The organism is Rhodopseudomonas palustris HaA2, assembly GCF_000013365.1.
Taxonomy (GTDB): Bacteria; Pseudomonadota; Alphaproteobacteria; order Rhizobiales; family Xanthobacteraceae; genus Rhodopseudomonas; species Rhodopseudomonas palustris_J.
In genome coordinates this window covers 2,917,998-3,030,751 of the sequence record NC_007778.1, presented here as the reverse complement: position 1 = coordinate 3,030,751, position 112,754 = coordinate 2,917,998, and the positions used below count along the sequence as shown (strand labels likewise).

Below are 112,754 nucleotides of genomic sequence, written 5' to 3'. Positions count from 1 at the left end.
TGCAGTCTCCTGTCGTCAGGTGCCGGATGCCGATTCGGACTTGTCGCCGGCCGCGGCATTGGCGGACGACGACATCGACGATGCGGTGCCGTTGGCATTGATGCGCTGCTTGAGGATCGCGGACGGCTTGAACACCATCACGCGGCGCGGCGAGATCGGCACCTCGGTCCCGGTCTTGGGATTACGGCCGATCCGCTGGCCCTTCTGTCTCACCAAAAACGAACCGAACGACGACAGCTTCACCGTCTCGCCCTTCTCGAGGCAGTCGGTGATCTCTTTCAATACCAGTTCGACAAATGCCGACGACTCCGTGCGTGACAGGCCCACCTTTTGGTAGACCGCCTCACAAAGATCGACACGTGTGACTGTTCGTCCGGTTCCGGTCATCGCCTACCCCACCTCTCGGCGAAAGAAAAATCCGTGCTGAAACTATGAGGTTAACAATCGGCGGTCAACCTCCGCCGACATTCAGAATAGCATGGAACGCAATGGAAATGCTGTTAAAATTTTACACGCGCAACTACCAGCGCAGCAGTGCCGAGCCCCAGGTGAAGCCGCCGCCCATGGCTTCCAGCAGCACCAGATGGCCCTTCTGGATGCGACCGTCGGCCACCGCCGCGGCCAGCGCCAGCGGAATCGAGGCGGCCGATGTGTTGCCGTGGCGGTCCACGGTCATCACCACCTTCTGCGGCGCAATATGGAGTTTTTGCGCCGAAGCGTCGATGATGCGCTTGTTGGCTTGATGCGGCACGAACCAGTCGACATTGTCGGCGCTGGTGCCGCTGGCGTTGAATGCATCGATGATCACCCCGGTGATCATCCCGACCGCGTGCTTGAACACTTCGCGGCCTTCCATGCGGAGATGGCCGACGGTCTGCGTCGAGCTCGGCCCGCCGTCGACATACAATTTGTGCTTGTGGCGGCCGTCGGAGCGCAGATGCGTCGTCAGCACGCCGCGGTCGGCCGAGGTGCCCCAGCCTTCCTGCGCTTCCAGCACGATCGCGCCGGCGCCGTCGCCGAACAGCACGCAGGTGCCGCGGTCGTTCCAGTCGAGGATGCGCGAGAAGGTTTCGGCGCCGATCACCAGCGCACGCTTGGCCGATCCACCGCGCAGGAAGTTGTCGGCGGTGGCGACCGCGAAGACGAAGCCGGAGCACACCGCCTGCAGATCGAAGGCGACGCCGTGGGTCATGCCGAGCGCGGCCTGGACCTGCACCGCGGTCGCCGGAAAGGTGTGGTCCGGTGTCGATGTCGCCAGCACGATTAGATCGATCTGATCCGCCGTGAGCCCGGCGTCGTCGAGCGCGGCCTGCGCCGCTTTGGTGGCGAGATGCGAGGTGTACTCGCCCTCGGCGGCGATGTGGCGCTCCCGGATGCCGGTGCGCTGCACGATCCACTCGTCCGAGGTGTCGACGGTCGCGGCCAGTTCGGCGTTGGTGAGAATCCGCTCCGGCAGATAAGCGCCGCAGCCCAGCACGACCGAACGAACCACCGTCACGAGACAGCCTCCTGCGCCGTCGGCGTCGAGACCAGCGCGCCGGCTTCACGATTGAGCGTTTGATTGATCTTGGTCAGGAGATCGTAGCGAACCATGTCATAGCCAACATCGACCGCATAGGCAAAGCCGTCGGCGCTGGTTCCGCCGTGGCTCTTGACCACAATTCCGTTAAGTCCGAGAAACACGCCGCCATTGGACTTGTTCGGGTCCATCTTGTCCTTGAGCGCCTTGAAGGCGTCCCGGGCGAACAGATAGCCGATCTTCGACCGCCAGGTCCGGGACATCGCGGCCTTCAGATATTCGCTGATCTGCCGGGCGGTTCCCTCGGCCGCCTTGAGCGCGATGTTGCCGGAGAAGCCTTCCGACACGATCACGTCGGCTGCGCCCTTGCCGATGCCGTCGCCCTCGACGAAGCCGACGAATTCGAAGCGCGGCGATTGCATCGCCCGCAGCAACTCGGCGGCCTCGCGGATTTCCTCGCCGCCCTTGATCTCCTCGACGCCGATATTGAGCAGGCCGACGGTCGGCCGCTCGAGGTCGAACAGCACGCTGGCCATCGCCGCGCCCATCACCGCCAGCGCCTTGAGATGCGCGGCGTCACCACCGATGGTGGCGCCTAGATCGAGCACCACCGAATCGCCGCGCACCGTGGGCCAGGTCGCCGCGATCGCCGGACGGTCGATGCCGGGGAGCGTCCGCAGGCAGAACCGCGCCATCGCCATCAGCGCGCCGGTGTTGCCGGCCGACACCGCGACGTCGGCCTCGCCCTTCTTCACCGCCTCGATCGCCAGCCACATCGACGACACCTTGCGGCCGCGGCGCAGCGCCTGGCTCGGCTTGTCGTGCATGCTGACGGCGACGTCGGTATGGATGACGCGCGAGACCTTTTTCAGCGCCGGATGGGCAGCAAGTTCTTTCTCGATCAGCGCGCTGTCACCGAACAGCAGGAATTCAGCGTCGGGATGGCGTCCGAGCGAGATGGCGGCCCCTGGAACGATGACGGATGGACCGAAATCACCACCCATTGCGTCCAGCGCGATTCGAACCTTCACCGGCATGACGTTTCGGAAACCCGTTCGCTTGCGGCCCTGAAGCGCTCGGCCGCGTCGTGACAATGCGCCGGATGGCGCTCGAGCGTGCAGCGCTGCACACCGATCGGGCCGGACAATAGCCGTTCCCGCCCCCGATACAACATCTTGACCGGGCAGATTTAAGTCGCATTCCACCACGGCGGGCCGGGCCACAGATGCGAATCCTGCGCGATTACCACAATATGCCCCTCGCGCGGTCGCTAATCGCCCTTGGGTTTGCGTGACCGCGGCGGTGTGGCCGGAGCTTTCAACGCCTGCAGCGCCGCAAACGGATGTTCTTCGGGGGGATCAGGCTCGACCACCGGCTCGAACACCGCATCGGGCTTGCGCGGATACGGATCGATGCCGAGAAACAGCGCGTCGGCCGCGACCCGGCCAATATCGATCATGCCGCGCTCGATCGCCTCCGGCGGATCGCCCGGATCGGGCTCGCCGTCGTCGTCGACCGTCTCAGACAATTCGCGAATCTGCTCCGCCGGCATGAAGGTCAGGTCGACATCCTCGTCGATCGCGCTTTCGATCGGATCGAGCGTCACCACACAGGTCTGGCCGACCCTGGCCTGCACCCGGCCGGTGACGCGCACCCGGCCGCCGCTTTCCGGCGTCAGGTCGAATGCGGCCTTCGCCGACAGGATCTCGCGCAGCCCACCGAGAGCGGCCATTGCGGTCCGTTCGGCCTCGCCGGCCTCGATGTCACGATGCAGCCCCGTCTCGGGGATCTGCATCACCCCAATCGGCACGCGCCAGGGATTGTCGCCGCTCATCGTCTTGTCCTTCCGCGCTCAAGCAGCCGGCGGCGCGGGAAACCGCAGCTCGCCATTGCGTAGCTTGGACGGCTCGATGCCGTCGAGTGCTTTGATCACTTGCCCGACATAGGCCGCCAGTCGCCGCGCGTTTTCAATGTCCGCGCCGTAGAGGACGTTCCGGTCGAGCGCCATCGCCAGCGCTTCATCGCCCTCGGTCAGCGCCAGATCGTAGGCCGCCGAGCGGCCGTAGAACGCCTCGCCGAACGCCTGCATCCGCTTCGGCACGGTGAGGTCGCCGACGCCGAGTTCGCGCAGATTCGCGTCGAGGTCGCTGCAGAAATAGTCGAACAGCGCTTGCGCGAAGCCGGCCGAATCCTGGGTTGCGCGAATCCGTCGCAGCACTAGCCAAAGATGCACGACGATCATCTCGAATCGGCCGTTAACCGTATCGGCGACGCCATATTGCTGATAAAATGCGGGTTCTCGCGCCTGCGCCACGATCATGCCATAGATCGTCTCGATGGTGCGGCGCGGCGGCGTCCGGGGCGGACGAAGGTGATTGAACGGCCAGATCATTGCGGGTTCCTGACGCGGGCCCTTCGGGATTGCATTCCGAGTGCCTGCCCGGTACGTCAACGCCCTGCGCGATGCAAGGGGATGGAGCCAGCTTCCGAATGAGTATTTCGATCGAACGAAGCCGTCGCGACGGCCTCCGCGCGATGGCCCGTCGTCGGCTCGGCCCGGCGCTGGCGCTGGCGCTGCTGGGCGCCGGATTGTCAGCCTGCACCTCCGAGCAATTCCAGAAGGGCTATATCCTCCCCAATGGCGCGCTCGAGCAGATTCCGATCGGCGCCAGCCAGGATCAGGTGCTGATCGTGATGGGTACCCCCTCCACCGTCGCGACCCTGAACGGTGAAGTGTTCTATTACATCTCGCAGCGCTCCGAGCGGCCGGTGGCGTTCATGCCGCAAAAGGTGGTCGATCAGCGCGTGATCGCGATCTATTTCGACCAGAACCGCCAGGTTCGCCGTATCGCCAATTACGGCCTCCAGGACGGCAAGATCTTCGACTTCATCAGCCGCACCACGCCGACCTCGGGCCAGGAAATGAGCTATCTGGCGCCGCTGTTCAGGCTGATCAGCTTCCGCTGATCACATCGCGCGGGGCGGCCGCGGCCGGCCTGCGCTAAGCCAGCCCCTTGCCGCGCGCCCAGTCCGCGATCAGGGCGTTGACCTGATCCGGCGCGTCCTGCTGCACCCAATGCGAGGCGCCGGGCAGCCGCCGCAGCGTGAAGTCGGCGACATGGGCCTCGTTGCCCTCTGTCAGCGCGATATCGAGCGCCAGATCGTCCTCCCCCCAGATCATCAGGGTCGGCACGGTCAGCTTGGGATGGGTCCCTGCGCCGCCGCCGAGCGCGGTGAAATTGGCGCGGTAGTAATTGATCATCGCGATCGCCGCACCGGGCTGGATCGCGTTGCGGCGATAGATCTCGATCTGCGCGTCCGAGATCGTCGGGCTGTGCTTGCGAAACATCTGCGCCAGCGCTGCGCCGTCGTTGCGGGTCATCAGCCATTCCGGCAGCCAGGGCAGCTGGAACAACGCGACATACCAGGACTTGCGCTTCTGCCGCCAGCCATCGGCCAGCACGCGCGCGAACACGTCCGGATGCGGTGCGTTGAGGATAATCAGGGCGTCGAGCGGCAGCTTGCCGCGCAGCGCAGCCTGCCAGGCGATCACCCCGCCCCAATCGTGGCCGATCAGAATCCGGCGCTTGCCGCCGAGCGCCGCGAACAATGCCGCGACGTCGTCGGTGAGGTGATCGAGATGATAGGCCGCCTGCGCCCGAGGCCGCGTCGTTCCCCCATAGCCGCGCAGATCCGGCGCGACCGCATGCCAGCCGAGCGCGGCCAGCGCCGGGAGTTGCCGATGCCACGACTGGCGCGCTTCCGGGAAGCCGTGCAACAACAGCGCCGTGGTGTCGCCCTCGCCGGCTTCGTCGATCGCGAAGCCGAGACCGTTTGCCTCGAGCGTCCTGGATCGGATCGGCGTCACCACGATCAGCCCGCCTTGTTGATCTTCTTGATCTTGGCGTCGGTCGCCTCGATCGAACTCGCGAGTTCGAGGATCGCCTTCGACAGCAGTTCGATCGCCTCCTTCTGGTCCTGCGACTTGGCTGCGCGCAGCGCGTAGTTCTTGGCGGATGACAGCGACATTCAAGGCTCCCTTGGGGACTGTTCTCGAGCGGCAATGCAGGCCCATGCACCACGCACGATCCTGATCCTGAGGAGCCCGGCATCGCTCGCAGAGCGATGTCGGGCGTCTCGAAGGATGCGCAAAACATTCATGGTTCGAGACGGCCGCGCAAGAGCGCGGCTCTCACCATGAGGCTTTCACCAGCCGTGAAACGACAGCCCCGCGGCTGACGCCGCGGGGCTGTCGTTGCGCGTCGGAGTTGGATCGCGCCCGAAGACCGCGTTGCCTATTTCTCGTCTTCCATGCTCACCGCAACGGCGGCGTTGGCCGACAACCGCACCTTGTCGCCTTCGACCTCGGCCACCAGGCCGCCGTCGATGAAATGGTGATGGCCCCTGTGGCTTCCCTCGCCGCTGTCCTTCTTGGTCAGCTTGATCCGGCCGCCCTCGACCTTGTCGACGGTGCCGACATGCACGCCGTCCGCGCCGATGACTTCCATATGTTCCTTGATATCGCTCACGCCGCTCATGTCACATTCCTCGAGAAAGATGGGAACGGGTAACGCGCCGGGTTCCGATTGGTTCAGTTCGCAGCCGCGCGCGCCACTCATGAGCGTGCGCAAGGATGCCTGCGGGCTCCGCCGACATGGCGACCGGTTCAGCAGGCCGCGGCGGCGGTCCTGGTACGAAGCACGATCGAGCGATCGATGAAGATCTGACAGAACTCCGAAACGGACTCGACGAGGCGATCGCAGCCCGCGGACTCGAGTTCTTCGCGCGTGCCGTAGCCCCAAGTCACGCCGACAGCGACGACACCATTGGCCTTGGCCCCTTCGACATCATAGCGCCGGTCTCCGACCATCACGGCATCGCCAGGGGCGACGCCCGCTTCGCCGAGCGCGCGCTTCACCAGATCGCTTTTAGTGTCCAACTCCGCGAGCCCCGCGCCGACGACGTCGGTGACCAAATCGGCAAAGCCTAGATCGCGGATCACACGCTCGGCATAGGCCTGGGGCTTGGAGGTCACGACCCAGACAGGAATCCGTCTGGTCTTCAAAGCCTCCAGCATCTCCCGAACTCCGGGATAGGCACGGTTTTGACGGATACCGTGGGTTTCGTAGTAAGCCCGGAAAGCGTCGATGCCGGCCTCGATTCCGGCCTGGCTGATGTCGGCCTTCAACGTTCGGAACATCTCCGGCAGAGGCGTGCCTAGGAACAGGTCAAGCTCGGCGTCGCCAAGCGGCATCACGCCGATCGCTTCGATCGCCGCGCGAAACGAATCGTGCAGCCCCGTCCGCGAGTCGGTCAGCGTGCCATCGAGGTCGAAGAAAAATGCTTTCATCGCATCAGCCTAGGCGTGCTTGTTGAACTTCGAGACGACCTCTGGCGTGAACCAGCCCCGCGCCGCGGGCGCAGGATCTTTGTCCGCTCCGGCCAGAACGGCCGCCATCATGCTAGCCATTTTCTCGATGTGGCGACAGTAGTTCTTGCGTGCGGCCGAAATGAGAACCCAACTCGCAAACGCATACACAGCGACAATCAGAATGGCACGAGTCGGTGTCTGCGACCCGATCAAATAGCCGCAAAGCGCCGCCGAAAGGACCGTTATCGACAACCAAAGGTTCATCTGGAACTCCAAATGAAACCAGTATTGCTCGCGAATATACCCGATCGTGCTCACGCCGATCTTGTGCAGCAGCAACTGCTCCGGATCGATGTTGTCCTTGAAGGCGCCGGCACGCGAGGCGTCGATACAACCGATCGCCGACCAGCACCTCGCTCGCAACAAGGCCGACAGTTCATCGAAGAGCTCGAACAGCGGCGCATTCTTCACACGCACGGGCTTGCGTACCAAATTGTCATTGATTCCCATGAAGACCAGAATGTTCGAGATGAGCCCGAGCAGGATCGAGAGTGGTACCGCCAGCACGGTCGCCGATGTCTGGTATTCCTTCGCGATCACGTAGTGGCCCCATGACGGCCAACCAAGCCAAGGCGCGAGCTGAGTCTCACCCAGAACAAGAGCGGCCAGCCAAACAAACCCGGGCAGAAATGTTTTGATCAGCGCACCGAACGTGAATGCTCCAAAGACATTCATCAAAATGCTCCTGAGTCGGACAATCAACGGGTCGACTTTACGGCCGGAAATATCGGCCGGACTCAATCGGGCAATGGCGTCAGTCTATCGCGGGAAAAAGCCGCTCGCCAAACAAAAACCCCGCGGCTCACACCGCGGGGTTTCTACTCAGTCAGAAGCCCGAAGCCTCAGTGCGCCAGGATCGCCAGCAGCAAGAGTGCCACGATGTTGGTGATCTTGATCATCGGGTTCACGGCGGGGCCCGCCGTGTCCTTGTAGGGGTCGCCGACGGTGTCGCCGGTCACCGCGGCCTTGTGGGCGTCGGAGCCCTTGCCGCCGTGGTGGCCGTCCTCGATGTACTTCTTGGCGTTGTCCCAGGCGCCGCCGCCCGAAGTCATCGAGATCGCCACAAAGAGGCCGGTGACGATGACGCCGAGCAGCATCGCGCCGACCGCGGAGAACGCCGCCGACTTGCCGGCCGGACCGCCGCCCGCGATCGCGTAGATCACGAAGTAGACGAAGATCGGCGACAGCACCGGCAGCAGCGACGGGATGATCATTTCCTTGATCGCCGCCTTGGTCAGCAGGTCGACCGCCTTGCCGTAATCCGGCTTGTCGGTGCCCTTCATGATGCCCGGCTTTTCGCGGAACTGGCGACGCACTTCCTCGACGATCGCGCCGGCGGCGCGGCCGACCGCGGTCATGCCCATCGCGCCGAACAGATACGGCAGCAGGCCGCCGAACAGCAGGCCGACCACGACGTAGGGGTTGTTCAGCGAGAAGTCGGGCAGCACGCCCTCGAAGTACGGATACTTCGCGGCGTTGGCGATGAAGAATTTGAGATCTTCATTATACGCCGCGAACAGCACCAGCGCGCCGAGACCGGCGGAGCCGATCGCGTAGCCCTTGGTCACCGCCTTGGTGGTGTTGCCGACGGCGTCGAGCGCGTCGGTGGCTTTGCGGACTTCCTTCGGCAGGCCGGCCATTTCGGCGATGCCGCCGGCATTGTCGGTGACCGGGCCGAAGGCGTCGAGCGCCACGATCATGCCGGCCAGCGCCAGCATCGTGGTGGTGGCGATCGCGATGCCGAACAGGCCGGCGAGGCTGTAGGTGACCAGGATGCCGGCGATGATCACGATCGCGGGCAGCGCGGTCGATTCCATCGAGATGGCGAGGCCCTGGATCACGTTGGTGCCGTGGCCGGTGACCGACGATTGCGCGATCGACTTCACCGGCCGGTAGTCGGTGCCGGTGTAGTATTCGGTGATCCAGATGATCAGGCCGGTGACGGCGAGACCGACGATACCGCATTCGAACAGCGCCAGGCCGGTGTAGCTGACGCCGGCCAGCGGACCGAAGCCGATCAACTGGTGGATCACGGCGCCGACGCCGATCAGCGACAGCACGCCGGTGGCGATCAGCCCCTTGTACAGCGCCCCCATGATCGACTGCGATGCGCCGAGCTTGACGAAGAAGGTGCCGGCGATCGAGGTCAGGATGCAGATGCCGCCAATGGCGAGCGGCAGCGTCATCATGTTGAGCAACAGGTCAGGCGTGGCGGCGAAGAAGATCGCGGCGAGCACCATGGTGGCGACCGCGGTCACCGCATAGGTCTCGAACAAATCGGCGGCCATGCCGGCGCAGTCGCCGACATTGTCGCCGACGTTGTCGGCGATCGTCGCCGGGTTGCGCGGATCGTCTTCCGGAATGCCGGCTTCGACCTTGCCGACGAGATCACCGCCGACGTCCGCACCCTTGGTGAAGATGCCGCCGCCGAGACGAGCGAAGATCGAGATCAGCGAGGCGCCGAAGCCGAGTGCGACCAGCGCGTCGACCACGGTGCGGCTGTTCGGAGCCAGATTGGCGTAGTGGATCAGATAGATGAAATACAGCGTCACGCCGAGCAGCGCGAGACCCGCGACCAGAAGGCCGGTGATGGCGCCAGCCTTGAAGGCGAGCTCGAGGCCGCCGGCGAGCGAGGTGGTCGCCGCCTGCGCGGTGCGGACGTTGGCACGCACCGACACGTTCATGCCGATGAAGCCGGCCGCGCCCGACAGCACCGCGCCGATCAGGAAGCCGATCGCGACGAGGACGCCGAGAAAGTAAGCGAGCAGCGCGAAGATCACCACGCCGACGATGGCGATGGTCATATACTGGCGCTTCAGATAGGCCTGCGCGCCTTCACGCACGGCGGCGGCGATTTCCTGCATCCGCGCGTTGCCCTGATCGGCGGCGAGCACCGACGAGGTCGCCCAGACGGCGTATACGATCGCAAGCGCTCCGCAGAGCACGATCACCCATAAAGCTGTCATTCCTGATGCCTCAGTCCCGAGTTTCACCCCCGTGCCTGCGACGCGGGAGCGACGCGGGCGCGCAACAAGACGACGTGCCCTCTTCCCGGGGCAGTCTCAAATCGCGGCGGACCTTGCCAAAATCGTTGGTGCTCCGCAATCGCTGCGAAGGGACTAAGCGCGGCTTTTCCCGCGGCCTTGGGCGAATTCCAGACGCATCCCTTGCGCCGGAATACCTGCGACTAATCGCTAGAAATGACTGTATGACAGCCCTGACAGCGCGATGTCACGATGCTCGGCGTCGCGCCATCGCGGCGCTCCGGTTCCGGCTTCGGCGGAGCCGATGACGCTGACCGAAACCCCTATTCGCTGCGCTGCAGCAAGAAACGGGTCGAGCTGCTGTGCTGCAACGCCGCAAAGCAGCTCATAGTCGTCACCGCCCCCGAGCACGCGGGCCAGCTTCGCCGGCTCGCCCGAGATCATCGCCTGCGCCGCAGCGGAGAGCGGGACGGCCGCAGCGTCGAGGATCGCGGTGACGCCGGAGGCGGCGCACATCTTGGCGAGATCGCCTGCCAGCCCGTCGGACACGTCCATCGCCGCGCCGGCATGGTCACGTATGGCTTGCGCCAAGGCCAAACGCGGCTGCGGCACGCGATAGCGGTCGATCAGAAAGGCGCGATGCTCGTCGGAGATGTCGGCATTCGCGCCCTGCAGCAGGTCGAGGCCGAGTGCCGAGTCGCCGATCGTGCCGGTGACGAGGATCCGGTCCCCGGCACAAAGCGTGTTGCGCCGCACCATGCGACCCGGCGGCACCCGGCCGATGGCGGTGATCGAAATCATCATCGGCCCCGGGGTGGACACCGTATCGCCGCCGAGCAGCGGACAATCGAAAAGGGCGGCATCCTCGCCGAGCGCCTGTGCGAACGGCGCCAGGAAGCGCTCGTCGGCGCTGCGCAGCGCCAGCGTCAGCAGGAACCCCGCGGGCGTCGCCCCCTTGGCGGCGAGGTCGGACAGGTTCACCCGCAGCGCCTTGCGGGCGATGGCCCGGGGCGGATCGCCGGGCAGGTAATGCACGCCCTCGACGATGGCGTCGGTGGTCAGCACCAGATCGTCGCGCGACGCCGCCAGCACCGCCGCGTCGTCGACCAGCCCCAGCGCGCCCGGATCGGTCGCAAGCGGCTTGAAGTAGCGGGCAATCAGATCGTCTTCACCGGAGGGCATGCACTAATAACCTCGACGTTGTGCCGCGATGGTCGCCTCGCGGCACGGCGCGCTCCCTCGCCCCGCTCTTGCGGGGAGAGGGTTGGGGTGAGGGGCGACGCGAGCACTGAGGCTCGGCCGCGTCGAGACGCCCCCTCACCCGCCCCGGCTTCGCTGCGCTCCGCCGGGTCGACCTCTCCCCGCACACGGGGAGAGGTTAGGCAGCGGCGCTCGGCCTACCCCCGCGTAAACTCGTCTTCACGAAACTGCCGGGCGATCTGGTCGAGCACGGCGTTGACCATGCCTGTCTCGTCCTTCTCGACGAAGGCGTGGGCGACGTCGACATATTCGGAGACGACGACGCGCGCCGGGATATCCTTGCGGTGTTCGAGCTCGTAGGCGCCGGCACGCATCACCGCGCGGAGGATGGCGTCGATCCGCGCCAGCGGCCAGCCCTTCGCCAGCGCGTCGTCGATCAACGGGTCGAGCTTCTTCTGGTCGCGCACCACGCCGGAGACGACGTCGCGGAAGAACGCGGCCTCGGCCGGCAGATATTGATCACCCTCGACCTCGTTGCCGATCCAGTGGCTCTCGAACTCGGCGAAGGTCTCGTTGATGCCGGCACCGCCGATGTCCATCTGGTAGAGCGCCTGCACGGCCGCGAGCCGCGCAGCGCCGCGCCGATTGGCCTTGCGGTCGCCCTTCGGGACCGGCTTCTTGATCGCCGGCTTTTTGGAATCGGCCATCGTCAGCCCCGCGCCAGTCGGCGCTTGATCCGCAGCATCGCCAGCGCGGCGCGCGCGGCGTCACCGCCCTTGTTGAGATCGTCGGGCTTTGCTCGCGCCCAGGCCTGTTCGTCGGTGTTGACGGTGATGATGCCGTTGCCGAGCGGGAATTTCCGCGCCACCGACAGGTCCATCAGGGCGCGCGCCGACTCCATCGAGACGATCTCGAAATGGATGGTCTCGCCCCGCACCACGCAGCCGAGCGCGATTGCCGCATCATAGGGCCTGCCGGCGGCCTCGGCGGCGTCGATCGCGATCGCCACCGCGGCGGGGATTTCCAGCGCGCCGGGCACGGTCAGCACGTCGTGGCTCGCGCCGGCTGCTTTCAGTTCGGCGATTGCGCCGTCCAGCAGCGCGTCCTGGATATCGTCGTAGAACCGCGCCTCGACGATCAGGACGCGCGCGCCCGAAACGTCGGTCTGGTCTTTCAGGGGTGCGCGCCGCGCGTCTGCCATTCTGGTGCCTTGCCTTTGGTCGTCATTGCCGGGCTCGACCCGGCGATCCATCGTCGTCGAGAGAATTTGGATGCGTTCTTGTTAAGAGGATGGATGCGCGGGTCAAGCCCGCGCGTGACCACTTCGTTTGTGCTGCCGCCTATTTCATCTCGCTCAGCCGCGCGGCATAGCGCGCCATCAGGTCGACCTCGATGTTGACTTCGCTGTCGACCCGCCAGCCACCGAGGATGGTGGCGCTCAGCGTGTGCGGGATGATCAGCACCGAGAAACGCGTGCCCTCGACGGTGTTCACCGTCAGCGAGGTGCCGTCGAGCGTTACCGAGCCCTTCGGAGCAATGAAGCGCGCCAGCTCGCGCGTCGTCTCGAGGGTGAACCGTGCCATCTCCGGCAGGTCCTCGCGCGCCACCACGGTGGCGATGCCGTCAACGTGGCCGGTGACGATGTGACCGCCGAGCTCGTCGCCGATCTTCAGCGCGCGCTCGAGATTGAGCCTGGTGCCGACGCCCCAGTGCTTCGCGGTGGTCAGCGCCAGGGTCTCGGCGCCGGCGTCGACCTCGTACCAGGTGCGGCCGCCCGCTGTGCCCGACCCGACCACGGTCATGCAGATGCCGTTCGAGGCGATCGAGGCGCCGTCGGCGATCGTGGCCTGATCGTAGCTGCAGCCGATCCGCAGCCGGTGCAGTTGTCCCTGCGCCGTGGGCGTCAGGGCTTCGATTTCGCCGATGTCGGTGACAATGCCGGTGAACATGAGACGCAGACCTTAAGCCGGTTCGAAAATCGTGAGCGTGTCCGGTCCGAGGCGTTCGCTGTCGCGGACGCGCCAAGCCGACGACGCGGTGATGGAGGCGAGCGGCAAACCGTCCAGGGCGTCGACGCCGTCTTCGCCGATCGCCTTGTCGCCACGCAACAGCCAGATCTCGTCGACGAGACCGGACTCGACGAACGCCCGCGCGGCCCGCGCCCCGCCCTCGACCAGGAGCCGGGTGACGCCCTTTTCGGACAAAGCGGCCAGGACTGCGGCGATGTCGAGTCCGGGCGTTCGTTGACAATCGGGAGCGCGGATGACCTCGGCCCCCGCCGCCCCGAGCCGCGCGGCCGCGGCCGGCTCGGCGATCTCGGATGCCATCAGCCACAGCGGCGTCGCCCGCGCCGAATGCACCAGCTTGCTGTCTCCCGGGATGCGCAGAGCGCGGTCCAGCACCACGCGGATCGGTGATTGTTTCGCCATTCCCGGTAGCCGCACGGTCAGTTCCGGATCGTCGGCCAGCACGGTGCCGATCCCGACCAGGATCGCATCCGACTGCGCGCGCAGCAAATGCACCCGCGCCCGCGCAGCCTCGCCGGTGATCGCCACAGGCTTGCGGCCGTCAGCCGCGATCTTGTCGTCGGTCGAGACTGCGAGCTTGAGCACGACATGCGGACGCTGCTCGCGCACGCGCAACAGATGGCCGGCGTGATCGCGCGCGGCTTCCTCGACGCAAACCCCGAGCTCGACCGCGATGCCGGCGGCGCGCAGCTTGCCATGGCCCTGCCCGCCCACCAGCGGATTGGGATCCTCGATCGCCGACACCACCCGGGCGACGCCCGCGGCGATGATCGCATCGGCGCAGGGCGGCGAGCGGCCGTGATGCGAGCACGGCTCCAGCGTCACATACAACGTCGCGCCGCGCGCGGCCTCGCCGGCCCGCGCCAGCGCTTCGACTTCGGCGTGCGGCCGGCCACCGTCCTGGGTCCAGCCGCGGCCGACGATGACGCCGTCCTTGACCAGCACCGCGCCGACCGCGGGGTTGGTGCCAGTGCGGCCGAGGCCACGGCGGCCGAGCGTCAGCGCGAGCTGCATGAAGCGGCGATCAGTGGCGGCGGCTGCCTTGGCGGCCTTTTCGACCTTGGCGCGCTCGGCATATTGGTCTTCCAGGATGCGGAAGATCATTTGCGGACCAGCGCCGGCCGGGCCTCCTCCTCGCCGGACAATTCGCCGAGCACCGCCTCGAAGTCCTTGGCCTCGCGGAAATTGCGATACACCGAGGCGAACCGCACATAAGCGACGTCGTCGAGCTTGCGCAGATGGTCCATCACGATCTCGCCGATGGTCTCCGACGAGATGTCGGCCTCGCCGCCGCTTTCCAGCTCGCGCACGATCGCCGATACCATCTGCTCGACCCGCTCCGGCTCGACCGGCCGCTTGCGCAGGCTGATCTGCAGCGAGCGCACCAGCTTGTCGCGATCGAACGGCACCCGGCGGCCGTTGCGCTTGATCACCGTCAGCTCGCGGAGCTGCACCCGCTCGAAGGTGGTGAAGCGGAAATTGCAGGCGATGCAGACCCGTCGCCGCCGGATCACCGAGGAATCCTCGGTGGGCCTGGAGTCCTTCACCTGGGTATCGAGGCTGTTGCAGTTCGGGCACCGCATCTCGACGCGTCCTCAGTGCTTTCCGGAGGGCTGGCCCCCTTCTCCGTCATGGCCGGGCTCGTCCCGGCCATCCACGCCTTGCTCCCGCTGCCACGCCGTAAAGACGTGGATGCCCGGGTCAAGCCCGGGCATGACGGTGGTCAGTTACTGATAGATCGGAAAGCGGTCGGTCAATTCCTTGACCCGCTGCTTCACCGAGGCCTCCACCAGCGGCGCGGCACCGTCGGGGGATTGCGCAATGGCGTTCAGCACTTCGGCGATCAGGTTCCCAACCTGCTGGAACTCGGCGACGCCGAATCCGCGGGTCGTCGCCGCCGGAGTGCCGAGCCGCAGGCCGGAGGTCACGAACGGCTTTTCCGGGTCGAACGGGATCCCGTTCTTGTTGCAGGTGATGGCGGCGCGGACCAGCGCCTTCTCGGAGACGTTGCCCTTCAGCCCCTTCGGCCGCAGGTCGACCAGCATGAGATGGTTGTCGGTGCCGCCGGAGACCAGATCGAAGCCTGCCGCACGCAGCGTTTCCGCAAGCGCCTTTGCATTTTCGACGACGTTCTTCGCGTAGACCTTGAAGTCGGGCTGGAGCGCTTCCTTGAACGCCACCGCCTTGGCGGCGATCACATGCATCAGCGGGCCGCCCTGTAGACCGGGAAAGATCGCCGAGTTGAACTTCTTGGCCAGCGCCTCGTCGTTGGTGAGGATCAGGCCGCCGCGCGGGCCGCGCAGCGATTTGTGGGTGGTGGTGGTGCAGACATGGGCGTGCGGCACCGGCGAGGCATGCGCTCCGCCCGCCACCAGGCCGGCGAAATGCGCCATGTCGACCATGAAATAGGCCCCGACGCTGTCGGCGATCTCACGGAAGCGCTTGAAGTCCCAGGCCCGCGAATAGGCCGAGCCGCCGGCGATGATCAGCTTCGGCCGGGTCTCCTCGGCCAGCTTGGCGACCGCATCCATGTCGATGATGCCGTCCTCGCGGCGCACGGTGTAGTGCACCGGCTTGAACCACTTGCCGCTCATATTGACGGTCGCGCCGTGGGTCAGATGGCCGCCGGCGGCGAGATCGAGCCCCATGAAGGTGTCGCCGGGCTGCAGCAGCGCCAGGAACACCGCCTGGTTCATCTGGCTGCCCGAGTTCGGCTGGACGTTGGCAAAACCAGCGCCGAACAGCTTCTTGGCGCGCTCGATCGCCAGATTCTCGGCGACGTCGACGAATTCGCAGCCGCCGTAATAGCGCGCGCCCGGATAGCCCTCGGCATATTTGTTGGTCATCACCGAGCCCTGCGCTTCCAGCACGGCGCGGCTGACGATGTTCTCGGAGGCGATCAGCTCGACCTCGTGGCGCTGGCGGCCGAGCTCACCCTTGATCGCAGCGGCGATCTCGGGATCGGCCTGCTCGAGCGAGGCGGAGAAGAAGCTGTCGGGCGCGGACGTGTGCTTGGCTGATGTGCTCATGGGCAATGTCTCCACCGCCGCAGCCGCGTGTCACGGGTGCGAACGGTCATCGGGTGCGGTTCGGAAGCGGCGGCTGCGCCATAGCATATCCGGACCCGCCGGCCAAGGACGCCGCCACTATTTGCGGCCATGCGCCCCAGTCAGACCCAGATATGGTGGATGCGAGGGATTTGCAGGAGGGTGAGGCGCGAGGGCGCGATGCGAATTCGCCCGGCAAGTCGAGCCCGAGCGGCTCCTTCGCTCCCCTCCCCCTTGCGGGGAGGGGTCGGGGGTGGGGGTCCCCAGGCACAGCGTGGGTTGTCCGCCAATAGCCCCTCATGCCGCCGGGAGCATCTGCGCTGGACTCAATCTGAGGTTGCGCCGACAATCGTCAGCCGGCTCTCTTTGCTGAGCGTTTTGTCCGTCCGAGGTGATCCCATGGCAAAATCAATTGTCACCACCCGCAATCGCCGTCAGGTCGTCGACCTCCCCGAGGCCGTCGCCTTCCCAAATGGCGTACGCAAGGTCGACATCATCAAGATCGGCGCCGCGCGCCTGATCGTGCCGCAAGGGCAGCGCTGGGACGATTGGTTCGAGAACGGACCGCGGGCGAGCGAGGATTTTGCGAGCGATCACGGCGCATGTGAGGGAAACAACGTCCGGGACACCCCGGCAGCTCGGCTAGACCGCTAGCGCTCCCCTTTCGTGGCTCTGTTAGGCTTCGCTAACTTCACATTCATTTCTGAAAGGGCTCGCTCAAGTATTTGATCAACGTGCACAAGCGTGTCTTTTCCATTGTCTATCCCCATGCGCCGGCTTGATATCTCCACAAGCCACTCCTCATCATCGGAGCCGCCCAGCATTTCCAACATTCCAATTTGCCGAAATGCGTCCCGAATGCGAATTTTGGATTGCCGTTTGGCGGTTTCTGAGACGAGCAGCGCGAATACTCTGAGAATGTAGTCTTGACGAGCACCCTCGTCCAAATTCTGGAACATGTCAGAGGCTAATTGATTGCATGCAATCTTACATTCCGTGAGTATGCAGTATTCGATGGCGGGCCCGTGATCTACAAACGTCCACTCAAAATACCACCGCCGCGAAGAACGCCCTTTACTCCAGTCATAACTCCAGTCGGTATGGAAATCCGGACTTTCAAGTCTTCCTTGTTGAGGATTTGTAATCCGAAGGAGCGCGTCGTGAACTTGATCGAGCGCCACTTCTCTGTCTTTTCTAAAATCAGCGTATAGTTTCTCTCTAAGAAATAACGGAACTGTGCAGTGATCGATGACGCAGGGCAACACCAGAACTCGCTTTTCTTCAAGCTCACGCAGTATACCTGAATTGAGCTCCTTCTTGCACCATTCCGACGCGATAGAATTCGTCGAGAGAACAATAATGATGGCATCAGATGCTGTTAGTGCGGCTTGCACTCTTGATATCAACGAATCTCCGACATTCAATTCCCATCTATCCATCCAAATATGGTGCCTGCGAGACACAAGACGGTTGGCCAGCCAATCGACAAACCCAACATCGCTATGATTGTAACTAATAAAGACCGTCATTTAACCTCACCTGTCGGTAGGAATTTCAGTCGAAGCGGCCAAAATCTACGACAATGCGAGTCCCCTGACTGGACAACCGTTAATCGCTCTGAACCAGTGGAAGCGCATCTACAAAAGCCTTCTAGCCGTTTCGACGACTGATTCACCTCACCCCAGCCGATACGCCCCGCCCTTCTCGACGCTGCGCCGGAACGCCGGCCGGGCGTGCATGCGGCCGATCCACGCGGTCAGGTCCGGATACGGGCCGAGCCGCCCGAACGAGCCGGCGACTTCGGCAACGAAGCTCATCATGATGTCGGCGCCGGTCAGGCTGTCGCCGACGAAGAACTGCCGGCCCTCCAGCGCGCCCTCGACGAAGCCGAGATGGTTGGCGATTTCGCTGTCGATGCGCGGCTGCAGCGGCGCGGCGGCGTCTTTCAGGCGCCCTACATAGAGCTGCAGCATCAGCGGCAGCATCGCCGAGCCCTCGGCGTAGTGCAGCCATTCCTGATAGGCTTCGAACTCCAGCGTGCCCTCGGTCGGGCGGAGCGTGCTGTCCCGGCCGTAGCGGCGCAGGATGTAGTCGACGATCGCGCCGGACTCCATCAACGTTAGGTCGCCGTCGGTGATCGCGGGCGATTTGCCGAGCGGATGCACCGCGGCGAGCTCCGGCGGCGCCAGCCGCGTGGCGGCGTCGCGCTGGTAGCGCTTCAACTCATACGGGGCGACGAGTTCTTCCAGCAGCCACAGGATGCGCTGCGAGCGGGAGTCGTTGAGATGGTGGAGCGTCAGCATCGGAACCCTTGCGACTGGCGTTGGCCGGCGGCCGCAACGCGATCAACGGCCGTCGCATCCAACGCGATGCGCCCTCACATCGTTTCCTGCTTCGCCCCGCATTCCTTGCAGACATAGCCGACGCGGGTGACGCCCTTCGGCGCCTTGACCTTGTTCGGCGCGCCGCATTTGCCGCAGGTCACCATGATCACGGTGTCGCCCTGCTTCACCGTCACCTTGCGGTTCGCCATCGCCTCGCGCATCAGCCGTTCGGCCTCTTCGCGCATCGCCTTCTTGTCCATGCCGCAGCCTTGTTCCTGAAAATCTCCCGCGCCTTGTAACGCACCGAGGCGACGACGCCGCAAGAATTTCGGGGTGGGGCGCGAATTCCGGTTGACAGGAGGCATCAACTAGGATTATTTCCCCAATGTCCTGTCCGTGAGGGGCGCTTCTCGAGGGCGCTTGTAAAGCGGGACAGATCGGACGGGCCGGGAAACCGGCGCGGACGATAGCCCGGTGAAGCTGACACTGGTCAGCGAAGCCGGACGGACGCGGCGTCCTGCGCGCTGTGCCTCGCAAGCACACGTCCGGGAGGCAGAAGGTCACCGTCCGCCGCTACTACGAGCGGCTGCCGCCTTCGTGGCTGGACGGGCGCAGCAAGGCCGGGGAGATCCCGCTCCACTGTGGTCCCGGAAGAACGGTCCCGATGCCAAAAACCGCCGCGGTGGGCGCGCCGGAAGGCGTTGCGCGATGGTCCGCAAAGCCATCGCGAGAAACCACCAACACCCCGCGCCGACCGGCGCGCCCCCACCCCTCGCTGTGAAGCGACGGGTGCAAAACTCGGGCTCAGCGGAGCCGCGAGAACGAATGGGCGTGGCTGTTTGACAGGTCGATCAATCGGCATAGCGTCATCCTTGGGTGCGAGCGCAGCGAGCCTCGAAGGATGAGCCGCGCGCACCCGTGTCCACATCCTTCGAGGCTCGCCCTGCGGGCGAGCGCCTCAGGATGACGGCGCCGAGATGATAGCCTTGGCTTTCCGCCCTCTCACCTCCGTCATCGCCCGGCTCGACCGGGCGACCCAGTATCCCGGCGCGCCCGCGGATCACTGCAGCCGCTGAAGCTCCTCGCGCGCCTGTTGCAGCAGCGGCAATTGCTGCTGGGCGAAACGACGGACGTCGTCATTGTCGGGGTTGAGCAGATAGCGTTGCAGCATGCCGATCGTGTCGGCGATGTCGGCCTTCTGGTTGACCGTGTAGTCGCGGATGAACGCCTGCCCGACCTCGCCTTGCAGGCCGGCGAGTTCGTTGCGCCGCAGCAGGCTGGGGTCGGCGGCGAAATCGATGTTGAGCAGCGCGAACATGTTGAGCCGCACGATCGCCGCTTCTCGCTGCTGCGCGCGCTCGGCCTGCTCCAGCGCGAACCGCCGCACGGCGTCGTTGCCGCGCGTTGCGGCGATGCCGACGGCACGAATTTGCACCAGGTCGAATTCGTGCATCAGCCGCAGCACGTCGTGACCATTCGGCGGCCAGCCGAACATCCGCTTGATGCCGAAGTCTTCTATCAGCGAGCGTTTGCGCGGCGTTTCAGAGCCCGCGACGGCGCCGGCGAACACGACGATCGCCGGGAGGATTGCGACCAATCCTGCAACCCAACGTATCATCGTCGCTCACCACTCCATTTCAGAGCGTCTTCATCGAAATTGATGTCGGCTCGCGCAAAAACAGAAAGAACTGCCTCGGCTCCGATCAATCACACCGATTGCTTCAGAGACCGGTGAAGCCCGCCTTGACCGGATCATTACTGCCGTCGAGCTCGCGAAGATACACCAGACCACAGACGGTCAAGCGGTTGTCATCGGTCTCGCCGGCCTCGAACAGCGTGCGGATGTAGCTTTCGACCTTGACCTGCGCCTGTTCCGCGGCTTCGCGGCTGGTCAGCAGCCCGTAGGTCTGGATCACGCGTTCGACGGCTCGTTGCATGCGGTGCCTCTGATTCACGCCGCCATCTTGGCGGCTTCGAAGTTTGAAATCGCCTTGTTGGCGAGCTTGATGGGATTGGTCTCACCGCGATGGAACATCTGCACGATCAATTCCAGCAGCGCGTCGTTGGTCGCCGAATTGTCGGCGATTGCCCCGGTGCGGCGCAGATAATTGGCGGCGATATCGTAAGCTCGTCCGATCACGTCGACATTCATGACCCGCAATCCTCGTTCGATCAGCATCGCCCTCTCCAGCGGCTTCGCAACTCGACAAGTCGGGCAGAGGCGAAAAGTTCCCGTCGGGGACCGGAAATTTCGGCACTGCGGGATGGCGACGAAAAAATCGGCTCCCCTTGCGGAGAGCCGATGACGACAGAGCCTGGAGATGAACGGGAGCGCGCGTGCTACCTTCGGTCGGGCGGGCGCGGCGTGAAGCCGGCCGGCGTCGGCGCGTCCCGGATCGGAAATCAGAGCCGGTACAGGATCTGGTCGGTCCAGAACCGCTCGAGCCGGTGCAGCGACTTGTTCAGCGTGGCGAATTCCTCGCTGGAAATGCCGCCGACCTGCTCCACCGTCTTGACGTGCTTCTGATACAGCGCGTCGACGATGTGACGGACTTCCTGGCCCTGCGCGGTGAGACGGATCCGCACCGAGCGGCGATCGACGCGCGAGCGCTGATGATCGAGGAAGCCGAGTTCGACGAGTTTCTTCAGATTGTAGGAGACGTTGGAGCCGAGATAGTAACCGCGCGTGCGCAGCTCGCCGGCGGTCAGTTCCTTGTCGCCGATGTTGTAGAGCAGCAGCGCCTGCACCGAGTTGATATCGGCGCGACCGCGGCGGTCGAATTCGTCCTTGATGACGTCGAGCAGGCGGCGATGCAGCCGCTCCACCAGCGTCAGGGCCTCGAGATAGAGCGGCTGGACCGGCGCTTGTCCTGCGACTGCGGGCGCGGCGGCTTCGGCTGCCGTGGCAACGGCTTTGATCATGACACTTCCCCTGTCGTCTTTTTATGATCGACTTATTCGACGAAACTTGTGTCCCGTCTGATAGGTCCAACTTAATCGGGGCGTTTGAAGATCGGCTTAAATAAGACAATAAAGAGATCATGAATTGAAGACAGTGAATCGCGGATTAAGCCTGCAAATCGGCCACTTCTTGCAACCTTTCGTTGACGGATGCGGCCGGATTCCAAGCTCCCTCGCCCCCCCCTGTCGCATTTGAGAACAGCTTCGTTAGAATTCGAAAGATTCCCGTAACGGACCTGACCGAACCCTTTAAGGTGACCGGAACCTTACCTCGCGCAATTCGAGAAAAATCTTAGGCGACGCCGCGCGTGCGGCCTTCCCAATACGGCGCGCGCAGCACCTTGCGGTCGATCTTGCCGAGACCCGTCACCGGAATCGTCGCGACGAACTCGATCGATTTCGGCGACCACGGCGCGCCGCGCCTCTCCTTCACATGCGCCTGCAGCTCCGCCGCGTCGTTGTTGGCGCCGGGCTTGAGCACCACGAAGGCCTTGACCGCCTCCCCCCATTTCTCGTCCGGAACGCCGATCACGGCTGCCGAGGCGACGCCGTGATGCGCCATCAGCGCGTCCTCGACCTCGCGCGGGTAGATGTTGAAGCCGCCCGAGATGATCATGTCCTTGGTGCGATCGACGATGTACAAGTAACCGTCGGCGTCCTTGATCGCGACGTCGCCGGTGTGCAGCCAGCCGCCGCGGAACGCTTCCTGCGTCGCCTCCGGGCGCTTCCAGTAACCGTCCATCACCAGCGTGCCGCGGACGCAGATCTCGCCCGGCTCGCCGGTGGCCACCTCGCGCAGTTCGGAATCGAGCAGCCGGACGTCGAGCAACGGACTCGGACGTCCGCACGAGCCGAGCCGGCCGGGGATGCGGTCGTCGTGATCTATCTTGCGCATCGTGGTGATGCATTGCGGCGCTTCGGTCTGGCCGTAGAGCTGCACGAACACATTGCCGAAGATCTTGATGCCTTCGCGCAGCCGGTCGGGCGACATCGGCGCGGCGCCATAGACGATCATGTCGAGCGACGACAGGTCGTGACGTGCCCTCACCGCTTCGGCGTCGATCAGCGCGTAGATCAGCGTCGGCACCAGGAAGGCGGCGGTGATGTTGTCCTCGGCCACCACGCGGCAATAGGACTCGATCTCGAAGCCCTGCACCAGCCGGGTGAAGCCGCCGCGCATCATCACCACATAGACGGTGATGCCGGCGGCATGGCTGATCGGCGTCGCGGCCAGATAGCGGATCTCCGCCGGCCAGTCCCAGTCGGCATAGAGGATCACGGCCATCGTCGAGAGCGAGCGATGCGGGATCATCACGCCCTTGGAGCGGCCGGTGGTGCCGCCGGTGTAAGCCAGCCAGGCGATGTCCGCGGTCTCGCTGTCGTCGACCAGCGGCGCCGGCTCAACCGCGGTGAAGCCATCGAGCAGATCGCGCGCGCCCTCGACCGCGCCGAACGACAGCAGATGCTTCAGGCCCGGCACGCGGGCGCGGATCGCCAGCCCGCGCGCGGCGAATTTGCCGGCCTCGACGATCAGCGCGTCGATCTCGGCATCCTCGATAATGAAGGCGTGATCGTCCTCGGCAGCCATCGGATGCAGCGGCGTGTAGCGCAGGCCCATCACCGTCGCGGCCGAGATCGCCGCCCAGGACTCGGCGCGGTTCGACGACAGGATCGACAGCGCGCTGCCCTTGGCGAGGCCGACGGTCCGGAACAGGGTGATGAAGCGGCCGACCGCTTCGCCGAATTCGCGATAGGTCCAGCGCAGATTGTCGTCGGCGATCGCCGGCCGGTCGGCATAGCGCGCGATCGCGTTGACGATCAGGCTGCCGGTGGTTCCGCCGGAATGAAGCTGGCTCATGGTGCGCTCCCCTGTTTTCTTTTTATGATTTGTTGTCGTGCGCCGCCCGGCGCGTTGCCACCGCGGCGGATCGATGGCGCCTATGGCGGCCGTTCGCGGGCGGCCATCCAGGCCAGCGCCAGATAAGCCGCCAGCAGCAGCGCCTCGATCGAGACGACGAGCAGGCTGCCGCCATAGATCGCCGGGAACATCAGCTCGATCACCGCCATCGACACCACGGTGGTCAACCAGACCACCGCGCCCCACGGCGTCGCTAGCCACAGGCCGATCGCCGCCACTAGTTCGATCACGGCGAAATAGACTGTCGCCGTCTGCCAGGCCATCGACTGATACTCGAAGGCATCGTCCTCGCCGCCGACGAAGCCGGTGATCTGGGCCCAGTGATACAGGCCCTTGCAGATCGAGATCACGGCCATCACGCGCAGGAACAGCACCAGCCGCTGGGTCCAGTCGTTCTCGCGGAGGTCGTCGCGCTCGGGCGCAATCGCCGCAACCCCGATAGAGGGGTCTCGCGGAGCGTGTTCACGCGATGAGGGCTGGACTTCGGACATGCGGCTCGCTGTTCGGTGGTCGACGGGGCGAGTCTTGGCCCGCCGGACCGGCAAAATCAATCGCCTGTGATCGTGGCCGACGCCGCCGATTGCGCCAAATCAACAGCGCAGTGACGCGGCAATGCCAAAATGCTAGAATTGCACCAAACCGGACGCCCACAGGGAGAGTTGGCACCATGGCGATCAAATTCGGCCGTCCCATCGAAATGCGCGACCCCGCCCCCCGGCCGTCCGCCCCGTGCCTCGACCTCACCGTGCGCCCGCGTCGCAACCGCAAGTCCGAATGGGCTCGCCGGCTGGTGCGGGAGAATTGCGTCACCACGGACGACCTGATCTGGCCGCTGTTCGTGGTCGAAGGCAGCAATCAGCGGGTCGAGATCGCCTCGATGCCGGGCGTCGAGCGGCTCAGCGTCGATCAGGTGGTTCGCGCCGCCGAGCGCGCCGCCAAACTCGACATCCCCTGCATTGCGCTGTTCCCCTACACGGACCCGTCGCTGCGCGACGAGCACGGCACGGAAGCGACCAACGCCGAGAACCTGGTGTGCCGCACGGTGCGCGCCATCAAGAAGGAGTTCCCCGAGATCGGCGTGCTGTGCGACGTGGCGCTCGATCCGTTCACCAGCCATGGCCATGATGGCCTGATCCAGGACGGCCGCATCCTCAACGACGAGACCGTCGCGGTGCTGGTCCAACAGGCGCTGGTGCAGGCCCAGGCCGGCTGCGACGTGATCGCGCCGTCCGACATGATGGACGGCCGCATCGGCGCCATCCGCGCAGGCCTCGACGACGCCGGCTTCCAGGACGTCCAGATCATGGCCTATGCGGCGAAATACGCCTCGGCGTTCTACGGCCCGTTCCGCGACGCGATCGGCTCGGCCAAGGCGCTGACCGGCGACAAGCGCACCTACCAGATGGACCCGGCCAACACCGACGAGGCGATCCGCGAGGTCGAACTCGACCTCGCCGAGGGCGCCGATATGGTCATGGTGAAGCCCGGCATGCCCTATCTCGACATCGTCCGCCGGGTGAAGGAGACCTTCGCGGTGCCGACCTTCGCCTATCAGGTGTCGGGCGAATACGCGATGATCGCCGCGGCCGCGAACAACGGCTGGCTCGACGGCGAGCGGGCGATGATGGAGAGCCTGCTCGGCTTCAAGCGCGCCGGCGCCGACGGCGTACTGACCTACTTCGCCCCGCAGGCCGCCGAGAAGCTGAAACAGCAAGGCTGATATCAGGGCCGACCGCTCCCGTACCACGCGAAGGGTTGCCGCTCTGTAATGTCGCGGCGGCCTTGCAACGCATGCCGACCGTCGCCATTTCCAGCGCGTCGTGATTTGCGGCGCGAAGCAAGGGAGCGAGGGTCATGTCTGACTACGGTTCGAACGGGCCTGGTGCGCGTGGAAATGCCGGCTGGCGCGACGAGGGGGAAACCTTCGATCCCTGGCGCAATCCGGAGCTATTCCAGGGTGTGCTGACCAAGCGCGTGTTCGCTTTCCTGATAGACTTGGTGGTGTTGTCGATCCCGGTGATTCTCGCCATCGTCTTCATCACGGTGTTCGGCGTGATCACGCTGGGGCTGGGCTGGACGCTGTTCTGGATCGTGTCGCCGGCCTCGGTGATCTGGGCGCTGATCTATTACGGCGCGTCGCTCGGCGGGCCGTATTCGGCGACGCTCGGCATGCGGGCGATGGGTATCGAGATGGCGACGTGGACCGGCGAGCCGGGCTATTTCGTGCTCGGCGCAGTGCACGCTTTCTTGTTCTGGCTGTCGGTATCGATGCTGACGCCGCTGGTGCTACTGGTCGGCCTGTTCAACGGCCGCCGCCGGCTGCTGCACGATATCGTGCTCGGGACGGTGGTGATCAACAGCATGGCGGTCGCGTCACAGCCGGCGCGGTCGTACTGAAACACCAAAGCGATTGACCGGAGGCGGTCGTGGCGCGATGCTGTGTCGCGGTGGAGGTTGACGGACCGACGTGACACAGCACTCGCGCGACACCCCGCAGTTCTATCTGACGGCACCCTCGCCCTGCCCGTATCTACCGGGCCGGCACGAGCGCAAGGTCTTCACCCATCTGGTCGGCAACAAGGCCGGCGAGTTGAACGACCTTCTCACCCATGGCGGCTTCCGCCGCAGCCAGTCGATCGCCTACCGCCCCGCCTGCGACCAGTGCCGATCGTGCGTTTCGGTCCGCGTCGTCGCCAACGAATTCCGGACCTCGCGCAACCAGCGCAAGATCCTCGCCCGCAACGCCGACATCGTCGGCGAACAGCGCAATCCGGTGCCGACGTCGGAGCAGTATTCGGTGTTCCGCGCCTATCTCGACCAGCGCCATCGCCACGGCGGCATGGCCGACATGACCGTGCTGGACTACGCGATGATGGTCGAGGACAGCCATGTCGAGACCCGGATCATCGAGTATCGTAAGCGGACCCCCGACACCGGCATCACCGGCCGCGGCGGCGATCTGATCGCCGCGGCGCTGACCGACGTGCTGGGTGACGGGCTGTCGATGGTGTACTCGTTCTACGAGCCGGGCGAACAGAACCGCTCGCTAGGTACCTTCATGATCCTCGACCACATCGCCCGCGCCCGCCGGCTCGGGCTGCCCTACGTCTATCTCGGCTACTGGATCGAAGGCTCCAAGAAGATGGACTACAAGGGCCGCTATCTGCCGCAGCAGCGCCTGGCCTCCAGCGGCTGGATCCGCATCGACGCGTCGGGCGAGCATCCGGAGCCGCAGGACTAGAGCTTTTCCGGTTCTGATCGAATCAGAACCGGAGCTTTGGATTTGGCGCCACCCGCCGGTCGCGAAGGCGTAGGAGACCAGCTTTGCCGAGATCGAACCGGAACGCTGCGGCGGAGCGAGCGGCTCGTCGCCGCCGCTACAGATCCATGGTCAGGCGAACCGGCGCGCGGCGCGCGATCACTCGATGCCGCGGCCGAATTTGTTCGACTTCGGAAAACCCTTCGGCGGCATTCGGCCGGCATCGGCGCGATTGCCGCGCCATTCGGCCAGTTCCTTCATCGTCGCGCTGAACTCGCGGCCGGCGGAGTCGCGCCAGCTCAGACCTTCCTTGGCCACGAAGGTGACGATGTCGGACAGCCCGCCGTCCTTGTATTTCTGCAGCCGCACGCCGCGGCCGCGCGCCATCTCCGGCACCTGGTCGAGCGGGAAGATCAGCATCTTGCGGTTGTCGCCGATCACCGCGACGTTGTCCGAGCCGTCGCCGACGACGGTCAGCGCCCTCGCCTCGTTCGGCATCTCGACATTGATGATCTGCTTGCCCTTGCGGGTGGTGCCGACGCAATCGTCCTCGCCGACGACGAATCCCTGGCCGTCATGACTGGCGATCAGGAATTTGCGACCGCCCTTGTGCACGAACATCGCGACGATGGCGGCGTCCTGCTCCATGTCGATGAACATGCGGATCGGCTCGCCATGGCCGCGGCCGCCGGGCAGCTTGGCGACCTCGAGCGAGTAGAACCGCCCATTGGTGGCGAGCAGCAGCAGCTTCGACGTGGTCTCGGCGAAGAACGCCCTATCGAGCTTGTCGTCCTGCTTGAAGTTCAGACCGGACAGATCGGCGACGTGGCCCTTCAGGGTGCGCACCCAGCCCTTGTCGGAGATCACCACGGTGACCGGCTCGCGCTCGACGAAGGCTTCCTCGATCGCGGCGAGATCGTGCTCGGGCGCGTCGGCGAATTGGGTGCGGCGCTTGCCGAGCGGTGTCTTCGGCCCGAACATCTCGCGCACCTTGCGCACCTGCTCGCCGACCTTGGCCCACTGCTCGGTCTCGGATTTCAGAATCGCGTTGATGCCCTTCAGCTCGGCGCGCAGATTCTTGTCCTCGGTGCGGATCTCGAATTCCTCGAGCTTGCGCAAGCTGCGCAGCCGCATGTTGAGGATCGCTTCGGCCTGCACATCGGTGAGGTTGAAGGCCTTCATCAGGACGGGTTTCGGCTCGTCCTCGGTGCGGATGATCTTGATCACCTTGTCGATGTTTAGATACGCGATCAGATAGCCGCCGAGCACTTCGAGCCGATGCTCGATCTGCGCCTTGCGGTAGTTCGAGCGCCGCAGCAGCACGTCGCGCAGATGGTCGAGCCATTCGCGCAGACATTCGGCGAGGCCGAGCACCTTGGGGATGCGACCCTTCACCAGCACGTTGAGATTGAGCGGGATCCGGCTTTCCAGCTCGGTCAGCCGGAACAGCGATTCCATCATCAGCGCCGGATCGACGGCGCGCGACTTCGGCTCGATCACGACGCGCACGTCTTCGGCGGATTCGTCGCGGATGTCGCCGACCAGCGGCAGCTTCTTCTCGTTCAACAGTTCGGCGATCTTCTCGATCAGCCGGGACTTCTGCACCAGCCACGGAATTTCGGTGACGACCACGACCCAGGTGCCGCGTGCGCCCTCCTCCTGCATCCATTTGGCGCGGGTGCGGAACGCGCCGCGGCCCGTCGTATAGGCCTCGGCGATGCTCTCCTTGGAATCGATGACGATGCCGCCAGTCGGGAAGTCCGGGCCCTTGACGAAGCGCAGCAGCGCCTTCGTCTTGGCGTCCGGCTTGTCGATCAGATGCAGCGCGGCGTCGCAGAGTTCGGCGGCGTTGTGCGGCGGGATCGCGGTGGCCATGCCGACCGCGATGCCCTGCGCGCCGTTGGCAAGCAGGTTCGGAAAGCCGCCGGGCAGCACCACCGGCTCTTTGGCCTGGCCGTCGTAGTTGGGCCGAAACGCGACGCCGTCCTCGTCGATACCATCGAGCAAGAGCCGCGCGACATCGGTCATGCGCGCTTCGGTGTAGCGATAGGCGGCCGGATTATCGCCGTCGATATTGCCGAAGTTTCCCTGGCCGTCGACCAGCGGATAGCGCGAGGAGAAGTCCTGCGCGAGGCGCACCAGCGCGTCGTAGATCGACTGGTCGCCGTGCGGATGGAACGAGCCCATCACGTCGCCGACGATCTTGGCCGACTTCTTGAACGGCGTGCCGGGGTCGAGCCGCAACAGCCGCATGCCATAAAGAATACGCCGATGCACCGGCTTCAGCCCGTCGCGAGCGTCAGGCAAGGCGCGATGCATGATGGTCGAGAGCGCATAAGCGAGGTAACGCTCTTCCAGCGCTTCACGAAGCTGCACTTCGTGAATCTCGGCCGGCTCCGGCGGAATCAGTCTTTTTCCCATGGCGACGGGTTAGCCTTTGGCTGGGTTTCCGGCAAGTTCTAGAGGGGATACGCAGTCTCGCCGCTCGACACCGGCGCTGTCGCCTCTGCCGCGTCGAAGCGTGCCCGCGCCTGTTCGATCTCGGCAAAATGGCTCTCCGCCCAGCCGACCAGCGCCGTGAGCGGCGTCAGCACCGAGCGACCTGCGGCGGACAGCCGATACTCGACACTCGGCGGCTTGGTCGGGAATACCTGTCGGGCAACCAGGCCGTCGCGCTCCAGATGCCGCAGCGTCTGCGTCAGCATCCGCCTCGAAATGTCTGGAACTGTTCGCAGTAGCGCATTGAATCGCACAGGCTTTTCGGCCAATGCGATCAGCAACAGCGTGCTCCATTTGCTGCCGAGATGGTCGAGCACGTTGCGCACCGGGCAGCGCGAGGCGTCCAGCCCCTGCGCCTGCCAGGCGCTGAAGCGCTCGGTGAGGACGGCCGCGTCGGACGCCGGCTCGGGAGCCGGTGGCAGCGGGTGAAGGTTCCTTGCAGGTGACCTGGACATCAAAAACTGCCTCCTTACGCGATCCTTCGATGGTCTCAATTATAGACCTACTCTCAATCGGACATCAACTCTCGGAGCTTCGCGATGTCTTCCCCCCGTTTTCTCGTCACCGGCGCCAACGGCCAACTCGGCCGTCGCGTCATCGATACCCTTCTCGGGACCATATCGGCCCCGCAGATCAGCGCCCTGGTCCGCGGTGCCGACGCCGCCGCCGCGCTGTCGGCCCGCGGCATTCAGGCCCATGTCGGCGATTACGGCCGCCCGGAGACGCTCGCGCCGGCCCTCGCCGGGGTCGATCGGGTGCTGCTGATCTCATCCAGCGAGATCGGTCGGCGCACGCCGCAGCATCGCAACGTGATCGCGGCCGCCCGCGAGGCCGGGGTCCAGTTCCTCGCCTACACCAGCCTGCTGCATGCCGACATCTCGCCGCTCGGCCTCGCCGAAGAGCATCGCCAGACCGAAGCAGCGCTCCGCGAGTCCGGCGTGCCGTTCGCGCTGCTGCGCAACGGCTGGTACACCGAGAATTATGCCGCCTCGATCCCCGCCGCGCTGGCGCACAGCGCGCTGCTCGGCAGCGCCGGCGACGGACGGATTTCATCGGCATCGCGGGCCGACTATGCGGCGGCGGCCGCCGCGGTGCTGACCGCGGACACGCCGGCCGCCAACCAAGTCTACGAACTCGCCGGCGATGAGGCCTACACGCTGACCGAGTTCGCCGCCGAGATCGCGCGGCAGTCCGGCAAGGCCGTCGCCTACCGCGATCTGCCCGAGGCCGACTACAAGGCCGCGCTGCTCGGCGCCGGCCTGCCGGAGCCGTTTGCGGCACTGCTGGCCGACTCCGACGCCGGCGCCGCCAAGGACGCGCTGTTCGACGACAGCCGCACCCTCAGCCGCCTGATCGGCCGCCCGACCACGCCGTATGCCGAAACGATAGGCGACACGTTGAAGGCATCAAGGCCTGAGCGCTAGGTTCTTCCGATCAGGCCACGCATCAATTCGGACAAGGCAGCCCGCGTCTCCGCCCGGAATTTCCGGCGTGGAGCCGCGAGCTGCTGCAGCACGATCCCCACCAGCGCCGAGACGAAGATCTCCGCATGCAGCTGCGGCCTGCTCGAGCCCGCCGCGGTCAGCGCGAGCTCGGCGCTGCGCCGCCAGGTCTCGTACCATTCGGCGACGATAGGCCGGTAGCGATCGTCGCGCGCCGCCGCCAGGAACGCCTCGTAACAGGCGATATGAATCTCGGCGTCGGAGTCGAGTTCTTTGGTGTACCAGCCGACCAGCGCGTCGATCCACGCTTCCACGTCGAGCGCGTCGCTCTGCAGGCTCAGCGCCAGCGCGCGCAGACGCCTGACCTCGCGCATCAGGGCGAATTTCAGCGCGGCCTCGACCAGCAGATCGCGCGTGCCGAAATGATGGGTGATCGCGCCGAGCGACAGGCCGGTTTCAGCCGCGACCGCCCTGTGGGTGACGCCCTTGAGCCCACCGCGCCCGATGAGGCGCAATGTAGCCTCCATCACTGGGCGCTCGCGGTCACTCGCTTCGAAATCGATCCTGTCCATGCTGTTGACAGCCGCCTCACCTTCGATCATCAATTATAGAACATATGTTCTGTTTTACAGAAAACCTGTTCTGCATCTCGAAACGCCGACGCTCCTAACGCCGCGAAATGCACTATTGAGGAGGAGGCAGAATGCCGACCTATCGCCTGCACTATTTCCCGGAATCCGGAAACAGCTACAAGCTCGCATTGATGCTGACGCTGTGCGGGCAGAGCTTCGAGCCGATCTGGACCGACTTCGGCAGCGGCGTGACCCGGACCCCGGAATGGCGCGCGCGCGTCAATGCCATGGGCGAGATTCCGGTGCTCGAGGAAGATGGCGTGCGGCTGACGCAGACCGCTCCGATCCTGCCTGCAACTCGCCGAGCGCTACGGCCGGTTCGGCGGCACCAGCGCCGACGAGAAATTCGAGGTGCTGCGCTGGCTGTTCTGGGACAATCACAAGCTCAGCAGCTATTGCGCGACCTACCGCTTCTCGCGCACCTACATGCCCTCGGCCAACCGGGACGTGCAGGCGTATTTCCGCAGGCGGATCGACGACGCGCTCGCCATCCTCGGCACGCATCTGGGCGACCGCGCCTTTGCCGCCGGCGACGCGCCGACCATCGCCGATTTTTCGATGATGGCGTATCTGTCGTTTCCCGACGACGAGACCGGCTTCGACCTTGCCGCCAACCATCCGGCGGTGCATGCGTGGCTCGGCCGGATCGCGGCCTTGCCGGGCTGGCGCGCGCCCTACGATCTGTTGCCGGGCCGGCGGTTGCCGCGCTACGCCTGAATTCCGCCGATGGCTCAAACGATCGCCGCCCGCGCCAGATGCTTCGCCACCGCATTGATGAAGCCGTCGCGGGCGTCGGAATGGCCCTGCCCGCGCGGCTCCAGCACGTTGCGCAGCAGGAAGCGCCCGGTCAGATCGAAGCCGTCGCGCAGATCCTGATCGGACCAGCCGTTGCGGCCGTCATTGTCCTCGCGCAGGAAGTCCGGCAGTCGCAACAGCTTTTCGCGCCACGGCTCGCCGGCTGTGCGCGACACCGCGCCGCCGGATTTCGGCGAGACGTAGATCAGGTCGGTGGTCGCTCCGGTTGCCGCACAGGCCGACAGATCGAGGCCGAAGCCGAGTTCGGCCAGCATCGCCAGTTCGAACCGGATCAGATGCGTCGCCGCATCGCCGACGTCGTCGAAATCGTCCAGCGTGCGTTCCAGCATCTCGTATATGTCTTCATGCGGGTCGCGCTCGGGCAACAACCGTGCCAGCGAGGCGAGATGGGTGATGCCGTAAACCGCGTGCGAGGACGCCAGCATCGTGGCGGCGCGCATCCGCGTGCCTTCGAGCTGATAGTATCCCAGATGTTCGTCGAGCCGCGCGCGCCACACCGCGAGCACGCTGTTGCCGGGCTGCAGCAGCGGCCGCAGCCGCGACGACGCGCCGCCGCGCACCAAGCCGAGATGCCGGCCGTGGCCGCGGGTCAAAAGCTCGACGATCGCGCCGGCCTCGCCGTGCCGCCGGACCCCGAGAATGATGCCCTCGTCGCTCCATTCCATCGGCTGATCGTACAGGATTATTCGCCGGAGCGCAGCCGCGGCGGATGCGGCGTCAAGCGGTGAACCAGCCGCGAGCGTCGCCGGTGTAGGACAGATAGATCCCCGCCGCGGTCAGCGCGCTCGACACGATGTCGATCCACAGGCCGGCCTCGAGTCCATTGGCGCCGATGATCTGCGCCAGCGACACCACCGAGAACACCAGGGATGCGGTCAGCACGGCACGCGCCCATTTCTTGCGGCCGTGGGCGGCGAGCCAGACCAGATAGGTCAGCAACATGATCAGCGCGGCGGCGATGGTGTTGGCGGCGGCGACGACGCCGGCCGACATCTCCGGATCCAGGGTGCGATCCTGAAACGCGACGGAGATGCAGTCGAGCGTCAGCGATGCCAGCAGCAGCACCTCGAACCAATAGACATTCTTGGGAACGCTCATTGCGGCGCCGCTATTCCTTCGGAAATTCGAGGCCCATCTCGCGGTAGCGGTCCGGGTCGTTCTCCCAGTCTTCGCGCACTTTGACGAACAGGAACAGATGGACCTTCTGTTCGAGGATCTCGCCGATTTCCTTGCGGGCTTCGGCGCCGATCGACTTGATCGTCGCGCCGCCCTTGCCGAGCACGATCTTTCGCTGGCTCTCGCGCTCGACGAAGATGGTCTGCTCGATCCGCACTGAACCGTCCTTGCGTTCGGTCCAGACATCGGTCTCGACCGTGGACTGGTACGGCAGTTCCTGGTGCAGTTTCCGGAAGATCTTCTCGCGGGTGATCTCGGCCGCCAGATGCCGCAGCGGGGCATCCGACATCTGGTCTTCGGGATAGTGGAACGGACCGACGGGGACGCGCGCGGCCAATCCGCGACGCAGATCGTCGACGCCGTCGCCGGACAGCGCCGACACCATGAAGGTCTCGTCGAAGCGGAGCCGCTCGTTGGCCGCCTGCGTCAGCGCCAGCAGCTTCTCGCGCGGCACCAGATCGATCTTGTTGAGCACCAGCACCTTCGGGTGGCCGACATTTTCGAGATTGCCGAAAATCGTCTCCGCCTGCTCGTCGATGCCGGCACGGGCGTCGAGCAACACGCAGACCGCGTCGGCGTCGTGGGCGCCGGTCCAGGCCGTCCGTACCATGGCGCGGTCGAGCCTTCGCTTCGGCGCGAAGATGCCGGGCGTATCGACCAGCACGATCTGCGACCCGCTTTCGATGACGATACCGCGAATCAGCGCGCGCGTGGTCTGCACCTTGCGCGACACGATGGTGACCTTGGAGCCGACCAGCGCGTTGACCAGCGTGGACTTGCCGACATTCGGGGCGCCGATCAGCGCGACGAAGCCGCAGCGGGTGGCGGCCGGAGCCGCATCAGTGATTTCAGGCATCGTTACCGCCAGCGCTGACGCCTTCGCGGGCCAGCATCACCGAGGCGGCGACTTTCTCCGCGGCGCGCTTGCTGCCGCCGACACCTTCGGCGGGATCGAGCCCCGGCAGGCTGACGGCGACGCGGAATTGCGGGTCGTGATGCGGCCCGGTGCGCTCGACTTCGCGATAGACCGGCGTCGGCAGGCCCTTGCCCTGGGCCCATTCCTGCAACACGGTCTTGGGGTCGCGCAGCGAGCGGGTCGGCTTGCGCATCCGCTCGGTCCAGTTGCGCTGCACGAATTCGGCCGCGGCGGGATAGCCGCCGTCGAGGAACACTGCGCCGATCACGGCCTCGCAGATGTCGCCGAGCACGGATTTGCGCAGCCGCGCGCCGGCGCCGGCGCCGACGGTGCCGAGCTTGACGCCTTCGTCGAGATCGAGGCTGCGGGCGACATCGGCGCAGGTCTCCTTGCGCACGAGATCGGCGAGACGCTTCGACAATTCGCCCTCGTCGGCGTTCGGGAACGCGCGGTAAAGCATGTCCGAGACGACGAGGCCGAGCACGTGGTCGCCGAGAAACTCCAGCCGCTGGTAGCTGTCGGCGCGATTGCGCGCCGACTTCAAGGCGGAGACGTGGGTCAGAGCGGTGTTCAGCAGCGACGGATCAGCGAAGCTGTGTCCGATCCGCTGTTCGATCGCGACCGCCACGGCCTTCGACTTCGCCTTGCTGCGCCGCTTGCGGCCGGCAGGCTGCTCGGCCGGCTGCTCCGACCCAGCCGGATCGCTGGCCATCGGCGGACTGTCGATGCTGGTCACATCCTCGATCATCGCACGATCGAAAAGATGCGGCTCCAGCGCACCGCGGTCGGCCAGCGCCAGATCTGCCAAGCGTGTTCACCCTCGGCGATCGAGAAGAAGATCATCTGGGCGCGGCCGATGATGTTCTGGAACGGCACGTAGCCGACCGCGGACAGCACGCGGCTGTCGGTGGAATTGTCGCGGTTGTCGCCCATCATGAAGAAGTTGCCGGGCGGCACCGTGTAGACATTGGTGTTGTCGTAGAAGCCGTTGTCGACGCAATCGAGCGTCTCGTAGGAGACGTTGTTCGGCAGCGTCTCCTTCCAGCGCTTGACGCGGGCGGTGGCGTCCGAGCCGCACGGGTCCTCGCCGACGTAGTCGGGCAGCCGCTCGCGCACCACCGGCTTGTCGTTGATGTAGAGCAGCCCCTCGCGCATCTGGATGCGGTCGCCGGGCAGGCCGATGACGCGCTTGATGTAGTCGGTGGAGTCGTCCTTCGGCAGCCGGAACACCACGACGTCGCCGCGGTTCGGCTCCGAGCCGAAGATCCGGCCGGAGAAGATCGGCGGCGAGAACGGGATCGAATAATGGCTGTAGCCGTAGGAATATTTCGACACGAACAGATAGTCGCCGACCAGCAGCGTCGCCTTCATTGATCCGGACGGGATGTTGAACGGCTGGAACAGAAAAGTCCGGATCACCAGTGCGATGATGAGCGCGTGAATGACGACGCGGATCGTTTCGCCGATGCCGCTTTCAGATTTCGTACCGGATGTCACGCTCATCGCTTTCCCGATTCCCGTCGCGGGCGGCCGCGCGGTGGACGACTGTTCTCAGGTGAAGCGGAACCGCTTCGCGATGAGACACTGCTGGAGAGGCGAAGGCGGCCAGGCCGCTTCACCACAGATTCGCCCCCGGAGGGGGCCGCGCGGTTGTAGACCGTTGTCGGCAAGCGCGCAATCAACCGTCCCGACAAAACTCGCTAATCCTATGACGTATAAGCCTCTTTTCCTGTGGCGCCGACGCTCTTTCAAGTGCCGGAGGTGGCCGCGGGAATCGCGGAAATGACCACGAAGGCCTGGGCCAGCGGCCATTCATCCGTGATCGAAAGATCGATCTGCGCCGTCATTCCGGGCGGCGTCAGGGCGTCGAGCCGCGCCCTGGCTCCGCCGGTCAGCAGCATGGTCGGCCGGCCGCCGCGCTGATTGACCACCCCCATGTCGCGCCACCAGACGCCCTGGCGAATCCCGGTTCCGAGCGCCTTGGAACACGCCTCCTTGGCGGCGAACCGCTTGGCGTAGGTGGCGGCCACCAGATTCGGTTGCTTGTCCCGCCGCCCGGCCCTCGCCTGCTCGGTTTCGGTGAAGATGCGGTCGAGAAACCGTTCCCCATGCCGGTCGATCACCTTGGCGATCCGGGTAATGTCGATCAGGTCGGAGCCGATTCCGATGATCATGCCGCGATCACCCTGGCACGGCCACGGTCCATCGCCGACCGCATCGCCTTCACCGTTTCGCCGAGGCCGACGAACAGCGCCTCGCCGATCATGTAGAAGCCGATATTGAGCTCCACGATCTGCGGCAGCGCCGCGATCGTCTCGGCGGTGGCGTAGTCGAGGCCGTGACCGGCGTGGACCTCGAGCCCGGCCGACTGCGCCAGCGCGGCGCCGGCGACGATTCGCCGCCACTCCTCGGCGACCTTGGCCGGTTCGTCGTCGGTGATGGCGTCGCACCAGGCGCCGGTGTGCAGTTCGATCGCCGGGGCCTTCAGTTTGGCGGCCATCTCGATCTGTGCCGGATCGGCGGCGATGAACAGCGACACCCGGATGCCGGCATCGTTGAATCGCGCGATCGACGGCGCCAGCGAGTCGCGCTGGCCGACGACATCGAGGCCGCCCTCGGTGGTGAGTTCTTCGCGCCGCTCCGGAACCAGGCAGACGGCGTGAGGCTTCACGCCGAGCGCGATCCGGACCATGTCCGGCGTCGCCGCCATCTCGAAATTCAGCGGCTTGGAAATCTCCGCCTTCAACCGCTCCATGTCGTTGTCGCGAATGTGGCGGCGATCCTCGCGCAGATGCGCCGTGATGCCGTCGGCGCCGGCCTCGATCGCGGTCAGCGCCGCGCGCACCGGATCGGGATGGCGACCGCCGCGCGCATTGCGGACCGTGGCGATGTGATCGATGTTGACCCCAAGACGCAGAGGAGAGGATTTCGGCATGTTGAACCTGCGGGACGTACTACGGAAGGACTTGCGGCGCCGCGCTATCCATTGACGCGCTCGACGTGGGCCACGACCGCCTTGGCGCGAAGCTGGGCGATGATGGCGCTGAGATGCTTGAGGTCGTAGACCTCGAGATCGATGGTGAGTTCGGTGAAGTCCGGCGAACGGCGGCTCATGTTGATGTTGTCGATATTGCCGTCGTGCTCGGCGATCACGCCGGCGATCTGCGCGAGGCTGCCGGGCTCGTTGACGTTCTGCACGAACAGCCGCGCCGGGAAGCGCTGCGGCGTGGTCTCGTCGATGTCCCACTTCACATCGAGCCAGCGCTCCGGCTCTTCCTCGAAGTCCTTCAGCGCCGGCGAGTGGATCGGATAGATGGTGATGCCCTCGCCCGGCGTGACGATGCCGATGATGCGATCACCGGGCACCGCGCCGCCGTCCGGCGCGAACTTCACCGGCAATCCGGAGTGAATCCCGCCGATCGGCACTGCGGCGCCCACCTTGCTCGGTTCACCGACGGCCTTGGTCCCCGCCTTTTCGGGCTTCTTGCCGCCGAACCGCGCGATGCGCTCTTCCTTGTAGTCGGGATACATCGCGCGGGCGACGTCGGACGCTTTCATTTCACCGCGCCCGACGGAGGCCATCACCTCCTCGATGGAGGCCCGCGCCAGCCGCGGCAGCGCACCCCTGAGCTTGTCGTCGGCGTATTCGATCTTGGCGCGCGCGAACAGCCGTTCGACGATGCGGCGGCCGAGGCCCGCATATTGGTCGCGCATCGCCGTGCGGGTGGCGCGGCGGATCGCGGCGCGCGCCTTGCCGGTTCGCGCCAGCGACTCCCACGCCGCCGGCGGCGCCGACTGCACGCTGGACGTCAGCACCTCGACCTCGTCGCCGTTCTGCAATTCCGACGACAGCGGCGCGAATTTGCCGTTGATCTTGCAGCCGACCGCGCTGTTGCCGACGTCGGTATGCACCGCATAGGCGAAATCGATGACGTTGGCGGCCCGCGGCAACGCGATCAGCTTGCCCTTCGGCGTGAAGCAGAACACCTGGTCGTGGAACAGCTCGAGCTTGGTGTGCTCGAGGAATTCCTCCGGGTTCGTACTCTCGGACAGCATCTCGACGGTGTGGCGCAACCAGGCGAAGGCGTTGGATTCGCGATTGAGCAGTTCGGTCGGCGAGCCGACGCCGTCCTTGTAGAAAGCGTGCGCGGCGATGCCGTATTCGGCAATCTGGTTCATGTCCTGGGTACGGAATTGCAGCTCGACGCGCTGCTGGCCCGGGCCGATCACCGTCGTGTGCAGCGAACGATAGTCGTTCTGCTTCGGCGTCGAGATGTAGTCCTTGAACCGTCCAGGCACCATCGGCCACGTCGTATGGACCACGCCGAGCGCGCGGTAGCAGGCCTCGATGTCGTTGAGCACGACGCGGAAGCCGTAGATGTCCGACAGCTGTTCGAAGCCGACCGACTTGCGCTCCATCTTGGTCCAGATCGAAAACGGCCGCTTGCGCCGGCCGGTGACCTCGGCGGCGATGCCGTTGTTGGCGAGGTTGGCGCAGAGCTGCGTTTCGATCTCACCGATCAGATTGCGATTGCGCTCGGCCAAAGCGTCGAGCCGCTGCATCACCACCGCGAACGCCTCGGGATCCAGCGTCCGGAACGACAGGTCCTCCAGCTCCTCGCGCATCTCCTGCATGCCCATACGGCCTGCGAGCGGTGCGTAGATGTCGAGCGTTTCTTCGGCGATGCGTTGGCGCGCCGCCGGAGGCACGAAGTCCAGCGTGCGCATGTTGTGCAGGCGGTCGGCGAGCTTGATCAGCAGCACGCGAACGTCGTCGGCGATTGCCAGCAGCAGCTTGCGAAGGTTCTCCGCCTGCTTGGCCTCGCGCGACACCAGTTCGAGCCGCTTCAGCTTGGTCAGCCCCTCGACCAGCGAGCCGATCTCATGGCCGAACAATTTGTCGATCTCGGTCCGGGTCGCCTCGGTGTCTTCGATCGTGTCGTGCAGCAGCGCCGCGACGATGGTGGCGTCGTCGAGCTTGAGATTGGTGAGAATCGCCGCGACTTCGAGCGGATGCGAGAAATACGGATCGCCCGAGGCGCGGGTCTGCTCGCCATGCGCCTTCATCGCGTAGACATAGGCACGGTTGAGCATGTCTTCGTCGGTGTTCGGATTGTAATTCCGAACCAGTTCGACGAGGTCGTATTGTCGCATCATCCTGGCGCGCGCGCCGCGCGGCTTCGGCGGGACGACGACGGGCGTGGCCACGGTGGCCGCATCGGCCACGGCCTCCACCTGTCTCGGGATGCGGCGGCCTGACGCCATCGAACAAACCTCAATCGCGGCGCCGGGCGCCACGGACTACACCGGTCGACACTTCAGATCTTTTGGAAATCCGACTGCTTAACAGTAAAGCGTTTTGTCATGATGGGAAGACAGGCGAATGCGAAAACCTGCCATCCGACAAAGGTTTGATCGACCGCAAGGCATTTTGCCCGACCACAGAACAAACGGCCCGGAGTGATCCGGGCCGTTTGTTCGAATTCGGGACAGGAGAGCGACGGCGCTCTGCGCCTATTCGTCTTCCTCGGGCTGCTCTTCCGGGGGCGCCAGGCCTTCCAGACCCTTGAGAAGCTCTTCCTCGGTCATGCGCTCCAGCGCCACCTCGGTGTCGTCGGCATCGACGCTGGCGCCGGCCGATCCGATCAGCGGAACGGTATCCTGTTCCGGCTCATCGACCTCGACGAACTTCTGCAGCGAGTGCACGAGTTCCTCTTTGAGGTCTTCCGGCGAGACCGTCTGCTCGGCAATTTCTCGAAGCGAAACAACGGGATTCTTGTCGTTGTCACGGTCGATTGTGAGCTGCGAGCCGGACGAAATCATGCGCGCACGATGCGCCGCCAGCAGGACCAGGTCGAAACGGTTGTCGACCTTATCAATACAATCTTCCACGGTGACGCGCGCCATCGCCAGTCGCTCCGTTCAAAGGACCAAAATGCGGGTATCTGGCTTAGGTATAGGGGGTTGACGTGATGCGCAAGAACCATTTTGTCATTTGGCCGTGAACCCCCACTCTGATAATGCCAAAACACGCGTCATGCACACGACACTCGGTCGCCGGTTGCGGCCATCCACTGGGACGAACACGGGTTCGACAACAAAAGGCTTCTTTTCGGGAAGAAGAGTATACAATACCGGTCGATGCTTCCTGCTGTTGAAGATTGTGCCGGCAGCCCAAACTGACGGTTATTGGTGAAAATTTGACTTTAACGCTTGGCCATTCTGCCACGCCAAAGACCTAACGACAGAAACACGAGAGATCTGGATGTCCACCCCTGCGAGCAACAAAATCGCGCTGTTCATCGATGGCGCCAACCTTTATGCGACTGCGAAAACACTCGGTTTCGATATCGATTACAAACGTCTGCTCAAGGAATTTCACAGTCGCGGCACGTTGATCCGCGCCTTTTACTACACCGCCATCATCGAGGATCAGGAATATTCCTCGATTCGCCCGCTGATCGATTGGCTCGACTACAACGGCTACACCGTGGTCACCAAGGCGACCAAGGAATTCATCGACGCCAGCGGCCGCCGCAAGGTCAAGGGCAACATGGATATCGAACTCGCGGTCGACGCCATGGAACTCGCCGAGCACATCGACCAGATGGTGCTGTTCTCCGGTGACGGCGACTTCCGGTCGCTGGTTGAAGCCGTCCAGCGCCGTGGCGTCCGCGTCACGGTGATCTCGACGATCTCCAGCCAACCGCCGATGATCGCCGACGAACTCCGGCGTCAGGCCGATGTCTTCACCGACCTGGTAGAGCTTCAGTCGAAAATCGGCCGCGATCCGGCCGATCGCCCGCCGCCGCGCGAACCGCGCCACACGCCGCAGTTCCTGCAGCGCTCGGCTGCGATGGCGCCCAGGGGCGGTGACGACGATTTTGAAGACTGAGATGGCTGCGACGCGCGGCCCACGGGCCGGCGTCCTTCGTCCGATCACCGAACCCGATCGGGATTGCCCGATGTGTCCCAGGCTCGCGGAGTTCCGCCACGAGCTTCGGGCGCGCGAGCCCGGCTGGCACAATGCGCCGGTGCCCTCGTTCGGCGATGCCGATGCCGCGCTGCTGATCGTCGGTCTCGCACCCGGCGTGCAAGGGGCCAATCGGACCGGCCGTCCGTTCACCGGCGACTATGCCGGCGATCTGCTCTATGCGACATTGATCGACTACGGCTTTGCGACGGGCCAATTCCAGGCTCGCCCCGACGACGGGCTGCGTCTCGTGGGCTGCCGGATCAGCAATGCGGTGCGCTGCGTGCCGCCGCAGAACAAGCCCCTGCCCGTCGAGATCAACACCTGCCGGCGCTTTCTGGCCGCCACGATCGAAACCATGCCGAAGCTGCGCGCGATCGTGCTGCTCGGCCGGATCGCGCATGATTCGACGCTGAAGGCCCTCGGCCTTCGGGCCTCACAGGCACCGTTCGGACACGGCGCGGTCCACGACGCCGGGGCGCTGCGGCTGTACGACAGCTATCATTGCTCGCGCTACAACACCAACACCCGCGTGTTGACGCCGAAGATGTTTCAAGACGTGTTCGCGCGGGTGCGCGCCGATCTGGACGCGTAGTCGCGCCGAGCGGCTGTCCTGCGCAGCGCCTCAGCCCCGCGCCCGCAGCAATCGTCCCTTCTCGCGACTCCAGTCGCGCTTCTTCTCGGTCTCGCGCTTGTCGTGCAGCTGCTTGCCCTTGGCGAGCGCCAGCAGCAGCTTGGCGCGCCCCTTCTCGTTGAAATACAGTTTCAGCGGCACCAACGTCATGCCCTGGCGCTCGATCGCGCCCATCAGCTTGTTGATCTGCTTCCTGTGCAGCAGCAATTTGCGCGGCCGCTTCGGCTCGTGATTGAAGCGGTTGGCCTGCAGATATTCCGGGATGGTGGCGTTGATCAGCCAGATCTCGCCGCCGCGGGAATCCGCGTAGGATTCGGCAATCGTCGCCTTGCCGCCGCGGACCGATTTCACCTCGGTGCCGGTCAGCGAAATGCCGGCCTCGACGGTGTCCTCGATCGCGTAGTTGAACCGCGCCTTGCGGTTCTCCGCGACCACCTTGATCGCGCGTTCGTTCTTCTCGGCCATTGCGGCTGAACCTCGTTGTCGCCGCTCCGCTGCAGGCTCAAGCCTGCGGGCGGCTGCCGCTCTTCAGGATATCGCGTATCTCGGCGAGCAGTTCCTGCTCCGGGGTCGGCTTCGCCGGCGGCGCGGGGGCGGCCTCGTCCTTGCGCTTCAGCCGGTTCATCGCCCGCACCACCAGGAACAGCACGAAGGCGACGATCAGGAAGTTCAGCGTCAGCGTGAGAAAGCTGCCCCAGGCCAGCACCGCGCCCTGCTTCTTCGCTTCCACCAGCGTGTTCGCCGTCACCGCCTTCGACAGCGGCGTGAAGTAGTTCGAGAAATCGAGCCCGCCGGTGATCGCGCCGATGATCGGCATGATGACGTCGGCCACCAGCGAACTGACGATGCCGCCGAACGCCGCACCGATGATGACGCCGACCGCGAGGTCGACGACGTTGCCCTTCATCGCGAATTCACGGAATTCCTTGAACATACCGCCCTCGGCCCTGGTCGTTGCGCAGCCTGTCCTGCAATTCCGCGTGAATCAGTTCAGCAGTCCGGCATGCATCATGGCGGCGCGGATCGTGGCGCCGGTCGGCTCGGTCACCGGCATCAGCGGCAGCCGCACCTCTTCCCGGATCCGGCCGAGCAGAGTCAAGCCGTGCTTGGCGCCCGCCACGCCGGGCTCCTTGAACACCGCATCGTGCAGCGGCACCAGGCGATCCTGAATCTTCAATGCGCCGGGATAGTCGCCGGCCAGTACCGCGCCCATGAGGTCGGCGCAGAGCTTCGGCGCGATATTCGACACCACCGAGATGCAGCCATGGCCGCCGGCTGCCATATAGGCCAGCGCGGTCATGTCCTCGCCGGAGAGCTGGATGAAATCGGGGCCCATCGCGTGGCGCTGCTGCGACACCCGTCCGAGATTGGCGGTGGCGTCCTTGACGCCGGCGATGTTCTTCAGCTCGTACAGCCGGCTCATGGTGTCGACCGACATGTCGACGACGGAGCGCGGCGGGATGTTGTAGATGATGATCGGAATCCCGATCGCGTCGTTGACCGCCTTGAAGTGCTGATACATGCCCTCCTGGGTGGGCTTGTTGTAATACGGCGTCACCACCAGGACGGCGTCCGCGCCCGCCTGCTCGGCGTGCCTGGCGAGTTCGACGGCTTCGCGCGTGGAGTTCGATCCGGCCCCCGCGATCACCGGCACCCGTCCCTTCGCCTCCTCGACGCACCATTCCACGACCTTGTGGTGCTCGTCATGGCTCAGCGTCGGGCTTTCCCCTGTGGTCCCGACCGGCACCAGTCCGTGGGTCCCTTCCGCGATCTGCCATTGGACCAGACTGCGAAACGCCTGCTCGTCGAGCGCACCATCCTTGAAAGGCGTGACCAAGGCGGTGAACGACCCCCGGAAATTCGTCTTGGCTGCCATACTGTTCTCCTGACGCGCAGTCCCTGTGAACCTTTCATAACGGGTGCCGCGCGGCCGCGAAAGGCCCGCGACAGGCGACAGGCTGTTCAGGGCCATCGCGCTCTGGAAGTCGCCGCAGCGCCGGACGACCCGGCCTTACAGCGTCTCGACCAGTTCCACGCCGGTGACCGCCTTGATCGCGCCGGCGATCTGCGGCGAAACCTGAAACCGGCCCGGCAACTCGAATTCGACCTCGGTGTGCGGATCGAGCCTCAGCACCAGCGCGATATTGCCCCCCGAGACCTTCGATTCCGGCGGCTGCAGCCGCTTCGTGATCGAATCGAGCGGCTTGGTGTCGCGCAGGAAGATCCGCAGCCCCTTCTGGGTCTTGGCGGCGGCGGCGTCGAGCGGCTCGGCGTGCAGCACGCGGGCGCGAACGTCCTCGCCCTGCAGTTCGGCGCCGAGTTGCAGCAGCACCGCGGCGCCCGGCTCCAGCACGTCGCGATATTGCGCGAGCCCCTCGGAGAACAGCACCGCCTCGAAATGCCCGGTCGGGTCGGACAGGCCCATGATGCCCATCTTGTTGCCGGTCTTGGTGCGCCGCTCCATCCGCGACACCACGGTGGCGGCGACCTTGCCGGCGGTGGCGCCGGATTTCACCGCCTTGCAGAATTCCGCCCAGGACTGCACCCGCAGCCGCTTCAGCGCGGTGGCGTAATCGTCGAGCGGGTGGCCGGACAGGAAGAAGCCGATCGCGTCGTATTCGCGCCGCAGCCGCTCCGCCGGCAGCCACGGCTCGATCTGCGGCAGCACCACCTGCGGCGCGTCGGCGAGCCCGCCGAACATGTCGTTCTGGCCTGAGGTCGCGGCCTCGTGGCTGCGCTGGCAGGCGGCGATGATCGCGTCGGCGCCGGCGAACACCCGCGCGCGATTACTGTCGAGACAATCGAACGCGCCGGCGGCCGCGAGGCTTTCGATCACCCGCTTGTTGATCGCGCGCGGATTGACCCGCGCTGCGAAATCCGCGAGCGAGGCGAACGGCTTGTCGCCGCGCGCCTCGACGATCATCTGCACCGCCTGCAGGCCGACGCCTTTCAGGCCGGCGAGCGCGTAGTAGATGGTGTTGGCGCCGACCTCGAAGGTCGGGCCGGAGCGATTGACCGACGGCGCCTCGACCTTGATGCCGAGCCGCTGCGCCTCGGCGCGGAATTCCGACAGCTTGTCGGTGTTGTTGAGGTCGAGCGTCATCGACGCCGCGATGAATTCGACCGGATAATGCGCCTTCATGTAGGCGGTGTGATAGGACACCAGCGCATAGGCGGCGGCGTGGCTCTTGTTGAAGCCGTAGTCGGCGAATTTCGCCAACAGATCGAAGATGGTGTCGGCGGAGTCCTTCGGCACACCGTTCTTGGTCGCGCCCTCGACGAAGATGGCACGCTGCTTCTCCATCTCGGCGCGGATCTTCTTGCCCATCGCGCGGCGCAGCAGGTCGGCTTCGCCGAGCGAATAGCCGGCCATCACCTGGGCGATCTGCATCACCTGTTCCTGGTAGATGATGACGCCGAAGGTCTCCTTCAGGATCGGCTCCAGCATCGGATGCAGATATTCCGACTCCTCGTCGCCGTGTTTGCGGGCGCAATAGGTCGGAATGTTCGCCATCGGGCCCGGGCGATACAGCGCGACCAGCGCGATGATGTCCTCGAAGCGGTCGGGGCGCATGTCCACCAGCGCACGCCGCATGCCCTGGCTTTCAACCTGGAACACGCCGACCACGTCGCCGCGCGCCAGCATCTGATAGCTGACCGGGTCCTCGATTCCCAGCGTCGCCAGATCGATATGGATGTCGCGCTGCTTCAAGAGCTTCACCGCGACGTCGAGCACCGTCAGCGTCTTGAGGCCGAGGAAGTCGAACTTCACCAGCCCCGCCGGCTCGACCCATTTCATGTTGAACTGGGTGACCGGCATGTCTGATTTCGGATCGCGATACATCGGCACCAGATCGGACAGCGGCCGATCGCCGATCACGATGCCGGCGGCGTGGGTCGAGGCGTGCCGGGTCAGGCCCTCGAGCTTCTGCGCGATGTCGAAGGCGCGGGCGACGACCGGGTCCTCGTCGCGAAACGCCTGAAGCTTCGGCTCGCTTTCGATCGCCTGCTTCAGCGACACGGGTGCGGCCGGGTTCTGCGGCACCAGCTTGGTCAGCTTGTCGACCTGGCCGTACGGCATCTGCAGCACGCGGCCGACGTCGCGCAGCACGCCGCGCGCCTGCAGCGTGCCGAAGGTGATGATCTGCGCGACCTGGTCGCGGCCGTAACGGTGCTGGACGTATTCGATCACTTCGCCGCGGCGGTCCTGGCAGAAATCGATGTCGAAGTCCGGCATCGAGACGCGTTCCGGATTGAGGAAGCGCTCGAACAGCAGACCGAAGCGGATCGGATCGAGGTCGGTGATGGTCAGCGAATACGCCACCAGCGAGCCGGCACCGGAGCCGCGGCCCGGCCCGACCGGGATGCCGTGGGCCTTGGCCCATTTGATGAAGTCCGACACGATCAGGAAGTAGCCGGCGTATTTCATCCGGGTGATGACGTCGAGTTCGAAGGCGAGGCGCTTCTGGTAGTCCTCTTCGGTCATGCCCTGCGACAGGCCGTGGACGCGCATGCGGTCCGCGAGCCCCTGCTCGGCCTGGCGACGCAGCTCGGCCGCTTCCGCGGCGGCCGCCTCCTCGGCGTCGTTGACGCTGGCGCCGACGGTGAACAGCGGCAGGATCGGCTTGCGGGTCAGCGGCCGATAGGCGCAGCGCTGCGCGATCTCGACCGTCGAGGCCAGCGCCTCCGGCAAATCGGCGAACAGCACCGCCATTTCGGCGCGGGTCTTGAAGCGGTGGTCGGGCGTGAGCTGGACGCGATCGGTCTCGGCGATCAGCTTGCCGGAGGCGATGCACAGCAGCGCGTCGTGGGCCTCGAAATCGTCGGCGGTGGCGAAATGCGGCTCGTTGGTCGCGACCAGCGGCAGCCCCATGTCGTAGGCGATGTCGATCAGGCCGGCTTCGGCGCGCCGTTCGACATCGGTGTTGTGGCGCTGCAGCTCGACATAGAGCCGGTCGCCGAACGCCTGCGCCAGCCGCTCGCAGCGCAGCCGGCCGAGCGCCGGGTCGGTCAGCATCGCCAGCGAGATCGGCCCCTCCGGCCCGCCGGTCAGCGCGATCACGTCGTCGGTCTCGCCATCCAGCCAGTCGAACTTGATGTGCGGCGGCTGGTTCACCGGGGTTTCGAGGAAGGCCCGCGAGTTCAGCCGCATCAGGCTGCGGTAGCCGCGCTCGCGCGTCGCCAGCAGCACCACCCGCGCCGGCGCCGCCAGCGCCGCGTTGCGTGAGGTCGGATCCTGGTCGCCGAAGTCGATGCCGAGTTCGAGGCCGACGATCGGCTGAATGCCGCTGCCCGCGAGCTTATCGGAGAATTCCAGCGCACCGAACATGTTGTCGGTGTCGGTCAGCGCCAGCGCCGGCTGGTGGTCGGCCTTGGCGAGGTCCGCCAGCCGCGCGATCTTCATCGAGCCTTTCAGCAGCGAATAGGCCGAGTGAACGTGCAGATGGACGAATCCGGCTTGGCTCATCGGCGGTGCGGCTTTCGATCGGGCGTGAATGGCGTGCGGTGAGAAGGTGCTCAGCCGGCGCGCTGAGCGCAGCCGACTCGGCCGGAATGGTGATCCGCCCGCCACGGCCGCGCAAGCCAGCCGCGCACCCTTATCCCCGCTGTTGCCGCCTCGCTCTGCAGCTTCGCTTTCCGCCGGCTCAGAGCTGCGGCAGCACCTGGGCCCACACCGCCACCATGCTGATGAACAGCGCAATCGACGTCAACGCCGCAGCTTCCTGAATGAAGATCTTCAACATCGTCCGCTCCCTGACCACGTGAACATACGCAGAACATTGTTCTCATTTTGTTCTGACGTCAAGGTACCCGCATCGGGGCGTTCGGGAAGCGTTAACAAAACGTCGACATCCCCGTTATTCAGCCATGACCCTTCGGCTGTCCGCCGCTTTGACGTAAAATAGTCGCGGGCGCACCGGATGAGCGATGAGTCTACAGCCGCCTGGGTGCCGGGCTTCGGCTGGATCGGCCCCTCATTTCGGAGATTTCGATGCGCGTCCTGTCTGCGGTTCTACTGGCTGCCCTGGCGTCGCCCTTAGCCCTGCCCTCGGCGGCCGTGGCGCAAACCCAAGCCCCTTACGACAACTATCCGGTCTGCCTGCGGATCTACGGTCCGGTGCGGTTCGACCAGTGCCGCTATGTCTCGATCGAGCAATGCCAGCCGGCCGCCCAGGGCATCGCCGGGCAATGCGTCACAAACCCATGGTATCAACCGCCCGCCGGCCCGGCGCGGCGGCAGCGCACGCGCTGACCGGGCGCGCGACCGAGGAGACGACAATGCGCAAGACACTGCTGGTCGGGGTGCTGACCCTGCTGGGGTTGACCGGGATCGCGGAGGCTCGCGACTATCCTGTCTGCCTGCGGGTCTATCACAACTACCGCGACTGGTACGACGAGTGCAGCTACACGTCGATCCCGCAATGCCGGATGTCCGCCTCCGGCCGCGCCGCCGAATGTATCGAAAACCCGTGGTACACCGCGCCGCAGCCCGCGAAGAAGAAGCTGCGCAAGCAACGCCGCCGGCACTGAGGTGCCGGGGCATAGCGTGACCGAGGGACCGGAGTGCCGCGCGCCCGATCGCCCTGCTGTGTCCGCCCCCACGTCCCAGCGTCATCGCCCGGCTTTTGACCGGGCGACCCAGTAATCCGGAGCGTCTGCCCTTGAGCAACAGCCGCTCTGGAATACTGGATCACCCGCATTCGCGGGTGATGACGAAGGAGGAGTCGTGAAGCTTGCGGTGCTCGTTTCAGATTCCGGGTTCGCTCGCTCACGCGAGCGCCCCGGAATGACGAACTGCCGCCGCCGCGCCTATTCCAGTTCGACGACCACGCCGTTTTCGAGCGACACCCGGCGATCCATCCGGCCGGCCAGCTCCATGTTGTGGGTGGCGATCAGCATCGCCACGCGGGTCGCCCGCACCAATTGCATCAGCGCCTGGAAGACGTGATCGGCGGTGTGCGGGTCGAGATTGCCGGTCGGCTCGTCGGCGAACAGGACGCGGGGGGCATTCGCGACGGCGCGCGCAATGGCGACACGCTGCTGCTCGCCGCCGGACAGTTCGGCGGGGCGATGGGTGATGCGATCGGCGAGTCCGAGATAAGCCAGGATCTCCTTGGCGCGGCTGACGGTCTCGCTGCGCTTCAGGCCGCGGATCATCTGCGGCATCATCACGTTTTCCAGCGCGGTGAATTCCGGCAGCAGCCGGTGCGACTGGTAGACGAAGCCGATGTCGGTGCGGCGGATCTGGGTGCGCTCGGCGTCGGTCAGCGCCGAGGTCGCGGCGCCGCCGACATAGACCTCGCCCTCGTCGGGATGCTCCAGCAGGCCGGCGATGTGCAGCAGCGTCGATTTGCCGGAGCCCGACGGCGCCACCAGCGCCACCGACTGCCCCGCCCACAGCGCCAGCTTGGCGCCGTCGAGGATCGTCAGCGTGGCTTCGCCCTGCGTGTATTGCCGCTTGATGTCGTGAAGGTAGACGACCGGGATGTCTTCTGCGTCCTGCTCCATTGCGGCCTCACTCATAGCGGAGCGCGTCGACGGGATCGAGCCGCGCCGCGCGCCACGACGGATATAGCGTCGCCAGGAAGGACAGCGTCAGCGCCATGATCACCACCGCGCTGGTCTCGGCGAAATCGACCTCGGCCGGCAGCTTCGACAGGAAGTACAGCTCCGGCGAAAACAGCTCGGTATTGGTCACCCAGGACAGGAATTGCCGGATCGATTCGATGTTCAGGCAGATCACCAGCCCGACGACGAAGCCGGTCAGCGTGCCGACCACGCCGATCGCAGCGCCGGTGATCAGGAACACCCGCATGATCGATCCTTGCGTCGCCCCCATGGTGCGCAGGATGGCGATATCGCTGCCCTTGTCCTTCACCAGCATGATCAGGCCGGAGACGATGTTGAGCGCCGCCACCAGCACGATCAGCGTCAGGATCAGGAACATCACGTTGCGCTCGACCTGCAGCGCGTTGAAGAAGGTCGAATTGCGCTGCCGCCAATCGACCAGGAACACCGGCCGGCCTGCGGCCTCGGTGACGCTCTTGCGGAAGGCGTCGATCCTGTCCGGATTGGTGGTGTAGACCTCGATCGCGGTGACGTCGTTATTGCGGTTGAAATAGGCCTGCGCCTCCTTCAGCGGCATGAACACGAAGGTCGAGTCGTATTCCGACATGCCGATCTCGAACACGGCGGCGATCTTGTACGGCTTGATCCGCGGCGTGGTGCCCATCGGCGTCACCGCGCCGCGCGGCGCCACCAGCGTGACGCTGTCGCCGGCGTGCAGCGACAATTGATCGGCGAGCCTGCGCCCGATCGCGACGCCCTGCCCTTCGTCGAAGCCGTCGAGCGTGCCCTGCTTGATGTGATTGGCGATCGACGACAGATTGTTGAGGTCGTCGGCGCGGATGCCGCGCACCAGCACGCCGGAGGCATTGAACGGCGACGACGCCAGCGCCTGGCCGTCGATCACCGGCGCCGCGAGCTTGATGCCCGCCACGCCGCTGATGCGATCGGCGACCTCTTTCCAGTCGGTCAGCGGGCTTTCCAGCGGCTGCACCAGCAGATGGCCGTTGAGGCCGAGGATCTTGTCGAGCAGTTCCTTGCGGAAGCCGTTCATCACCGCCATCACGATGATCAGCGTCGCGACGCCGAGCATGATGCCGAGAAACGAGAACCCGGCGATCACCGAGATGAACCCCTCACGGCGGCGCGCGCGGAGGTAGCGCCCGGACAGGAGCCATTCGAATGGCGCAAAAGGAGGAGTTCGAACTGGCTCAGTCATGCTGTGATCCATGCTCCGAATTTCACACGATTCGGGCTAATTTCAGCCGAGCCGCCAGTGGATAAATCTTACGGCGCGAGCCGTGCGACCGTCTCCGCCAGCGCGATATTCTCGCGCGAGCCGTCACTGCGCCGCTTCAGTTCGATCTTGCCGTCGGCGAGGCCCTTCGGCCCGACCAGCACCTGCCACGGAATTCCGATCAGATCCGCAGTCGCGAATTTCGCGCCGGCGCGCTGATCGGTGTCGTCGTACAGCACGTCGACGCCCTTGGCGGCGAGCTCCTTGTAGAGCTGTTCGCAGGCCGCATCGGTCGCGGCGTCACCCTGCTTGAGGTTCAGGATTGCGACCCGGAACGGCGCCACCTCCTCCGGCCAGATGATGCCGTTGTCGTCGTGGCACGCCTCGATGATCGCGCCGACGAGGCGCGACACGCCGACGCCGTAGGAGCCGCCGTGGATCGGCGCATCGGTGCCGTCGGGACCGGCGACATTGGCCTTCATCGAGTCGGAATATTTGGTGCCGAAATAGAAGATCTGGCCGACCTCGATGCCGCGGGTGTGCAGCCGGTTGGCTTCCGGCACTTCGCTCTCGTAGCGCACGGCGTCGTGGACGTCCTCGGTCGCGGCGTAGACCGATGTCCATTGCTTGATGATCGGCGTCAGATCTCCGTCATAATCGACGGTCTCGTCCGGCACCGGCAGGCTCAGCACGTCGCGGTCGCAATACACGCCGGACTCGCCGGTCTCGGCCAGCACGATGAACTCGTGGCTGAGGTCGCCGCCGATCGGTCCGGTCTCGGCGCGCATCGGGATCGCCTTCAGCCCCATCCGCGCGAAGGTCCGCAAGTAAGCGACGAACATCCGGTTGTACGACTTGCGCGCGGCGGCTTCATCGACGTCGAACGAATAGGCGTCCTTCATCAGGAACTCGCGGCCGCGCATCACGCCGAAGCGCGGACGCTGCTCGTCGCGGAACTTCCACTGGATGTGATAGAGGTTGAGCGGCAGGCTCTTGTACGACTTCACATAGGCGCGGAAGATCTCGGTGATCATTTCCTCGTTGGTCGGCCCGTACAGCAGCTCGCGCTTGTGGCGGTCGCTGATCCGCAGCATCTCCGGACCATAGGCGTCGTAGCGGCCGCTCTCGCGCCACAGATCGGCGAGTTGCAGCGTCGGCATCAACAGCTCGATCGCGCCGGCGCGGTTCTGCTCCTCTCGCACGATCTGCTCGATCTTCTTCAGCACCCGATGGCCGAGCGGCAGCCAGGCATAGATGCCGGCGGCCTCCTGCCGCAGCATCCCGGCGCGCAGCATCAGCCGATGCGAGACGATCTCGGCTTCCTTCGGGTTTTCCTTCAGGATCGGCAGAAAGAATCGCGACAAACGCATGGGATTTGCTCAAGAATCAGGGGGAAGCAGGTTTGCGCCAGTGAAACCGGATCGGGCGGCAAAACACAAGGGCGCGGCCGCCCAACTTTGCGAAAACTGCCGGAATCTACGCCACTTTGCGGTCGGCGCCGGCATCCGCGATTACCGGATCACAACCGGCGCCGCGATGGTCACTTTGTCGAAATCCGAGATCAGGATGCCGAGCGTCAGCGACCAGCGCCCGGGCACCGGCGCCGACATCCGCACCCGCCATGGCCCGTCCGGCTGACGCCGCGCCTCGGCGGAGGCCGGCTCGATCCCCGCGTCCGGATTGGCGAGCGTCACGGTCAACGCCTGCGCTTGCAGCGGCGTCTCGTCGGGCGTCTGCAGCATGACCTCAATCTCGATCGGACCAGCGTGGCCCGGTGTCAGGGTGACGTTGGCCATCGCACGCCCGGTGTGGAGATGGGCGAAGGCGCGGTCCTCCGCAGCAGCGGCTGTCGCGGCGCGTGGCGGCGGCGTGAACCGCCACAGCCCGACCAGCCCGAGGATCGCGATCACCAGGACCAGCTCGGCCGCGATCGTCCGGCGCAGCGCATAGGCCGCGTGTGGTGTTCCGGCGGCGAGAAGCGGCGTCACCCGGCGGCGATTCCACAGCGCGATCAGCAGCAGCGCCACCACCAGCGCGAGTTTGGCGAACAGAATGCGGCCGTAGTCCGACGTCCACAGCGCCTCGATCCGGCCGAGCTGGATCGCGCCGAGAACGACGCCGCTGATCAGCAGCGTTGCAATCGCGATCGGGATCGTGCGGGAGAACCGGCGCAGAGTGACGTTCGCCGTGGCGTGGTTCGGTCCGACCATGACGGCGAGCGGCAGCAGCGCGCCGACCCACAACGCCAGGCTCACGCCGTGCACCAGCACCGCAGCGGTCGCGAGCCAGCGCGGCTCGGCGGTCGCGGCATGTCCGCTCGCCGCGAGCGCCGCACCGACGCCGAGCACCGCGCCGAACGACAGCAAGCGCGCCGGCGCGCCGCGGCCGAGCAGCGCCGACAGTGTCAGGCCGAATGCGACGGCGGCGATCGCCGCCGAGCGACCGAACGAGCCGGTTGCCCCTTCCCACCACACCGCGGCGCTGCCGAGCTCCGCGAACGGCGCGTCGAGGATGTCGAGGCCTTGCAACCCGACCGACAGCGCGAGCGCGCCGAGGCCCAGCACCGCCACCGCCCCGCAGCCGGCCACGAGGACCGGCAAGGCAGCCGAAGCGATCCAGGCGAGGAAGAAGGCGCCGCCGGGCGCCGCCAGCAGCGTCAATTCGAGCATGACGCGCGTCGCCCAGATCGCCGCTCGCCGCGCCGGATCGTCGGGTACGATAATCGCCGGCAAGCTCGCGCCCGGCGTGCCGATCCAGAATGTCAGCGAGCCGCCGACCGGATGGCCGTCGGCCGACACCACGCGCCAGCTCAGCACGTGGCCGCCCGCCCCGAGCAACGACGGCGGTGCGAAGCTCAGCCTGTCCCCATTGGTCGCGACTTCAGTGATGGCACTCGAGCGGCCCCTGGCATCTATCAATTGCAGCGCCAGCGGCGTGACCGGCTCGTTGAAGGTCAGGGTGATGGTCGCGGGCGCGGCCGCCAGCACCGCCTCCGCAGCCGGATCACTGGCGACCAGGCTGGCGTGGGCGTGCGCGAGCGACGGCAGCATGAGGACGGCGAGCGCCGTCACCCATGCCAGCCATCGCCCGGCATTGCGCCGCGACCGGGCGGGAGCTCCGATCACGGAGCCTTCGGCTTCAGCCGCAGCGTCGGCGCCGGCTCCTTCAGCGCGTCGGGCGCCTGCCCGGCTGCCGGGATTTCGATCCAGCGATGCACGCCCTTCTCGCACTCCTGCACCACCGGGAAGGACAACGTCTTTCCGGCCGCATCGGGCAGCTTCATCACCAGGCCGAAGGTGTCGTAGAACGCGTCGGGCAACGGCCCGCCGCGCCACGCCACCTCGTCGACCGTCTCGGTGATGGTCTTGCCGTGCAGCTTCGGCTGTTCGCCCTCGATCTTGCGGGTCTTGATCTCGATGCTCCAGCCCGGCTTCATCTGCGGCTTCACCGACAATACGCCGTCCGGGATCTTGACCCGGACCGCACGCGTGGCGGTGCCGTCGCAACCATGCGGCACGCTGAGTGCCGTCTGGAAGTAACCGCCCGACACCGCCTCGTTGGGCTGCAGCGAGACATGGGCCGCGGCCGGACCGCCGATCGCCGCGACGGCCGCATAGGCGGCCATCGCGATTCCAACACGTCGCCGCGGCATCAGTGCTTCATCCCCGAATGGCTCTTCGGGTCCATCTTCATCATGCTGCCGCCGGCGTCGCCGGGCGCCTTGGCGCCGATGCCGGCGACGTCGAGCGTGACTTGCACCTTGCCGGCCTTCTCGAACTGCAGCGTCACCGGCACCTTCTCGCCTTCCTTCAGCGGGCCCTTCAGGTCCATCAGCATGACGTGATAGCCGCCGGGGGCGAGCTTGACGGTCTTGCCGGGCTCGATCGCCAAGCCCTTGTCGAGCTGGCGCATCTTCATCACGCCATTGTCCATCGACATCTCGTGGATCTCGAACTTGCCGGCGATGTCGGCAGAACCGGCGATCAGGCGGTCGGCGGTCGTGCCCTTGTTCTCGATGGTCAGGAAACCGCCGGCAACCTTGGCGCCGCCCGGCGTGGCGCGGCTCCAGGACTCGGTGATGACCAGATCGCCGGCCTTCACCTCCGCCGCCTGCGCGGCGGCGACGGACAGCAGACTGGCAACGGCAGCGGAGGCGAACGTACGGATGAATCGGTTCATGGTCGGATCCTCGTTGGGATGGAATGGGGTGGGAATGAAGCGGACCAAGCACAGCCGATGCGCGACGCATCCGCCCTCGCTCCGGTCCGCTGAACTGCTGGAGAATGGCTGCGCGCGCACGCTGCAGCCGCGTGGATTGCTAAGCGGCGGGGCCTAGGGGTGGCGCACGGGCCTGCGCGTTGACGCCGGCGCGGGAGGTGGGAGGCGCCGGCTCCGTCAGCGACCAGATCAGGCGCTGATGCGGACGTTCGATAACGGCGAAATCCTGGGTCGCCGGCGCAGGCGTCGGACCGCCGCCGAGCCCCACCGAGCAGACCGCGCAGCAGGCGCCTTCATGCGACCGGTCGGCCGGCTGGGGCTCGCCATCGTCCGCAGGCGCCATCGCCGAGCAAAGGTGAACGGCATTGTGCGGATCGGCGACCGCAAAGGCGACAAAGCGGAACGCGCCGATCGGCGACAGCAGTTGCACCAGCAACGCCAGCGCAAAGATCGGAATCGTCCGCCTGAGACGTCGGCGCATCACGGCCTGTCCTCCACCATGCCGAAATATCATGCAGAAATACCGCTGTCGATTGCGGCGACTTCACCGCACCGGACCCGTCCATCGCGAACGAGAAGGAGGTTCAAAGGCAGCTGGCAAGTTTTCGTTCGTTTCACCCGGTGCCTTAATTTTGAACATTCGTTGCCGTAAATGGTGACAAGTCAAAAAACTTAGGCTACGAGTGTAACAACAGACTTAGCCTTCGGGCGAGGTCTGGCGGTCCAAGTCTCGGGAGGAACCCTGACGCGCAAAAATGCAGCGTCGCCCGTCAAACAAAACAATAAATCCAAATAATTCGGGAAAATACTAGGGTCGACACAGTTTTTCAGCAGGGCACCCGCCCTGCTTTTTCTTTTTCAGGACGCGCTCGGCCTGGTTCTTCTCGCGCGCGAATCCTCGCGACAGATCATCCGCTGATCGCGCTGCGGGCGCAGTCGACACAGGCTCGCATGCAGAACACGAATCGTACCGCAAGCCGCGCGACGCGGCGCCCGGAGCGCCGGCGAATTCCTCGCTGCGAATCGACTACACGTCGACGGCGTGATCCGTCATGCCTTCCGTCCCGAAGATTTGAAGATAACGCCCGACATCCGCGTCGGGACCCGTCGCCTTCGTCGGGTTGTCGGACAGTTTCACGGCCGGGCGACCGGCCGCCTCGACGACCTTGCACACCAGCGAGATCGGATCGAGAGCATTGCCGCCGTTCGGCGCGCAGCCGCGGAAATCGTTGGTCAGGTTGGTGCCCCAGCCGAAGCTGACCCGGACGCGATCCTTGAAATGCCGGAATGACTGCTCGATCGAGTCGATATCCATGCCGTCGGACAGGACGAGGAGCTTCTCCTTCGGGTCCCGACCATTCGCTTTCCACCAGTCGATGAACTCGTCGCCCCCCGCGATCGGCGGCTTGCTGTCCGGGCGCGCGCCGGTCCAATCCGCCACCCAGTCGGGCGCATTGCGCAGGAACGAGGTCGTCCCATAGGTGTCCGGCAGGATCACCAGCAGGTTGCCGTCATACAGGTGGCGCCAATCGTCGAGCACCGCGTAGCGCGACGCGGCCACCATCTGATCGTCATCGCCGGCCAGCGCCGCATAGACCATTGAAAGTTCATGGGCGTTCGTGCCGATGGCTTCCGAGCCGATTTCCATGGCGACGTGGACGTTGCTGGTGCCGATGAAGGCGTCGCCGATGCCTTCCTGCAGGGCTTCGCAGCACCATCTCTGCCACAGATAGCCGTGCCGACGGCGCGTGCCGAAATCACCGACCTTCAGCCGGCCGGCCGCCTTGAGCACCTGCAGACGCTCGACTTTGCCCCACAGCTTCGCCTTGGCGCGCGCATAAAGGACGTCGAGCTCGAAGCGCCCCATATTGCGCATCGCTTTGCGCGCGCGCAGCTCGTTGATGATCGAAAGCGCCGGAATTTCCCACATGGTCGTCAGCGACCATGGCCCGGCGAAGCGAAGTTCGTACTGGCCGTTACGAACGTCGACCTCGTATTCCGGCAGCGCGAAGGTCTCGAGCCAGGACAAAAATTCGGGTCGGAAGATCTGCTTCTTGCCGTAGAACGTATTGCCGGCCAGCCAGATCATTTCCCGCTTGGACAGCCGAAGCGTTCTCGCGTGGTCCAGTTGCGCCCGCAATTCGCCGATATCGATCTCGTCTGCGATCCGGATCGATTTCGATCGGTTGATCACCCCGAACGTCACCGGCGTATCCCGATGCTTCATCCAGATCAGCTGCAGCATCAGCAGCTTGTAGAAATCGGTGTCGAGCAGCGTGCGGACGACGGGGTCCATCCGGTAGTTGTGGTTGTGAACCCGGGTGGCGATATCGGTAAAACTCATCTCGGACACCCTCGGGGTGGGGCTTGCGCAGGCGACGATCGCGAGGCGCGCCCAAGCGGACGCTACAGCGGAAATCCCAACAGCTTCGACAGCCGCCCGATCTCGAGCCAACCCGAACGATAGGCGTAGAGCGCGACCGCGAAGATCGCCGCCGACGCCACGGTGGCCCACAACGCCTTGCGCGCCAGCAGCGTCGTCACCGGGGCGCCCGGATCGCTGCCGGGCACGTCGTCGTCCACGGTATCGACCTCGGTGCGATTGCGCACCCCGAACGGCAGTGTCACGAAGAACACGACCCACCACAGCACGAAATAGACCGCCAGCAGACTGCCGATCTGGCTGAACATGATTACGACTGCTCGATCTCGACCAGCGCGCCCGAGAAATCCTTCGGATGCAGGAACAGCACCGGCTTGCCGTGCGCGCCGATCTTGGGCTGGCCGTCGCCGAGCACGCGCGCACCTTCCTTGATCAGCGTGTCGCGCGCCGCGATGATGTCCGGCACTTCGTAGCAGACGTGATGGATGCCGCCATCGGCGTTGCGATCGAGAAACTTGGCGATCGGCGACGCTTCGCCGAGCGGCTGGATGAACTCGATCTTGGTGTTGGGCAGCGTCACGAACACGGTGATGACGCCGTGTTCCGGCAGCGGCACCGCCTCGGAAATCTCGGCCTGGAAGGCGGCGCCGTAGATCTTCGCCGCCTGCTCCGCATCCTTCACCGCGATCGCCACGTGATTCAGCCGCCCCAGCATGACACTCCTCCGTTCTTGATCTTGTTAGTTATAGACTCTCAAACCTTCAGCACGTGCACGAAACACAGCGGCTTCTTGCCCCACTCCGCCTGCACCGTCGAGCGCACGGTGCGACGCACCGATTCGGCCACGGCATCCGGATCGCGCCGGCGCGCTTTCGGCAGGCCCTCGACGGTGGCGACCACGGCGTCGAACACGATGTCGTCAAGCGGCTCGCCGGCACTGTTGTTTTCCGGAACGCCGATCAATTCGACTTCCGGATCGTCGACCATCTCACCTGCCTGCGTCAGCGCCAGCGCCACGAAGGCACACCCGGCGAACGCCATCTTGCGACGCTCGGCGACCGCGCGCGACTTTTCCTCTTCCAGGATGGTCCCATCCTTGTACAGCCGACCAGCCGGCAATTGGTCGATGATCGCCGGATCGCCCGGCCCGAGCCGGATCAGGTCGCCGTTGCGGCAGGTCAGCACCTTGGGCACGCCCATCTGCCGCGCCAGCTTGGCGTGCTCGTTGAGATGCAGGGCTTCTCCGTGCACCGGAATCAGCAATTGCGGCCGCACCCACGAGATCAGCTCGCGCAATTCCTCGCGCCGCGGATGGCCGGAGACGTGCACCAGATGATCGCGGTCGGTGATCACCTCGATGCCCTGATTGACCAGCCCGTTGATGATGCTGCCGACCGCCTTTTCGTTGCCCGGAATGGTGCGGGAGGAGAAGATCACGCAGTCGCCCTTGTTCAGCGTGACGTCGGGGTGATCGTCGCGCGCAATCCGCGCCAGCGCCGCGCGGGGCTCGCCCTGGCTGCCGGTGCACAGCGCCAGCACCTTGTCCGGCGGAAAATGCCCGTAATATTCGGAGCCGCGAAAGCCCTGCACCCCGTCGAAATAACCACACTCGCGCGCGACCTGGGAGACGCGATCCATCGCGCGCCCGACCAGCACCACTTCCCGGCCCGCCGCCTTCGCGGCGTCGGCGACGGCGCGCATGCGCCCGACATTGGAGGCGAAGGTGGTGACTGCGACGCGGCCTTTGGCGGCCTTGATCAGACCGGTCAGCGACGCCCCCACTTCGGTCTCCGACGGCGAGTGGCCGTCGCGCACCGCGTTGGTGGAATCGCCGATCAGCGCCAGCACGCCCTCGTCGCCGAGTTCGCGCAGCCGCTTCTCGTCGGTCGGCGGCCCGACCACGGGAGTCGGGTCGATCTTCCAGTCGCCGGTGTGCAGCACCAGCCCCGCCGAGGTGCGGATCGCCAGCGCGTGCGATTCCGGAATCGAATGGGCGACCGGGATGAACTCGACGTTGAACGGGCCGAGGTCGATGCGGCCGCCGGACGGCACCACGGTGATCGGGATCTTCAGCGTGGTGCGCTCGGCCGCGAGCTTGGCGGCGAACAGCGAGGCGCTGAACTTGGTGGCGTAGATCGGACAGCGCAGCTTCGGCCACAGATCGATGATGGCGCCGAAATGATCCTCGTGGGCGTGCGTCAGCACGATGCCAACGAGGTTCTTCTTCTCTTTCTCGAGAAAGCGGATGTCCGGCATGATCAGATCGATGCCGGGCAGATGCTCCTCGTCGCCGAACGACACGCCGAGATCGACCGCAAGCCAGCTCCGCTGCTGGCGGTTGCCGAGCCCGTAGATCGACAAATTCATGCCGATTTCGCCGACACCGCCAAGCGGTGCAAAAACCAGATCGTCGGGTCGTGCCATTAGTCTGCAGCCTTTGCTGACGCCGCATCGCCGAAATAGACGTCGCCGGCCGCGATCGGAATGCGTCTCCGATCGGACGTTATCAGGACCATACAGCCCGTTTCATCGATGGTGTCGAATATCCCGGAAACCACCGACGAGCCCGACCGGATGGAAACCGTCTGACCGAGCCCTGCGGCCCGATCCAGCCAGAGATCGCGGATCTTGGCGAAACCACGCCCGTCATCCCAGATGCCGCGCATCTCGTGCCACGAATCCGACAGCGCCGCAAATACGTCTTCCGCGCTGGCGGACACGCCGAGCTGGCTCAAGCACGTCACCGCGGTCGGAAGACCTTCCGGCGCAGCGACCACGTTCGTGCCCATTCCGACCACAACGGCGAGGCGTCCGTCCGGCAACGTCTCGGCTTCGAGATTCATCCCGACCAGCTTCGATCCGCCTGCCAGAATATCGTTGGGCCACTTCAGCCGATAATCGTTCGCAGCGGAATTGGGCGAGCGCATTGCGGCCTCGACGCTCACCTCCCGCAAGGCCTTCTCGAGCGCGACGCCTGCAGCAAAGCCGAGGGTCGCGGCGACGGCCGGGGTGACATTGAAGCTCTCGAAGACGGAGCTGGCCAAATTGCCGCGCGGAGCCACCCAGACCCGATTGCGACGACCGCGTCCCGCGGTCTGCATTGTCGTCACGAACCAGCAAGGCGTCCGCCCTCCCGCTCGGGCATATGCCATTGCGTCGGCGTTGGTGGAGCCGGTCTCGTCGAAAACCTTCAGGCCGACGCCGGCCGCGCGCGCCTTCGGACCGAGGGTGAACGCCACCTAGAACAGCGACTTGGCTGCGGCGCTCGCGGCGTTCACCAGCGGCGCCGGATAGAGGAAGAACAACATGTTGAAAAGCCCGGCGACCGCGAGCACGCCGCGCAGCTCGAGCCGCATCCGGTCGATCCCCGGCGCCGGCTCGTCGAAATACATTACCTTGATGATCAGCAGATAATAGTAGGCGCCGACCACGCTGGTGACGACGCCGATCACCGCCAGCGCGAACAGCCCGGCCTTGATCGCCGCCATGAACACGTAGAATTTGGCGAAGAAGCCGGCGAGCGGCGGGATGCCCGCCATCGAGAACAGCAGCATCGCGAAGAAGAACGCCAGCGCCGGATTGGTGCGCGACAGGCCGGCGAAATCGCTGATGTTCTCGACATGCAAGCCATTGCGGCGCATCGCCAGGATCACCGAGAACGCGCCGAGTGTCATCGCCACGTAGATCGAGATGTAGACGATCACGCCCTGCGCGCCCTCGACGGTGCCGGCCGACAGGCCGACCAGCGCGAAACCGATATGGCCGATCGCCGAATACGCCATCAGGCGCTTGATGTTCTTCTGCCCGATCGCGGCGAACGAACCCAGCGCCATCGAGGCGATCGCGACGAACACCACGATCTGCTGCCACTGCGGCACGATCTCCGGAAACGCCGTCAGCGTCACGCGAGTGAACACCGCCAGACCCGCCACCTTCGGGGCGGAGGCGAAGAACGCCGTCACCGGGGTCGGGGCGCCCTCGTAGACGTCCGGCGTCCACATGTGGAACGGCACCGCAGAGACCTTGAAGCACAGCCCGGCGAGCAGGAACACCAGGCCGAAGATCAGGCCGATACTGCCGTCCTTGGCGGCGGCGGCGATGCCGGCGAACTGCACCGTGCCGGTGAAGCCGTAGATCAGCGAGCAGCCGTACAGCAGCATGCCTGACGACAACGCGCCGAGGATGAAATACTTCATGCCGGCTTCGTTCGACTTGGCGTCCTCGCGATTGCTCGCCGCCACCACGTAGAGCGCCAGACTCATCAGCTCGAGGCCGAGATACAGCATGATAAGGTCGCCGGCCGAGATCAGCAGCATCATGCCGACCGACGACAGCAGCACCAGGATCGAATATTCGAACATCCGCCGCGACGGATTCGACATGATCTCGGACGACAGGATCAGCGTCACAGCCGATCCGATCAGCGCCAGTACCTTCAGGAAGCGGGCGAAATCGTCGACGATGAAGCTGCCGCCGAAGGTCACGAGCCTGCCCGCCGGCAGCATCAATTCCAGCGCACCGGTCAGCACCAGCAACGCGACCGCGAGGGTCGTAACGAGGCCGGTCGTGCGTTGGCCACCATAGGCGCCGACCATCAGCAGCAGCATCGAGCCGATCACCAGCACGAGCTCCGGCATGATCGGCAACAGCGAATAACCGGCAGTTTCGAAATTCATAGCTTGCGGTCCTTGCCGGTTACGGAAGCGCGGCTGCCTTCACGGCAGTCACGGCGGCGGCGTAATTGTTGACGAGTTGCTGGACCGAGGCGGCCGACATGTCCAGCACCGGCTTCGGATAGAAGCCGAACAGAATGGTGAGCACCACCAGCGGCGCCAGGATGATCCCCTCCCGCCAGGTCAGGTCCTTGATGTCGGCCAGCGCCGGCTTGGTCAACGCGCCGAACACCACCTTGCGGTAGAGCCACAGCGCATAGGCCGCCGACAGGATCACGCCGAGCGTGGCGATGGTCGCGGTGGGCACGTTGACGCGGAAGGTGCCGAGCAGCGTCAGGAACTCGCCGACGAAGCCCGAGGTGCCCGGCAGGCCGACATTGGCCATGGTGAACACCAGGAACACGAAGGCGTAGATCGGCATCCGGTTGACGAGGCCGCCATAGGCCGCGATCTCGCGGGTGTGCATGCGGTCGTAGATCACGCCGACGCAGAGGAACAGCGCGCCCGACACGATGCCGTGCGAGATCATCTGAAACACGCTGCCGGCGACGCCCTGGGTGTTGCCGGCGAAGATGCCCATGGTGACGAAGCCCATATGCGCGACCGAGGAGTACGCGATCAGCTTCTTGATATCCTCCTGCATCAGCGCGACCAGCGACGTATAGACGATCGCGATCACCGACAGGCTGAACACCAGCGGTGCGAAATACACCGAGGCATCCGGGAACATCGGCAGCGAGAATCGCAGGAAGCCGTAGCCGCCCATCTTCAGCATGATCGCGGCGAGCACCACGGAGCCCGCGGTCGGCGCCTCGACATGCGCATCCGGCAGCCAGGTGTGCACCGGCCACATCGGCATCTTGACCGCGAACGAGGCGAAGAACGCCAGCCACGCCCAGGTCTGCAGGTTGCGCGGGATCGCGGTGGTCATCAGCGTCGGGATGTCAGTGGTGCCCGCCGTCCAGTACAGCGCCATGATCGCCAGCAGCATCAGCACCGAGCCGAGCAGCGTGTAGAGGAAGAACTTGAACGATGCGTACACCCGGCGCGGGCCGCCCCAGACGCCGATGATCAGGAACATCGGGATCAGGCCGCCTTCGAAGAACAGATAGAACAGCACCAGGTCGAGCGCCGAGAAGGTACCGATCATCAGCGTTTCCAGCACCAGAAACGCCATCATGTATTCGCGCACCCGCACCGTGATGGACTTCCAGCTCGCGAGGATGCAGAACGGCATCAGCGCGGTGGTCAGGATCACGAACGGCAGCGAAATGCCGTCGACGCCCATGTGAAAGGCGATGGTGGCGCCGAGCCACGGCGCCTTCTCGACGAACTGGAAGCCCGGGTCGGCGGCGTCGAAGCGCCAGACCAGGATCAGCGACACCGCGAAGGTGATCAGCGTAGTCCACAGCGAGATCCAGCGCGCATTGCGGCGCGCCGCCTCGTCATCGCCGCGAGCGAGATAGACCAGCGCCGCGCCGACCAGCGGCAGGAAGGTGACGACCGACAGCACCGGCCAGGTCATGATTGAAGCCGACATTAGCGGCCTCCCCCGCCGAGCATGAACCAGGTGATCAGACCGGCCACGCCGATCAGCATCGCGAATGCGTAGTGGTAGAGATAGCCGGACTGCAGCTTGACGACACCGCGGGTGACGTCGAGCACCCGGGCCGAGACGCCGTCGGGGCCGAGGCCGTCGATCAGCATGCCGTCACCCTTCTTCCAGAGTTGCCGGCCGATCCACTTCGCCGGCCGCACGAAGATCACCTCGTACAATTCGTCGAAGTACCATTTGTTGAGCAGGAAATTGTACAGCAGCGGATGCTGGGTCGCGAGCTCGACCGGCAGATACGGCCGGCGGATGTAGAACATCCACGACACCAGGAAGCCCACCGCCATCATCACCGTCGGCAGATACGCGATCCCGGCCGGGATGTGATGCATCTCCTCGATGATGCCGGGATGCATCTTCAGCGAATTGCGGAAGAACTCCTCGACGCCGTGGCCGGCGAACAGCTCCTTGAACGGATAGCCGGCCGCCAGCGCGCCGACCGCGAGCACGAACAGCGGGATCGTCATCGTCAGCGGGCTTTCGTGCGCGGCCTCGTAGTGCTTCCGGTCGTGCGGCTCGCCGTGGAAGGTCTTGAAGATCAGCCGCCACGAATAGAACGAGGTCAGCAGCGCGGCGACGACGGTCATCAGGAAGCCGTAGAACGACATCGGATTGTGCGAGACGTAGGCGGACTCGATGATCGCGTCCTTGGAGAAGTAGCCGGCGGTCAGCGGGAAGCCGGTCAGCGCCAGCGTGCCGATCACCATCACGATGTAGGTGAAGGGGATCTTGTCCTTCAGCCCGCCCATGTGGCGGATGTCCTGCTCGTGGTGCATCGCGTGGATCACCGAGCCGGCGCCCAGGAAAAGCAGCGCCTTGAAGAAGGCGTGGGTGAACAGGTGGAACATGCCGACCGAATAGGCGCCCGCGCCCATCGCCACGAACATGTAGCCGAGCTGCGAACAAGTCGAATACGCCACGATCCGCTTGATGTCGTTCTGCACCAGACCGATCGTCGCGGCGAACAACGCCGTGGTGCCGCCGATCAGCATCACGAAGGCCTGCGCGTTCGGAGCCAGTTCGAACAGCGGCGACAGCCGCGCCACCATGAACACGCCGGCGGTGACCATGGTGGCGGCGTGGATCAGCGCCGACACCGGCGTCGGGCCTTCCATCGCGTCCGGCAGCCAGGTGTGCAGCAGGAACTGCGCTGACTTGCCCATCGCGCCCATGAACAGCAACAGGCAGGTCAGCGTCAGCGCGTCGGCGTTCCACCCGAAGAAGTTGATGGTCTTGCCGGTCAGCCCGGGCGCTGCCGCGAAGATGGTGTCGAAATCGGTCGAGCCGACCAGCATGAATATCGCGAAGATACCCAGCGCGAAGCCGAAATCGCCGACGCGGTTGACGACGAAGGCCTTGATCGCGGCGGCATTGGCGGACGGCTTCTGGTACCAGAAGCCGATCAGCAGGTAGCTCGCCAGACCGACGCCTTCCCAGCCGAAGAACAGCTGCACCAGATTGTCGGCGGTCACCAGCATCAGCATCGCGAAGGTGAACAGCGACAGATAGCCGAAGAACCGCGGCCGGTGCGGGTCCTCGTGCATGTAGCCGATCGAATACAGATGGACGAGGCACGACACCGTCGTCACCACGACGAGCATCACCGCGGTCAGGGTGTCGACCCGCAGCGCCCAGGCGACCTGCAGGTCGCCGGAATTGATCCACGGGAACAGCGCGACGCGGGCATCGTGATGCATGAAGCCGACGTCGACCAGCGTCACCCAGGACAGCGCGCAGGAGATCATCAGCAGCGCGGTGGTGATCACCTCGGTCGTGCGCGAACCGAACGCCGCGGGCTCGACCGGACCGTGACCGTGATCGTCGTGGCCGTGATCATCGTGGGCGTGCGCATCGTGGGCGTGCGCATCGGCGGCATGGCCGTGCGCAGCATGACCATGCGCGGCGTGGCCGTGACCATGATCGCCGTGGTCCATGGTGTCGCCGCTCGGGTGCCGGGCATGGGCGCCAGCGAGCGCGATGATTGCGGCGATCAGCGCGCCGATCAGCGGCAGGAATACGATAGCCTGGATCATGCGCGCGCCTTCGCCGGGAGCCGGATCGCGCCGCGGGTCCGCGACGCTTGATGGACGATCATGCCCTAGCCCTTCATCAGGTTGATATCTTCAACCGCGATCGTGCCGCGGTTGCGGAAGAACACCACCAGCACCGCCAGGCCGATCGCGGCCTCGGCCGCGGCGACGGTCAGCACCAGCAGCGCGAACACCTGGCCGACGATGTCGTTGAGATAGATCGAGAACGAGACCAGGTTGATGTTGACGGCCAGCAGGATCAGCTCGATCGACATCAGGATGATGATGACGTTCTTGCGGTTGAGGAAGATGCCGAGGATGCCGAGCGTGAACAGCACCGCTGCGACCGACAGGAAGTGACCCAGACCGATCTCGTTCATCGCACCCACTCCGAGGAATCGCCGTCGGACAGTCCCTGCCCCGGCTTGACCTTTCGGATCGCCATCGCGGTCTCCTTCGAGCGGGCGTTCTGCTCGGAAATGTTCTGCCGCTTCACCGACTTCTTGTGGCGCAGCGTCAGCACGATCGCGCCGATCATCGCCACCAGCAGGATCACGCCGGAGATCTGGAAGTAGTGGATGTAGCGCGTGTACAGCACCAGGCCGAGCGCTTCGGTGTTGCTGACGTCGGTCGGGATCGGCGCCGTGATCGTCTTGGTGACGGTGGGCGTGATCACCCAGCCGCCGGCGAGCAGCAGCAGTTCGGCGAGGAAGATGAAGCCGATCAGCAGGCCGAACGGCAGATATTCGAGGAAGCCCTCGCGCAGCCGGCTGAAATCGACGTCGAGCATCATGATCACGAACAGGAACAGCACGGCGACCGCGCCGACATAGACCACGATCAGGATCATCGCCAGGAATTCGGCGCCCATCAGCACGAACATGCCGGCGGCGTTGACGAACACCAGGATCAGGAACAGCGCCGAGTGCACCGGGTTGCGCGCGAACACCACCATCACCGCGGCGGCGATCGCGGCCCCGGCGTAGAGATAGAAGAACAGGACAGGCATGGACATGGCGTCAGCTCACCGGTACGGCGCGTCGAGTTCGATCGACTTGGCGATCTCGCGCTCCCAACGATCACCGTTCGCGAGCAGCCGAGCCTTGTCGTAATACAGCTCTTCGCGGGTCTCGGTGGCGAATTCGAAATTCGGCCCCTCGACGATCGCGTCGACCGGGCAGGCCTCCTGGCACAGCCCGCAATAGATGCACTTCACCATGTCGATGTCGTAGCGCACGGTGCGGCGGGTGCCGTCGTTGCGCCGCGGACCGGCCTCGATGGTGATCGCCTGCGCCGGGCAGATCGCCTCGCACAGCTTGCAGGCGATGCAGCGCTCCTCGCCGTTGGGATAGCGGCGCAGCGCGTGCTCGCCGCGGAAGCGGGGCGAGATCGGATTTTTCTCGAAAGGATAATTGATCGTCGGCTTCGGCTTGAAGAAATAGCGCATGGCGAGGAAGAACGCCGATACGAATTCCGTCAGCAGCAGCGAACGGGCGGTTGCGTTGATATTCATGACGGCCTCATTTCGGCGCGAGCCCCGCGAATTGCAGGACGGCGGCGACGATCACCACCATCGCCAGCGACAGCGGCAGGAACACCTTCCAGCCGAGCCGCATCAGTTGGTCGTAGCGGTAGCGCGGCACGATCGCCTTCGCCATCGCGAACATGAAGAACATGAACAGGACTTTGAGCGCGAACCAGACGATCCCCGGCACCCATGTGAACGGGGCGTAGGGCACCGGCGGCAGCCAGCCGCCGAGAAACAGGATCGTGCCCATCGCGCACATCGTGACGATCGCGACGTATTCGCCGAGCACGAACAGCATGTAGGGCGTCGACGAGTACTCGACCATGAACCCGGCGACCAGTTCGGATTCGGCTTCGACCAGATCGAACGGCGGCCGGTTGGTCTCGGCCAGCGCCGAGACGTAGAACACCACGAACATCGGAAACAGCGGCAGCCAGTACCAGCCGAGGACGCCCCATTGCGAGTTCTGCGCCTGGACGATCGCCGTCAGGTTGAGTGAACCGACGCACAGCAGCACGCAGATAATCACGAAACCGATCGAGACCTCGTAGGACACCATCTGCGCCGCCGAGCGCAGCGCGGCCAGGAACGGATATTTCGAGTTCGACGACCAGCCGGCCATGATGATGCCGTAGACCGACAGCGACGACACCGCCAGGATGTACAGCACGCCGACATTGATATCGGCGATCACCCAGCCGGCGCTGACCGGGATCACCGCCCAGGCCGACAGCGCCAGCACGCAGGTCACCAAAGGCGCCAGCAGGAACACGCCCTTGTTGGCGCCGGACGGGATCATCGGCTCCTTCAGGATCATCTTCAGCAAATCGGCGAAGGATTGCAGCAGGCCCCACGGCCCGACCACGTTCGGGCCACGCCGGATCTGCACCGCCGCCCAGATCTTGCGGTCGGCAAGCAGGATGTAGGCGATCGAGATCAGCAGCACCACGATCAGCAGCACGCTCTGCCCGATCACGACGATCAGCGGCCACAGGTTGGTCATGAAGAAATCAGCCATGGGCCTCGCCTACTCCGCCGCCGTCAGCATCTGCCCCGACGCCAGGCGGGAGCACTCCGCCATCACGGCGGACGCCCGCGCGATCGGGTTGGTCATGTAGAAATCGGCGATCGCCGGCTTGATCGGTGCCTTGTCGACGCTGCCGCCGGACGCGGCGAGCGCGCGCACCGCACCGGCGTCGCCGGCCTCGATCTGGTCGACCCGCATCAGATGCGGCACCGCGGCGAAGATCGCCTTGCGCAAGCTGGCCAGCGAATCGAACGGCAGCTTGTGGCCCAGCGCCTCGGACAGCGCACGGATGATCGCCCAGTCCTCGCGCGCGTCGCCTGGCGGAAACGCCGCCCGATTGGCGATCTGCACCCGGCCTTCGGTGTTGACGTAGATGCCCGACTTCTCGGTGTACGCCGCGCCCGGCAGGATGACGTCGGCGCGATGCGCGCCGCGGTCGCCATGGGTGCCGATATAGACCACGAACGCGCCGTCCGGCAGCTTCACCTCGTCTGCGCCGAGCGCGAACACCACGTCCAGCGCACCGGCGGTGGTCATCTGCGCGGCGTCGATGCCGCCGGCGCCCGGCACGAAGCCGATGTCCAGCGCACCGACGCTGGACGCCGCCGGATGCAGCACCGCAAAGCCGTTCCAGCCGTCGGCGAGCGCGCCGATATCGACCGCGAGCTTGGCCGCCGCCGCCAGCAGAGCCGCGCCGTCGCGGCGCGAGGTCGCAGCCGCGCCGACCAGCACGATCGGGTTCTTCGCGGCCTTCAGCTTCTCGGCGAAGGAATGCTTGCCGGAGGCAAGGTCCGCCAGCGTCTCTGCGCCGGCGCCGAGATACTCGGTCGGATAGGTCAGATCGGCCTGCTCGCCGATCACGCCGATCGGCAGGCCGCTGGCGCGCCAGCGCTTGCGGATACGGGCGTTGAGGATCGCCGCTTCCTTGCGCGGGTTGGAGCCGATGATCAGCAATGCATCGGCCTGCTCGAGGCCGGCGATGGTCGGATTGAAGATGTACGACGCCCGCCCCGCTTTCGGATCGAACGCGGCGACGTTCTGCGCAGCCAGGTTCGACGAGCCGAGCGCCGCCAGCAATTGCTTCAGCGCGAACATCTCCTCGACCGCGGCGAGATCGCCGGCGATCGCGCCGATCTTCTTGCCGCCGACGCCGGCGAGCTTGGCCTTGATCGCGGCGAACGCTTCCGGCCAGCTCGCCGGGCGCAGCTTGCCGCCGTCGCGGACATAGGGCCGGTCGAGCCGCTGGGTGCGCAACCCGTCGACGACGTGGCGGGTCTTGTCGGAGATCCACTCCTCGTTGATCGCCTCGTTGACGCGCGGCAGGATCCGCATCACCTCACGGCCGCGGGTATCGACCCGGATCGCCGAGCCGACGCCGTCCATGACGTCGACCGACTGCGTCTTGCCGAGTTCCCAGGGCCGCGCGGCAAACGCATAAGGCTTCGAGGTCAGCGCGCCCACCGGGCAGATGTCGACCAGATTGCCCTGCAGCTCCGATGTCAGCGCGCTCTCGAGATAGGTGGTGATCTCCATGTCCTCGCCGCGGCCGGTCGCGCCCATCTCCGGCACGCCGCAGACTTCGGCGGCGAAGCGAACGCAGCGGGTGCACTGGATGCAGCGGGTCATCGAGGTCTTGACCAGCACGCCGAGATACTTGTCCTCGACCGCGCGCTTGTTCTCGGCGAACCGGCTGGTGTCGACGCCGTAGCCCATCGCCTGGTCCTGCAGGTCGCACTCGCCGCCCTGATCGCAGATCGGGCAGTCGAGCGGATGGTTGATCAGCAGGAACTCCATCACGCCCTCGCGGGCCTTCTTCACCATCGGCGATTTGGTGTTGATCTCCGGCGGCTCGCCGTTCGGACCCGGCCGGCAATCGCGCACGCCCCAGGCGCAGCTCGCCACCGGCTTCGGCGTGCCTTTCAGCTCGACCAGACACATCCGGCAATTGCCGGCGATCGACAGTCGCTCGTGATAACAGAACCGCGGAATCTCCGCGCCGGCCGACTCACAGGCCTGCAGCAGCGTGTATTCCGGCGGAACCTCGACTTCCTTGCCGTCGACGATGATCTTGATCATGGCTGTTACTCCGCCGCCACCATATGCGCCGGATCGAGCACGCCCTGATCGTCGAGCGTGGCCTTGCGCGAGAAATCGTCGATGCGGCGCTCGATCTCGGGCCGGAAGGCGCGGATCAGGCCCTGGATCGGCCAGGCCGCGGCGTCGCCGAGCGCGCAGATGGTGTGGCCTTCGACCTGCTTGGTGACTTCCAGCAGCATGTCGATCTCGCGCTTGTGGGCGCGGCCGTGCACCATGCGGTCGAGCACGCGCCACATCCAGCCGGTGCCTTCGCGGCACGGCGTGCACTGGCCGCAGCTCTCGTGTTTGAAGAAGTAGCTGATGCGGGCGATCGCGGCGACGACGTCGGTGGACTTGTCCATCACGATGACGCCGGCGGTGCCGAAGCTCGACTTCACCGCGCGGGTGCCGTCGAAATCCATGATCAGTTCTTCGCAATCCGCCGCCGGAATCAGCGGGCACGACGCGCCGCCGGGAATGATCGCCAGCAGATTGTCCCAGCCGCCGCGGATGCCGCCGCCGTGCTTCTCGATCAGCTCGCGGAACGGAATGCTCATCGCCTCTTCGACGACGCAGGGCGTGTTGACGTGGCCGGAGATGCCGTAAAGCTTGGTGCCGACATTGTTCGCCCGGCCGATGCCGGCGAACCAGGACGCGCCGCGGCGCAGGATGTCGGGCGCCACCGCGATCGACTCGACGTTGTTGACCGTGGTCGGGCAGCCGTACAGGCCGACATTGGCCGGGAACGGCGGCTTCAGCCGCGGCTGGCCCTTCTTGCCTTCGAGGCTTTCCAATAGGGCCGTTTCTTCACCGCAGATATAAGCGCCGGCACCATGTGCGACATACAGGTCGAACGGATAACCGTGGACGTTGTCCTTGCCGATCAGCTTGGCCTCGTAGGCCTGATCGATCGCGGCTTGCAGATGCTCGCGCTCGCGGATGAATTCGCCGCGGACGTAGATGTAGCCGACATGCGCACCCATCGCGCAGCCGGCAATCAGGCAGCCCTCGACCAGCGTGTGCGGATCGTGCCGCATGATCTCGCGGTCTTTGCAGGTACCAGGTTCGGACTCGTCGGCATTGACGACGAGATAGCTCGGCCTGCCGTCGGCATTGTCCTTCGGCATGAACGACCATTTCAGGCCGGTCGGAAAGCCGGCGCCGCCGCGGCCGCGCAGGCCGGACGCCTTCATCTCGCTGATGATCCAGTCGCGACCCTTGTCGATGATCGCCTTGGTGCCTTCCCACTGCCCGCGACGGCGCGCGCCCTTGAGGCCCCAATCGTCGAGCCCGTACAGGTTCCGGAAGATGCGGTCCTTGTCGTCCAGCATGGCTTGCGGCGTTCCCTGTCAGCGATTCGATTGCATGTAAGCGAGGCCAGCAGCGCATCCACCGAAGGTGAGCGCCCACAGCAGGCTCGATTCGAGTGTCGCACTCAGCGCGTAGCGCTGCAGCAGAAAAATGAAGCCCGCGGCGACCACCGCGTGCATCGCGATATAGAACGGCTGGCGCATCGGTTCGGCCCTCTCCGCGCGGCCCGAGGCCGCCTTGCTCGGCTCGGTCATGGCGGGTTCTTTTCGCTGGCGTCGGCGGCCGGCGCCTTCGGATCGGGCCGCTCTCGCGTATTTGCGGCTTCGGTGGTGCGCTTCGGCTCTTGATCGGTCAGCGCCGGGCCGTCATTGGTGTCGGTGGCGACGTTGATCCCACCGGTCTTCAGCGTCGTCGGCCCGGTGATCGGCGCCGCGTACTGGCGGCCATTCTGCGGGCCGGGCTTCGGCGGGTTCCCGGCGGCGAAACCGTCGAGCACCTTGTTCAGGCTCTCCGGCGTCAGATCCTCGTAGGTATCCTTCCAGATCTGCACCATCGGCGCATTCACACAGGCGCCGGCACATTCGACCTCTTCCCACGAGAAGTCGCCGTCGGCCGACAGATGGAACGGGTCGTGATGGATCCTGCTCTTGCAGACTTCGATCAGTTCGCCGGCGCCGCGCAGCCGGCACGGCGTGGTGCCGCAGACCTGAACATGCGCTTTCTTACCGACCGGATTGAGCTGGAACATCGTGTAGAAGGTCGCGACTTCGAGCGCGCGGATATGCGGCATCTCGAGCATGTCGCTGATGACGCGGATCGCCGCTTCCGGAAGCCAGCCGCCGCACTGCTCTTGCGCCCGCCACATGATCGCGATCACCGCCGAGAACTGGCGCGCGGGCGGGTACTTGGTAATCTCGCGCTTGGCCCAGGCGAGGTTCTCCTCGGTGAAGGCGAAGCTTTCAGGCTGCAGCTCCTTGGGAGCCAGACGACGAACGGACATGATCAGTTTCTCATCGCGCGTTTGGCCGCGCTCGCATTCAGATTTTCGATCCGGGCCAACCAGAACGCGCTCGCGGTACCGATGACGTTGTAGCCGACATTCGACGCGACCTTGATGCGGTCGAGAATGGCGAGGTCGACGACGGACTCGAAGCGGTTGGTGCCGGGATCGTAGACGACGAGCTTCAGCGGGGTGTGCTCGAGGATGAAACGCGACACGGTGTGATCCTTGTCGCTACCGTGCTCCTCGCAAAGAATGGCGGTGTCGGCCTGCAGCAGCCGTTCGCCGCCACGGATCGCGTCGATCTCGACACCCTCGACGTCGAGCTTGACCAGGTATTTACCGACCGTGGCGATCAGGCCGTCATCGAGCAGATCGTCGAGCCGGATCACCGGAACGTCCTCGCCGGCGACGTCGGTCTTGCCGACGATGCTGAGCGCCTCGTGCTTGGTCCCGGACAGCCGCGCGGTGCCGCGCGTCGCGCCGATCGCGCATTTCATCGTTTCAAAGCGATCGCCATTGACCTGGGCATTGTGCGCGAGCCGGCTGAAATTGGCCTGCGACGGCTCGATCGCGATCGCACGATGCGCGCCGAACGGCTTGCTCGACACCAGCACCGACCAGTAGCCGTAATTGGCGCCGCAATCGATCAGCGTGTAGTCGACCTCGACCGAGTCGGCGAACAACAGATCGAGTTCGATCTCGTAGCGATACGAACGCTCGAGCAGCTTGCTCCAATAGCCGTCGCCGTAGGGAAACACGAACGTCGCGTCCGGATTGAGCTTGATCGCGATATCCCGGGACGGCAGCGCCTTGCGCATCAGATTCGCCGCGGCATTGTAGCCGCGATACGAGAATGTCGACGACACCCGCGCGCCCATCACCAGCGCATACGCCGCCATGCGCTCGAGAGGGCTGGCGCCCTCGAGAGCGCCGGTGGCGCGGTCGAACTGGATGGGCTTGGGTGCGATCACCGATCGACCTCTCCGAACACGATGTCGAGCGAACCGAGAATGGCCGAGACGTCGGCGAGCAGATGGCCGCGGCAGATGAAGTCCATCGCCTGCAGATGCGCGAAGCCGGGAGCGCGGACCTTGCACTTGTAAGGCTTGTTGGTGCCGTCGGAGACCAGATACACGCCGAACTCACCCTTCGGCGCCTCGACCGCGACATAGACTTCGCCGGCCGGCACGCGGAAGCCTTCGGTATACAGCTTGAAGTGATGGATCAGGGATTCCATCGACCGCTTCATCTCGCCACGCCGCGGCGGGAAGATCTTGTTGTCGTCGACCGCGACACGGCCCTGCCCGGCGGGTTCTCGCATCTTGGCGATGCACTGCTTCATGATCCGCACCGACTGTCGCATCTCCTCGACCCGGATGCAGTAGCGGTCGTAGCAGTCGCCGTTCTTCCCGATCGGCACGTCGAAATCCATCTCGGCGTAGCATTCGTAGGGCTGCGACTTGCGCAGATCCCACGCGGCGCCCGAGCCGCGCACCATCACGCCGGAGAAACCCCACTCCCACGCCTGCTCCAGCGTCACCACGCCGATGTCGACGTTGCGCTGCTTGAAGATGCGGTTGTCGGTCAGCAGTGTCTCCAGATCGTCGACCGTCTGGATGAAATTGTCGCACCAATTGTCGATGTCGTCGATCAGCTTCGGCGGCAGGTCCTGATGCACGCCGCCGATGCGGAAATACGCCGCGTGCATCCGGCTGCCGGAGGCGCGCTCGTAGAACATCATCAGTTTCTCGCGCTCCTCGAACCCCCACAGCGGCGGCGTCAGCGCGCCGACGTCCATCGCCTGGGTGGTGACGTTGAGAAGGTGCGAGAGAATGCGGCCGATTTCGCAGTACAGCACGCGGATCAATTGCGCGCGCCGCGGCGCCTCGATGCCGAGCAACTTCTCGGCGGCGAGGCAGAATGCGTGTTCCTGGTTCATCGGCGCGACGTAATCGAGCCGGTCAAAATACGGGATCGCCTGCAGATAAGTCTTCTGCTCGATCAGCTTTTCGGTGCCGCGATGCAGCAGTCCGATATGCGGATCGACCCGCTCGACCACTTCGCCGTCGAGCTCCAGCACCAGCCGCAGCACGCCGTGCGCCGCCGGATGTTGAGGGCCGAAATTGATGGTGAAGTTGCGGAGACCGGCGGCCTCGGTAGCGGCGTCAGCCATGGGGCAAGCTCCGCACACGGGCGAACAGCGATGGGCGAGTAGCGAATGGCGAGTGGTTCATGGCGATCGGCGTCACGGCTTCACCCCCGCCTTCTCGTCGCCCGGCAGCACCGGATAGTCCGCGCCTTCCCACGGTGACAGGAAGTCGAACTTGCGGAATTCCTGATTGAGCCGCACCGGCTCGTAGACCACGCGCTTCTGGTCGTCGTCGTAGCGGACCTCGACGAAACCGGTGAGCGGAAAGTCCTTGCGCAGCGGGTGACCGTCGAACCCGTAGTCGGTCAGAATCCGGCGCATGTCGGGATGGCCGGTGATGACGATGCCGTAGAGATCATAGACCTCGCGCTCGAACCAGTCGGTGCCCGGAAACACGTCGATGATCGACGGCACCAGCGTGGTCTCGCCGACCTCGGCGCGCAGCCGGATCCGCGCGTTCAGCGCCGGCGACAGGAAGTGGTAGACCAGATCGAACCGCGGCACCCGGCCGGGATAGTCGACCGCGGTGACGTCGACGATGTTGACGAAGCGGCAGCGCGGATCGTCGCGCAGGAAACGCGCCACCTCCACCACCTTCGCGGCGTCGATCGTCACCGTCAGCTGGCCGTATGCGATCGAATGACCGATCGCGGCGCCCGGCAAGGCGCCGACGATCGTCTGACCCAGGGTGTCGAGCCCGTTGTCGTCCATGAAGCAGCCTTCTTCTTCAGCGTTCGATCGTGCCGGTCCGACGGATCTTCTTCTGCAGCAGCATCACGCCGTACAGCAGAGCTTCCGCGGTCGGCGGGCACCCCGGCACATAGATGTCGACCGGGACGATGCGATCGCAGCCGCGCACCACGGAGTAGGAATAATGATAGTAGCCGCCGCCGTTGGCGCACGATCCCATCGAGATCACGTAGCGCGGCTCCGGCATCTGATCGTAGACCTTACGCAGCGCCGGAGCCATTTTATTGGTCAGGGTGCCGGCCACGATCATCACGTCGGACTGCCGCGGCGAAGCGCGCGGGGCGAAGCCGAACCGCTCGGCGTCGTAGCGCGGCATCGACAACTGCATCATCTCGACCGCGCAGCAGGCCAGGCCGAAGGTCATCCACATCAGCGAGCCGGTGCGCGCCCAGGTGATCAGATCGTCGGTCGCGGCGACGAAGAATCCCTTGTCGGACAGCTCGCGATTGACGTCGAGAAAGAACGGATCGTCGGCGCCGACCGGCTTGCCGGTGTTCGGATCGATGATGCCGCTGGGGGCTCGCGCGATCAGCGGCTGCGCGCCCTCGGGGCGCGTCGACGGCGTCGGCTGCTGCATCGAGGCTGGACTCAATCCCATTCGAGCGCACCCTTCTTCCACTCATACGCGAAGCCGACGGTCAGCACGCCGAGAAACACCATCATCGACCAGAAGCCGGTCGCGCCGAGTTTCCCGAACGCGACCGCCCATGGAAACAGAAAAGCGACTTCGAGGTCGAAGATGATGAACAGGATGGCGACCAGGTAGAACCTGACGTCGAACTTCATGCGGGCGTCGCCGAAAGCGTTGAACCCGCATTCATAAGCCGAGAGCTTTTCGGGGTCGGGCTGCTGATAGGCGACGGCAAAAGGCGCCACCAGGAGGACAAAGCTCAGTCCAGCCGCAACAAGAATGAATACGACGATTGGTAGATAGTTCGGCAGAATGCCGCTCATCACCGTTCCCTATCCCGCGGTGGTGCACCGCCGCAGACTCGTTTGCATTTGAATTGTTCTACCGCTTAGCGCAGTGCAACAGGGGGCGCAAGACAAGCTGTGTTGACACCTAGGTACCTCGTCATGCGCACAGCGCTGGGGTTTTCCCGGACGCACTTTCAAACCCCGGTTCAAAGCTTGGCCCAGGCGCCGAAAATGCGGCGTATACCTCCTGGAAACCATACCCATCAGGGACGAAACCATTTTCGGAACCCGCGAAACTTTCCTGAAACACACGCCGGATAAATCTGTGTGCATCGAAGCGGCGACAAGCACCGCGCGGAGGCGACAGATGAACCACTCCATTCATTCAGCGGATCGGGCCACCCACCTGAAAGTGGTCGTGGTGGCGCTGGTCGCAGGCATCGCCGTCGCCGCCTTCGGAATTTCTGCGCGGGTGACCGCCGATTACAGCCAGACCGCCCACGTCGTGAAGGCGACCAAGCAGATCACCATCACCAGCTCCGAGACCTCGACGGTGAGATAAGCCGCAAGGCTGCCTTCGCACCCTCCAGTCACGGATCATTGAGATCGGCCGCCTCCGGGCGGCCTTTGCTTTGGCCACATCCGACTCCGGAGCGGCACGCGGCGCCCTGCGCCACACTTCTCCACAATGTGCTGAACAAGATCTGAAGCGCCGGCATCGGCGGCGTGTCCGCAGCCGGACATCCGCGCGCGGCATCGCCCCGCACGTCCGACTGCGGAGGCGAATCCACGCATGGCGGGCATCGGGGCGAAAACACATTGGGAAGGCGCTGGTGGAGCTGCGGTTCGCCAAACGCCTGTTTTCACAAGGCTAAATGGCGCGAGAGACGGGGCTCGAACCCGCGACCTCCGGCGTGACAGGCCGGCGCTCTAACCAACTGAGCTACTCCCGCGTGGTTGCGTCACCGCGCAGGCGGTCGATCTACCGGGGCGTCCTTCTCAAGTCAAGCCGATTGCGCGAAAGCTCCGTTTTCGCTCGCCGGGGTCGCTGTTGTCCTTTGATGCCGGCCTTTTTTGGGCCCACAATGCAAATAATGCGCTGTTTACGGGCAAAACAGCGTATGCAGCCCCCACCCGAATCGTCTAAGGCCTGCTACGTCTTAGTTTCCTAAGCCGATACCAAACCCGGAGAGCTAAAAATGGCGAAGAAAGCAGTTGCGAAAGCCGCGACACCCACGACCGTCACCCTGAAGCATCTCGCCGCGGCGCTCGCCGAAGAGCACGAGTTGTCGAAGAAGCAGACCGAAGCCATCCTCGGCGACCTGGTCGGGCGCATCACCAAGCACCTGAAGAAGGGCGAGCGGATCCGCATCGTCGGCCTCGGCATCCTGCAGGTCCGCAAGCGCGCCGCCCGCACCGGCCGCAACCCGGCCACCGGCGAGACCATTCAGATCAAGGCCAGCAAGAAGGTCGCGTTCCGCGCCGCGAAGGAACTCAAGGAAGCCATCTGAGCTTTCTCCTTCCACCGATCCACGCCATCCCGGAAGCCGCTCGCGGCCGCCGGGATGGCGACTGACCTGCGATCTCGTTGTCCACGCTTTTCTGAAATCTGGCGGTCCTGAGCGTGCCCACTGGCGTCAGCGACATCGAATTCACACACGGCGTGACCGAGCGCTTCCTGCGCTATGTCGCAATCGACACCCAGTCCGACCCCGCTTCCCCCACCTGCCCCTCGACCGCGAAGCAGAAGACCCTCGGCGCCCTGCTGGCGCAGGAGCTGCGCGACCTCGGCCTGTCCGACGCCCATCTCGACGAGCGCGGCTACGTCTATGCCACCATCCCGGCCACCACCGCCAAGCCGGTGCCGGTGATCTGCTTCTGCGCCCATATGGACACTTCGCCCGATTGTTCAGGCGAAGGCGTCAAACCTCAGATCGTCAAGGATTATCAGGGCGGCGACATCGTCCTGAAGGCGGACCCGACCCAGATCATCCGTGCCGCCGAGCATCCGGCGCTGGCGCAGCAGATCGGCCACGACATCATTACGACGGACGGCACCACCCTGCTCGGCGCCGACAACAAGGCCGGCATCGCCGAGATCATGGACGCGGCCGCCTTCCTGCTCGCACATCCCGACATCAAGCACGGCCCGCTCAAGATCCTGTTCACGCCCGACGAGGAGATCGGCCGCGGCGTCGACAAGGTCGATCTGGCGAAGCTCGGCGCCGATTTCGCCTACACCATGGACGGCGAGACCGCCGGCAACATCGAGGACGAGACCTTCTCGGCCGATGGCGCGGTCGTCACCATCCAGGGCGTCAGCGCCCATCCGGGCTTCGCCAAGGGCAAGATCGAGCACGCCATCAAGATCGCGGCGGCGATCGTCGAGCGGCTGCCGAAGGACACCTGTTCGCCGGAGACGACGGAGGGCCGCGACGGCTTCCTGCATCCGATCGGGATCACCGGCGCGCTGGAGCAGGCAACGCTGAGCTTCATCGTCCGCGACTTCACCGAACAAGGGCTTCAGGAGAAGGAAGCGCTGCTGCAGCGGATCGTCGACGAGGTGATGCGCGATTACCCGCGCTCGACCGCCACGGTCGAGATCAAGCCGCAATACCGCAACATGAAGCAGGTGCTCGACCGTTATCCCGAGCTGGTCGCAAACGCCCGCGAGGCGATCCAGCGTGCCGGGCTGACGCCGGTCACGACGTCGATCCGCGGCGGCACCGACGGTTCGCGGCTGTCGTTCATGGGCCTGCCCTGCCCCAACATCTTCGCCGGCGAACACGCCTTCCACTCGCGGCTCGAATGGGTCAGCCGCCAGGACATGGAAGCCGCCGTCCGCACCATCGTGCATCTGGCGACGATCTTCGAAGAGAAGGCATAGGCCGGCGCCACGTCGCCGGCCGCCATCGTCCCGAACAGTTTCCTCCCGTCCCACCGACACCGTCCGATCATCGACGATCGGACGGAAGAATGAAGCTTGGCGCCTCTCGTCGAAGTTGCGTCAGTCGATGGACCCGTATCTGGGAATCTGATCTGGGTTCCCTGTCGCGCCCGGATATTCGGAGAGGGCGAGAAAGCGGAGATCCACCTGATGGCTCGGGGACACCTTCCGTCGCTTCCGTCCGCAAGAGGATGGTCGGTCATCGCCGGCCTGTTGTGCGCGCCTTTAGTCCTGTCGGGATGCAAGGAGCAGAACAAATACGCGGCGCCGCCGCCCACCAAGGTCACCGTCGCCACGCCCACCCGATCGCCGGTCACGCTCTATGCCGAGTTCACCGGCAACACCGCCCCGGTCGCCTCGGTCGATCTGGAAGCGCGCGTGCAGGGCTTCCTCGAGAGCATCGACTATCGCGACGGCGAAGCGGTGAAGAAGGGCCGCGTGCTGTTCAAGATCGAACCGGCTCAGTATCAGGCCCAGGTCGATCTGCAGCAGGCCCAGCTCGACGGCGCCAAGGCCAAGCAGGTCAACGCGCAGCGCGAATACGACCGGCAGGCCACCCTCGGGCAGAAGGAGGTCGCCACCCAGCGCAATGTCGACGACGCCCAGACCAATCTGGCGTCGGCGAATGCCCAGGTCGCGGCCAGCGAGGCCTCGCTCAAGCTCGCCAAGACCTCCCTCGCCTATGCCACCGTGACCGCGCCGTTCGACGGCGTGGTGACGCGCCGCCTCGCCAATATCGGCGCGCTGGTCGGCTCGTCCGGTCCCACCAAGCTCGCCACCATCCTCCAGGTCGATCCGCTCTACGTCTATTTCAACATCACCGAGCAGCAGCAGATCAATCTGCGCGATGCGCTGGCCAAGCAGGGCAAGACCCTGAAGACCATGCGCGAAGACGGGATGGAAATGCCGATCGAGGTCGCGCTGTCGGCCGACACCGCATTCCAATATGCCGGCAAGGTCGACTACATCGCGCCGCAGGTCGAGACCGCCACCGGGACGCTGCAATTGCGCGGCGTGCTGGAGAACAAGAACGTGGCGCTGGTGCCCGGCCTGTTCGTCCGGGTCCGCGTCCCCGTCGGCAAGCTCGACGACGCGCTGCTGGTCGACGACACCGCGGTGATGTCCAACCAGACCGGCAGCTACGTCATGGTGGTCGGCAACAACAACGTCGTCGAGCAGCGCCAGGTGACCCCCGGGGCGCTGCAGGGGCAATTGCGTGTGATCACCAAAGGCCTGTCCGCCGACGACAAGGTTGTGATCGGCGCGATCCAGCGCGCGGTGGCCGGCAACACCGTGGCGCCGGTGTCGGGCGCCATGGCCGCCGCCCCCACCGGCCCCAAGCCGGCCCCCGCAAGTCTGACGCCCGGAACCGGCGCGTCCAAGCCCTGATCCTTCCGGCCCTCACGAGGCGTCACCATGTTCTCGCGCTTCTTCATCGAACGGCCGGTGCTCTCCAACACGCTGGCGTTTCTGATCATCCTGTTGGGCGCGCTGTCGCTGATGCGGCTGCCGGTGTCGCAATATCCAGACGTGGTGCCGCCGACGGTGTCGGTGACGGCGACCTATCCGGGCGCCAGCGCCCGCACGGTGATGGATTCGGTGGCGCTGCCAATCGAGCAGCAGGTCAACGGCGTCGAAGGCATGATCTACATGCAGTCGACCAGCGCCAGTGACGGCAGTTACAGCCTCGTCGTCACCTTCGACATCGGCACCAATCCCGACATGGCGCAGGTGCTGGTGCAGAACCGCGTCTCGCTGGCGAGCGCGCAATTGCCCACCTCGGTGTCGACGCAGGGCCTCAACGTCAAGAAGAAGTCGACCGCGATCCTGCAATTCGTCAGCCTGTATGCGTCGGACGGAAAGTACGACAATCTGTTCCTGGCCAATTACGCCAAGATCAACCTCGAGAACGAGCTGGCCCGGCTGCCCGGGGTCGGCGACGTTTCGGTGCTCGGCTCCGGGTCCTATGCGATGCGGATCTGGCTCGATCCGGATCGCCTGCAGAGCTACGGCCTGACCCCGAGCGACGTCGTGTCCGCGATCCGGCTGCAGAGCAGCGAGGTCACCGCCGGTCTGGTCGGCGGGCCGCCGACGCCCGACATGGTGAACTTCCAATACGCGCTCGACGTCACCGGCCGCTTCAACGAGGCCGCCGATTTCGAAAAGATCGTCGTCAAGGCGGTCGACGAAGGCGGCGGCAACCTCGTGCGCATCGGCGATATCGGCCGCGTCGAACTGGGCGCCGCCTCCTACGGGCAGACCGCCACGCTCGACGGCAAACCGTCCGCCGCGATCGCGATCTCGCTGTTGTCGGGCGCCAACGCGCTGACGGTCGCGCAATCGGTCAATGCCAAGATGGCGGAGATGGCGAAATCCTTCCCGGCCGGGCTGGACTACAAGGTATCGTTCGACAGCACCAAATTCATCACCGCCTCGGTCGACGAAGTCTACGAGACCCTGGTCATCGCCGCCGTGCTGGTGCTGGTGGTGATCCTGCTGTTCCTGCAGGACTGGCGGGCGATGCTGGTGCCAGCCACCACCGTGCCGGTCACCATCATCGGCGCCTTCGCGGCGATGTCGATGATGGGCTTCACCGTCAACACCACCAGCCTGTTCGCGCTGGTGCTGGCGATCGGCATCGTGGTCGACGACGCCATCGTCATCGTCGAAGGCGTCGCCCGGCACATCGCCGGCGGGATGTCGAGCCGCGACGCGGCTGTCAAGGCGATGTCGGAACTGTTCGGTCCGATCATCGGCATCACCCTGGTGCTGCTGGCGGTGTTCCTGCCGGCCGCGGCGCTGCCTGGGCTGACCGGCAAGATGTATCAGCAGTTCGCGCTGGTGATCGCCGCGACCGCGCTGATTTCGGCGGTCAACGCGGTGACGCTGAAGCCGACGCAATGCGCGCTGTGGCTGCGCGCGCCGGTTCCGCCCGAACAGCGCGCTTTCGTCTATCGCGCCTTCAACGCGGTCTATGCACGCTGCGAGACCGCCTATGCGGCGCTGATCCGCAGGCTGGTCGCCTTCAGCATCCCCACGACGCTAGTCGGGCTCGCTTTGATCGGCGTCGCCTTCTACGGCCTGTCGCGGGTGCCGACGAGCTTCCTGCCGTCGGAGGATCAGGGCTATTTCATCGTCAGCCTGAAGCTGCCCGATGCCGCCTCGGCGCGGCGCACCGAAGCGGCGGTCGCCAAGGCGGTGGACATCGTCCGGCAAACCGCGGGCGTCGAAAGCGTGATCGGGGTGTCGGGCATCTCGCCGCTCGACAACAACGCCACGCTGTACAATGCCGGCATGCTCTATGTCGTGCTGCACGACTGGGACCAGCGCAAATCCGCGGACCTCGGCATCGATGCGATCGTCGCCAAGGTGCGTCAGGCGCTGCAGACCATCGACACCGCAACGGCGATCGTGCTGATGCCGCCGCCGATCCAGGGCGTCGGCAATTCCAGCGGCTTCACCATGATGGTGGAGATGAAGAACGGCAGCTCCGACTTCCTGGCGCTGCAGAACGCCGCCGAACAGCTCGCTGCCAACGCCTCGACCCAGACCAGCATCGCCAACGCCGCCTCGACCTTCAAGGGCAACGTCAAGCAGTTGCGGCTGGTGGTCGACCGGATCAAGGCGGAGACGCTGGGCGTCACCGTCGGCCAGGTGTTCTCGGCGGTGGAGAGCTATCTCGGCTCGACCTACGTCAATCAGTTCACCAAGTTCAACAACGTCTTCCAGGTCTATGTGCAGGCCGATGCGCCGTTCCGGCTGCAGCCCGCCGACGTGTTGAAGCTGAAGGTCAAGGGCACCGGCGGGCAGATGGTGCCGCTCGGCGCCGTCGCATATCTCACCGATGACGTCGGGCCGCCGCTGGTGACACTGTACAACCTCTATCCCGCCGCCACGATCGTCGGCAGCCCGGCGTCGGGCTTCAGTTCGGGCGAAGCGATGACGCTGATGAGCGAGGTCGCCGCCCATTCTCTGCCGTCGTCGATGGGCACCGCCTGGACCGGGATGTCGTATCAGGAGCAGGTCGTCGGCAATCAGATCTACTACGTGTTCGCCGTCGCTTTGCTGCTGGTGTATTTCGTGCTCGCGGGCCAATACGAGAGCTGGCTGCAGCCGCTCGCGGTGATCCTCGCGGTGCCGCTGACGCTGCTCGGCACCGTGGCGGCGCTGGAGCTGTCGGGGCTGCCGAACGACCTCTACACCCAGATCGGCATCGTGCTGCTGATCGCGCTCGCCGCCAAGAACGCGATCCTGATCGTGGAATATGCCCGCGAAAAATGCGCCGAGGGCATGCCGGCCGCGGAAGCCGCGGTCGAGGCGGCGCGGCTGCGCTTCCGCCCGATCCTGATGACCTCGTTCGCCTTCATCTTCGGGATGCTACCGCTGGCCTTCGCCTCCGGCGCAGGCGCCGGCGCACGGACCTCGCTCGGCATCGCCGTGGTCGCCGGCATGCTGGCGTCCACCGGCCTCGCCGTGCTGTTCGTGCCGGCGTTCTTCACGGTGCTGGAGCGGCTCGGATCGCGCCGGACCGTCGAGCCCGAGGCGCCACCGGCCGGTTGAGGGAGAGCCCGGCGGTTCGGGCTCAGTTCGGCGGATTGGCCGGCCTGGCACGTTTCGCCGGCGCAGGCTTCGCGGCGGCCTTCTGGGCGTCTGCACCCCGCACATTGCCCCAGGGATCGACCGGGCCGGTCGCGTTCGGAACGTTGCTGAGCGAGCGTTGATAGGCCTTCTCGGCCTGCTTCTCGGCCTCGATCTCGGTCCGGGACTTCTCCGGGTCCGGATCGCCGTATTTCTGGATCGGCGCGGTCTGCCCGAAGGCCGGCCCGGCCAGCAACGCGAAAACGGCGACGGCGTAGACGATTCTCATGCTGCTCCTCCCGGCACGACCTGCGCCTGCATATCACCGCGCGAGCCCCGGCGCCATTTGGCCGGCACGCGGCACCGCGCGTCCGCTCGTCTTGCACAGACCATGATCGCCGGGCTAGATACCCCGGCGGGCGGCTAGCTCAGCTGGTTAGAGCATCTCGTTTACACCGAGAGGGTCGGGAGTTCGAATCTCTCGCCGCCCACCAGCCCCGACTTCCCCACACACTTCCGGTTCCCCAAACGCAAACGGCGCCCCGCAGGGCGCCGTCGCTATTGGTGTCGGGCTCGGACCGCTCAGTGCGCGGTGAGTCCGCCAGCGGCTTCGTCGGCCTCCGAGGTCTCCGGCTTGCCGGGGATCTTGGCGGCGGTTTCCTCTTCCCAGACGATCGGCACCGGAGCACGGACCAGCGCGTTGGCAATGACCTCGTCCATCCGGGCGACCGGGATGATGTTGAGGCCACCCTTGATCGCGTCCGAGATCTCGGTGAGGTCCTTGGCGTTGTCCTCGGGGATCAGCACCGTCTTGATGCCGCCTCTAGCCGCCGCCAGCAACTTCTCCTTCAGGCCGCCGATCGGCAGCACCCTGCCGCGCAGCGTGATCTCGCCGGTCATGGCGATGTCGCGCCGGATCGGAATCCCGGTCAGCACCGAGACGATGGTGGTCGCCATCGCCACGCCGGCCGACGGGCCGTCCTTCGGGGTCGCCCCCTCCGGCACGTGGACGTGGATGTCGCGCCGCTCGAAGAACGGCGGCTCGATCCCGAAGGTGATCGCGCGCGAGCGGACATAGGACGCCGCCGCCGAGATCGATTCCTTCATCACGTCGCGCAGATTGCCGGTGACCGTCATCCGGCCCTTGCCCGGCATCATCACGCTTTCGATCGTCAGCAGCTCGCCGCCGACATCGGTCCACGCGAGACCCGTGACGACACCGACCTGATCTTCCAGCTCGATCTCGCCGAAGCGGAATTTCGGCACGCCGAGATATTCCTCGATCGCCTTCTCGGTGACCTTCACCGACTTCTTCTTCGAGAGCATCAGGTCCTTGACCGCCTTGCGGGCGAGCGTGGACAGTTCGCGCTCGAGATTACGCACGCCCGCTTCGCGGGTGTAGCGCCGGATCATCAGGAGCAGCGCGTCGTCGTCGATCGACCACTCCTTGGAATCCAGCCCGTGCTTGGTCAGCGCCAGCGGGATCAGATGCTTGCGCGCGATCTCGACCTTCTCGTTCTCGGTGTAGCCCGCGATCCGGATGATCTCCATGCGGTCCATCAGCGGCCCCGGGATATTCAGGGTGTTCGCCGTGGTGATGAACATCACGTTGGACAGATCGTAGTCGACCTCGAGATAGTGGTCGTTGAAGGTCGAGTTCTGCTCGGGGTCGAGCACCTCGAGCAGCGCCGAGGACGGATCGCCGCGGAAATCGGCGCCCATCTTGTCGATCTCGTCCAGCAGGAACAGCGGGTTCGAGGTCTTGGCCTTGCGCATCGACTGGATGATCTTGCCGGGCATCGAGCCGATATAGGTGCGGCGGTGACCGCGGATCTCGGCCTCGTCACGCACGCCGCCGAGCGACACGCGCACGAACTCGCGGCCGGTCGCTTTCGCGATCGACTTGCCGAGCGAGGTCTTGCCGACGCCGGGCGGGCCGACCAGGCACAGGATCGGACCCGACAGCTTGTTGGCGCGCGACTGCACCGCCAGATACTCGACGATCCGCTCCTTGACCTTCTCGAGCCCGTAGTGATCGGAATCGAGCGTGGCCTGCGCCGCCTCGAGATCCTTCTTCACCTTGGACTTCTTGTTCCACGGGATCGACAGCAGCCAATCGAGATAGTTGCGCACGACGGTCGCTTCCGCGGACATCGGCGACATCTGGCGCAGCTTCTTCAGCTCGTGCTGCGCCTTCTCGCGGGCTTCCTTCGACAGCTTGGTCTTGGCGATCTTCTCTTCGAGATCGGCGAGTTCGTCCCGGCCCTCGTCGTCGCCGAGTTCCTTCTGGATCGCCTTCATCTGCTCGTTGAGATAGTACTCGCGCTGGGTCTTCTCCATCTGGCGCTTGACGCGCGAGCGGATCCGCTTCTCGACCTGCAGCACCGAGATCTCGCTCTCCATCAGCCCGAGCACCTTCTCCAGGCGCGCGGTGACGGACAGCGTCTCCAGGATGCCCTGGCGATCGGCGATCTTGACGGCGAGATGCGACGCCACGGTATCGCCGAGCTTGGCGAAGTCGGTGATCGACTGCACCACGCCGACGACCTCGGCGGAGATCTTCTTGTTGAGCTTCACGTAGCTCTCGAAATCGGACACCACGGAGCGCGACAGCGCTTCCGCCTCGACGCTCTCGGCGTCGGTGTCGGCGATCGATTGCGCCTGCGCTTCGTAGTACTCGGTGCGATCGGTGTAGCTCTCGACCCGGGCGCGCGCCAGACCTTCGACCAGCACCTTGACGGTGCCGTCGGGCAGCTTCAGCAGTTGCAGCACGCTGGCGAGCGTGCCGATCTCGTAGATCGAGCCCGGCGCCGGATCGTCGTCGGACGCGTTCTTCTGCGTCGCGAGCATGATCAGTGCGTCGTTCTTCATCACCTCTTCGAGCGCGCGGATCGATTTCTCGCGGCCGACGAACAGCGGCACGATCATGTGCGGGAACACGACGATGTCGCGCAGCGGAAGAACTGGATAGGAGTGGCTTTCGCCGTAAACGATGGTCGGCCTTGGTTTCGTGGCGGTCATGGCCCGTTCCTTTTCGTTGTGCCCCCTTGCTCGTAGCCCGCCCCCCGGCGCAGCCACCACAAGGTGCCGAGTGTACCGGCGCGTTTCGGCCGGTCAGGCCCCACTCGTCCGGATTTGAAGGCGAATCCTGATAACGCTTGTCATCGCCGTGAACATTAGGTGGCTATCCACCCGGGGGGTGTCAAGTCGTGGAAAAGGCGCTGCTTTGTCAGGTATGCGCGGGCGGTCGACTGCCCCGCAGCGGAGACGAAATCGGGCTGCCGAGAGGTCTCGGCAGCCCGCGTTTGAAGGACCCTTCGCGCGGACTTCCGCGTGCGGTCGGTGGCCATTATGCGCTGGCGCTGCTCTCTGCCGCGCGATCGGAGCGGTCGGCATAGATGTAGAGCGGACGCGCCGTGCCATCGACGACTTCGCGCGAGATCACCACTTCCTCGACGCCTTCGAGACCCGGCAGATCGAACATCGTCTCGAGCAGGATGCTTTCGAGGATCGACCGCAGGCCTCGGGCGCCGGTCTTGCGCTCGATCGCCTTGCGCGCCACCGCACCCAACGCCTCGTCGGCGAAGGTCAGCTCGATGTTCTCCATCTCGAACAGCCGCTGATACTGCTTCACCAGCGCGTTCTTCGGGTCGGTCAGGATCTTCTTCAGCGAGGCCTCGTCGAGATCCTCGAGCGTCGCCACGACCGGCAGACGGCCGACGAATTCCGGGATCAGGCCGTACTTCAAGAGATCCTCGGGCTCGACGTGACGGAAGATCTCGCCGGTGCGGCGGTCTTCCGGGGCCAGCACTTGCGCCGCGAAGCCGATCGAGGTCGAGCGGCCGCGCGCCGAGATGATCTTTTCGAGACCCGCGAAGGCGCCACCGCAGATGAACAGGATGTTGGTGGTGTCGACCTGCAGGAATTCCTGCTGCGGATGCTTGCGGCCGCCCTGCGGCGGGACCGAAGCCACAGTGCCTTCCATGATCTTCAAGAGCGCCTGCTGGACACCCTCGCCCGAGACGTCGCGGGTGATCGAGGGATTGTCCGATTTGCGCGAGATCTTGTCGATTTCGTCGATATAGACGATGCCGCGCTGCGCCCGCTCGACATTGTAGTCGGCGGCCTGCAGCAGCTTCAGGATGATGTTCTCGACGTCCTCGCCGACATAGCCGGCTTCGGTCAGCGTCGTCGCATCCGCCATCGTGAACGGCACGTCGAGAATCCGCGCCAGCGTCTGCGCCAGCAGCGTCTTGCCCGAGCCGGTCGGACCGATCAGCAGGATGTTCGACTTCGCCAGTTCGACGTCGTTGTGCTTGGTCTGGTGGTTCAGCCGCTTGTAGTGGTTGTGGACCGCGACCGAGAGCACCTTCTTCGCATGGTTCTGGCCGATCACGTAATCGTCGAGAACCTTGCAGATTTCCTTCGGGGTCGGGATGCCGTCGCGCGACTTCACCAGCGAGGATTTGTTCTCCTCCCGGATGATGTCCATGCACAGTTCCACGCACTCATCACAGATGAATACCGTGGGGCCGGCGATCAGCTTGCGGACCTCGTGCTGGCTCTTTCCGCAGAACGAGCAGTACAGGGTGTTCTTGGAGTCGCTCGTACCGACCTTACTCATTTCGTTCTCCGTCCGCAGTTCGGTCTTCTCTGGTGCCCTCGTCTTCCGGCAGAACCCGGCAGAGTTGGTAGAAATGGAGCAAATCCCGTACCAGAAAAGACCCCCGCACGTCTGTGGCCGCACCAATCGCGACCGTTTCGAATCCCCCAAACACTTTCGTCGATCAGGTTCAGCCAACCATGCTGGCACCCGTCTATCAAGAATTCGCTAATCGGCAGTACGCCGAGGCGCGTGACAATAGCGTGATTTGCCGCGTGGGCGCGACCCCGCATTCCTGAAAACAGGGCAGAGTTGCGCGTTTGCCACGGGAGACATGGGACGAAAGCGGAACATCCAGGGTGTCCCTGAGGGTTTCACGAGGTTCAGAACCGATCGGGAACCCCGATCAGGCCACCTTCGGGCCGGGGGCCGACTCCTCGGCGCGCTTGTCGATCACCTTGTCCACGATCCCGAAATCGCGCGCCATGTCGGCGGTGAGGAACTTGTCGCGCTCCAGCGCGTCCTCGATCGCCTTGTAGGTCTGGCCGGTGTGATGGACGTAGATCTCGTTGAGGCGCTTCTTCAGGTTCAGGATTTCCTGGGCGTGCAGCATGATGTCGGTGGCCTGGCCCTGGAAGCCGCCGGACGGCTGATGCACCATGATCCGGGCGTTCGGCAGAGAGAACCGCATATCCTTGTGGCCGGCGGCCAGCAGCAGCGACCCCATCGAGGCGGCCTGGCCGGTGCACAGCGTCGACACCGGCGGGCGGATGAACTGCATGGTGTCGTAGATCGCCAGGCCCGACGTCACCACCCCGCCCGGCGAGTTGATGTACATCGAGATTTCCTTCTTCGGATTCTCGGCTTCGAGAAACAGCAGCTGGGCGACGACCAAAGTCGACATGCCGTCCTCGACCGGTCCGGTCAGGAAGATGATCCGCTCTTTCAGGAGGCGCGAGAAGATGTCGTAGGCCCGTTCGCCGCGGTTGGTCTGCTCGACCACCATCGGCACGAGGTTCATGTAGGTTTCCACCGGATCGCGCATAATTCACCTGAAGGTTGTCGAAGACGACGCTCGCGGGCCCGAAACACAGGCCTCGCAGCGAGCGATCGTCCCGTGATGCAGGACGTGAAGCGAGTGCTCAGATATGAGCCGATTGCCCGGCGACAAGGGTGAGACCCGCTTCTCGCCCGAGTTGATACTGATTCGGCGGGCGACGGCAAAACAGACAGCGCCGACTCACGGCCGAATCGCCCGGCTTTCAAGCCGCATCGTTAACGCCGCCTCACGACGCAGAACGGCCGCCGTGACGGGTGGTCACGGCGGCCGTTGGAATAGTTACAGAAGACTGGCTCAGGCGGCGGTCTTGTCGTCGTCGTCCTTGTAGAGTTCCTCGCGGGTGACCGGCTTCTCGGTCACGGTAGCGAGTTCGAGGATGAAATCGACCACCTTGTCCTCGTAGATCGGGGCGCGGAGCTGAGCCAGCGCCTCGGCGTTGCTGCGGTAGAAGTCCCAGACTTCCTTCTCGCGGCCGGGCATCTGCCGGGCGCGCTCGATCACCGCGCGGCTGACCTCGTCGTCGGTGACCTGGATCTTGTTCTTCTCGCCGATCTCCGACAGCACCAGGCCGAGGCGGACGCGGCGGTCGGCGATCTTGCGATATTCCTCGCGCGCCGCCTCCTCGGTGGTGTCCTCGTCGGCGAAGCTCTTGCCGTTCTGCTGCATCTCGGCGTTGATCGACTGCCACATCACGGCGAATTCCTGCTCCACCAGCGACGGCGGCGCATCGAATTTGTGGGTTTCGTCGAGGCGGTCGAGCAGCTGGCGCTTGACGCGCAGCCGGGTGGCGCCGGCGTATTCCGCGGCGAGCCGCGCCTTGGCGGCTTCCTTCAGCTTGTCGAGCGATTCCATGCCGAGCGTCTTGGCGAATTCGTCATCGATCGTGGTGTCCTGCGGCGCCTCGACCTTGGTCGCGGTGGTCTCGAACTCGGCCGGCTTGCCGGCCAGCGTCTCGCTGGCATAGTTGGTCGGGAACGTCACCTTGATGGTGCGGGTCTCGCCGACGGCGATGCCGATCAGCTGATCCTCGAAACCCGGGATGAAGCTGTTCGAGCCGATCACCACCGGGATGTCCTCGCCGGTGCCGCCGTCGAACGGCACGCCCTCGATCGAGCCCTTGAACGAGATCGTCACCCGGTCGCCGCTTTCAGCCTTGGCGCCCTCGGCCTTGTCGGCATAGGCGCGATTGGCCTCGGCGATCCGCTTGATCGCATCATCGACGTCGGAGTCCGAAACCTCGACCACCGGCTTCTCGACCGAGAAGCTCTTGAAGTCGGCGAGTTCGATGGTCGGCACCACTTCGATCGCGACGGTGTAATTCAGGTCCGACTTGCCGGCGAGGATGTCCTCGACCACTTTCTGGTCCTGCGGCATCGTGATCTTCGGCTCGGTGGCGAGGCGGAAGCCGCGCTCGGCGAAGATGCCGTCATTGGTCTCGCGGACCAGCTTGTCGATGGTCTCGGCGGCGACGGAGCGGCCGTAGACGCGCTTCAGATGGCTGACCGGGACCTTGCCGGGACGGAAGCCGTTGAGCTTCACCTTGTCCTTCAGGTCGACCAGACGCGCATCGACCTGGGCGTCGATGTCCGCAGCCGGGACATTGACTTCGAATTCGCGCTTCAACCCGTCGGCGACGGTTTCCTTGACCTGCATGGCGTCGATCTTCTTCCGTGTGACCCAGCCGGGCGGCTGGAGGTGTCGAGTGTTGCGATGCGCGGCGTCTCGCCTGCACCGGTGGCTTGGCGGGCGCGTGTCCCTGCGGACCCGGCCCACCGGAAATGCGTCATGAGCAAGAGCACTTGCGTGGTGCGGGCGGAGGGACTCGAACCCCCACAACTTTCGTCACTGGAACCTAAATCCAGCGCGTCTACCAATTCCGCCACGCCCGCGAAGAGCATCATGTCCGGCCGCGATGCCGCGGGCGGCGGGCTTATAACATGACATATAGGTTGTGCATCAAGAAAATCCCGCTGCACTGCAGCTTCCGCGGCGGCCCGCCGCAGTGGACAGCACGGCGCGAACATGGTCCGCATCGGCCATGACCAACGCCCTCGCCTCGCTGTCGCGCCGCAGCGTTCTCGCCGCCCTCGGGGGCACCGCCTTCGCCGGCCTGCCGTTGCCGGGATTCGCCCAATCGACAACGCCGCGCAAGACGCTGACGCTGCGCGCTGCGGCAGGAACGACCGTGCTGAAAGCCGGCGGCGCGCCGGTGGCGCGACCGATGCTGGCGCTCGCCGAAACCGTCGTGCTGCGGCGTGGCGACGAGGTGGCGGTGCGGTTCGAGAACGGGCTGACGCAGCCGGCGCTGCTGAGCTGGCGCGGGCTCGACGGCGTGGCGGCCGCCGAGCCGCTGGTCGCCCGCCGGCCGGTGCCGCCCGGCGGCAACGACAGCTTCGTGATCCCGTTGCGCGCCGCCGGCACCCTGCTCGTCGACCTCCGCCTCACCGCCGATGGCGGCCCGGCGCCGATGCCGGCGCTGCCGCTGGTGGTGCAGGAGGCCACCCCGCCGCAGGTCGATGGCGACGAGGTCGTGCTGATCGAGGATGCGAGACTCGGCAGCGACGGCAAGCCGCTCGCGTCCGGACTCGACGCCGGCGATATGCCGTGGCTGTACACCGTCAACGGCCAGCCGACCGCGGACATCACGCTGCGCGCCAATGGCCGGTTCAGGCTCCGCTTCATCAACGCCTGCCAGCGCAATGTGATCGCACTGAGAATCGACGATCACGACGTGCGGGTGATCGCCCTCGACAGCCAGCCGGCCGAGCCCTTTTTGGCGCGCAACGGCACGCTGGTGCTGGCGCCCGGCACCCGCGTCGATGTGCTGCTCGATGCCACAAGGCCGCCGGGCGCGACGTCTGCGATCACGCTGCTCGACGGCGGCAAGCCGACGCCGATCGCACGACTCGTCACGTCGAGCGAGCCTCCGCTGCGGCCAGCACCGCTGCCACTGCCCGCGCCCCTGCCCGACAATGGTCTGCCGGCGCAGCTCCCGCTCAGCTCGGCGCTTCGCGTCGACCTGCCGCTCGGCGCGCTGACCTCGGCGCAGCTCGACTGGTTCGCGCCCGACACATTCGTTGCCGCCAAAGGCCCCGCCTTCCAGGCCAAGCGCGGCCGCACCGTCGTGCTGACCTTGAACAACCGCGCGACGATGCCGATGATCTTTCATCTGCACGGCCATCATTTCCGGCTGCTCGACCGGCTCGACGACGGCTGGAAGCCGTTCTGGCTGGATACGCTGGCGATCGACGCCGGCCAGACCCAGCGCATCGCCTTCGCCGCCGAATATCCGGGCCTGTGGCTGATCGAAGCGTTCGCCGCGAAATGGTCCGCGCCGCGGCTGCTGCGGAGCTACGCCGTCAGTTGAACGTTCGGTTCCAAGGATTGAACATTACAGCAATTTCTAGAGCATTCGCTCCACATCAAGGCGTCATCCTGAGGTGCGAGCGCAGCGAGCCTCGAAGGATGGCCCAACGGCACTGTCCGAGCTTGCCGCCCATCCTTCGAGGCCCGACGCGCCGCGCCAGGAGCGCGGCACGCCGAGCGCCTCAGGATGACGCTGAGGCGGGTTGAACCGCCCTCGATCAGTACTCGATGCCGAGTTCGTCATAGACCCGCCGGATCACCGCCGGCAGCGTCTCGGTCAGGTCCTCGGCGATCAGGCCGGGCCCAGCCTCGCAGGCCGCCTCACCGTGCATCCACACGCCGATGCAGGCCGCCTCGAACGCCGCCACCCGCTGTGCCAGCAATCCGGTGATGATGCCTGTCAGCACGTCTCCGGAGCCCGCCGTCGCCAGCCAGGGCGGCGCGTTGAAGGCGATCGCCGCGCGGCCGTCCGGTGAGGCGACCACCGTGTCCGGGCCCTTGAGCAACACCACGGCCCCCGAACGTTGCGCAGCTACGCGGACCCGTTCGAGTTTCGAGCGAAGTGGATTTTTGTTGCTCATATCACTGAACAAGCGAGGGAATTCGCCCTCGTGCGGGGTGAGGACAACCTGTGGATTGGCGCCGGATTTGATCGCCTCGAACAGCGTCTCGGGGGCACCTGCGAACACCGTCAGCGCGTCGGCATCGAGCACCGTGCCGGCGCCCGCCGCCAGCGCCGCCAGCACGTTGCCGCGGGTGCGGTCGTCGATGCCCGCGCCGGGCCCGACGCCGACGGCATTGAAACGGCGGTCGGCCAGCATTCCCGCCAATTGGTCCGGCGTATCGATCGCTCGGACCATCACGGCGGTCAGCGCCGTGGCATTCACCGCGAGCGCATCGCACGGTGACGCCAGCGTCACCAGCCCCGCACCGGCCCGCAACGCCCCGCGGGCCGCCAGCCGCGCCGCGCCGGTCTGCGACAGTTCGCCGGAGATCACCACGGCATGGCCGCGGCCGTATTTGTGGCCGTCGGCGCGCGGCACCGGGAAATGCGGCAGCCACAGATTCGGATCGTTCTCGAACGCCTGCGGCTTGATCTCGTCGAGCACCGCCGGATCGATGCCGATGTCGGCGACCTTCAGCTTGCCGCAATACAGCCGCCCCGGCACCAGCAGATGCCCGGGCTTGCGGCGGAAGAACGTCACCGTCTCACGTGCCCTGATCGCGGCGCCCATCACCGCGCCGGTGGCGCCGTTGATGCCGCTCGGCAGATCGACGGCCAGCACCGGCACGCCGGTGGCGTTGACCGCCTCGATCATCTCCAGCGCCTGATCCTTCACCGGCCGATTGAGGCCGGAGCCGAACAGCGCGTCGATGATCAGAGACGGCGTCCCGATCGACTGTGGCAGGAACGGCAGCAGCGGCCCCTTCCACTCCCGCGCCGCCAGCGCCGCATCGCCTTTCAGCGCGTCGCGCTCGCCGAGCAACATGACGTGCACGGTGCGGCCGAGCGCCACCAGCTCGGTGGCCGCGATCAAACCGTCGCCGCCATTGTTGCCGGGACCGGCGATCACCAGGATCGGTCCGGTTTCCGCCAGCTCGATCGCAGCCTGCGCGACATGCCGGCCGGCATGCAGCATCAAGGCGAAGCCGGACGATCCCCAGGCGATCGTGAGCAGGTCCGCGCGGTCCATTTCAGCGGGCGTCAGTAGCTCCATGCCCAATTCCCAGTACTCTCGCCTCACACTGAGGCAGCAGGCCCCAGAACGCGCCCACAACCGCCCCTCAGATTGCACATATAATAAGCCGACCGCCCTATCATTAGTCAGTCGCGATGCGGGCTGATCTCGAAAGTCTACGCGGACGCGGCCTTAATAATCTGATAACGCTCCACAATCAGCCATTCTGGCAATTTGGCATGGACCCTGCTTTTACGGAAGCCATGTTTCGATCCCCCGCGCTCGCCGATCTCGGCGGGGTCTGCGCGCGACCGTCTCCGGTTTTCAGGCATGTCCGGACCGCAGACGGAGCTGCTTACCCATTCGGCACGCGGTGTCATCGATCCACTGCGCAGCGCCGCGCAATCTGTCATACAATCGCCGAGTCACGTGGGAAGTCCGGGGAGAGTCTAAGTGAAGAAGATCGAAGCCATCATCAAGCCGTTCAAGCTCGACGAGGTCAAGGAAGCGCTTCAGGAAGTGGGATTGCAGGGCATCACCGTGACCGAGGCCAAGGGCTTCGGCCGGCAGAAGGGCCACGCGGAGCTGTATCGCGGCGCGGAATACATCGTGGACTTCCTCCCGAAAGTGAAAATCGAGATCGTGATCGGCGACGATCTGGTCGAGAAGGCGATCGACGCCATCCGCCGCGCCGCCCAGACCGGCCGCATCGGCGACGGCAAGATCTTCGTCTCCAATATCGAAGAGGCCATCCGCATCAGGACGGGCGAATCCGGACTGGACGCCATCTGATCCAACGGCCTATCACCTCCAGCCTGATCGCATCACCTTGCGGCCGCGTGCGGCCGCAAACGCACGACCACCTTCAGCATTTACGACGACCTTAAGCACAAGGGGTACTCATGACCACCGCCAAAGAAGTCCTGAAATCCATCAAGGACAACGACGTCAAGTACGTCGATCTTCGTTTCACCGACCCGCGCGGCAAGTGGCAGCACGTCACTTTCGACGTCAGCATGATCGACGAGGAGATCTTCGCCGAGGGCACGATGTTCGACGGTTCCTCGATCGCCGGCTGGAAGGCGATCAATGAATCCGACATGATGCTGATGCTCGACCCGACCACCGCGGTGATCGACCCGTTCTTCGCCGAGACCACCATGGTCATCACCTGCGACATCCTCGAGCCGTCGACCGGTGAGCCCTACAACCGCGACCCGCGCGGCATCGCCAAGAAGGCCGAGGCCCAGGTCAAGGCGATGGGCGTCGGCGACTCGGTGTTCGTCGGTCCGGAAGCCGAGTTCTTCGTGTTCGACGACGTGCGCTATTCGGCGAACCCGTACAACACCGGCTTCAAGCTGGATTCGTCGGAACTGCCGACCAACTCCGACACCGAATACGAGGGCGGCAATCTCGGCCACCGCATCCGCACCAAGGCCGGCTACTTCCCGGTCCCGCCGCAGGATTCGGTGCAGGACATGCGCTCGGAAATGCTCGGCGCGATGGCGCGGATGGGCGTCAAGGTCGAGAAGCATCACCACGAAGTCGCTTCCGCCCAGCACGAGCTCGGCATGAAGTTCGACACCCTGACCCACATGGCCGACCAGATGCAGATCTACAAATACTGCATCCATCAGGTCGCCCACATCTACGGCAAGACCGCGACCTTCATGCCGAAGCCGGTGTTCGGCGACAACGGCTCGGGCATGCATGTGCACCAGTCGATCTGGAAGGACGGCAAGCCGGTGTTCGCCGGCAACAAATACGCCGACCTGTCCGAGACCTGCCTGCACTACATCGGCGGCATCATCAGCCACGCCAAGGCGATCAACGCCTTCACCAACCCGTCGACCAATTCCTACAAGCGCCTGGTCCCCGGCTATGAAGCCCCGGTGCTGCTGGCCTATTCGGCCCGCAACCGTTCGGCTTCCTGCCGCATCCCCTACACCACCAACCCGAAGGCCAAGCGCGTCGAAGTCCGCTTCCCGGATCCGATGGCGAACCCCTATCTCGCCTTCGCCGCGATGCTGATGGCCGGCCTCGACGGCATCAAGAACAAGATCGATCCGGGTCCGGCGATGGACAAGGACCTCTACGATCTGCCGAAGGAAGAGCTGAAGTCGATCCCGACGGTCTGCGGTTCGCTGCGCGAGGCGCTCGAGAATCTCGACAAGGACCGCGCCTTCCTCAAGGCCGGCGGCGTGTTCGACGACGACTTCATCGACGCCTATATCGAGCTGAAGATGACCGAAGTGATGCGCTTCGAAATGACGCCGCACCCGGTCGAGTTCGAGATGTACTACTCGCAGTAAGCCACTCCTCGGCCGGATCGGCCGACGGGCTCGACAACAACCAAGGCGCCCCTCGCGGGGCGCCTTTTTTCGTCGGGCGAACGGCCGCTCCATGCGGGCACGAACGAGGTACGCCTGCCTCCGTCAGCCGGTTCGACATGCGAGCAACGCCCTTCGCTTGCGGTCGACCGGCATCGCCTCGCCTGCCGTGGCTGCCGGCTGTCCGATGCTGACCGCGCGTCCCAGCCTCGCTGCTGTCCGTTCCCGACTGCCCACAGCCCGTTGCCTGCCACCCTCGCCCAAGCCGGCCGAGCAGCGGTTTGATCCATCTCAACGCCTCATTCATTCGAATGAATTAGGTCGGCCCATGAGATGCTGACGATGATTCCGACGATGATGCCGAACAGACACGCCGCACACGACAGGCCCATGGCACCGCCCGCCAGCGACACCCGCGCCCGCATGATCGAGGCGGCGATCGAGGTGTTCGGGTCGGTCGGCTACGACGGCGCCACCACGCGCCAGTTGGCGGAGCGAGCCGGCGTCAACCAGGCGGCGATCCCCTACCATTTCGGCGGCAAGCGCGAACTCTACCTCGCCGCCGCGCAGGCGATCGCCGACTACATGCGCTCCCGCATCGAGCCGCTGATCGACACGCTGCGCACCGCCAGCGTCGATCCGGTCGGCCACATCGACGCGGTGGTGATGCGCTTCTTCCAGTTCATCGCCGGCAACGCCGAGCCGGAAGCCTGGACGGTGTTCTTCGTGCGCTGCGAGCGCGACGCCGACGATGCGTTTCGCATCATCTATTATCAATCCGTCGCGCGCTTTCAGAGCGCCCTGATCGCGGAAGTCGCCGCCGCGACCGGCCGTTCGCCGAACGACGAGGATCTGAAGATCCGCACCGCGATCGTGCTCGGCGCAATCTCCAATTTCCGCACCCTGCGCAACGTCATGCTGAGTTCACTCGGCTGGGACACATTCGATGCCGAGCGGACACGGAAGCTCGAAATCGCCGTCCGTCGGCTGGCGCAGGCGGAGTTGTTCGGCATCCGCGCCGAGCATGAACCGATCGCCGAGCATTCGCCCCGCTCCGCCGGATCGCATCCATCACCCACGGCCTGACCCCAAAAGGAGGCTGCCATCACGAAGCCCGATCTCACCCAAGCCTATCTGGAATGGACCAAGCAGAAACTCGACGAATCTGCCGCGACGCTCGCCAAGATCGAGGAAGCCGCCGCCAAGATCGGGGACGCGTCGAACGCGAAGGCTCAGGAAGCGCTGGCGCAACTGCGCACCGCGCGTGACGCCTTCCAGGCGCAAGTCAGCGCGCTGCAGGGCGACCTCGGCGCGTCCAAGCAAGCGACCGACGCGGCGATGTCGGCAGTCTCGGCGCAATGGAACGAAGTCGAACTGGCGTTGCAGAAATTCCTCGGCACCGCCGGCGACCAGGCCGGCCTCGTCAAAGAGGCGCTCGCCGCCCGCGCCGAAGCCCAGCGCCAGGCTTTCGTGTCGTCGCTGGAAACGTTTCAGACCAGCGCCGCATCGGCGATCGAACAAGGCCGCAAGGAGATGGAATCGTCCATGCGCCGCTGGACCGAAGAGACCGAGAAGACGCTCGGCCCCAAGCTGACGCAGTTGTCGGCTGCCGGCGACGAGACATGGAACGCGCTGAAAGCCGGCCTCGACGAAACCGCCGCGGTGTACGAGAAGACCTGGGCGCGAATCTCGCAGGCGTTCTCGAAAGCCAAGTAACACAAACACGAACGGCGCCCGCGCGGGCGCCGTTCGGGCTGGATGAAACCAGTCAGGCGCACGGCCGGTGCCGACTACAACGTCTTGTTGCGCGCGAAGGCGGCGCGGCCGACGGCTTCTGCCTGTTTGAGAAAGTCGACGAACATCGGCTCGGTCAGCGCGCGCACCTCGGCCGGCGCACGCGCCGGCGTGCCGGCATCATAAGGCGGCTCCGGCGCATATTCGGCGATCAGTTGCGCCACCTCCGCATATTGCCGATCGCGCAACTGGCCGACCAGAGACAGCCCGAAATCGATCCCGGCGGTGACGCCGCCGCCGGTGATCCGGTTGCGATCCCGCACCACCCGGCCCTCGGTCGGGATCGCGCCGAACACGGGCAATACTGGTTTGGCCGCCCAGTGCGAGGTGGCGCGGTAGCCGTCCAGCAGTCCCGCCGCGCCGAGCACCAGCGATCCCGTGCAGACCGAGGTGACGAACCGCGCGCGGCTGCCGCGATCCCTGAGAAAGCGGATCGTCGCCTCGTCCTGCATCGCCGCCAGCGTCCCCTGCGTGCCGCCGGGCACGCAGATGATGTCGAGATCGGCCGGACACTCCTCGAACGTCGCAGACGGCACGAAGGTCAGTCCGGTGTCGCTCTTCACCGGATCGCGCGTCTTGGCGACGATGTGCACCGTCGCCCCCATCAGCCCGGTCAGCATGTGATGCGGACCGACCATGTCGAGCGCGGTGAACTCCGGATAGATCAGGAACGCGATCTGCTCCTTGCCGATCCAATGCGCCGGCATCGCCGACATGTCGTGCGCCGGGGCCTCCGGCACGGGTTTGCCCGGAGCCGACCGATCCGCCGCTTCAGCAGCGGTACGCTCGCCGACCGCGATCGCCGCGGCAGCCGAGGCCGCGGTTTGAGTGAACTGCCGCCTGGTGATCGACATCGCTGACCTCAGTTGAAGCGGTAGCTGAGCTGGCCGTACACCATCCGCGGCGCGCCCGGCGCCACCTGCCCACCGAGCCAGGCGTACGGCGTGAAGTACTTTTCGCCGGTCAGATTCTTCAGCGCAATGGAGGCGCGGAAGCCGTCCTTCTCGTAGCCGATCTTGGCGTCGACCGTGTAGTAGCCGTCGGTCTTCCACAGATTGGCGTTGTCGACATACTGGCTCGATGCCGCATAGACGCCGGCGCCGACGCTCCAACCCGGCAGTACGTTCGGATCGAACTTGTAGTTCGCCCACACCCGCCCGGAATGTTCGGGCACGTAGGGCAGCTTGTTGCCGGCCGGGATGACGCCCGACGAATCGACGAACGCTCCGGCGAAGGTCGCATCGGTGTAGCCGTAGCTGCCGAGGAAGCTCCAGTTGCGGTTCGGCTGCCAGGTCATGTCGGTCTCGAACCCGCGCGACTTCTGCTGCGTCAGCCCCGCGACGCCGAGCGCGATGGTCACCGGCACGTTGTCGCGATGGATCTCGAACACCGCGACGCTGCCGGACAATTCAGCATTGATATTGAACTTCAACCCCGCTTCGACTTGCTGCGACAACTCGGGCTCCGGCCGCGCGACCGCCTGGGTGAATCCCGCCCAGCGCATGCCTTCGCTGTAGCTGGCATAGGCCGACAGCCCCTTGACCAGATCGACCACGACGCCCGCGCGCGGCAACAGCTTGGTCGTGTCCGTCACGAACGTCGACGGCACCACCAGCGCGTTCTCGGTGTAGCTGATGTCGATATTGGCAAGGCGCGCACCGGCCAGCACATGGACACGGTCGTACAGCGACGACTGTAATTGCGCGTAACCGCCCTTGGTGGTGTAGGTGTTGTCGAAGTTGAAATACGCCGCGTATTCCGCGCCGGCGCTCGGATTGGGCCGCGTGTACGGGATCGTGAACACCGGATTCTGCAGGTCGACCGCCGCGGGCGGGCACGCGAAGGTGGTCAGGAAGCAAGTGTTGCCGAGATTGTCGCCGGTCATGAAGCCGCGATCGGTGACGCGGCTGTAGTCCGCGCCGAGCAGCAGCGTGTTGCGGCTGATCGCTGTGTCGAACTTCGCCTTGACGCTGGGATTGATGGTGAATTCCTGCTGCTTCTGGAACACTTCGAGATTCGACAGCAGCCAGGTCGACGGCGCGAAGGCAGGCGTCGCGCCGAAGGCGTCGCCGCCAAACGCCCATTGCGATAGCTGATCGAATTCCGACTGGCTCCAGCGCGCCTTGATGTTCGCGGACCACACCGAATTGAACTGATGATCGAGCGTCACGGTGGCGCCGTGCGTCTTCGAATAGCTCGGCTCGATGTTCGACGGGCCGATGTACAGATCGCGGGCCGCGCGGAAATCGCCGAGGATGGTGCCGTACACCGGCAGCCCCTGATAGGCTTGCTGCTGCTGGCGCGACAGGAAGCCCTGGATCGTCAGCGTGGTGTCTTCGCGATTGGTCAGCGTCAGCGTCGGATTGATGCTGTAGCGCTTGGATTCCAGCACATCGACGAAGCTGTTGTTGCCGGTGTATTCGCCGGTGATGCGGAACAGCGCGGTTTTCTCCTGGTTGAGCGGCTGGTTGATGTCGAAGAACGGGTTCCAGTATTGATAGGAGCCCAGCCCGATGCCGAATTCCTGGCTGGCCTTGTCGGTCGGCAGTTTGGAGACGACGTTGACCGCGCCGCCGATCGGGGCGCCGGGGCCGCCGCCATAGAGGATCGCGTTCGGGCCCTTCAGCACCTCGATGCGCTCGACATTGACCAGCCCGTCGCGGTCGCCAGGGTTGTACATGCTCACCATCCCGTCGCGCCAAAGTTCCGCAGAGAAGCCGCGGATCTTGAGCTGCTGCAGGTCGGTGTTGGCGATGACGAACGGATTGACCGCCTGGGCGTTGCTGACGTTCTGCACCGCCTCGGTGACCGTCACCGCGCCCTGCTGCTCGATGAGCTGGCGCGACACCACCTGGATCGATTGCGGGATCTGTTCGATCGGGGTGTCGGTCCGGGTCGCAGACGACGCCGTGAGCGCGCGAATGCCCTGCACCGGTCCGGCGGTGGTCTGGATCACCGGCGCACCGCTGCTCGGCGGCGCGGTGCTGACCGCCGCCTGCGCCGGCGCCCGCGGAGCGGCGCGCGGAGCCGTGGCGCTCGCCTGGCGCTTCTTTGTCGGCTTTCGCGTCGGCGGCTCGACCACCACACTCGGCAGGCCGGTGTTGGCTTGGGTCGACGTTTGGGCAAAGGCAAGATCGGGGACCGTCACGGCAGCGACGGACGCAGCGCAAAGCGCGCTCAGAAAACGTTGCATCGGGGGTACTCCAGCAAAGTGCGTCTAGCGAACGACGTCAGCTAGGCGGCTTGCGGAGGACCTTGTGAGCTGCGCGGCTCGAACCGATCCGCTTCGCGGATCGTCGATATGCTGTCGCTGCCGGAGCCAACGTCCAGCGCGGTCCTGAGAATCGCGACGACATCCGGCTCAGGCAGCGGGCCGGAGAGCGACGCGAATGTGCAGATCGAACAGGTGACGTGATGGATCGGGGTGTTCGAATGGTCCGAGCCGTCGCCGGTCGGCGCAACGCTGCTCGAGCAGATCGTCGGAATCCCGATCGCGTCTGCGACCGCCATCTCGGTGGCGACCACGCCGGCCAACAGCAGTTGCACAACAAAAAGTTGGCCGGCGATGACGCCGACCGCCCTTCGAATGCCACCCTGACGTCGCCACCAGCCGATCACGCCCCACCCCCGAGGCGCGAATAGATCGCAATGTTAGTTGATTGTCGAGTCGGGGGCCGAAATCACCCCCACCATCCTACAGCTCGCTGTCGTCGTCCTCGACGCCGCGCTCCGACGGGCCGGAGACGATTTCGTGGCGCAAACGCTCGAAGCGGCGGCGGGTTCGGCGCTCGCGGCTGTCGATGAAGCTGATCGCCTCGGCGCGCGACAGCGGACCGGCGACGATCGGCTGCGAGCTGGTGCCGATGGTCTCGTCGACATAATAGCCGTCGTCTTCGTGGCGCACGCGCCATTTGAAGCGTAGCGCCTCGAGCGGCCCCGGGCCGTGGCGCGTCAGGGCATCGAGATCCTCGGGGCCGCCATGCTCCCCCACGCCGGCCGGTTCACCATCGTCGGAGGAACCCGCCATGGTGATCTGGACAATCTCGACGGTCTCGATCTGCACCGAGACGACATCCTCGGCCGCAACCGGGTCATGCCCGCCGCCGTCCTGCACGATGTCATCATGCGCACGATCGTCGTGCGCCGTGGCGTCGCGCGCGTGCACGTCGTGCACAACACCTTCCGAGGAAGCGTCGTCCCCATTCTCGCCGCGCGTCTTCGCATCCGGCTTCGGGGCCGGCTTTTCGAAGATGCTCGCGATCACGGCCAGCGCCTGATCGGTCGGATCGTTGCCAGTCACGTCAAGGTCCCTCTGAGATACGATACGAAATGACGGCCGAGGCCGCGCGTCAACGCCGACCTTGGTCGTTTGTTTCCGAGAATACCGGCGAAAAGTCGGACTCAATCAGGCGCAAACCGGCGGTCGCCGGTTTTTCCAGGGCCGCTCCTGCTCGAGCTGCGAAGCGAGACGCAACAGCGTCGCCTCGTCGCCGAACCGACCCGCGAACATCATGCCGATCGGCAGACCGCTCGCGGTCCCGGCCAGCGGCACCGACATCGCCGGCTGGCCCGACATGTTGAACAGGCTGGTGCCGGGGATGTAGCGCCGCAGCAGCGGGCTGATGCCGGACAAATCGCTCGCCATGGTATCGATCTCGCCGATCCGCAGCGGCGGCAGGCACAGCGTCGGCGACAAAAACACGTCGATGTCGGTGAAGAAATCCGAGACGGCACGCGAGATCTGAAATGCGGCGAGCTGCGCGGCGCAATAGTCGATCCCGCTGGCGCGGCCAGCATTGGCGGCGCTGGCCAGCGTCAGCGTTTCGAAATCGCGATTAGTCATGGCGCGGCCCATCGCCTGCTCGGCGAGTTTCACCGTCAACCCGGTGTTGCAGGCGACGATGGTGGCGATCACCTCGGCGGGATCGGCCGGCAGCTTCGGCGCGCGCTGCTCGACGTGATGGCCGAGGCCTTCGAGCAGCTTCGCGGTGTCGCGCACCGCCGCGGCGATTTCGGGATCGATCGCATCGCCATAAGTCGACGCATCGGTGAAGGCGATCCGCAGCCGGCCGGGATCGCGGCCGACCTCCTGCGCGAACGGCCGCTCCGGCGCCGGCGCGACGTAAGGGCTCGACGGCTCGGGGCCGTGCAGCGCATCCAGCATCGCCGCACTGTCGCGCACGCTGATACTCACCACATGGCCGCAGGCGAAGCCGCCCCAGCCCTCGCCGCGGTCCGGTCCGAGCGGATTGCGCGCCCGGGTCGGCTTCAGCCCGAGCACGCCGCAGGCCGACGCGGGAATCCGGATCGAGCCGCCGCCGTCGCTGGCATGCGCCACCGGCAGAATCCGCGCCGCCACCGCCGCGGCGGCGCCGCCCGACGATCCGCCGGAGGAATGATCGAGATTCCACGGATTGCGCGTCGGCCCGTGCAGCCGCGACTCGGTGGTCGGCATCAGCCCGAATTCGGGGCTGGCGCTCTTGCCGAAGATCGTCACGCCCGATGCCAGGAAGCGGCCCGCCAGGGTGCCGGTGTGCGGCGCGACGAAATCCTTGTAGAGGCTGGCGCCGAACGTCGTGCGGGTGCCGGCGAGCAGATCGAGATCCTTCAGCAGGAACGGCACGCCCGTGAACGGCCCGTCGGGCAACCCCTTGTCGATCTGCCGACGCGCGTCGTCGTCATGACGCACCACCACGGCGTTGAGCTTCGGATCGAGCGCGTCCGTCCGCGCGATCGCTTCCTCGAGCAGTTCGCCGGGCGTGACCTGCTTGCGACGCACCAGCTCCGCGAGACCGACGCCGTCGTAGTCGGAGTAATCTTTGAATGCCATTCGCCGGCCTCCTTCGTATTGTTGTTCTTTCATTATCGCCTCGCCCCGTCATTGCGAGCGAAGCGAAGCAATCCAGAGGCGCAGTGCACGGAGCTGGATTGCTTCGTCGCTACGCTCCTCGCAATGACGGAATTGGCGCAATGGACTAACAACTAACTGAGCACGTCCTGATTGATGACATTCGCCGCGATCGGAGCGCCATCGAGCGCGCTCAGCATGTTGCGGGCGGTCTGCTCGCCCATCCGGTCGAGCGCCTCGCGGGTGACGCCGGCGACGTGCGGGGCGATGATCACATTGGGCAGATCGAATAATTTGTGACCGAGCGGCGGCGGCTCGACCTCGAACACGTCCAGCCCGGCGCCGGCGAGCCTGCCCGCGACCAGCGCGTCGTACAACGCAGACTCGACCACAATGCCGCCGCGCGCGGTGTTGATCAGATAGGCGGTCGGCTTCATCTTCGACAGCCGGCCAGCGTTGATCAGCCCGGTGGTCTCGGCCGTCTTCGGGCAATGCAGGCTGATGAAGTCGGCACCCGGCAGCGCGGCGTCGAGATCGGCCACGGGCTCGCAGCCGGCCGCTTCGATCGCCGCGGCGGGAACGTAGGGATCGTACACCAGCACGGTCATTTCCATCGCGAGACAGCGCTTGGCTGTGCGGGTGCCGATCCGGCCGAAGCCGACGATCAGCACGGTCTTGCCGAACAGGTCGAACGGCAGCAGCGCCAGCCGCGTCGCCCAGGCGCCGGTCTTCACCAGCGCGTGCAGTTCGACGCCGCGCTTCGCCAACGTCAGCATCATGAACAGCGCCTGTTCGGCGACCGAGGGGGAATTCGCGGTGCCGGCGACCATCAGCGGGACCTTGCGTTTCGACAACGCGGGCACGTCGATGGCGTCGTAGCCGACGCCGATCCGCGCCACCACTTTCATGTCCTGCGACGAATCGAGTTCGGGCTCGCCGAACCGCGTCGCCCCGAGCGCGACGCCGTGCACCGGCGCGTGATGCCGCAGCAAGGCGTTGAAATCGGCGGCCGAGATCATGTTGTCGAATTCGACCACCTCGATGTCGGCGCGCTCGGCGAACAGCGCCCTTCCCCGTTCCGACAGCGATTCCGTCACCAGCAGTTTCTTGTTGTTGGTCGTCATTCCGGCCCCGTGGACGTCTCTCTGTCCGGCCTTCAGATCACGAGGCCGGTCCCCTCGTCTATCAGGTGCATATTGTTGAGGTCCACCGCCAAACGCAACATGCCGCCATCCCGCGCCCCGGCATTCGGGCTGACCCGGCCGCAGACCTCGCTGCCGTTGAGATTGAAATAGATCAGCGTCTCCATCCCCATCGGCTCGGTGATATCGAGCAGCGCGTCGAACGCCGCGACGCCGGGTTCGAGCGTGGCTCTGGCGTCGGCGATGTGCTCCGGCCGGATGCCGAGCTGCAGTTTCTTGTCGCGGGCGAGCCCACGATAATGCGCCGCCTTCTGCTCCGGCACCGGCATCGCCAGCGTGTCCGACAGCCGAATCTGCAGCCGCCCGGCATTGTCCTCCAGCGTACAGGGAATGAAATTCATCGACGGCGAGCCGATGAAGCCGGCGACGAAACGCGTCGCCGGGCGGTGATACAGCTCGTTCGGCGTGCCGACCTGCTCGATCCGGCCGTTGTTCATCACCACGACGCGATCCGCCAGCGTCATCGCCTCGACCTGGTCGTGGGTGACGTAGACCGTGGTGGTGCGCACCTTCTGGTGCACCCGCTTGATCTCGAACCGCATCTGCACCCGCAATTGCGCATCGAGATTCGACAGCGGCTCGTCGAACAAAAACACTTTGGGATTGCGGACGATGGCGCGGCCCATCGCAACGCGCTGGCGCTGGCCGCCGGAGAGCTGCTTCGGCTTGCGGTGGATCAGGTCGGTGATGTCCAGCATCCGCGCCGCCTCGTCGACGCGCTGCTTGATCTCGGCCTTGGGATATTTCTTCAGCCGCAACCCGAACGACATGTTCTCGGCGACCGTCATGTGCGGATACAGCGCGTAGTTCTGGAACACCATGGCGATGTCGCGGTCCTTCGGCGGAACGTCGTTGACGACGTCGCCGCCGATCACGATGTCGCCGTCCGAGATTTCCTCGAGCCCGGCGATCATCCGCAGCGTCGTCGACTTGCCGCAGCCGGACGGGCCGACGAACACCACGAATTCCTTGTCCGGAATGTCGAGATCGATGCCGCGGACGGCCTCGACGTCGTCGTAGCGCTTCACCACCTTGCGCAGGTTCACTTCGGCCATTGCGTCACCCTTTCGTTGCGCCCGCGGTGAGCCCCGCGATGTAGTAATCCATCAAAAACGCGTAGATGATCAAAGGCGGCGCGGCGCCGAGCAGCGCGCCGGTCATGATCTGCCCCCAGTTGAACACGTCGCCCTTGATCAGCGTGGTGATGATGCCGACCGGCAGCACCAGCTGATCGGTCGAGGTGGTGAACACCAGGGGATACAGGAACTGCGCCCAGGACACGGTGAAGGCGAAGATCGTCGCGGCGATGATGCCGGGCAGCGCCACCGGAATGAAGATCCGCGTCAGCGTCTGGAACCACGACGCGCCGTCGATGATCGCAGCCTCGTCCAGCTCCTTCGGGATCGAGGCGAAATAGCCGATCATGATCCAGGTGCAGAACGGCACCGTCAGGGTCGGATAGATGATCAACAGCACGTACCAGCGGTTGATCAACTGGATGCCGCTCCAGTCGCCGAACGTGGCGAACATCTTGAACAGCGGAATGAACAGCAACGTGTCCGGGATCAGATAGGTCAGGAACACGCCGGTGGCGAGCGTTGCCGAGCCCCAGAACCGCATCCGCGCCAGCGCGAACGCCGCCGGCACGCTGATCAGCATGGTGATGGTGACGACGAAGATCGACACCATCGCCGAATTGAAGAAGAACGTCAGGAACTGGTTCGAGGTCAGCAACTGGATGTAATTGCCGAGCGTCGGGTGGAACACCCACCACGGATTGGTCGCCGCCGAGATCTCCTGGCTGCTCTTCAGCGAGGTGATCAGCATGTAGAGCGGCGGCACCAGCGAGAAAATCGCGAAGATCGTCAGAAAGAAATACGACCATTTCAGCGCCCAGGCGCGGTCGCGGCTCATGCTGCCGTAGCCCGGATTGCGCCGTGGCGCGGCCTTGTCGATCGTCAGTGTCGAGGCCATCAGCTTTCGTTCCCGCGTTTGTTGATGTCGCGCAAGATGAAGATCGCCGCGACGCCGAGGATCGGCAGCATGAACAGCGACACGCTGGCGCCGAGCGGAATGTCCGAGCCCTCGATGCCGATCCGGAACGCCCAGGTGGCGAAGATATGGGTGTGGTCGAGCGGGCCGCCGGCGGTGAGGATGCGGACGATGTCGAAATTGGCGAAAGTGACGATCAGCGAGAACAGCGTGGTGATGGCGATGATGTTGCGCATCATCGGCAGCGTCACGTACCACAGCTTCTGCCACCAATTGGCGCCGTCGATCGACGCCGCCTCGTAGAGCTGCTCCGGCACCGATTTCAGCGCCGCCAGATACATGATCATAAAGAACGGCGCGCCATACCAGATATTGACCAGAATGACCGAGAACCGCGCCCAGGACGCGTCGCCGGTCCAGGGAATCGGGCCGGCGCCGAACAGGCCGAGCGTGTAGTTGAACGCGCTGTAGGACGGGTCGAACAGCCACAGCCAGGCCAGCGTCGACATCGCCGGCGGGATCACCCACGGCACCAGCAGCATGCCGCGCCATTTGCGCTGGCCCTTGGCCGGCACGTTGTGGACGAAATGCGCGACGATGAAGCCGAGCAGCGCCTTGAACACCACGGCGGTGATCGCGAAAATGCAGGATTGCTGCACCACCAACCAGAACGTGTCGCGCTTGAACAGGAACAGAAAATTGTCGAAGCCGACGAAGCGCTGCATCGACTTGTTCAGCGTCGCCAGATGCACCGCGTAGAACGCCGGATAGATCACCAGCACGCCGATCAGCACGATCAGCGGCAGCGCCATCAGGAACGCCACCATCGATTTGCGCTTCATCATCGCCGCGAGCCCGCCCCGCCTGCGGCGGGTGGACGCCGCGGCGACCCTGCCCGGCTGATACGGAATGTCGACCATCGAAGGCTCCTCCCCGTCATTGCGAGGAGCGAAGCGACGAAGCAATCCAACAGCGCAGCGGTCGGTGCTCTGGATTGCTTCGCCGTCGGCTCGCAATGACGAACTTAGACGTTGCGTGAGTCGCGGCTTGTTGCGGCCGTCAGCTTCGCATGAAGCCCTCGCACTCGCCTTCGGCCCAGGCGAGCGTCTTCTCCATCGCCTCGCCCTGATAGTGGCGCACGCACATCTTGGTCAGCGTCGCCTGGGCGTAGATCTGCTGCGCGATCTTCGGCGGCGCCGGCGACGCCGCGATCGACAGCGTCTGGCGCTGATACGGATCGGGATAGCTGAACAGCGTCCCGGTCGGCGGTGCCTGGTCCGCCCAGACCTTGAGCTTGGTCAAATTGGCGAAGGCCGGCAGGTCGTAGCCGCCGGACGCCGCCACCAGTTTCTCGATCGAGTCCGGCTGCGACAGATGCCGCAGCAGGCTCTTGGCCGCCTCCTTGTTCTTGGAGAACGTCCAGGTGGTCCAGAAGAACGGCAGGAACGGCGCGTAGCGGCCCTTCGGCCCCTTCGGGAAGCCGTGGGTCCAGAGCTGCTCGGCGACCTGCGGCGCGTCGCGCTTGGCGACCGCCCAGGCGCTCGGCGGGTTCATGATCATCGCGCCGCGGCCGGACACGATCCATTTGTTGTTCGAGGAGTCGTCCCAGGCGGTGACGTCGGCCGGCAGGAACGCCATCAGCTTCTTGTAGAATTCGAGCACCTGGCGGACCTCGTCGGTCTTCACCGTGACGTTGCCCTTGGCGTCGACGAGCTGCGCGCCGAACGCCTGGAAGAACGCGCCGGCGCTGTCGACGCTGTCGGAGGTCTCGCCGAGCCCGATGCCGAACGGCACGCCGGCCTTGTGGCAGGCTTCCGCCGCCTTCAGGAACGTCTCCATGGTCCAGTCGTCGTCCTTCGGCGGGCTGCCGGCCGGATACATCGCCTGGATGTCGATGTTGGCGTGCTTCTTCAATAGGTCGATGCGGGTGCACGGCCCCTTGATCTGGCTGCCGATGCAGGACGGCACCGCGAGCCATTTGCCGTCGCGCTTGGCGAGATATTCGACGGTGTTGTTGACCTTGCCGTTCTGCTTGATCAAGTCTTCCATCAGGTCGTTGACCGGCTCGATCAGTTCGGCGTTGGCGTGCGGCCACCAGGTCGGCATCGACAGGATGTCGTGACCGGATTTGGCCTGCGCCTCGGCGGCGATGGTCAAGAGGTTCTTGTTGCCCTGGCTCGGGATGTAGTCGATCGAGACCTCGACCTTCTCCTTCTCGCCCCATTGCTTGACGAGTTCGGTGCAGGTGTTGTTGGCGCCGGGAACCCAATGGTCCCAGAACCCCATCGTCAGTTTGCCGGCGGCGTGGGCGCCGCGGACGTAGGGCGCGGTGACCAGCGCCGCCGAAGTGATGGCGGTAGCGGCGACGAACTGGCGGCGGCTGAGCTTGGTCCGGGATTGGGCAGCGAGCGATCTTGCAGCGGGCGACACGGCATCATCCGACATTTGGCATTCCTCCCTGGTGAGCCAATGCGATGGTCTGGGGCTTTGAAGCGCTCTCTTTGTTTTGGTGGCGCGGCTCTGTTGGCCGTTGGCGCCACGGACGCGGCATTCCGGTGTCGCGATGATCTGATCAGAATTGTTCGCGGCTGTCGAGAATTCAGATCGATTAGTTGACCCGGCGATTAGTTGGTGCCGCGTGCAGAGCAGCATCGCCATGCGATGCACAACGAGATGGCGCTTATCACCGCTGTTTGCTCCCGCCCGCGTCGCAGTGCGCTGCACACCCTGCTGATTGCAGTGCGGTCGATATTTGCCGCACGGCGCGGATGCGGCAGTCGCGAAACGAAATGCCGCTATGATCGCGTCGCCAGCGCGACGCCGGCGAGCGTCAGCACCAAGGCGGCGATCTGGCTGAGGCCGAGCGGCTCGTGCAGCGCGATCGCCGACGCCACCACGCCGATCACCGGCACCGACATGGTGCCGATCGCCGCGACCGAGGCCGACAGCCGCTGCAATGCGGCGAACCAGCACAGATAGGCCAGGCAGAACTGGATCAGCGTCAGATAAGCGAGCCCCGCCCAGCCATAGGGCGTCAGCGCGTCGAGCGACGGCACCTCGAAGGCGAAGCCGACCGCGGTCACCGGAATGCAGCCGAGCCCGATCTGCCACGCCGCCGAGGTCGCGCCCGGAAGCTTGATCGGGAACCGCTTCAGGAAGATGGTGCCGAGCGCGAAGCCGATCGCGCCGGACAGCGCCAGCGCCACGCCGGGCAGCTTCGCGGTGCTGGCCGCAAAGCCGTCCGCGCCCATCAGCGCGGCGATGCCGCCGAACCCCAGCACCAGCGCCAGCACGCGCCGCGCCGTCAGCCGCTCGCCGAGCAGCGGCCACGCCAGCAGCGCGGTCCACACCGGCATCGAATAGCCGATCACCGCGGTCTCGCCGGCCGGCATCCACAAAAGCGCCAGCCCCATCACCACCATCCACAGCGTGACGTTGAAGAACGCCGACACCGCGAGCCGCCCCCACAGCGCCCGCGGCACCAGCAGCGAGTCGCCGCGCAGCGCCGCATAGGCGAACAGCAGCAGCGAGCCGGCCAGCCCCGGCAGGCCGCGCGCCGGCAGCGGCGGCCATTCCGAAATCACGTATTTCGACACCGGCCAGCTCAACCCCCACGCCACCGAGGTGACGGCGAGCAGGACGAGGCCGCTGGTCGCGGCGCGCGACGGCGCGGCGACGGGAGTTGGGTCGGACATAGGGAACACCCGGCAGGACGAACGGCGCCACCATGCCGGTATTGGCGTCCCGTCACCACCCGAAATAGCGGTCCGGTGGCGCCCCGCGGTGAGTCGGGCATGGCAACCCCTTCTGGCGAAAATATACCTGCCCTGTGAACAGCGGGTGCAGTCCGGAGTCCGGCCTCCTCGGGCGAATTTTTGCCCTTTGGAATCCATGAGGACTCACCGATACTTGGCGGCATCAGGACGCGGCCAGGCCCCCTGTTTTCCACGTAGTTCCACCACATTTAGTATTTGATTCAGGAACCCGCACTATTGCTTGACGGGTCAGACGGAGTCGGCCTAGTTTTGGGGCCTGTCCAGCGAGGGGGTTTTTGGTCCCGCCGGACATTCCCAGAAGGGTACCGAGCCGACCGCCTCCGACAAGCCTGACGGCACCGGGGTATGGGCTCATCTGTGCCCGAAACCGGCTGTTTGGGCGCAAAAGACGGGTCGCGAAACGGCTCGCATTGATGCGTGGGGCGTTAGAGGATCAGGGCTGCGGTCGAAGGCGATCGCGGCGTTGCCCTCCGAGACAGAAACAGGGCCGGACCACTGGCTCGCACGGCGAACCCAACGGTTCGCGACCAACAACTTTCGGGCCCATGGGGTCCGGCACATATGGAACGGGGCACGAGATGAAGATCGAACGGCGCTACACCACCGACGGCCAGTCACCCTATGCGGCGATTCAGTTCCGGCTGAGGACGAGTGAGATCCGCAATCCGGACGGCTCCGTGGTGTTCCGCCTCGAAAATGTCGAAGTGCCCGAGGGCTGGTCGCAGGTCGCCTCCGACGTGCTGGCGCAGAAGTATTTCCGCAAGGCCGGCGTCGCCGCGCGCTTGAAGAAGGTCGAGGAAGAGACCGTGCCGTCCTGGCTGTGGCGCTCGGTGCCCGACACCGAGGCGCTCGCCGCCCTGCCCGAGGCCGAGCGTTTCACCTCCGAACATTCGTCCAAGCAGGTGTTCGACCGCCTCGCCGGCTGCTGGACCTATTGGGGCTGGAAGGGCGATTACTTCTCGTCCGAAGACGACGCCCGCGCGTTCTACGACGAACTGCGCTACATGCTGGCGTCGCAGATGGTCGCGCCGAATTCGCCGCAATGGTTCAACACCGGCCTGCACTGGGCCTACGGCGTCGACGGCCCCGGCCAGGGCCACTATTACGTCGACTACAAGACCGGCAAGCTGACCAAGTCGAAATCCGCCTACGAGCATCCGCAGCCGCACGCCTGCTTCATCCAGGGCATCGAGGACGACCTCGTCAACGAGGGCGGCATCATGGACCTGTGGGTGCGTGAGGCGCGGCTGTTCAAATACGGCTCCGGCACCGGCTCGAACTTCTCGCGGCTGCGCGGCGAAGGCGAGCGCCTGTCGGGCGGCGGCCGCTCCTCGGGCCTG

General features: G+C 65.2%; 109 protein-coding genes, 3 tRNA genes and 1 pseudogene (1 of these 113 only partly in view). 23 read left to right on the top strand and 90 right to left on the bottom strand.

All coding sequences use genetic code 11. The annotated features are described in order from the left end of the window. Positions 1 to 15: 15 nt before the first annotated feature. The 5 genes from RPB_RS13360 to RPB_RS13340 all read right to left on the bottom strand — a co-directional run bounded on the left by RPB_RS13360 (position 16) and on the right by RPB_RS13340 (position 3,911). Positions 16 to 387 (bottom strand): integration host factor subunit alpha, encoded by a 372-nt coding sequence (locus RPB_RS13360; RefSeq protein ID WP_011441538.1) that lies wholly within the window; start codon positions 385 to 387, stop codon positions 16 to 18. A 133-nt stretch (positions 388 to 520) separates the two neighbouring features. Further along, entirely contained in the window at positions 521 to 1,498 is a 978-nt protein-coding gene (locus RPB_RS13355) for a beta-ketoacyl-ACP synthase III (RefSeq protein WP_011441537.1), read from the bottom strand. Further along, a complete protein-coding gene (gene plsX, locus RPB_RS13350; protein WP_011441536.1) occupies positions 1,495 to 2,556 on the bottom strand; it encodes a phosphate acyltransferase PlsX in 1,062 nt (353 codons plus the stop codon). The genes RPB_RS13355 and plsX overlap by 4 nt, the downstream gene beginning before the upstream one ends. 233 nt (positions 2,557 to 2,789) lie before the next feature. Continuing rightward, the gene (locus RPB_RS13345; protein WP_011441535.1) at positions 2,790 to 3,353 is read right to left on the bottom strand and encodes a YceD family protein; all 564 of its coding nucleotides are present in this window, start codon (positions 3,351 to 3,353) and stop codon (positions 2,790 to 2,792) included. Positions 3,354 to 3,371: 18 nt separating this feature from the next. Next, positions 3,372 to 3,911 carry a ubiquinol-cytochrome C chaperone family protein gene (locus RPB_RS13340; RefSeq protein WP_011441534.1) on the bottom strand — a complete coding sequence of 180 codons (540 nt, stop codon included), beginning with the start codon at positions 3,909 to 3,911 and terminating at the stop codon, positions 3,372 to 3,374. Between the two features lie 98 nt (positions 3,912 to 4,009). Here RPB_RS13340 and RPB_RS13335 point away from each other — a divergent pair, with 98 nt between their 5' ends. Continuing rightward, positions 4,010 to 4,486: an outer membrane protein assembly factor BamE gene (locus tag RPB_RS13335; RefSeq protein WP_011441533.1), complete on the top strand. Its 477-nt coding sequence runs from the start codon at positions 4,010 to 4,012 to the stop codon at positions 4,484 to 4,486. 34 nt (positions 4,487 to 4,520) lie between these two features. On the opposite strand, the gene RPB_RS13330 is transcribed toward RPB_RS13335, so the two are convergent. The 13 genes from RPB_RS13330 to glyA all read right to left on the bottom strand — a co-directional run bounded on the left by RPB_RS13330 (position 4,521) and on the right by glyA (position 16,190). Beyond that, complete coding sequence (locus RPB_RS13330; protein WP_011441532.1) at positions 4,521 to 5,390, bottom strand: alpha/beta fold hydrolase; 870 nt, start codon at positions 5,388 to 5,390, stop codon at positions 4,521 to 4,523. A gap of 2 nt (positions 5,391 to 5,392) precedes the next feature. Continuing rightward, positions 5,393 to 5,548 carry a hypothetical protein gene (locus RPB_RS24885; RefSeq protein ID WP_198135108.1) on the bottom strand — a complete coding sequence of 52 codons (156 nt, stop codon included), beginning with the start codon at positions 5,546 to 5,548 and terminating at the stop codon, positions 5,393 to 5,395. 266 nt (positions 5,549 to 5,814) lie between these two features. Further along, positions 5,815 to 6,057, bottom strand: a complete 243-nt coding sequence (locus tag RPB_RS13325) for a DUF2171 domain-containing protein (protein WP_011441531.1) — start codon at positions 6,055 to 6,057, stop codon at positions 5,815 to 5,817. 128 nt (positions 6,058 to 6,185) lie between these two features. Next, a complete protein-coding gene (locus RPB_RS13320; protein WP_011441530.1) occupies positions 6,186 to 6,869 on the bottom strand; it encodes an HAD hydrolase-like protein in 684 nt (227 codons plus the stop codon). Between the two features lie 9 nt (positions 6,870 to 6,878). Further along, the gene (locus RPB_RS13315; protein ID WP_011441529.1) at positions 6,879 to 7,625 is read right to left on the bottom strand and encodes a hypothetical protein; all 747 of its coding nucleotides are present in this window, start codon (positions 7,623 to 7,625) and stop codon (positions 6,879 to 6,881) included. A 167-nt stretch (positions 7,626 to 7,792) separates the two neighbouring features. After that, positions 7,793 to 9,916, bottom strand: coding sequence for a sodium-translocating pyrophosphatase (locus tag RPB_RS13310; protein ID WP_011441528.1), 2,124 nt, complete (start codon positions 9,914 to 9,916; stop codon positions 7,793 to 7,795). A gap of 228 nt (positions 9,917 to 10,144) precedes the next feature. Continuing rightward, positions 10,145 to 11,116, bottom strand: coding sequence for a thiamine-phosphate kinase (thiL, locus tag RPB_RS13305; protein ID WP_011441527.1), 972 nt, complete (start codon positions 11,114 to 11,116; stop codon positions 10,145 to 10,147). Between the two features lie 215 nt (positions 11,117 to 11,331). Further along, on the bottom strand, positions 11,332 to 11,841 hold the full coding sequence (gene nusB, locus RPB_RS13300) for a transcription antitermination factor NusB (protein ID WP_011441526.1): 510 nt from the start codon (positions 11,839 to 11,841) through the stop codon (positions 11,332 to 11,334). A 2-nt stretch (positions 11,842 to 11,843) separates the two neighbouring features. After that, entirely contained in the window at positions 11,844 to 12,335 is a 492-nt protein-coding gene (ribH, locus tag RPB_RS13295) for a 6,7-dimethyl-8-ribityllumazine synthase (RefSeq protein ID WP_011441525.1), read from the bottom strand. A 139-nt stretch (positions 12,336 to 12,474) separates the two neighbouring features. Beyond that, entirely contained in the window at positions 12,475 to 13,083 is a 609-nt protein-coding gene (locus RPB_RS13290; protein ID WP_011441524.1) for a riboflavin synthase, read from the bottom strand. Between the two features lie 12 nt (positions 13,084 to 13,095). Beyond that, positions 13,096 to 14,265: a bifunctional diaminohydroxyphosphoribosylaminopyrimidine deaminase/5-amino-6-(5-phosphoribosylamino)uracil reductase RibD gene (gene ribD / locus RPB_RS13285; RefSeq protein ID WP_011441523.1), complete on the bottom strand. Its 1,170-nt coding sequence runs from the start codon at positions 14,263 to 14,265 to the stop codon at positions 13,096 to 13,098. Then, complete coding sequence (gene nrdR, locus RPB_RS13280) at positions 14,262 to 14,744, bottom strand: transcriptional regulator NrdR (RefSeq protein WP_011441522.1); 483 nt, start codon at positions 14,742 to 14,744, stop codon at positions 14,262 to 14,264. The genes ribD and nrdR overlap by 4 nt, the downstream gene beginning before the upstream one ends. 144 nt (positions 14,745 to 14,888) lie before the next feature. Further along, the gene (gene glyA / locus RPB_RS13275; protein WP_011441521.1) at positions 14,889 to 16,190 is read right to left on the bottom strand and encodes a serine hydroxymethyltransferase; all 1,302 of its coding nucleotides are present in this window, start codon (positions 16,188 to 16,190) and stop codon (positions 14,889 to 14,891) included. A gap of 417 nt (positions 16,191 to 16,607) precedes the next feature. Between glyA and RPB_RS13270 the strand changes: the two genes are divergently transcribed. Further along, complete coding sequence (locus RPB_RS13270; protein WP_011441520.1) at positions 16,608 to 16,862, top strand: hypothetical protein; 255 nt, start codon at positions 16,608 to 16,610, stop codon at positions 16,860 to 16,862. On the opposite strand, the gene RPB_RS24165 is transcribed toward RPB_RS13270, so the two are convergent. The 9 genes from RPB_RS24165 to RPB_RS13225 form a co-directional block, all read right to left on the bottom strand. Beyond that, a complete protein-coding gene (locus RPB_RS24165) occupies positions 16,859 to 17,737 on the bottom strand; it encodes a toll/interleukin-1 receptor domain-containing protein (RefSeq protein ID WP_011441519.1) in 879 nt (292 codons plus the stop codon). The genes RPB_RS13270 and RPB_RS24165 overlap by 4 nt on opposite strands. 147 nt (positions 17,738 to 17,884) lie before the next feature. Further along, on the bottom strand, positions 17,885 to 18,511 hold the full coding sequence (locus RPB_RS13260; protein ID WP_011441518.1) for a glutathione S-transferase family protein: 627 nt from the start codon (positions 18,509 to 18,511) through the stop codon (positions 17,885 to 17,887). A gap of 74 nt (positions 18,512 to 18,585) precedes the next feature. After that, positions 18,586 to 18,792 (bottom strand): hypothetical protein, encoded by a 207-nt coding sequence (locus RPB_RS13255; protein ID WP_011441517.1) that lies wholly within the window; start codon positions 18,790 to 18,792, stop codon positions 18,586 to 18,588. Between the two features lie 800 nt (positions 18,793 to 19,592). Continuing rightward, the gene (locus RPB_RS13250) at positions 19,593 to 20,129 is read right to left on the bottom strand and encodes a DUF4142 domain-containing protein (RefSeq protein WP_245258220.1); all 537 of its coding nucleotides are present in this window, start codon (positions 20,127 to 20,129) and stop codon (positions 19,593 to 19,595) included. Between the two features lie 124 nt (positions 20,130 to 20,253). Beyond that, positions 20,254 to 20,469, bottom strand: coding sequence for a hypothetical protein (locus RPB_RS13245; protein ID WP_011441515.1), 216 nt, complete (start codon positions 20,467 to 20,469; stop codon positions 20,254 to 20,256). Between the two features lie 14 nt (positions 20,470 to 20,483). Beyond that, positions 20,484 to 20,711: a hypothetical protein gene (locus RPB_RS13240; protein WP_011441514.1), complete on the bottom strand. Its 228-nt coding sequence runs from the start codon at positions 20,709 to 20,711 to the stop codon at positions 20,484 to 20,486. A 224-nt stretch (positions 20,712 to 20,935) separates the two neighbouring features. Then, positions 20,936 to 21,454, bottom strand: coding sequence for a transcriptional regulator LdtR (gene ldtR, locus RPB_RS13235; RefSeq protein ID WP_011441513.1), 519 nt, complete (start codon positions 21,452 to 21,454; stop codon positions 20,936 to 20,938). 331 nt (positions 21,455 to 21,785) lie between these two features. Next, positions 21,786 to 23,351 (bottom strand): AMP-binding protein, encoded by a 1,566-nt coding sequence (locus tag RPB_RS13230; RefSeq protein WP_011441512.1) that lies wholly within the window; start codon positions 23,349 to 23,351, stop codon positions 21,786 to 21,788. A gap of 80 nt (positions 23,352 to 23,431) precedes the next feature. Next, the gene (locus tag RPB_RS13225; RefSeq protein ID WP_011441511.1) at positions 23,432 to 23,902 is read right to left on the bottom strand and encodes a DUF6163 family protein; all 471 of its coding nucleotides are present in this window, start codon (positions 23,900 to 23,902) and stop codon (positions 23,432 to 23,434) included. A gap of 176 nt (positions 23,903 to 24,078) precedes the next feature. Between RPB_RS13225 and hemB the strand changes: the two genes are divergently transcribed. The 3 genes from hemB (at position 24,079) to RPB_RS13210 (ending at position 26,652) form a co-directional block, all read left to right on the top strand. After that, entirely contained in the window at positions 24,079 to 25,131 is a 1,053-nt protein-coding gene (gene hemB, locus RPB_RS13220; RefSeq protein WP_011441510.1) for a porphobilinogen synthase, read from the top strand. A gap of 134 nt (positions 25,132 to 25,265) precedes the next feature. Continuing rightward, complete coding sequence (locus RPB_RS13215) at positions 25,266 to 25,808, top strand: RDD family protein (protein ID WP_011441509.1); 543 nt, start codon at positions 25,266 to 25,268, stop codon at positions 25,806 to 25,808. 70 nt (positions 25,809 to 25,878) lie between these two features. Further along, positions 25,879 to 26,652 (top strand): arginyltransferase, encoded by a 774-nt coding sequence (locus RPB_RS13210; RefSeq protein ID WP_011441508.1) that lies wholly within the window; start codon positions 25,879 to 25,881, stop codon positions 26,650 to 26,652. A gap of 177 nt (positions 26,653 to 26,829) precedes the next feature. Here the strand turns inward: RPB_RS13210 and parC are convergent, their stop codons facing one another. Next, a complete protein-coding gene (gene parC / locus RPB_RS13205) occupies positions 26,830 to 29,091 on the bottom strand; it encodes a DNA topoisomerase IV subunit A (protein ID WP_011441507.1) in 2,262 nt (753 codons plus the stop codon). 38 nt (positions 29,092 to 29,129) lie between these two features. Beyond that, positions 29,130 to 29,624, bottom strand: a complete 495-nt coding sequence (locus tag RPB_RS13200; RefSeq protein WP_011441506.1) for a winged helix-turn-helix transcriptional regulator — start codon at positions 29,622 to 29,624, stop codon at positions 29,130 to 29,132. An 84-nt stretch (positions 29,625 to 29,708) separates the two neighbouring features. On the opposite strand from RPB_RS13200, the gene RPB_RS13195 reads away from it, so the two are divergent. Continuing rightward, positions 29,709 to 30,593, top strand: coding sequence for an SDR family oxidoreductase (locus RPB_RS13195; RefSeq protein ID WP_011441505.1), 885 nt, complete (start codon positions 29,709 to 29,711; stop codon positions 30,591 to 30,593). Here RPB_RS13195 and RPB_RS13190 read toward each other — a convergent pair. Beyond that, positions 30,590 to 31,213 carry a TetR/AcrR family transcriptional regulator gene (locus tag RPB_RS13190; RefSeq protein ID WP_011441504.1) on the bottom strand — a complete coding sequence of 208 codons (624 nt, stop codon included), beginning with the start codon at positions 31,211 to 31,213 and terminating at the stop codon, positions 30,590 to 30,592. The two genes, RPB_RS13195 and RPB_RS13190, sit on opposite strands and share 4 nt — an antisense overlap. A 101-nt stretch (positions 31,214 to 31,314) precedes the next feature. On the opposite strand from RPB_RS13190, the pseudogene RPB_RS13185 reads away from it, so the two are divergent. Beyond that, positions 31,315 to 31,960, top strand: a pseudogene (locus RPB_RS13185) (glutathione S-transferase family protein). 14 nt (positions 31,961 to 31,974) lie between these two features. On the opposite strand, the gene recO reads toward RPB_RS13185, so the two are convergent. The 9 genes from recO to rpoZ all read right to left on the bottom strand — a co-directional run bounded on the left by recO (position 31,975) and on the right by rpoZ (position 40,058). After that, on the bottom strand, positions 31,975 to 32,724 hold the full coding sequence (recO, locus tag RPB_RS13180) for a DNA repair protein RecO (RefSeq protein ID WP_011441503.1): 750 nt from the start codon (positions 32,722 to 32,724) through the stop codon (positions 31,975 to 31,977). Positions 32,725 to 32,776: 52 nt separating this feature from the next. Then, the gene (locus tag RPB_RS13175; protein ID WP_011441502.1) at positions 32,777 to 33,157 is read right to left on the bottom strand and encodes a hypothetical protein; all 381 of its coding nucleotides are present in this window, start codon (positions 33,155 to 33,157) and stop codon (positions 32,777 to 32,779) included. Positions 33,158 to 33,167: 10 nt separating this feature from the next. Continuing rightward, positions 33,168 to 34,091 carry a GTPase Era gene (era, locus tag RPB_RS13170; protein WP_011441501.1) on the bottom strand — a complete coding sequence of 308 codons (924 nt, stop codon included), beginning with the start codon at positions 34,089 to 34,091 and terminating at the stop codon, positions 33,168 to 33,170. Beyond that, the gene (rnc, locus tag RPB_RS13165; RefSeq protein WP_011441500.1) at positions 34,084 to 34,899 is read right to left on the bottom strand and encodes a ribonuclease III; all 816 of its coding nucleotides are present in this window, start codon (positions 34,897 to 34,899) and stop codon (positions 34,084 to 34,086) included. The genes era and rnc overlap by 8 nt, the downstream gene beginning before the upstream one ends. Next, on the bottom strand, positions 34,896 to 35,654 hold the full coding sequence (gene lepB, locus RPB_RS13160; RefSeq protein ID WP_011441499.1) for a signal peptidase I: 759 nt from the start codon (positions 35,652 to 35,654) through the stop codon (positions 34,896 to 34,898). Before lepB ends, rnc begins: the two co-directional genes overlap by 4 nt. 245 nt (positions 35,655 to 35,899) lie before the next feature. Further along, positions 35,900 to 36,325, bottom strand: coding sequence for a holo-ACP synthase (gene acpS / locus RPB_RS13155; RefSeq protein ID WP_011441498.1), 426 nt, complete (start codon positions 36,323 to 36,325; stop codon positions 35,900 to 35,902). Then, a complete protein-coding gene (locus RPB_RS13150; protein WP_011441497.1) occupies positions 36,322 to 37,086 on the bottom strand; it encodes a pyridoxine 5'-phosphate synthase in 765 nt (254 codons plus the stop codon). Before RPB_RS13150 ends, acpS begins: the two co-directional genes overlap by 4 nt. A gap of 44 nt (positions 37,087 to 37,130) precedes the next feature. Next, positions 37,131 to 39,416, bottom strand: coding sequence for a RelA/SpoT family protein (locus RPB_RS13145; RefSeq protein WP_011441496.1), 2,286 nt, complete (start codon positions 39,414 to 39,416; stop codon positions 37,131 to 37,133). A 249-nt stretch (positions 39,417 to 39,665) separates the two neighbouring features. Continuing rightward, positions 39,666 to 40,058, bottom strand: a complete 393-nt coding sequence (gene rpoZ / locus RPB_RS13140; RefSeq protein WP_011441495.1) for a DNA-directed RNA polymerase subunit omega — start codon at positions 40,056 to 40,058, stop codon at positions 39,666 to 39,668. A gap of 358 nt (positions 40,059 to 40,416) precedes the next feature. Between rpoZ and RPB_RS13135 the strand changes: the two genes are divergently transcribed. Both RPB_RS13135 and RPB_RS13130 read left to right on the top strand, forming a co-directional pair. Further along, entirely contained in the window at positions 40,417 to 41,046 is a 630-nt protein-coding gene (locus RPB_RS13135; protein ID WP_011441494.1) for an NYN domain-containing protein, read from the top strand. 1 nt (position 41,047) lies between these two features. Next, the gene (locus tag RPB_RS13130; protein WP_041798243.1) at positions 41,048 to 41,719 is read left to right on the top strand and encodes a uracil-DNA glycosylase; all 672 of its coding nucleotides are present in this window, start codon (positions 41,048 to 41,050) and stop codon (positions 41,717 to 41,719) included. Positions 41,720 to 41,749: 30 nt separating this feature from the next. Here the strand turns inward: RPB_RS13130 and smpB are convergent, their stop codons facing one another. The 4 genes from smpB to dnaE form a co-directional block, all read right to left on the bottom strand. After that, a complete protein-coding gene (smpB, locus tag RPB_RS13125) occupies positions 41,750 to 42,223 on the bottom strand; it encodes an SsrA-binding protein SmpB (RefSeq protein WP_011441492.1) in 474 nt (157 codons plus the stop codon). A gap of 37 nt (positions 42,224 to 42,260) precedes the next feature. After that, on the bottom strand, positions 42,261 to 42,692 hold the full coding sequence (gene mscL, locus RPB_RS13120) for a large conductance mechanosensitive channel protein MscL (protein ID WP_011441491.1): 432 nt from the start codon (positions 42,690 to 42,692) through the stop codon (positions 42,261 to 42,263). Positions 42,693 to 42,743: 51 nt separating this feature from the next. Next, on the bottom strand, positions 42,744 to 43,634 hold the full coding sequence (gene dapA / locus RPB_RS13115) for a 4-hydroxy-tetrahydrodipicolinate synthase (protein WP_011441490.1): 891 nt from the start codon (positions 43,632 to 43,634) through the stop codon (positions 42,744 to 42,746). 135 nt (positions 43,635 to 43,769) lie between these two features. After that, on the bottom strand, positions 43,770 to 47,225 hold the full coding sequence (gene dnaE, locus RPB_RS13110) for a DNA polymerase III subunit alpha (protein WP_011441489.1): 3,456 nt from the start codon (positions 47,223 to 47,225) through the stop codon (positions 43,770 to 43,772). 525 nt (positions 47,226 to 47,750) lie between these two features. Here dnaE and RPB_RS24160 point away from each other — a divergent pair. Both RPB_RS24160 and RPB_RS13105 read left to right on the top strand, forming a co-directional pair. Next, positions 47,751 to 48,011 carry a DUF3551 domain-containing protein gene (locus RPB_RS24160; RefSeq protein ID WP_080507780.1) on the top strand — a complete coding sequence of 87 codons (261 nt, stop codon included), beginning with the start codon at positions 47,751 to 47,753 and terminating at the stop codon, positions 48,009 to 48,011. 26 nt (positions 48,012 to 48,037) lie between these two features. After that, positions 48,038 to 48,289 carry a DUF3551 domain-containing protein gene (locus RPB_RS13105; RefSeq protein WP_041798713.1) on the top strand — a complete coding sequence of 84 codons (252 nt, stop codon included), beginning with the start codon at positions 48,038 to 48,040 and terminating at the stop codon, positions 48,287 to 48,289. Positions 48,290 to 48,568: 279 nt separating this feature from the next. On the opposite strand, the gene RPB_RS13100 is transcribed toward RPB_RS13105, so the two are convergent. The 28 genes from RPB_RS13100 to RPB_RS12965 form a co-directional block, all read right to left on the bottom strand. Further along, complete coding sequence (locus RPB_RS13100; protein WP_011441487.1) at positions 48,569 to 49,267, bottom strand: ABC transporter ATP-binding protein; 699 nt, start codon at positions 49,265 to 49,267, stop codon at positions 48,569 to 48,571. 7 nt (positions 49,268 to 49,274) lie between these two features. Then, positions 49,275 to 50,555, bottom strand: a complete 1,281-nt coding sequence (locus tag RPB_RS13095; protein ID WP_011441486.1) for a lipoprotein-releasing ABC transporter permease subunit — start codon at positions 50,553 to 50,555, stop codon at positions 49,275 to 49,277. Positions 50,556 to 50,611: 56 nt separating this feature from the next. Then, on the bottom strand, positions 50,612 to 51,931 hold the full coding sequence (gene proS / locus RPB_RS13090; protein ID WP_011441485.1) for a proline--tRNA ligase: 1,320 nt from the start codon (positions 51,929 to 51,931) through the stop codon (positions 50,612 to 50,614). Between the two features lie 141 nt (positions 51,932 to 52,072). Further along, entirely contained in the window at positions 52,073 to 53,686 is a 1,614-nt protein-coding gene (locus RPB_RS13085; RefSeq protein ID WP_245258219.1) for a copper resistance CopC/CopD family protein, read from the bottom strand. Then, positions 53,683 to 54,186 carry a YcnI family protein gene (locus tag RPB_RS13080; protein WP_157038822.1) on the bottom strand — a complete coding sequence of 168 codons (504 nt, stop codon included), beginning with the start codon at positions 54,184 to 54,186 and terminating at the stop codon, positions 53,683 to 53,685. The genes RPB_RS13085 and RPB_RS13080 overlap by 4 nt, the downstream gene beginning before the upstream one ends. A 26-nt stretch (positions 54,187 to 54,212) precedes the next feature. Next, positions 54,213 to 54,740, bottom strand: a complete 528-nt coding sequence (locus RPB_RS13075; RefSeq protein ID WP_011441482.1) for a copper chaperone PCu(A)C — start codon at positions 54,738 to 54,740, stop codon at positions 54,213 to 54,215. 139 nt (positions 54,741 to 54,879) lie between these two features. Further along, positions 54,880 to 55,260, bottom strand: a complete 381-nt coding sequence (locus RPB_RS13070; protein WP_041798242.1) for a DUF2946 family protein — start codon at positions 55,258 to 55,260, stop codon at positions 54,880 to 54,882. A gap of 546 nt (positions 55,261 to 55,806) precedes the next feature. Then, complete coding sequence (locus RPB_RS13065; protein WP_011441480.1) at positions 55,807 to 57,123, bottom strand: nicotinate phosphoribosyltransferase; 1,317 nt, start codon at positions 57,121 to 57,123, stop codon at positions 55,807 to 55,809. A 62-nt stretch (positions 57,124 to 57,185) separates the two neighbouring features. Beyond that, complete coding sequence (locus tag RPB_RS13060) at positions 57,186 to 57,470, bottom strand: DUF1467 family protein (protein ID WP_011441479.1); 285 nt, start codon at positions 57,468 to 57,470, stop codon at positions 57,186 to 57,188. Positions 57,471 to 57,472: 2 nt separating this feature from the next. Further along, entirely contained in the window at positions 57,473 to 57,877 is a 405-nt protein-coding gene (gene mce, locus RPB_RS13055; RefSeq protein WP_011441478.1) for a methylmalonyl-CoA epimerase, read from the bottom strand. Between the two features lie 38 nt (positions 57,878 to 57,915). Continuing rightward, positions 57,916 to 59,586: a ribonuclease J gene (locus tag RPB_RS13050; RefSeq protein ID WP_011441477.1), complete on the bottom strand. Its 1,671-nt coding sequence runs from the start codon at positions 59,584 to 59,586 to the stop codon at positions 57,916 to 57,918. Next, positions 59,586 to 60,401, bottom strand: coding sequence for a biotin--[acetyl-CoA-carboxylase] ligase (locus tag RPB_RS13045; RefSeq protein WP_011441476.1), 816 nt, complete (start codon positions 60,399 to 60,401; stop codon positions 59,586 to 59,588). Before RPB_RS13045 ends, RPB_RS13050 begins: the two co-directional genes overlap by 1 nt. Continuing rightward, the gene (nuoN, locus tag RPB_RS13040) at positions 60,402 to 61,838 is read right to left on the bottom strand and encodes an NADH-quinone oxidoreductase subunit NuoN (RefSeq protein WP_011441475.1); all 1,437 of its coding nucleotides are present in this window, start codon (positions 61,836 to 61,838) and stop codon (positions 60,402 to 60,404) included. It abuts the gene before it with no gap. A gap of 19 nt (positions 61,839 to 61,857) precedes the next feature. After that, entirely contained in the window at positions 61,858 to 63,375 is a 1,518-nt protein-coding gene (locus tag RPB_RS13035) for an NADH-quinone oxidoreductase subunit M (RefSeq protein WP_011441474.1), read from the bottom strand. Further along, complete coding sequence (nuoL, locus tag RPB_RS13030) at positions 63,375 to 65,480, bottom strand: NADH-quinone oxidoreductase subunit L (protein ID WP_011441473.1); 2,106 nt, start codon at positions 65,478 to 65,480, stop codon at positions 63,375 to 63,377. Before nuoL ends, RPB_RS13035 begins: the two co-directional genes overlap by 1 nt. Before the next feature lie 65 nt (positions 65,481 to 65,545). Next, on the bottom strand, positions 65,546 to 65,857 hold the full coding sequence (gene nuoK, locus RPB_RS13025) for an NADH-quinone oxidoreductase subunit NuoK (protein WP_011441472.1): 312 nt from the start codon (positions 65,855 to 65,857) through the stop codon (positions 65,546 to 65,548). Next, positions 65,854 to 66,492 (bottom strand): NADH-quinone oxidoreductase subunit J, encoded by a 639-nt coding sequence (locus RPB_RS13020; RefSeq protein ID WP_011441471.1) that lies wholly within the window; start codon positions 66,490 to 66,492, stop codon positions 65,854 to 65,856. The genes nuoK and RPB_RS13020 overlap by 4 nt, the downstream gene beginning before the upstream one ends. A gap of 9 nt (positions 66,493 to 66,501) precedes the next feature. Beyond that, positions 66,502 to 66,990: an NADH-quinone oxidoreductase subunit NuoI gene (gene nuoI / locus RPB_RS13015; protein ID WP_011441470.1), complete on the bottom strand. Its 489-nt coding sequence runs from the start codon at positions 66,988 to 66,990 to the stop codon at positions 66,502 to 66,504. Between the two features lie 7 nt (positions 66,991 to 66,997). After that, complete coding sequence (nuoH, locus tag RPB_RS13010) at positions 66,998 to 68,023, bottom strand: NADH-quinone oxidoreductase subunit NuoH (protein WP_011441469.1); 1,026 nt, start codon at positions 68,021 to 68,023, stop codon at positions 66,998 to 67,000. Between the two features lie 9 nt (positions 68,024 to 68,032). Continuing rightward, complete coding sequence (gene nuoG, locus RPB_RS13005) at positions 68,033 to 70,108, bottom strand: NADH-quinone oxidoreductase subunit NuoG (RefSeq protein ID WP_011441468.1); 2,076 nt, start codon at positions 70,106 to 70,108, stop codon at positions 68,033 to 68,035. A gap of 5 nt (positions 70,109 to 70,113) precedes the next feature. Beyond that, positions 70,114 to 71,439 (bottom strand): NADH-quinone oxidoreductase subunit NuoF, encoded by a 1,326-nt coding sequence (gene nuoF, locus RPB_RS13000; RefSeq protein WP_011441467.1) that lies wholly within the window; start codon positions 71,437 to 71,439, stop codon positions 70,114 to 70,116. Positions 71,440 to 71,457: 18 nt separating this feature from the next. After that, positions 71,458 to 71,673 carry a hypothetical protein gene (locus RPB_RS12995; RefSeq protein WP_041798241.1) on the bottom strand — a complete coding sequence of 72 codons (216 nt, stop codon included), beginning with the start codon at positions 71,671 to 71,673 and terminating at the stop codon, positions 71,458 to 71,460. Continuing rightward, entirely contained in the window at positions 71,670 to 72,419 is a 750-nt protein-coding gene (gene nuoE, locus RPB_RS12990) for an NADH-quinone oxidoreductase subunit NuoE (protein ID WP_011441465.1), read from the bottom strand. The genes RPB_RS12995 and nuoE overlap by 4 nt, the downstream gene beginning before the upstream one ends. A 2-nt stretch (positions 72,420 to 72,421) precedes the next feature. Further along, entirely contained in the window at positions 72,422 to 73,393 is a 972-nt protein-coding gene (locus tag RPB_RS12985) for an FkbM family methyltransferase (protein WP_011441464.1), read from the bottom strand. Further along, on the bottom strand, positions 73,390 to 74,595 hold the full coding sequence (locus tag RPB_RS12980; protein WP_011441463.1) for an NADH-quinone oxidoreductase subunit D: 1,206 nt from the start codon (positions 74,593 to 74,595) through the stop codon (positions 73,390 to 73,392). The genes RPB_RS12985 and RPB_RS12980 overlap by 4 nt, the downstream gene beginning before the upstream one ends. A 72-nt stretch (positions 74,596 to 74,667) precedes the next feature. Further along, positions 74,668 to 75,282, bottom strand: a complete 615-nt coding sequence (locus RPB_RS12975; RefSeq protein ID WP_011441462.1) for an NADH-quinone oxidoreductase subunit C — start codon at positions 75,280 to 75,282, stop codon at positions 74,668 to 74,670. A gap of 16 nt (positions 75,283 to 75,298) precedes the next feature. Continuing rightward, a complete protein-coding gene (locus tag RPB_RS12970) occupies positions 75,299 to 75,898 on the bottom strand; it encodes a NuoB/complex I 20 kDa subunit family protein (protein WP_085978161.1) in 600 nt (199 codons plus the stop codon). 11 nt (positions 75,899 to 75,909) lie between these two features. Further along, the gene (locus RPB_RS12965; RefSeq protein WP_011441460.1) at positions 75,910 to 76,275 is read right to left on the bottom strand and encodes an NADH-quinone oxidoreductase subunit A; all 366 of its coding nucleotides are present in this window, start codon (positions 76,273 to 76,275) and stop codon (positions 75,910 to 75,912) included. Positions 76,276 to 76,606: 331 nt separating this feature from the next. On the opposite strand from RPB_RS12965, the gene RPB_RS12960 reads away from it, so the two are divergent. Beyond that, positions 76,607 to 76,801, top strand: a complete 195-nt coding sequence (locus RPB_RS12960) for a hypothetical protein (RefSeq protein ID WP_011441459.1) — start codon at positions 76,607 to 76,609, stop codon at positions 76,799 to 76,801. Positions 76,802 to 77,115: 314 nt separating this feature from the next. Here RPB_RS12960 and RPB_RS12955 read toward each other — a convergent pair. After that, positions 77,116 to 77,192, bottom strand: a tRNA-Asp gene (locus RPB_RS12955). A 246-nt stretch (positions 77,193 to 77,438) separates the two neighbouring features. On the opposite strand from RPB_RS12955, the gene RPB_RS12950 reads away from it, so the two are divergent. The 4 genes from RPB_RS12950 (at position 77,439) to RPB_RS12935 (ending at position 83,746) form a co-directional block, all read left to right on the top strand. Then, complete coding sequence (locus tag RPB_RS12950; protein ID WP_011441458.1) at positions 77,439 to 77,750, top strand: HU family DNA-binding protein; 312 nt, start codon at positions 77,439 to 77,441, stop codon at positions 77,748 to 77,750. A gap of 113 nt (positions 77,751 to 77,863) precedes the next feature. Further along, positions 77,864 to 79,126 carry a peptidase T gene (gene pepT, locus RPB_RS12945; RefSeq protein ID WP_011441457.1) on the top strand — a complete coding sequence of 421 codons (1,263 nt, stop codon included), beginning with the start codon at positions 77,864 to 77,866 and terminating at the stop codon, positions 79,124 to 79,126. A gap of 210 nt (positions 79,127 to 79,336) precedes the next feature. Then, a complete protein-coding gene (locus RPB_RS12940) occupies positions 79,337 to 80,575 on the top strand; it encodes an efflux RND transporter periplasmic adaptor subunit (protein ID WP_011441456.1) in 1,239 nt (412 codons plus the stop codon). A 27-nt stretch (positions 80,576 to 80,602) separates the two neighbouring features. After that, the gene (locus RPB_RS12935; RefSeq protein WP_011441455.1) at positions 80,603 to 83,746 is read left to right on the top strand and encodes an efflux RND transporter permease subunit; all 3,144 of its coding nucleotides are present in this window, start codon (positions 80,603 to 80,605) and stop codon (positions 83,744 to 83,746) included. 22 nt (positions 83,747 to 83,768) lie between these two features. Here the strand turns inward: RPB_RS12935 and RPB_RS12930 are convergent, their stop codons facing one another. Continuing rightward, on the bottom strand, positions 83,769 to 84,053 hold the full coding sequence (locus RPB_RS12930) for a hypothetical protein (protein WP_011441454.1): 285 nt from the start codon (positions 84,051 to 84,053) through the stop codon (positions 83,769 to 83,771). Between the two features lie 128 nt (positions 84,054 to 84,181). On the opposite strand from RPB_RS12930, the gene RPB_RS12925 reads away from it, so the two are divergent. After that, positions 84,182 to 84,258, top strand: a tRNA-Val gene (locus RPB_RS12925). A gap of 88 nt (positions 84,259 to 84,346) precedes the next feature. Here the strand turns inward: RPB_RS12925 and lon are convergent. From lon to RPB_RS12900, 5 genes are all read right to left on the bottom strand, one after another. Beyond that, on the bottom strand, positions 84,347 to 86,785 hold the full coding sequence (gene lon, locus RPB_RS12920; RefSeq protein WP_011441453.1) for an endopeptidase La: 2,439 nt from the start codon (positions 86,783 to 86,785) through the stop codon (positions 84,347 to 84,349). A gap of 328 nt (positions 86,786 to 87,113) precedes the next feature. Continuing rightward, entirely contained in the window at positions 87,114 to 88,388 is a 1,275-nt protein-coding gene (gene clpX, locus RPB_RS12915) for an ATP-dependent Clp protease ATP-binding subunit ClpX (protein WP_011441452.1), read from the bottom strand. Between the two features lie 385 nt (positions 88,389 to 88,773). Then, positions 88,774 to 89,412: an ATP-dependent Clp protease proteolytic subunit gene (locus tag RPB_RS12910; RefSeq protein WP_011441451.1), complete on the bottom strand. Its 639-nt coding sequence runs from the start codon at positions 89,410 to 89,412 to the stop codon at positions 88,774 to 88,776. A gap of 309 nt (positions 89,413 to 89,721) precedes the next feature. After that, positions 89,722 to 91,080 (bottom strand): trigger factor, encoded by a 1,359-nt coding sequence (tig, locus tag RPB_RS12905; protein WP_011441450.1) that lies wholly within the window; start codon positions 91,078 to 91,080, stop codon positions 89,722 to 89,724. A 151-nt stretch (positions 91,081 to 91,231) separates the two neighbouring features. Beyond that, a tRNA-Leu gene (locus RPB_RS12900) sits at positions 91,232 to 91,316 on the bottom strand. Positions 91,317 to 91,465: 149 nt separating this feature from the next. Here RPB_RS12900 and RPB_RS12895 point away from each other — a divergent pair. Then, complete coding sequence (locus RPB_RS12895) at positions 91,466 to 92,794, top strand: multicopper oxidase family protein (protein ID WP_011441449.1); 1,329 nt, start codon at positions 91,466 to 91,468, stop codon at positions 92,792 to 92,794. 217 nt (positions 92,795 to 93,011) lie between these two features. Here the strand turns inward: RPB_RS12895 and RPB_RS12890 are convergent, their stop codons facing one another. Beyond that, positions 93,012 to 94,511: a bifunctional ADP-dependent NAD(P)H-hydrate dehydratase/NAD(P)H-hydrate epimerase gene (locus tag RPB_RS12890; RefSeq protein ID WP_041798239.1), complete on the bottom strand. Its 1,500-nt coding sequence runs from the start codon at positions 94,509 to 94,511 to the stop codon at positions 93,012 to 93,014. A gap of 414 nt (positions 94,512 to 94,925) precedes the next feature. On the opposite strand from RPB_RS12890, the gene RPB_RS12885 reads away from it, so the two are divergent. From RPB_RS12885 to RPB_RS25075, 4 genes are all read left to right on the top strand, one after another. Then, on the top strand, positions 94,926 to 95,264 hold the full coding sequence (locus RPB_RS12885; protein ID WP_011441447.1) for a P-II family nitrogen regulator: 339 nt from the start codon (positions 94,926 to 94,928) through the stop codon (positions 95,262 to 95,264). Positions 95,265 to 95,374: 110 nt separating this feature from the next. Then, positions 95,375 to 96,784 carry a type I glutamate--ammonia ligase gene (glnA, locus tag RPB_RS12880; protein ID WP_011441446.1) on the top strand — a complete coding sequence of 470 codons (1,410 nt, stop codon included), beginning with the start codon at positions 95,375 to 95,377 and terminating at the stop codon, positions 96,782 to 96,784. A 408-nt stretch (positions 96,785 to 97,192) separates the two neighbouring features. Continuing rightward, entirely contained in the window at positions 97,193 to 97,888 is a 696-nt protein-coding gene (locus RPB_RS12875) for a CerR family C-terminal domain-containing protein (RefSeq protein WP_245258218.1), read from the top strand. A 252-nt stretch (positions 97,889 to 98,140) separates the two neighbouring features. Beyond that, entirely contained in the window at positions 98,141 to 98,518 is a 378-nt protein-coding gene (locus RPB_RS25075) for a hypothetical protein (RefSeq protein ID WP_245258217.1), read from the top strand. Between the two features lie 74 nt (positions 98,519 to 98,592). Here the strand turns inward: RPB_RS25075 and RPB_RS12865 are convergent, their stop codons facing one another. From RPB_RS12865 to RPB_RS12815, 11 genes are all read right to left on the bottom strand, one after another. Next, positions 98,593 to 99,450, bottom strand: coding sequence for a DJ-1/PfpI family protein (locus tag RPB_RS12865; RefSeq protein ID WP_011441444.1), 858 nt, complete (start codon positions 99,448 to 99,450; stop codon positions 98,593 to 98,595). Positions 99,451 to 99,458: 8 nt separating this feature from the next. After that, a complete protein-coding gene (locus RPB_RS12860) occupies positions 99,459 to 101,789 on the bottom strand; it encodes a TonB-dependent siderophore receptor (protein WP_011441443.1) in 2,331 nt (776 codons plus the stop codon). Positions 101,790 to 101,830: 41 nt separating this feature from the next. Continuing rightward, on the bottom strand, positions 101,831 to 102,214 hold the full coding sequence (locus RPB_RS12855; RefSeq protein ID WP_011441442.1) for a hypothetical protein: 384 nt from the start codon (positions 102,212 to 102,214) through the stop codon (positions 101,831 to 101,833). A gap of 76 nt (positions 102,215 to 102,290) precedes the next feature. Further along, positions 102,291 to 102,860 carry a hypothetical protein gene (locus RPB_RS12850; protein WP_245258216.1) on the bottom strand — a complete coding sequence of 190 codons (570 nt, stop codon included), beginning with the start codon at positions 102,858 to 102,860 and terminating at the stop codon, positions 102,291 to 102,293. A 141-nt stretch (positions 102,861 to 103,001) separates the two neighbouring features. After that, positions 103,002 to 104,426: an amidase gene (locus tag RPB_RS12845; RefSeq protein WP_011441440.1), complete on the bottom strand. Its 1,425-nt coding sequence runs from the start codon at positions 104,424 to 104,426 to the stop codon at positions 103,002 to 103,004. A gap of 152 nt (positions 104,427 to 104,578) precedes the next feature. Then, the gene (locus RPB_RS12840) at positions 104,579 to 105,568 is read right to left on the bottom strand and encodes a hydroxyacid dehydrogenase (RefSeq protein ID WP_011441439.1); all 990 of its coding nucleotides are present in this window, start codon (positions 105,566 to 105,568) and stop codon (positions 104,579 to 104,581) included. A 32-nt stretch (positions 105,569 to 105,600) separates the two neighbouring features. Beyond that, positions 105,601 to 106,701: an ABC transporter ATP-binding protein gene (locus RPB_RS12835; protein WP_011441438.1), complete on the bottom strand. Its 1,101-nt coding sequence runs from the start codon at positions 106,699 to 106,701 to the stop codon at positions 105,601 to 105,603. A 4-nt stretch (positions 106,702 to 106,705) separates the two neighbouring features. Then, positions 106,706 to 107,620 carry a carbohydrate ABC transporter permease gene (locus RPB_RS12830; RefSeq protein WP_011441437.1) on the bottom strand — a complete coding sequence of 305 codons (915 nt, stop codon included), beginning with the start codon at positions 107,618 to 107,620 and terminating at the stop codon, positions 106,706 to 106,708. Further along, the gene (locus tag RPB_RS12825) at positions 107,620 to 108,558 is read right to left on the bottom strand and encodes a carbohydrate ABC transporter permease (protein ID WP_011441436.1); all 939 of its coding nucleotides are present in this window, start codon (positions 108,556 to 108,558) and stop codon (positions 107,620 to 107,622) included. Before RPB_RS12825 ends, RPB_RS12830 begins: the two co-directional genes overlap by 1 nt. A 139-nt stretch (positions 108,559 to 108,697) precedes the next feature. Next, entirely contained in the window at positions 108,698 to 110,083 is a 1,386-nt protein-coding gene (locus RPB_RS12820) for an ABC transporter substrate-binding protein (RefSeq protein ID WP_011441435.1), read from the bottom strand. 350 nt (positions 110,084 to 110,433) lie between these two features. Continuing rightward, entirely contained in the window at positions 110,434 to 111,333 is a 900-nt protein-coding gene (locus RPB_RS12815; protein ID WP_011441434.1) for a DMT family transporter, read from the bottom strand. Between the two features lie 659 nt (positions 111,334 to 111,992). Between RPB_RS12815 and RPB_RS12810 the strand changes: the two genes are divergently transcribed. Then, positions 111,993 to 112,754, top strand: partial view of a vitamin B12-dependent ribonucleotide reductase gene (locus tag RPB_RS12810; RefSeq protein WP_011441433.1) — the 5' end (the start) only. It continues 3,012 nt past the right edge of the window; only the first 762 of its 3,774 coding nucleotides appear in the window; it begins with the start codon at positions 111,993 to 111,995; its stop codon lies off the right edge, out of view.

What these genes read in the sequence shown, in the direction of transcription:
- RPB_RS12860 (WP_011441443.1), bottom strand. Translation starts at nt 101,789, where the DNA reads ATGCAACGTTTTCTGAGCGCGCTTTGCGCTGCGTCCGTCGCTGCCGTG.
- parC (WP_011441507.1), bottom strand. Translation starts at nt 29,091, where the DNA reads ATGGGAAAAAGACTGATTCCGCCGGAGCCGGCCGAGATTCACGAAGTG.
- nuoL (WP_011441473.1), bottom strand. Translation starts at nt 65,480, where the DNA reads ATGATCCAGGCTATCGTATTCCTGCCGCTGATCGGCGCGCTGATCGCC.
- RPB_RS13175 (WP_011441502.1), bottom strand. Translation starts at nt 33,157, where the DNA reads ATGAGCGTTCCCAAGAATGTCTATTGGTTCGAGGTGCTGCTGCTGGCA.
- RPB_RS24165 (WP_011441519.1), bottom strand. Translation starts at nt 17,737, where the DNA reads ATGACGGTCTTTATTAGTTACAATCATAGCGATGTTGGGTTTGTCGAT.
- RPB_RS13260 (WP_011441518.1), bottom strand. Translation starts at nt 18,511, where the DNA reads ATGCTGACGCTCCACCATCTCAACGACTCCCGCTCGCAGCGCATCCTG.
- RPB_RS12930 (WP_011441454.1), bottom strand. Translation starts at nt 84,053, where the DNA reads ATGAGAATCGTCTACGCCGTCGCCGTTTTCGCGTTGCTGGCCGGGCCG.
- RPB_RS12970 (WP_085978161.1), bottom strand. Translation starts at nt 75,898, where the DNA reads ATGCAGCAGCCGACGCCGTCGACGCGCCCCGAGGGCGCGCAGCCGCTG.
- RPB_RS13050 (WP_011441477.1), bottom strand. Translation starts at nt 59,586, where the DNA reads ATGGCACGACCCGACGATCTGGTTTTTGCACCGCTTGGCGGTGTCGGC.
- hemB (WP_011441510.1), top strand. Translation starts at nt 24,079, where the DNA reads ATGGCGATCAAATTCGGCCGTCCCATCGAAATGCGCGACCCCGCCCCC.
- RPB_RS13335 (WP_011441533.1), top strand. Translation starts at nt 4,010, where the DNA reads ATGAGTATTTCGATCGAACGAAGCCGTCGCGACGGCCTCCGCGCGATG.
- dapA (WP_011441490.1), bottom strand. Translation starts at nt 43,634, where the DNA reads ATGGCAGCCAAGACGAATTTCCGGGGGTCGTTCACCGCCTTGGTCACG.
- ribH (WP_011441525.1), bottom strand. Translation starts at nt 12,335, where the DNA reads ATGGCAGACGCGCGGCGCGCACCCCTGAAAGACCAGACCGACGTTTCG.
- lepB (WP_011441499.1), bottom strand. Translation starts at nt 35,654, where the DNA reads ATGAGCGTGACATCCGGTACGAAATCTGAAAGCGGCATCGGCGAAACG.
- RPB_RS12965 (WP_011441460.1), bottom strand. Translation starts at nt 76,275, where the DNA reads ATGAGCGGCATTCTGCCGAACTATCTACCAATCGTCGTATTCATTCTT.
- RPB_RS13200 (WP_011441506.1), bottom strand. Translation starts at nt 29,624, where the DNA reads ATGTCCAGGTCACCTGCAAGGAACCTTCACCCGCTGCCACCGGCTCCC.
- nuoH (WP_011441469.1), bottom strand. Translation starts at nt 68,023, where the DNA reads ATGGCTGATTTCTTCATGACCAACCTGTGGCCGCTGATCGTCGTGATC.
- RPB_RS12940 (WP_011441456.1), top strand. Translation starts at nt 79,337, where the DNA reads ATGGCTCGGGGACACCTTCCGTCGCTTCCGTCCGCAAGAGGATGGTCG.
- nrdR (WP_011441522.1), bottom strand. Translation starts at nt 14,744, where the DNA reads ATGCGGTGCCCGAACTGCAACAGCCTCGATACCCAGGTGAAGGACTCC.
- RPB_RS12815 (WP_011441434.1), bottom strand. Translation starts at nt 111,333, where the DNA reads ATGTCCGACCCAACTCCCGTCGCCGCGCCGTCGCGCGCCGCGACCAGC.
- nuoK (WP_011441472.1), bottom strand. Translation starts at nt 65,857, where the DNA reads ATGAACGAGATCGGTCTGGGTCACTTCCTGTCGGTCGCAGCGGTGCTG.
- RPB_RS13035 (WP_011441474.1), bottom strand. Translation starts at nt 63,375, where the DNA reads ATGTCGGCTTCAATCATGACCTGGCCGGTGCTGTCGGTCGTCACCTTC.
- RPB_RS13320 (WP_011441530.1), bottom strand. Translation starts at nt 6,869, where the DNA reads ATGAAAGCATTTTTCTTCGACCTCGATGGCACGCTGACCGACTCGCGG.
- nuoE (WP_011441465.1), bottom strand. Translation starts at nt 72,419, where the DNA reads ATGTCCGTTCGTCGTCTGGCTCCCAAGGAGCTGCAGCCTGAAAGCTTC.
- RPB_RS13360 (WP_011441538.1), bottom strand. Translation starts at nt 387, where the DNA reads ATGACCGGAACCGGACGAACAGTCACACGTGTCGATCTTTGTGAGGCG.
- RPB_RS13105 (WP_041798713.1), top strand. Translation starts at nt 48,038, where the DNA reads ATGCGCAAGACACTGCTGGTCGGGGTGCTGACCCTGCTGGGGTTGACC.
- RPB_RS12895 (WP_011441449.1), top strand. Translation starts at nt 91,466, where the DNA reads ATGACCAACGCCCTCGCCTCGCTGTCGCGCCGCAGCGTTCTCGCCGCC.
- recO (WP_011441503.1), bottom strand. Translation starts at nt 32,724, where the DNA reads ATGGAATGGAGCGACGAGGGCATCATTCTCGGGGTCCGGCGGCACGGC.
- RPB_RS13255 (WP_011441517.1), bottom strand. Translation starts at nt 18,792, where the DNA reads ATGGACAAGAAGGCGATGCGCGAAGAGGCCGAACGGCTGATGCGCGAG.
- RPB_RS13130 (WP_041798243.1), top strand. Translation starts at nt 41,048, where the DNA reads ATGGCTGCGACGCGCGGCCCACGGGCCGGCGTCCTTCGTCCGATCACC.
- RPB_RS13070 (WP_041798242.1), bottom strand. Translation starts at nt 55,260, where the DNA reads ATGCGCCGACGTCTCAGGCGGACGATTCCGATCTTTGCGCTGGCGTTG.
- RPB_RS12975 (WP_011441462.1), bottom strand. Translation starts at nt 75,282, where the DNA reads ATGGACGACAACGGGCTCGACACCCTGGGTCAGACGATCGTCGGCGCC.
- RPB_RS13225 (WP_011441511.1), bottom strand. Translation starts at nt 23,902, where the DNA reads ATGTCCGAAGTCCAGCCCTCATCGCGTGAACACGCTCCGCGAGACCCC.
- smpB (WP_011441492.1), bottom strand. Translation starts at nt 42,223, where the DNA reads ATGGCCGAGAAGAACGAACGCGCGATCAAGGTGGTCGCGGAGAACCGC.
- RPB_RS13310 (WP_011441528.1), bottom strand. Translation starts at nt 9,916, where the DNA reads ATGACAGCTTTATGGGTGATCGTGCTCTGCGGAGCGCTTGCGATCGTA.
- RPB_RS13075 (WP_011441482.1), bottom strand. Translation starts at nt 54,740, where the DNA reads ATGAACCGATTCATCCGTACGTTCGCCTCCGCTGCCGTTGCCAGTCTG.
- RPB_RS13065 (WP_011441480.1), bottom strand. Translation starts at nt 57,123, where the DNA reads ATGAGTTTTACCGATATCGCCACCCGGGTTCACAACCACAACTACCGG.
- RPB_RS13135 (WP_011441494.1), top strand. Translation starts at nt 40,417, where the DNA reads ATGTCCACCCCTGCGAGCAACAAAATCGCGCTGTTCATCGATGGCGCC.
- dnaE (WP_011441489.1), bottom strand. Translation starts at nt 47,225, where the DNA reads ATGAGCCAAGCCGGATTCGTCCATCTGCACGTTCACTCGGCCTATTCG.
- RPB_RS12980 (WP_011441463.1), bottom strand. Translation starts at nt 74,595, where the DNA reads ATGGCTGACGCCGCTACCGAGGCCGCCGGTCTCCGCAACTTCACCATC.
- RPB_RS12840 (WP_011441439.1), bottom strand. Translation starts at nt 105,568, where the DNA reads ATGACGACCAACAACAAGAAACTGCTGGTGACGGAATCGCTGTCGGAA.
- lon (WP_011441453.1), bottom strand. Translation starts at nt 86,785, where the DNA reads ATGACCGCCACGAAACCAAGGCCGACCATCGTTTACGGCGAAAGCCAC.
- RPB_RS13325 (WP_011441531.1), bottom strand. Translation starts at nt 6,057, where the DNA reads ATGAGCGGCGTGAGCGATATCAAGGAACATATGGAAGTCATCGGCGCG.
- RPB_RS13345 (WP_011441535.1), bottom strand. Translation starts at nt 3,353, where the DNA reads ATGAGCGGCGACAATCCCTGGCGCGTGCCGATTGGGGTGATGCAGATC.
- RPB_RS13215 (WP_011441509.1), top strand. Translation starts at nt 25,266, where the DNA reads ATGTCTGACTACGGTTCGAACGGGCCTGGTGCGCGTGGAAATGCCGGC.
- RPB_RS13145 (WP_011441496.1), bottom strand. Translation starts at nt 39,416, where the DNA reads ATGGCGTCAGGCCGCCGCATCCCGAGACAGGTGGAGGCCGTGGCCGAT.
- nuoF (WP_011441467.1), bottom strand. Translation starts at nt 71,439, where the DNA reads ATGCTGGACGACAAGGACCGCATCTTCCGGAACCTGTACGGGCTCGAC.
- RPB_RS25075 (WP_245258217.1), top strand. Translation starts at nt 98,141, where the DNA reads ATGTCGGCAGTCTCGGCGCAATGGAACGAAGTCGAACTGGCGTTGCAG.
- RPB_RS12820 (WP_011441435.1), bottom strand. Translation starts at nt 110,083, where the DNA reads ATGTCGGATGATGCCGTGTCGCCCGCTGCAAGATCGCTCGCTGCCCAA.
- nusB (WP_011441526.1), bottom strand. Translation starts at nt 11,841, where the DNA reads ATGGCCGATTCCAAAAAGCCGGCGATCAAGAAGCCGGTCCCGAAGGGC.
- RPB_RS13290 (WP_011441524.1), bottom strand. Translation starts at nt 13,083, where the DNA reads ATGTTCACCGGCATTGTCACCGACATCGGCGAAATCGAAGCCCTGACG.
- clpX (WP_011441452.1), bottom strand. Translation starts at nt 88,388, where the DNA reads ATGAGTAAGGTCGGTACGAGCGACTCCAAGAACACCCTGTACTGCTCG.
- nuoI (WP_011441470.1), bottom strand. Translation starts at nt 66,990, where the DNA reads ATGAATATCAACGCAACCGCCCGTTCGCTGCTGCTGACGGAATTCGTA.
- RPB_RS13315 (WP_011441529.1), bottom strand. Translation starts at nt 7,625, where the DNA reads ATGAATGTCTTTGGAGCATTCACGTTCGGTGCGCTGATCAAAACATTT.
- RPB_RS24885 (WP_198135108.1), bottom strand. Translation starts at nt 5,548, where the DNA reads ATGTCGCTGTCATCCGCCAAGAACTACGCGCTGCGCGCAGCCAAGTCG.
- RPB_RS12825 (WP_011441436.1), bottom strand. Translation starts at nt 108,558, where the DNA reads ATGGTCGACATTCCGTATCAGCCGGGCAGGGTCGCCGCGGCGTCCACC.
- glnA (WP_011441446.1), top strand. Translation starts at nt 95,375, where the DNA reads ATGACCACCGCCAAAGAAGTCCTGAAATCCATCAAGGACAACGACGTC.
- tig (WP_011441450.1), bottom strand. Translation starts at nt 91,080, where the DNA reads ATGCAGGTCAAGGAAACCGTCGCCGACGGGTTGAAGCGCGAATTCGAA.
- RPB_RS13340 (WP_011441534.1), bottom strand. Translation starts at nt 3,911, where the DNA reads ATGATCTGGCCGTTCAATCACCTTCGTCCGCCCCGGACGCCGCCGCGC.
- RPB_RS13230 (WP_011441512.1), bottom strand. Translation starts at nt 23,351, where the DNA reads ATGAGCCAGCTTCATTCCGGCGGAACCACCGGCAGCCTGATCGTCAAC.
- RPB_RS12875 (WP_245258218.1), top strand. Translation starts at nt 97,193, where the DNA reads ATGGCACCGCCCGCCAGCGACACCCGCGCCCGCATGATCGAGGCGGCG.
- ldtR (WP_011441513.1), bottom strand. Translation starts at nt 21,454, where the DNA reads ATGATCAAAGCCGTTGCCACGGCAGCCGAAGCCGCCGCGCCCGCAGTC.
- mscL (WP_011441491.1), bottom strand. Translation starts at nt 42,692, where the DNA reads ATGTTCAAGGAATTCCGTGAATTCGCGATGAAGGGCAACGTCGTCGAC.
- RPB_RS13270 (WP_011441520.1), top strand. Translation starts at nt 16,608, where the DNA reads ATGGCAAAATCAATTGTCACCACCCGCAATCGCCGTCAGGTCGTCGAC.
- thiL (WP_011441527.1), bottom strand. Translation starts at nt 11,116, where the DNA reads ATGCCCTCCGGTGAAGACGATCTGATTGCCCGCTACTTCAAGCCGCTT.
- RPB_RS12830 (WP_011441437.1), bottom strand. Translation starts at nt 107,620, where the DNA reads ATGGCCTCGACACTGACGATCGACAAGGCCGCGCCACGGCGCAATCCG.
- RPB_RS13060 (WP_011441479.1), bottom strand. Translation starts at nt 57,470, where the DNA reads ATGTTCAGCCAGATCGGCAGTCTGCTGGCGGTCTATTTCGTGCTGTGG.
- nuoN (WP_011441475.1), bottom strand. Translation starts at nt 61,838, where the DNA reads ATGAATTTCGAAACTGCCGGTTATTCGCTGTTGCCGATCATGCCGGAG.
- rnc (WP_011441500.1), bottom strand. Translation starts at nt 34,899, where the DNA reads ATGATCGAGGATGTGACCAGCATCGACAGTCCGCCGATGGCCAGCGAT.
- RPB_RS13080 (WP_157038822.1), bottom strand. Translation starts at nt 54,186, where the DNA reads ATGGCCGCCTATGCGGCCGTCGCGGCGATCGGCGGTCCGGCCGCGGCC.
- RPB_RS13020 (WP_011441471.1), bottom strand. Translation starts at nt 66,492, where the DNA reads ATGTCCATGCCTGTCCTGTTCTTCTATCTCTACGCCGGGGCCGCGATC.
- glyA (WP_011441521.1), bottom strand. Translation starts at nt 16,190, where the DNA reads ATGAGCACATCAGCCAAGCACACGTCCGCGCCCGACAGCTTCTTCTCC.
- rpoZ (WP_011441495.1), bottom strand. Translation starts at nt 40,058, where the DNA reads ATGGCGCGCGTCACCGTGGAAGATTGTATTGATAAGGTCGACAACCGT.
- proS (WP_011441485.1), bottom strand. Translation starts at nt 51,931, where the DNA reads ATGCGTTTGTCGCGATTCTTTCTGCCGATCCTGAAGGAAAACCCGAAG.
- acpS (WP_011441498.1), bottom strand. Translation starts at nt 36,325, where the DNA reads ATGATCATCGGAATCGGCTCCGACCTGATCGACATTACCCGGATCGCC.
- nuoG (WP_011441468.1), bottom strand. Translation starts at nt 70,108, where the DNA reads ATGATCAAGATCATCGTCGACGGCAAGGAAGTCGAGGTTCCGCCGGAA.
- RPB_RS12910 (WP_011441451.1), bottom strand. Translation starts at nt 89,412, where the DNA reads ATGCGCGATCCGGTGGAAACCTACATGAACCTCGTGCCGATGGTGGTC.
- RPB_RS13195 (WP_011441505.1), top strand. Translation starts at nt 29,709, where the DNA reads ATGTCTTCCCCCCGTTTTCTCGTCACCGGCGCCAACGGCCAACTCGGC.
- RPB_RS12935 (WP_011441455.1), top strand. Translation starts at nt 80,603, where the DNA reads ATGTTCTCGCGCTTCTTCATCGAACGGCCGGTGCTCTCCAACACGCTG.
- era (WP_011441501.1), bottom strand. Translation starts at nt 34,091, where the DNA reads ATGCCTGAAATCACTGATGCGGCTCCGGCCGCCACCCGCTGCGGCTTC.
- RPB_RS13100 (WP_011441487.1), bottom strand. Translation starts at nt 49,267, where the DNA reads ATGGAGCAGGACGCAGAAGACATCCCGGTCGTCTACCTTCACGACATC.
- RPB_RS12960 (WP_011441459.1), top strand. Translation starts at nt 76,607, where the DNA reads ATGAACCACTCCATTCATTCAGCGGATCGGGCCACCCACCTGAAAGTG.
- RPB_RS13245 (WP_011441515.1), bottom strand. Translation starts at nt 20,469, where the DNA reads ATGCAACGAGCCGTCGAACGCGTGATCCAGACCTACGGGCTGCTGACC.
- RPB_RS12950 (WP_011441458.1), top strand. Translation starts at nt 77,439, where the DNA reads ATGGCGAAGAAAGCAGTTGCGAAAGCCGCGACACCCACGACCGTCACC.
- RPB_RS12890 (WP_041798239.1), bottom strand. Translation starts at nt 94,511, where the DNA reads ATGGAGCTACTGACGCCCGCTGAAATGGACCGCGCGGACCTGCTCACG.
- RPB_RS13095 (WP_011441486.1), bottom strand. Translation starts at nt 50,555, where the DNA reads ATGGATCACAGCATGACTGAGCCAGTTCGAACTCCTCCTTTTGCGCCA.
- RPB_RS12845 (WP_011441440.1), bottom strand. Translation starts at nt 104,426, where the DNA reads ATGGCATTCAAAGATTACTCCGACTACGACGGCGTCGGTCTCGCGGAG.
- RPB_RS12995 (WP_041798241.1), bottom strand. Translation starts at nt 71,673, where the DNA reads ATGACCGAGCCGAGCAAGGCGGCCTCGGGCCGCGCGGAGAGGGCCGAA.
- mce (WP_011441478.1), bottom strand. Translation starts at nt 57,877, where the DNA reads ATGCTGGGGCGGCTGAATCACGTGGCGATCGCGGTGAAGGATGCGGAG.
- RPB_RS12865 (WP_011441444.1), bottom strand. Translation starts at nt 99,450, where the DNA reads ATGTCGATCACCAGGCGGCAGTTCACTCAAACCGCGGCCTCGGCTGCC.
- ribD (WP_011441523.1), bottom strand. Translation starts at nt 14,265, where the DNA reads ATGATCTTCCGCATCCTGGAAGACCAATATGCCGAGCGCGCCAAGGTC.
- RPB_RS24160 (WP_080507780.1), top strand. Translation starts at nt 47,751, where the DNA reads ATGCGCGTCCTGTCTGCGGTTCTACTGGCTGCCCTGGCGTCGCCCTTA.
- plsX (WP_011441536.1), bottom strand. Translation starts at nt 2,556, where the DNA reads ATGCCGGTGAAGGTTCGAATCGCGCTGGACGCAATGGGTGGTGATTTC.
- RPB_RS12835 (WP_011441438.1), bottom strand. Translation starts at nt 106,701, where the DNA reads ATGGCCGAAGTGAACCTGCGCAAGGTGGTGAAGCGCTACGACGACGTC.
- RPB_RS13240 (WP_011441514.1), bottom strand. Translation starts at nt 20,711, where the DNA reads ATGCTGATCGAACGAGGATTGCGGGTCATGAATGTCGACGTGATCGGA.
- RPB_RS13150 (WP_011441497.1), bottom strand. Translation starts at nt 37,086, where the DNA reads ATGCCGAAATCCTCTCCTCTGCGTCTTGGGGTCAACATCGATCACATC.
- RPB_RS13190 (WP_011441504.1), bottom strand. Translation starts at nt 31,213, where the DNA reads ATGATCGAAGGTGAGGCGGCTGTCAACAGCATGGACAGGATCGATTTC.